The 112,676-nt window shown below is 54.9% G+C and carries 108 protein-coding genes, 1 tRNA gene and 1 pseudogene (2 of these 110 running past the window's edge); 67 read left to right on the top strand and 43 right to left on the bottom strand.

The features are described from left to right. The 3 genes from DYE40_RS07220 to DYE40_RS07210 all read right to left on the bottom strand — a co-directional run. Positions 1-420, bottom strand: the 5' portion of a protein-coding gene (locus DYE40_RS07220) for a NuoB/complex I 20 kDa subunit family protein (RefSeq protein WP_115308465.1). 60 nt of this gene lie to the left of the window's left edge; the window shows 420 of its 480 coding nt (coding positions 1-420); its start codon is at positions 418-420; its stop codon lies beyond the left edge, outside the window. Next, positions 411-767 (bottom strand): NADH-quinone oxidoreductase subunit A, encoded by a 357-nt coding sequence (ndhC, locus tag DYE40_RS07215; RefSeq protein WP_115308464.1) that lies wholly within the window; start codon positions 765-767, stop codon positions 411-413. Before ndhC ends, DYE40_RS07220 begins: the two co-directional genes overlap by 10 nt. 351 nt (positions 768-1,118) lie before the next feature. After that, positions 1,119-2,396, bottom strand: a complete 1,278-nt coding sequence (locus tag DYE40_RS07210) for a LysM peptidoglycan-binding domain-containing protein (protein WP_115308463.1) — start codon at positions 2,394-2,396, stop codon at positions 1,119-1,121. A 168-nt stretch (positions 2,397-2,564) separates the two neighbouring features. Here DYE40_RS07210 and def point away from each other — a divergent pair, with 168 nt between their 5' ends. The 7 genes from def to DYE40_RS07175 all read left to right on the top strand — a co-directional run bounded on the left by def (position 2,565) and on the right by DYE40_RS07175 (position 10,296). Next, a complete protein-coding gene (gene def, locus DYE40_RS07205; RefSeq protein ID WP_115308462.1) occupies positions 2,565-3,068 on the top strand; it encodes a peptide deformylase in 504 nt (167 codons plus the stop codon). Positions 3,069-3,199: 131 nt separating this feature from the next. Then, entirely contained in the window at positions 3,200-4,129 is a 930-nt protein-coding gene (gene fmt, locus DYE40_RS07200; RefSeq protein ID WP_115308461.1) for a methionyl-tRNA formyltransferase, read from the top strand. Positions 4,130-4,193: 64 nt separating this feature from the next. Next, the gene (locus DYE40_RS07195) at positions 4,194-4,871 is read left to right on the top strand and encodes an alpha/beta hydrolase (protein ID WP_115308460.1); all 678 of its coding nucleotides are present in this window, start codon (positions 4,194-4,196) and stop codon (positions 4,869-4,871) included. A gap of 95 nt (positions 4,872-4,966) precedes the next feature. After that, positions 4,967-6,226, top strand: a complete 1,260-nt coding sequence (gene rsmB / locus DYE40_RS07190) for a 16S rRNA (cytosine(967)-C(5))-methyltransferase RsmB (RefSeq protein WP_115308459.1) — start codon at positions 4,967-4,969, stop codon at positions 6,224-6,226. A gap of 55 nt (positions 6,227-6,281) precedes the next feature. Continuing rightward, positions 6,282-6,875, top strand: a complete 594-nt coding sequence (locus DYE40_RS07185; protein ID WP_425451192.1) for a DUF4390 domain-containing protein — start codon at positions 6,282-6,284, stop codon at positions 6,873-6,875. Between the two features lie 3 nt (positions 6,876-6,878). Further along, complete coding sequence (locus DYE40_RS07180) at positions 6,879-9,011, top strand: sensor histidine kinase (RefSeq protein ID WP_115308458.1); 2,133 nt, start codon at positions 6,879-6,881, stop codon at positions 9,009-9,011. Further along, entirely contained in the window at positions 9,001-10,296 is a 1,296-nt protein-coding gene (locus DYE40_RS07175) for a sigma-54-dependent transcriptional regulator (protein ID WP_115308457.1), read from the top strand. The genes DYE40_RS07180 and DYE40_RS07175 overlap by 11 nt, the downstream gene beginning before the upstream one ends. A 347-nt stretch (positions 10,297-10,643) precedes the next feature. On the opposite strand, the gene DYE40_RS07170 is transcribed toward DYE40_RS07175, so the two are convergent. Then, a complete protein-coding gene (locus DYE40_RS07170; protein WP_115308456.1) occupies positions 10,644-11,051 on the bottom strand; it encodes a helix-turn-helix domain-containing protein in 408 nt (135 codons plus the stop codon). Between the two features lie 288 nt (positions 11,052-11,339). Between DYE40_RS07170 and DYE40_RS07165 the strand changes: the two genes are divergently transcribed. Further along, positions 11,340-11,621 carry a hypothetical protein gene (locus DYE40_RS07165; RefSeq protein WP_115308455.1) on the top strand — a complete coding sequence of 94 codons (282 nt, stop codon included), beginning with the start codon at positions 11,340-11,342 and terminating at the stop codon, positions 11,619-11,621. Between the two features lie 658 nt (positions 11,622-12,279). Here the strand turns inward: DYE40_RS07165 and ilvC are convergent. From ilvC to DYE40_RS07140, 5 genes are all read right to left on the bottom strand, one after another. Further along, positions 12,280-13,293, bottom strand: a complete 1,014-nt coding sequence (ilvC, locus tag DYE40_RS07160; RefSeq protein WP_115308454.1) for a ketol-acid reductoisomerase — start codon at positions 13,291-13,293, stop codon at positions 12,280-12,282. 40 nt (positions 13,294-13,333) lie between these two features. Further along, the gene (locus tag DYE40_RS07155; protein ID WP_115308453.1) at positions 13,334-13,636 is read right to left on the bottom strand and encodes a putative quinol monooxygenase; all 303 of its coding nucleotides are present in this window, start codon (positions 13,634-13,636) and stop codon (positions 13,334-13,336) included. 68 nt (positions 13,637-13,704) lie between these two features. Beyond that, a complete protein-coding gene (ilvN, locus tag DYE40_RS07150; protein WP_115308452.1) occupies positions 13,705-14,196 on the bottom strand; it encodes an acetolactate synthase small subunit in 492 nt (163 codons plus the stop codon). Further along, complete coding sequence (gene ilvB / locus DYE40_RS07145) at positions 14,193-15,968, bottom strand: biosynthetic-type acetolactate synthase large subunit (RefSeq protein ID WP_115308451.1); 1,776 nt, start codon at positions 15,966-15,968, stop codon at positions 14,193-14,195. The genes ilvN and ilvB overlap by 4 nt, the downstream gene beginning before the upstream one ends. Positions 15,969-16,252: 284 nt before the next feature. After that, positions 16,253-16,328, bottom strand: a tRNA-Arg gene (locus DYE40_RS07140). Positions 16,329-16,562: 234 nt separating this feature from the next. Here DYE40_RS07140 and DYE40_RS07135 point away from each other — a divergent pair. From DYE40_RS07135 to hemH, 7 genes are all read left to right on the top strand, one after another. Continuing rightward, positions 16,563-17,417: a c-type cytochrome gene (locus tag DYE40_RS07135; RefSeq protein WP_115308450.1), complete on the top strand. Its 855-nt coding sequence runs from the start codon at positions 16,563-16,565 to the stop codon at positions 17,415-17,417. Between the two features lie 893 nt (positions 17,418-18,310). Continuing rightward, positions 18,311-19,408 (top strand): anhydro-N-acetylmuramic acid kinase, encoded by a 1,098-nt coding sequence (locus DYE40_RS07125; protein ID WP_115308448.1) that lies wholly within the window; start codon positions 18,311-18,313, stop codon positions 19,406-19,408. A gap of 330 nt (positions 19,409-19,738) precedes the next feature. Beyond that, entirely contained in the window at positions 19,739-22,165 is a 2,427-nt protein-coding gene (locus DYE40_RS12610) for a DNA translocase FtsK (protein ID WP_172461234.1), read from the top strand. Between the two features lie 132 nt (positions 22,166-22,297). Then, on the top strand, positions 22,298-22,804 hold the full coding sequence (locus DYE40_RS07110; RefSeq protein ID WP_115308447.1) for a hypothetical protein: 507 nt from the start codon (positions 22,298-22,300) through the stop codon (positions 22,802-22,804). A 20-nt stretch (positions 22,805-22,824) separates the two neighbouring features. Further along, positions 22,825-23,241 (top strand): hypothetical protein, encoded by a 417-nt coding sequence (locus DYE40_RS07105; RefSeq protein WP_115308446.1) that lies wholly within the window; start codon positions 22,825-22,827, stop codon positions 23,239-23,241. Positions 23,242-23,322: 81 nt separating this feature from the next. Further along, positions 23,323-23,535 carry a hypothetical protein gene (locus tag DYE40_RS07100; protein WP_115308445.1) on the top strand — a complete coding sequence of 71 codons (213 nt, stop codon included), beginning with the start codon at positions 23,323-23,325 and terminating at the stop codon, positions 23,533-23,535. 80 nt (positions 23,536-23,615) lie between these two features. Beyond that, positions 23,616-24,638, top strand: a complete 1,023-nt coding sequence (gene hemH / locus DYE40_RS07095) for a ferrochelatase (RefSeq protein WP_115308444.1) — start codon at positions 23,616-23,618, stop codon at positions 24,636-24,638. A 449-nt stretch (positions 24,639-25,087) separates the two neighbouring features. Here hemH and aat read toward each other — a convergent pair whose 3' ends face one another. Continuing rightward, a complete protein-coding gene (gene aat, locus DYE40_RS07090) occupies positions 25,088-25,834 on the bottom strand; it encodes a leucyl/phenylalanyl-tRNA--protein transferase (RefSeq protein WP_115308443.1) in 747 nt (248 codons plus the stop codon). Positions 25,835-25,955: 121 nt separating this feature from the next. Here aat and tgt point away from each other — a divergent pair, with 121 nt between their 5' ends. From tgt to DYE40_RS07070, 4 genes are all read left to right on the top strand, one after another. Then, on the top strand, positions 25,956-27,077 hold the full coding sequence (gene tgt / locus DYE40_RS07085; protein ID WP_115308442.1) for a tRNA guanosine(34) transglycosylase Tgt: 1,122 nt from the start codon (positions 25,956-25,958) through the stop codon (positions 27,075-27,077). Between the two features lie 72 nt (positions 27,078-27,149). Further along, positions 27,150-28,556, top strand: a complete 1,407-nt coding sequence (locus tag DYE40_RS07080; RefSeq protein WP_115308441.1) for a lipopolysaccharide biosynthesis protein — start codon at positions 27,150-27,152, stop codon at positions 28,554-28,556. Positions 28,557-28,626: 70 nt separating this feature from the next. Beyond that, entirely contained in the window at positions 28,627-29,820 is a 1,194-nt protein-coding gene (locus DYE40_RS07075; RefSeq protein WP_115308440.1) for a glycosyltransferase, read from the top strand. Between the two features lie 448 nt (positions 29,821-30,268). After that, the gene (locus DYE40_RS07070; RefSeq protein WP_115308925.1) at positions 30,269-31,018 is read left to right on the top strand and encodes an SDR family oxidoreductase; all 750 of its coding nucleotides are present in this window, start codon (positions 30,269-30,271) and stop codon (positions 31,016-31,018) included. Between the two features lie 195 nt (positions 31,019-31,213). On the opposite strand, the gene DYE40_RS07065 is transcribed toward DYE40_RS07070, so the two are convergent. Next, the gene (locus DYE40_RS07065) at positions 31,214-31,579 is read right to left on the bottom strand and encodes a helix-turn-helix domain-containing protein (protein WP_115308439.1); all 366 of its coding nucleotides are present in this window, start codon (positions 31,577-31,579) and stop codon (positions 31,214-31,216) included. Between the two features lie 239 nt (positions 31,580-31,818). On the opposite strand from DYE40_RS07065, the gene DYE40_RS07060 reads away from it, so the two are divergent. From DYE40_RS07060 to DYE40_RS07050, 3 genes are all read left to right on the top strand, one after another. Next, on the top strand, positions 31,819-32,379 hold the full coding sequence (locus tag DYE40_RS07060) for an NAD(P)H-dependent oxidoreductase (protein WP_115308438.1): 561 nt from the start codon (positions 31,819-31,821) through the stop codon (positions 32,377-32,379). 141 nt (positions 32,380-32,520) lie between these two features. Next, positions 32,521-33,369, top strand: a complete 849-nt coding sequence (locus tag DYE40_RS07055; protein WP_115308437.1) for an aldo/keto reductase — start codon at positions 32,521-32,523, stop codon at positions 33,367-33,369. A gap of 45 nt (positions 33,370-33,414) precedes the next feature. Further along, complete coding sequence (locus tag DYE40_RS07050) at positions 33,415-34,161, top strand: SDR family NAD(P)-dependent oxidoreductase (protein WP_115308436.1); 747 nt, start codon at positions 33,415-33,417, stop codon at positions 34,159-34,161. A 162-nt stretch (positions 34,162-34,323) separates the two neighbouring features. Here DYE40_RS07050 and DYE40_RS07045 read toward each other — a convergent pair whose 3' ends face one another. Next, positions 34,324-34,902: a cation efflux transmembrane domain-containing protein gene (locus DYE40_RS07045; protein WP_244731523.1), complete on the bottom strand. Its 579-nt coding sequence runs from the start codon at positions 34,900-34,902 to the stop codon at positions 34,324-34,326. Between the two features lie 98 nt (positions 34,903-35,000). Here DYE40_RS07045 and DYE40_RS07040 point away from each other — a divergent pair, with 98 nt between their 5' ends. From DYE40_RS07040 to DYE40_RS07020, 5 genes are all read left to right on the top strand, one after another. Beyond that, positions 35,001-35,402 carry a MerR family DNA-binding protein gene (locus tag DYE40_RS07040; protein WP_218564336.1) on the top strand — a complete coding sequence of 134 codons (402 nt, stop codon included), beginning with the start codon at positions 35,001-35,003 and terminating at the stop codon, positions 35,400-35,402. Between the two features lie 196 nt (positions 35,403-35,598). After that, a complete protein-coding gene (locus DYE40_RS07035; protein ID WP_115308435.1) occupies positions 35,599-36,447 on the top strand; it encodes an aldo/keto reductase in 849 nt (282 codons plus the stop codon). 324 nt (positions 36,448-36,771) lie between these two features. Further along, positions 36,772-37,071 carry a YciI family protein gene (locus tag DYE40_RS07030; protein WP_115308434.1) on the top strand — a complete coding sequence of 100 codons (300 nt, stop codon included), beginning with the start codon at positions 36,772-36,774 and terminating at the stop codon, positions 37,069-37,071. 297 nt (positions 37,072-37,368) lie between these two features. After that, complete coding sequence (locus DYE40_RS07025; RefSeq protein ID WP_218564335.1) at positions 37,369-38,076, top strand: putative quinol monooxygenase; 708 nt, start codon at positions 37,369-37,371, stop codon at positions 38,074-38,076. Between the two features lie 98 nt (positions 38,077-38,174). Further along, complete coding sequence (locus tag DYE40_RS07020; protein ID WP_115308922.1) at positions 38,175-38,759, top strand: GNAT family N-acetyltransferase; 585 nt, start codon at positions 38,175-38,177, stop codon at positions 38,757-38,759. 192 nt (positions 38,760-38,951) lie between these two features. Here DYE40_RS07020 and nfsB read toward each other — a convergent pair whose 3' ends face one another. Then, complete coding sequence (gene nfsB, locus DYE40_RS07015) at positions 38,952-39,602, bottom strand: oxygen-insensitive NAD(P)H nitroreductase (protein ID WP_115308432.1); 651 nt, start codon at positions 39,600-39,602, stop codon at positions 38,952-38,954. A 180-nt stretch (positions 39,603-39,782) separates the two neighbouring features. Then, on the bottom strand, positions 39,783-40,643 hold the full coding sequence (locus DYE40_RS07010; RefSeq protein WP_115308431.1) for an EamA family transporter: 861 nt from the start codon (positions 40,641-40,643) through the stop codon (positions 39,783-39,785). 91 nt (positions 40,644-40,734) lie between these two features. On the opposite strand from DYE40_RS07010, the gene DYE40_RS07005 reads away from it, so the two are divergent. The 7 genes from DYE40_RS07005 (at position 40,735) to DYE40_RS06980 (ending at position 49,278) form a co-directional block, all read left to right on the top strand. Then, positions 40,735-41,250 (top strand): MarR family winged helix-turn-helix transcriptional regulator, encoded by a 516-nt coding sequence (locus tag DYE40_RS07005; protein ID WP_115308430.1) that lies wholly within the window; start codon positions 40,735-40,737, stop codon positions 41,248-41,250. Between the two features lie 27 nt (positions 41,251-41,277). Beyond that, positions 41,278-41,748 (top strand): Rossmann-fold NAD(P)-binding domain-containing protein, encoded by a 471-nt coding sequence (locus DYE40_RS07000; RefSeq protein WP_115308429.1) that lies wholly within the window; start codon positions 41,278-41,280, stop codon positions 41,746-41,748. Between the two features lie 36 nt (positions 41,749-41,784). After that, the gene (locus DYE40_RS06995; protein ID WP_115308428.1) at positions 41,785-42,327 is read left to right on the top strand and encodes a GNAT family N-acetyltransferase; all 543 of its coding nucleotides are present in this window, start codon (positions 41,785-41,787) and stop codon (positions 42,325-42,327) included. A gap of 186 nt (positions 42,328-42,513) precedes the next feature. Continuing rightward, positions 42,514-44,688: a type I restriction-modification system subunit M gene (locus tag DYE40_RS06990; protein ID WP_115308427.1), complete on the top strand. Its 2,175-nt coding sequence runs from the start codon at positions 42,514-42,516 to the stop codon at positions 44,686-44,688. Next, positions 44,685-44,939, top strand: a complete 255-nt coding sequence (locus DYE40_RS12290) for a hypothetical protein (protein ID WP_147286607.1) — start codon at positions 44,685-44,687, stop codon at positions 44,937-44,939. The genes DYE40_RS06990 and DYE40_RS12290 overlap by 4 nt, the downstream gene beginning before the upstream one ends. After that, the gene (locus DYE40_RS06985; protein ID WP_115308426.1) at positions 44,936-46,183 is read left to right on the top strand and encodes a restriction endonuclease subunit S; all 1,248 of its coding nucleotides are present in this window, start codon (positions 44,936-44,938) and stop codon (positions 46,181-46,183) included. The genes DYE40_RS12290 and DYE40_RS06985 overlap by 4 nt, the downstream gene beginning before the upstream one ends. 65 nt (positions 46,184-46,248) lie before the next feature. After that, positions 46,249-49,278: a type I restriction endonuclease subunit R gene (locus DYE40_RS06980; RefSeq protein ID WP_115308425.1), complete on the top strand. Its 3,030-nt coding sequence runs from the start codon at positions 46,249-46,251 to the stop codon at positions 49,276-49,278. A 576-nt stretch (positions 49,279-49,854) separates the two neighbouring features. Here the strand turns inward: DYE40_RS06980 and DYE40_RS06975 are convergent. Further along, entirely contained in the window at positions 49,855-50,958 is a 1,104-nt protein-coding gene (locus DYE40_RS06975) for an FAD-dependent monooxygenase (RefSeq protein ID WP_115308424.1), read from the bottom strand. 171 nt (positions 50,959-51,129) lie between these two features. Here DYE40_RS06975 and DYE40_RS06970 point away from each other — a divergent pair, with 171 nt between their 5' ends. Further along, positions 51,130-51,678: a TetR/AcrR family transcriptional regulator gene (locus DYE40_RS06970; protein WP_115308423.1), complete on the top strand. Its 549-nt coding sequence runs from the start codon at positions 51,130-51,132 to the stop codon at positions 51,676-51,678. 174 nt (positions 51,679-51,852) lie between these two features. On the opposite strand, the gene DYE40_RS06965 is transcribed toward DYE40_RS06970, so the two are convergent. Together DYE40_RS06965 and DYE40_RS06960 are read right to left on the bottom strand one after the other, a co-directional pair. Next, positions 51,853-52,296 (bottom strand): methyltransferase family protein, encoded by a 444-nt coding sequence (locus tag DYE40_RS06965; RefSeq protein WP_115308422.1) that lies wholly within the window; start codon positions 52,294-52,296, stop codon positions 51,853-51,855. A 469-nt stretch (positions 52,297-52,765) separates the two neighbouring features. Further along, positions 52,766-53,656, bottom strand: coding sequence for a LysR family transcriptional regulator (locus DYE40_RS06960; RefSeq protein WP_115308421.1), 891 nt, complete (start codon positions 53,654-53,656; stop codon positions 52,766-52,768). A gap of 155 nt (positions 53,657-53,811) precedes the next feature. Here DYE40_RS06960 and DYE40_RS06955 point away from each other — a divergent pair, with 155 nt between their 5' ends. Next, the gene (locus tag DYE40_RS06955; protein WP_115308420.1) at positions 53,812-54,372 is read left to right on the top strand and encodes an NAD(P)H-binding protein; all 561 of its coding nucleotides are present in this window, start codon (positions 53,812-53,814) and stop codon (positions 54,370-54,372) included. A gap of 92 nt (positions 54,373-54,464) precedes the next feature. Here DYE40_RS06955 and DYE40_RS06950 read toward each other — a convergent pair whose 3' ends face one another. The 5 genes from DYE40_RS06950 to DYE40_RS06930 all read right to left on the bottom strand — a co-directional run bounded on the left by DYE40_RS06950 (position 54,465) and on the right by DYE40_RS06930 (position 59,156). After that, positions 54,465-54,977 carry a hypothetical protein gene (locus DYE40_RS06950; protein ID WP_115308419.1) on the bottom strand — a complete coding sequence of 171 codons (513 nt, stop codon included), beginning with the start codon at positions 54,975-54,977 and terminating at the stop codon, positions 54,465-54,467. Positions 54,978-54,992: 15 nt separating this feature from the next. Beyond that, a complete protein-coding gene (locus DYE40_RS06945) occupies positions 54,993-56,069 on the bottom strand; it encodes a hypothetical protein (protein WP_147286606.1) in 1,077 nt (358 codons plus the stop codon). Positions 56,070-56,112: 43 nt separating this feature from the next. Continuing rightward, the gene (locus tag DYE40_RS06940; RefSeq protein WP_115308417.1) at positions 56,113-57,039 is read right to left on the bottom strand and encodes a hypothetical protein; all 927 of its coding nucleotides are present in this window, start codon (positions 57,037-57,039) and stop codon (positions 56,113-56,115) included. Positions 57,040-57,172: 133 nt separating this feature from the next. Beyond that, positions 57,173-58,096 (bottom strand): hypothetical protein, encoded by a 924-nt coding sequence (locus tag DYE40_RS06935; RefSeq protein ID WP_115308416.1) that lies wholly within the window; start codon positions 58,094-58,096, stop codon positions 57,173-57,175. Between the two features lie 133 nt (positions 58,097-58,229). Beyond that, complete coding sequence (locus tag DYE40_RS06930) at positions 58,230-59,156, bottom strand: hypothetical protein (protein WP_115308415.1); 927 nt, start codon at positions 59,154-59,156, stop codon at positions 58,230-58,232. Positions 59,157-59,442: 286 nt separating this feature from the next. Here DYE40_RS06930 and DYE40_RS06925 point away from each other — a divergent pair, with 286 nt between their 5' ends. The 3 genes from DYE40_RS06925 to DYE40_RS06915 all read left to right on the top strand — a co-directional run bounded on the left by DYE40_RS06925 (position 59,443) and on the right by DYE40_RS06915 (position 61,294). Continuing rightward, positions 59,443-59,892: a nuclear transport factor 2 family protein gene (locus tag DYE40_RS06925; protein WP_115308414.1), complete on the top strand. Its 450-nt coding sequence runs from the start codon at positions 59,443-59,445 to the stop codon at positions 59,890-59,892. Positions 59,893-59,917: 25 nt separating this feature from the next. Next, on the top strand, positions 59,918-60,454 hold the full coding sequence (locus DYE40_RS06920; protein WP_115308413.1) for a hypothetical protein: 537 nt from the start codon (positions 59,918-59,920) through the stop codon (positions 60,452-60,454). 69 nt (positions 60,455-60,523) lie between these two features. Further along, positions 60,524-61,294, top strand: coding sequence for a formylglycine-generating enzyme family protein (locus DYE40_RS06915; protein ID WP_115308412.1), 771 nt, complete (start codon positions 60,524-60,526; stop codon positions 61,292-61,294). A 122-nt stretch (positions 61,295-61,416) separates the two neighbouring features. On the opposite strand, the gene DYE40_RS06910 is transcribed toward DYE40_RS06915, so the two are convergent. Further along, positions 61,417-62,379, bottom strand: a complete 963-nt coding sequence (locus tag DYE40_RS06910) for a DNA-methyltransferase (RefSeq protein WP_115308411.1) — start codon at positions 62,377-62,379, stop codon at positions 61,417-61,419. Next, positions 62,376-63,248, bottom strand: a complete 873-nt coding sequence (locus DYE40_RS06905; RefSeq protein WP_115308410.1) for a HindIII family type II restriction endonuclease — start codon at positions 63,246-63,248, stop codon at positions 62,376-62,378. Before DYE40_RS06905 ends, DYE40_RS06910 begins: the two co-directional genes overlap by 4 nt. Positions 63,249-63,451: 203 nt before the next feature. Here DYE40_RS06905 and DYE40_RS06900 point away from each other — a divergent pair, with 203 nt between their 5' ends. The 4 genes from DYE40_RS06900 to DYE40_RS06885 all read left to right on the top strand — a co-directional run bounded on the left by DYE40_RS06900 (position 63,452) and on the right by DYE40_RS06885 (position 67,381). Further along, positions 63,452-64,264 (top strand): SDR family oxidoreductase, encoded by an 813-nt coding sequence (locus DYE40_RS06900; protein ID WP_115308409.1) that lies wholly within the window; start codon positions 63,452-63,454, stop codon positions 64,262-64,264. Between the two features lie 222 nt (positions 64,265-64,486). Further along, positions 64,487-64,936, top strand: a complete 450-nt coding sequence (locus tag DYE40_RS06895) for a nuclear transport factor 2 family protein (protein ID WP_115308408.1) — start codon at positions 64,487-64,489, stop codon at positions 64,934-64,936. Between the two features lie 62 nt (positions 64,937-64,998). After that, positions 64,999-66,093: an alpha/beta hydrolase gene (locus DYE40_RS06890; protein ID WP_115308407.1), complete on the top strand. Its 1,095-nt coding sequence runs from the start codon at positions 64,999-65,001 to the stop codon at positions 66,091-66,093. Positions 66,094-66,214: 121 nt separating this feature from the next. Beyond that, a complete protein-coding gene (locus DYE40_RS06885; protein WP_115308406.1) occupies positions 66,215-67,381 on the top strand; it encodes a multidrug effflux MFS transporter in 1,167 nt (388 codons plus the stop codon). A 163-nt stretch (positions 67,382-67,544) separates the two neighbouring features. Here DYE40_RS06885 and DYE40_RS06880 read toward each other — a convergent pair whose 3' ends face one another. The 3 genes from DYE40_RS06880 to DYE40_RS12605 form a co-directional block, all read right to left on the bottom strand. Beyond that, a complete protein-coding gene (locus DYE40_RS06880; protein WP_172461233.1) occupies positions 67,545-67,925 on the bottom strand; it encodes a YgiW/YdeI family stress tolerance OB fold protein in 381 nt (126 codons plus the stop codon). A 312-nt stretch (positions 67,926-68,237) separates the two neighbouring features. Beyond that, on the bottom strand, positions 68,238-69,056 hold the full coding sequence (gene mutM / locus DYE40_RS06875; RefSeq protein WP_115308404.1) for a bifunctional DNA-formamidopyrimidine glycosylase/DNA-(apurinic or apyrimidinic site) lyase: 819 nt from the start codon (positions 69,054-69,056) through the stop codon (positions 68,238-68,240). Positions 69,057-69,166: 110 nt separating this feature from the next. Next, a complete protein-coding gene (locus tag DYE40_RS12605) occupies positions 69,167-69,631 on the bottom strand; it encodes an MGMT family protein (RefSeq protein WP_425311262.1) in 465 nt (154 codons plus the stop codon). Positions 69,632-69,993: 362 nt separating this feature from the next. Between DYE40_RS12605 and DYE40_RS06865 the strand changes: the two genes are divergently transcribed. Then, the gene (locus DYE40_RS06865; RefSeq protein ID WP_115308402.1) at positions 69,994-71,769 is read left to right on the top strand and encodes a retron Ec67 family RNA-directed DNA polymerase/endonuclease; all 1,776 of its coding nucleotides are present in this window, start codon (positions 69,994-69,996) and stop codon (positions 71,767-71,769) included. Between the two features lie 39 nt (positions 71,770-71,808). Here DYE40_RS06865 and DYE40_RS12930 read toward each other — a convergent pair whose 3' ends face one another. From DYE40_RS12930 to DYE40_RS06845, 4 genes are all read right to left on the bottom strand, one after another. Beyond that, entirely contained in the window at positions 71,809-75,825 is a 4,017-nt protein-coding gene (locus DYE40_RS12930; protein ID WP_115308401.1) for a GNAT family N-acetyltransferase, read from the bottom strand. A gap of 144 nt (positions 75,826-75,969) precedes the next feature. Further along, positions 75,970-77,073, bottom strand: a complete 1,104-nt coding sequence (locus DYE40_RS06855) for a site-specific DNA-methyltransferase (RefSeq protein ID WP_115308400.1) — start codon at positions 77,071-77,073, stop codon at positions 75,970-75,972. Positions 77,074-77,076: 3 nt separating this feature from the next. After that, on the bottom strand, positions 77,077-77,874 hold the full coding sequence (locus tag DYE40_RS06850; protein WP_115308399.1) for a restriction endonuclease: 798 nt from the start codon (positions 77,872-77,874) through the stop codon (positions 77,077-77,079). Between the two features lie 157 nt (positions 77,875-78,031). Then, the gene (locus DYE40_RS06845; protein ID WP_147286605.1) at positions 78,032-79,081 is read right to left on the bottom strand and encodes a serine hydrolase domain-containing protein; all 1,050 of its coding nucleotides are present in this window, start codon (positions 79,079-79,081) and stop codon (positions 78,032-78,034) included. A gap of 352 nt (positions 79,082-79,433) precedes the next feature. Here DYE40_RS06845 and DYE40_RS06840 point away from each other — a divergent pair, with 352 nt between their 5' ends. The 4 genes from DYE40_RS06840 to DYE40_RS06830 are packed head-to-tail and all read left to right on the top strand — an operon-like array spanning position 79,434 to position 84,011. Next, entirely contained in the window at positions 79,434-80,723 is a 1,290-nt protein-coding gene (locus DYE40_RS06840; RefSeq protein WP_115308397.1) for an ATP-binding protein, read from the top strand. Between the two features lie 16 nt (positions 80,724-80,739). Then, positions 80,740-82,293 (top strand): AAA family ATPase, encoded by a 1,554-nt coding sequence (locus DYE40_RS06835; RefSeq protein ID WP_244731535.1) that lies wholly within the window; start codon positions 80,740-80,742, stop codon positions 82,291-82,293. 6 nt (positions 82,294-82,299) lie between these two features. Further along, on the top strand, positions 82,300-83,154 hold the full coding sequence (locus tag DYE40_RS12285; RefSeq protein WP_147286604.1) for an HNH endonuclease: 855 nt from the start codon (positions 82,300-82,302) through the stop codon (positions 83,152-83,154). A 50-nt stretch (positions 83,155-83,204) separates the two neighbouring features. Beyond that, complete coding sequence (locus tag DYE40_RS06830; protein WP_115308396.1) at positions 83,205-84,011, top strand: integrase core domain-containing protein; 807 nt, start codon at positions 83,205-83,207, stop codon at positions 84,009-84,011. 113 nt (positions 84,012-84,124) lie between these two features. Here DYE40_RS06830 and hrpA read toward each other — a convergent pair whose 3' ends face one another. Beyond that, entirely contained in the window at positions 84,125-85,525 is a 1,401-nt protein-coding gene (gene hrpA, locus DYE40_RS06825; protein WP_115308395.1) for an ATP-dependent RNA helicase HrpA, read from the bottom strand. Between the two features lie 205 nt (positions 85,526-85,730). After that, positions 85,731-87,017: an iron uptake transporter deferrochelatase/peroxidase subunit gene (gene efeB, locus DYE40_RS06820; protein ID WP_115308394.1), complete on the bottom strand. Its 1,287-nt coding sequence runs from the start codon at positions 87,015-87,017 to the stop codon at positions 85,731-85,733. A 175-nt stretch (positions 87,018-87,192) separates the two neighbouring features. Here efeB and DYE40_RS06815 point away from each other — a divergent pair, with 175 nt between their 5' ends. Continuing rightward, the gene (locus DYE40_RS06815; RefSeq protein WP_115308393.1) at positions 87,193-87,678 is read left to right on the top strand and encodes a CinA family protein; all 486 of its coding nucleotides are present in this window, start codon (positions 87,193-87,195) and stop codon (positions 87,676-87,678) included. A 138-nt stretch (positions 87,679-87,816) separates the two neighbouring features. Continuing rightward, entirely contained in the window at positions 87,817-88,701 is an 885-nt protein-coding gene (locus DYE40_RS06810; protein WP_115308392.1) for a DegV family protein, read from the top strand. A 343-nt stretch (positions 88,702-89,044) separates the two neighbouring features. On the opposite strand, the gene DYE40_RS06805 is transcribed toward DYE40_RS06810, so the two are convergent. The 3 genes and pseudogenes from DYE40_RS06805 to DYE40_RS13285 all read right to left on the bottom strand — a co-directional run. Beyond that, positions 89,045-89,719 carry a type 1 glutamine amidotransferase domain-containing protein gene (locus DYE40_RS06805; protein WP_115308391.1) on the bottom strand — a complete coding sequence of 225 codons (675 nt, stop codon included), beginning with the start codon at positions 89,717-89,719 and terminating at the stop codon, positions 89,045-89,047. Between the two features lie 252 nt (positions 89,720-89,971). Further along, the gene (locus DYE40_RS13290; protein ID WP_425451191.1) at positions 89,972-90,304 is read right to left on the bottom strand and encodes an aldo/keto reductase; all 333 of its coding nucleotides are present in this window, start codon (positions 90,302-90,304) and stop codon (positions 89,972-89,974) included. 47 nt (positions 90,305-90,351) lie between these two features. Further along, positions 90,352-90,954, bottom strand: a pseudogene (locus DYE40_RS13285) (aldo/keto reductase); the annotation flags it as partial. Positions 90,955-91,670: 716 nt separating this feature from the next. Between DYE40_RS13285 and efeU the strand changes: the two are divergent. Then, the gene (gene efeU, locus DYE40_RS06795) at positions 91,671-92,492 is read left to right on the top strand and encodes an iron uptake transporter permease EfeU (RefSeq protein WP_115308920.1); all 822 of its coding nucleotides are present in this window, start codon (positions 91,671-91,673) and stop codon (positions 92,490-92,492) included. A 15-nt stretch (positions 92,493-92,507) separates the two neighbouring features. Continuing rightward, positions 92,508-93,701 carry an iron uptake system protein EfeO gene (gene efeO, locus DYE40_RS06790; RefSeq protein WP_115308390.1) on the top strand — a complete coding sequence of 398 codons (1,194 nt, stop codon included), beginning with the start codon at positions 92,508-92,510 and terminating at the stop codon, positions 93,699-93,701. 174 nt (positions 93,702-93,875) lie between these two features. On the opposite strand, the gene nfsA is transcribed toward efeO, so the two are convergent. The 4 genes from nfsA to DYE40_RS06770 all read right to left on the bottom strand — a co-directional run bounded on the left by nfsA (position 93,876) and on the right by DYE40_RS06770 (position 96,531). Continuing rightward, a complete protein-coding gene (gene nfsA, locus DYE40_RS06785; protein WP_115308389.1) occupies positions 93,876-94,619 on the bottom strand; it encodes an oxygen-insensitive NADPH nitroreductase in 744 nt (247 codons plus the stop codon). A 244-nt stretch (positions 94,620-94,863) separates the two neighbouring features. Further along, positions 94,864-95,079, bottom strand: coding sequence for a hypothetical protein (locus tag DYE40_RS06780; protein ID WP_115308388.1), 216 nt, complete (start codon positions 95,077-95,079; stop codon positions 94,864-94,866). Positions 95,080-95,095: 16 nt separating this feature from the next. Beyond that, positions 95,096-95,611: a C40 family peptidase gene (locus DYE40_RS06775; protein ID WP_115308919.1), complete on the bottom strand. Its 516-nt coding sequence runs from the start codon at positions 95,609-95,611 to the stop codon at positions 95,096-95,098. 605 nt (positions 95,612-96,216) lie between these two features. Then, a complete protein-coding gene (locus tag DYE40_RS06770; protein WP_115308387.1) occupies positions 96,217-96,531 on the bottom strand; it encodes a hypothetical protein in 315 nt (104 codons plus the stop codon). Positions 96,532-96,733: 202 nt separating this feature from the next. On the opposite strand from DYE40_RS06770, the gene DYE40_RS06765 reads away from it, so the two are divergent. From DYE40_RS06765 to DYE40_RS06745, 5 genes are all read left to right on the top strand, one after another. Continuing rightward, on the top strand, positions 96,734-97,426 hold the full coding sequence (locus DYE40_RS06765) for a Bax inhibitor-1 family protein (protein WP_115308386.1): 693 nt from the start codon (positions 96,734-96,736) through the stop codon (positions 97,424-97,426). Positions 97,427-97,547: 121 nt separating this feature from the next. Further along, the gene (coaD, locus tag DYE40_RS06760; protein ID WP_115308385.1) at positions 97,548-98,063 is read left to right on the top strand and encodes a pantetheine-phosphate adenylyltransferase; all 516 of its coding nucleotides are present in this window, start codon (positions 97,548-97,550) and stop codon (positions 98,061-98,063) included. A 63-nt stretch (positions 98,064-98,126) separates the two neighbouring features. Then, positions 98,127-99,416: an adenosylmethionine--8-amino-7-oxononanoate transaminase gene (bioA, locus tag DYE40_RS06755; RefSeq protein ID WP_115308384.1), complete on the top strand. Its 1,290-nt coding sequence runs from the start codon at positions 98,127-98,129 to the stop codon at positions 99,414-99,416. A 2-nt stretch (positions 99,417-99,418) separates the two neighbouring features. Further along, positions 99,419-100,093, top strand: coding sequence for a dethiobiotin synthase (gene bioD / locus DYE40_RS06750; RefSeq protein ID WP_115308383.1), 675 nt, complete (start codon positions 99,419-99,421; stop codon positions 100,091-100,093). Continuing rightward, a complete protein-coding gene (locus DYE40_RS06745; RefSeq protein WP_115308382.1) occupies positions 100,090-100,623 on the top strand; it encodes a DNA-3-methyladenine glycosylase I in 534 nt (177 codons plus the stop codon). The genes bioD and DYE40_RS06745 overlap by 4 nt, the downstream gene beginning before the upstream one ends. A 193-nt stretch (positions 100,624-100,816) precedes the next feature. Here DYE40_RS06745 and DYE40_RS06740 read toward each other — a convergent pair whose 3' ends face one another. The 3 genes from DYE40_RS06740 to cysE all read right to left on the bottom strand — a co-directional run bounded on the left by DYE40_RS06740 (position 100,817) and on the right by cysE (position 104,331). Next, positions 100,817-101,869, bottom strand: a complete 1,053-nt coding sequence (locus DYE40_RS06740; RefSeq protein ID WP_115308918.1) for a Gfo/Idh/MocA family protein — start codon at positions 101,867-101,869, stop codon at positions 100,817-100,819. A 185-nt stretch (positions 101,870-102,054) separates the two neighbouring features. Next, positions 102,055-103,371 carry a nucleotide sugar dehydrogenase gene (locus DYE40_RS06735; protein ID WP_115308381.1) on the bottom strand — a complete coding sequence of 439 codons (1,317 nt, stop codon included), beginning with the start codon at positions 103,369-103,371 and terminating at the stop codon, positions 102,055-102,057. Between the two features lie 150 nt (positions 103,372-103,521). Then, the gene (gene cysE, locus DYE40_RS06730) at positions 103,522-104,331 is read right to left on the bottom strand and encodes a serine O-acetyltransferase (protein ID WP_115308917.1); all 810 of its coding nucleotides are present in this window, start codon (positions 104,329-104,331) and stop codon (positions 103,522-103,524) included. A 249-nt stretch (positions 104,332-104,580) separates the two neighbouring features. On the opposite strand from cysE, the gene purH reads away from it, so the two are divergent. The 10 genes from purH to DYE40_RS06680 all read left to right on the top strand — a co-directional run. Next, entirely contained in the window at positions 104,581-106,161 is a 1,581-nt protein-coding gene (gene purH / locus DYE40_RS06725; RefSeq protein WP_115308380.1) for a bifunctional phosphoribosylaminoimidazolecarboxamide formyltransferase/IMP cyclohydrolase, read from the top strand. A 257-nt stretch (positions 106,162-106,418) separates the two neighbouring features. Continuing rightward, positions 106,419-107,615 carry an AAA family ATPase gene (locus DYE40_RS06720; RefSeq protein WP_115308379.1) on the top strand — a complete coding sequence of 399 codons (1,197 nt, stop codon included), beginning with the start codon at positions 106,419-106,421 and terminating at the stop codon, positions 107,613-107,615. Beyond that, entirely contained in the window at positions 107,612-108,163 is a 552-nt protein-coding gene (locus tag DYE40_RS06715) for a DUF4276 family protein (RefSeq protein ID WP_115308378.1), read from the top strand. The genes DYE40_RS06720 and DYE40_RS06715 overlap by 4 nt, the downstream gene beginning before the upstream one ends. Before the next feature lie 139 nt (positions 108,164-108,302). Continuing rightward, positions 108,303-109,115 carry an ABC transporter ATP-binding protein gene (locus DYE40_RS06710; protein WP_115308377.1) on the top strand — a complete coding sequence of 271 codons (813 nt, stop codon included), beginning with the start codon at positions 108,303-108,305 and terminating at the stop codon, positions 109,113-109,115. Between the two features lie 88 nt (positions 109,116-109,203). Then, a complete protein-coding gene (locus DYE40_RS06705; RefSeq protein WP_115308376.1) occupies positions 109,204-109,686 on the top strand; it encodes a hypothetical protein in 483 nt (160 codons plus the stop codon). Between the two features lie 49 nt (positions 109,687-109,735). Continuing rightward, entirely contained in the window at positions 109,736-110,512 is a 777-nt protein-coding gene (mlaE, locus tag DYE40_RS06700; protein ID WP_115308375.1) for a lipid asymmetry maintenance ABC transporter permease subunit MlaE, read from the top strand. A 6-nt stretch (positions 110,513-110,518) separates the two neighbouring features. Further along, positions 110,519-111,013: an outer membrane lipid asymmetry maintenance protein MlaD gene (mlaD, locus tag DYE40_RS06695; protein ID WP_115308374.1), complete on the top strand. Its 495-nt coding sequence runs from the start codon at positions 110,519-110,521 to the stop codon at positions 111,011-111,013. 37 nt (positions 111,014-111,050) lie between these two features. Beyond that, the gene (locus DYE40_RS06690) at positions 111,051-111,647 is read left to right on the top strand and encodes an MlaC/ttg2D family ABC transporter substrate-binding protein (RefSeq protein WP_115308373.1); all 597 of its coding nucleotides are present in this window, start codon (positions 111,051-111,053) and stop codon (positions 111,645-111,647) included. Between the two features lie 3 nt (positions 111,648-111,650). After that, the gene (locus tag DYE40_RS06685) at positions 111,651-111,923 is read left to right on the top strand and encodes an STAS domain-containing protein (RefSeq protein ID WP_115308372.1); all 273 of its coding nucleotides are present in this window, start codon (positions 111,651-111,653) and stop codon (positions 111,921-111,923) included. Next, positions 111,920-112,676, top strand: the 5' portion of a protein-coding gene (locus DYE40_RS06680) for an MlaA family lipoprotein (RefSeq protein ID WP_245944087.1). It continues 209 nt past the right edge of the window; only the first 757 of its 966 coding nucleotides appear in the window; the start codon lies at positions 111,920-111,922; its stop codon lies beyond the right edge, outside the window. Before DYE40_RS06685 ends, DYE40_RS06680 begins: the two co-directional genes overlap by 4 nt.

Here is a 112,676-nt window from a genome sequence, read left to right as displayed (position 1 = left end):
AATCAGTGCTTCGGCAGTCGGCGGGCAGCCGGGGACATACACATCCACCGGCACGATGCGGTCGCAGCCGCGCACCACGGAATAAGAATAGTGGTAGTAACCGCCGCCGTTGGCGCACGAACCCATAGACAACACCCAGCGCGGTTCGGCCATCTGGTCATACACGCGGCGCAGCGCGGGCGCCATTTTGTTGCACAGCGTACCGGCCACAATCATCAGGTCGGACTGGCGTGGCGAGGGGCGGAAGATAATGCCGAAGCGGTCGAGGTCGTAACGCGCCATACCGGCATGCATCATTTCCACCGCGCAGCAGGCCAGGCCGAACGTTACCGGCCACAGCGAGCCGGTACGCATATAGTTGAGCACGGTATCCGCGCTGGTGGTAATAAACCCTTTGTTCAATACGCCTTCTATTCCCATTCCAAAGCCCCTTTTTTCCATTCGTAAACGAAACCGATGCCCAAAATAACGATAAACACCAGCATCGGCCACAACGCCGGCGTACCAAGCTCCTTGAACACAACGGCCCACGGGATAACAAAGGCAACTTCCAAGTCAAACAGAATAAAAAGTATTGCCACCAAGTAGTAACGCACGTCGAATTTCATACGTGCGTTTTCAAACGCCTCAAAGCCGCACTCAAAGGGCGCGTCTTTCTCGGCATAGTGGCGGTTAGGCCCGAGCAGCAGCCCGAGCGCGATAAACAGCACGCCGGCAGCAAGGCCGACGAGCATGAAAATCAAAACAGGAAAGTAGTTGGCAAGCATGGTATCCGAACCGTGGTGTATGAACAGATCAAACAGGCCGTTATTTTAGCCAAATTAGGGATCGTTTTAAAGACAGCACAATCAAAAAACCAAAAAAAAATCCAATAATTTCAATAACTAAATGATAATTGTTATTATTGGTTTACGATTGGCTGATATTTCCAAACTATTCTTAACCACTCTGCGAATACACGAAAACAGTCCGTTTTCGCGCCTGCCATATCATCCGGCGCAGCACATTCAACCCCGTCTTTTCACACCCCACCCTCCACTGCACAACTGCCTGAAAAACAAAAAAGGCCGTCTGAAAATATTTTCAGACGGCCTCTGCAACTGCAACCGAACACTTACTCAATACGGATTGATATTGCTTTTGACATTGGTAGTGTTGTATTTGTCGTCGTGCGAGTCTTGCGGCACATTGGTTTCATGACGCATATCATCAGGCATATTGTCCAAATCGTGCCCAGGCTCGGATGCGGTATCACCCACGCTGATGCTGGTTGTACTTTCCAAAATGATGGCGGAAGACAAGTTTTGGCTGGTACGGTAAACCATCGCCAATCCGACTTCTTCGGCCGGAATCGACAGATATTTCACTACGCTGCGGCTGCCGTCTTTGCCTTTTTGCAAATCGTTGCGGATTTGCCGGCTGCGTTTGTAGAGGCTCAGCACCGTGCCTTTCTCCAATCCGTCGGCTTCGCCTTTGTTAAGCGTAATGGTTTGGAACTGGCCGGCTTCGCTGATACCGTCGAAAATCGAAACCACGCTGGCATCGACGTGCCGGCTGGGCGCATGGGGCATCATATTGAAGCTGTCGCCGCTTTCATCCATTTTCAGCAGGAAATCGCCTTTGCGGATTTCGGATACGGCCTCTTCCACTACCATCGGCTGCGCAGCTGCGGTGGGTACTTTCAACAGGGGATGCAGGCGGGTGTAGTATTCGTTGGCGGGCAGGGATTCCGCATCGCTGCGGCTGCGCGCGTCCAATGCGCTGTTAGTCGCCGGCAGCGTGGCCACTATGCCGCTGAATACCACTTCCTGACCCAGGTATTTTTTGGTTTGCGGATCGGTAATGTCTTTGCGGGCGCGGTAAACCAAATAGCGGCCGGGTTCGGTAATTTCATAAGCGTACACACGGTCGCCTTTGGAATACATCATACGGTCGTCAGGACCGGACACCAGCCTGGGTGCGTTTTGGGTCTGTTTTTGATCGATAATCTGCGGATGCTGCATAAACATACGGTAAAAATCGACATTGACCGCTTGGATGCCGTAACCCGAGCTGACTTCGCGCACGCGCGGCTGCAGTTTGATGGTCGGAATACCGGCATCGCCTGCTCTGCGTTCGACCGAAAGGCGCGGTTTGCCGTTTACGTAGCGCAAAACCAACACCTGCCCCGGATAGATACGGTCGGGATTACGGATTTTGCTGCGGTTTGCACCCCACAGGCGGTTCCACTGCCACGGGCGGTGCAGATATTTGCCGGAAATCCCCCACAGGGTATCGCCCTGTTTTACCACGTAGCGGTTCGGCGCGTCGGCGCGCACTTTCAGCGCGGCGGCAAATGCCGGGGCGGAAACAGCCAAGCCGGCTGCACAAAGCAGGGTTATAATACGTTTTTGCATGACACTCCCCATTGAAATTTATTCATACAGTCATCATTAAAAAGACACCGGCCGACACGGAAGAAAACCGTCTTGCCGATTTATCGCGCGAATTTTACCACTCTTTACGGCAAACCACATAGCGTTAAAATTATTCTGCATAAACACCCACCGACATCGAGACCGAAAATGGCATTATTAAACATTCTCCAATATCCGGACGAGCGGCTGCACACCGTCGCCAAACCCGTTGAAAAAATCGACTCCCGCATCAAAACCCTGATTGCCGATATGTTTGAAACCATGTACGAAGCACGCGGTATCGGCTTGGCCGCCACGCAGGTAAACGTGCACGAACGCGTCGTTGTGATGGATTTGAGTGAGGAGCGCAACGAACCGCGCGTGTTCGTCAACCCCGTCATTACCCATAAAAACGGCGAAACCACCTATGAAGAAGGCTGCCTCTCCGTACCCGGCATTTACGATACCGTAACCCGCGCCGAAACCGTAACCGTCGAAGCCCTCGACGAAAACGGCGAAAAATTCACTTTGGAAGCCGACGGCCTGTTAGCCATCTGCGTGCAGCACGAGCTGGATCATCTGATGGGCATCGTATTCGTCGAACACCTCTCGCGGCTCAAACAAGGGCGCATCCGCACCAAGCTGCAAAAACGCCAACGGCAGAATATGTAGCAAAAAGAGGCCGTCTGAAAACCCCGTTGCATTTTTCAGACGGCCTTTCCATGCCCGCTCCAACCGTTTTTCCAGACGGCCTCCAAATCCGGACAGGCCGTCTGAAACCTTTATTCCGAAAAAGGAAAAACATGAAAGTGATTTTTGCCGGAACGCCTGATTTTGCCGCCGCCGCGCTGAAAGCCGTGGCCGCTGCAGGATTTGAAATCCCGCTGGTACTCACCCAGCCCGACCGTCCCAAAGGACGCGGAATGCAGCTCCAAGCCTCTCCTGTAAAACAAGCCGCAGAGGAATTGGGTTTGCGCATCGCCCAGCCCGAAAAACTGCGCGGCAACACCGACGCGCTTGCCATGCTCGAAAACGCAGGGGCGGACGTAATGGTGGTGGCCGCCTACGGCCTGATACTGCCGCAGGAAGTATTGGACGCGCCGCGCTACGGCTGCCTCAACATCCACGCTTCGCTGCTGCCGCGCTGGCGCGGTGCCGCCCCCATCCAACGCGCCATCGAAGCGGGCGATGCCGAAACAGGCGTGTGCATCATGCAGATGGACGCGGGTTTGGACACCGGTGCGGTGGTCAGCAGACACCGCTACGCCATCCGCGCCGCCGACACCGCCAACGAAGTACACGACGCTTTAATGAATATCGGCGCGGCCGCCGTTGTCGCCGATTTACAACAACTCGAGCGCGAAGGCCGTCTGAACGCCGTCTCCCAGCCAGAAAACGGCGTTACCTACGCACAAAAATTAAGCAAAGAAGAAGCACGTATCGACTGGAGCGAACCGGCCTCCATGATTGGGCGCAAAATCCGCGCCTTCAACCCCGTACCCGCCGCATGGACGCAATATCAAGGCAAGCCGCTGAAAATCTGGCTTGCCGACACCGTGCCGCAAAGCGGCCGCGCAGGCGAAGTATTGTCATGCACTTCAGACGGCCTCATCGTTGCCTGCGGCGAAGGCGCGTTAAACATCAAAGAATTGCAGCCGGCCGGCAGCAAGCGCATGGATATTGCCGCCTTTGCCGCAGGACGGACAATCGAAGCGGGAACGCTGCTGGATTAGAGCCGGATTGAAAGAAAAAGCCGGCCGCAAACATTTTCAGACGGCCTCTTGCCGAAAAAACGCCATGAACCTCAGCCAAACCTTTTCCCTGCACCAAAAAAACTTCCGCGCCTATGCGCCCGCCAATCCGCCCGCCGACACGCCGCTGGTACTGACCTTTCTGCCGCCGCACGAAGCAGACGAAGCGGCCGCGCTGCTTTCAGACGGCCTGATTCTGCTTTCGCTCGACGAAGCCGACTGGGAATATTCGTTCACCCCGCATCCTGCCCCGCGCCTGTTTAAAAAAGCAGCCGATTTCGGCGGCGGCGCATCCGAATATTTGGCATGGCTGGCGGCCGCGCTGCCCGAAATCGAAGGCCGTCTGAATCTCCGCCCGCGCTGGCGCGGCATTGCCGGCTATTCGCTGGCAGGGCTGTTTGCGGCATGGAGCGCGTATGCCGACAGCCCGTTTGACCGCATTGCCTGCGTGTCGGGTTCGCTGTGGTTTGACGGCTGGACGGAACTGGCCCGCGGCGAAATGCGTACGCCGCCGCAACAGGCCTGTTTTTCCATCGGCGACAGCGAAAAAAACAGCAAAAACCCCCGCATGGCGGCGGTGGAAGACAATATGCGCTTTACCGAAAACCTATGGCGGCAGCGCGGCATTCCCACCGTCTTTACCCGCAACCGTGGCGGCCACTTCGACCACGTGCCGCAACGCATGGCCGACGGCATCCGCCGGCTTTTGCAGGAAACCCGCTGAACCTCCCGCCGCACAAAAATACAATGACTTTCAGACGGCCGCAAAGCCGAAAGGCCGTCTGAAACCCGTTTTTCACCATCAGGAATTGCAAACCCATGACTATGGCACTCGCCCAAAAACTCGCCGCCGACACCATCTCCGCCGTTGCCGCAGGGCAAAACCTGCAAGACGCGCTCGAACGCATCCGCGCCGCGCATCCCGGACTTTCCGCACAGGAAAACGGCGCGTTGCAGGATATTGCCTACGGCTGCCAGCGGTATCTCGGCAGCTTGAAACACATGCTGGCGCAAATGCTGAAAAAGCCGCTGGACAACCGCGAAGTCGAAAGCCTGCTGCTGGCAGCACTGTACCAGCTCCACTACACCCACAACGCACCCCATGCCGTCGTCAACGAAGCCGTGGAAGCCGTCGCCAAAGCCGGCGGCCAATACCGCCCGTTTGCCAATGCAATATTGCGCCGCTTCCTGCGCGAGCGCGAACGGCTGGCGGCTTCGTGCAAAAGAGACGACACGGCGAAATACAACCTGCCGCGCTGGTGGCTCGATTATCTGCGCAACCATTATCCGAAACATTGGAACAACATCGTAACGGCCTTCCTGCTTCATCCGCCGATGACCCTGCGCGTCAACCGCCGCCGGGGCAACGCCGAAAGCTGTCTGGAACAACTGGCCGCAGCGGGCATAGCTGCCAAAGCCCTCGGCGAATACGCCGTAATGCTCGAAACCGCCGTACCCGTGGGCAGCCTGCCCGGCTTTTCAGACGGCCTCGTATCGGTGCAGGACTTCGGCGCACAGCAGGCGGCGCACATTCTGCAAGCGCAAGAGGGCGAACGGATTCTGGATGCCTGCGCCGCCCCCGGCGGCAAAACGGGACACATCCTCGAAACCGCAAACTGCGAAGTAACCGCCCTCGACATCGACCAAGGCCGTCTGAAAAAAGTGGCAGACAATCTCAGCCGGCTGGGTTTTCAGACGGCCTCCACAGTCTGCGCCGATGCGCGGGATTTGGCGGCATGGTATGATGGCAGGCCGTTTGACGCGGTATTGGCCGACGTGCCCTGCACCGCCTCTGGCGTGGTGCGCCGCAATCCCGACATCAAATGGCTGCGCCGCCCCGACGACGCACGCAAAACCGCCCGCCAGCAGGAAAAGCTGCTGGATACGCTGTGGACGGTGCTCAGGCCCGGCGGCAGAATGCTGTTTGCCACCTGCTCCATATTTACCGAAGAAAACGACATCCAGCTGCAAAACTTCCTGCGCCGCCACGCCGACGCTTCCTGCGCCGAGCCGCAAACCCTGTTGCCCACCCCGAAACAAGATGGCTTTTTTTACGCACTCATCCGCAAACAGCCCTGACACCTGTTCCGAGTTTCCGCGCACACCGGCCGCCGCCGGCCGCGCAGCAAATCCGGTGCCGCTTTTTGGGCTGCTGCGCCTGTTTCTTACGGCGGTACTGTTCGGCATACTGCTGCTGAGGCCGTCTGAAAGCGCGGCCGAAGGCATTACCCCCGTCCGCAGCACGGCGGTGCTGACCGCCACAGGCCAGCTCGATGTCAGCAGCCGCTTCCGCACCGATCTTCCCGACCCGCTCAAACAAGCCCTGACACAAGGCGTACCGCTGCATTTCACCCTCAGCTACCAGCTTTCCGCCCCGACTATGGCCGCCTACAAATTCAAGCTCGGCCAGCTTGTCGGCAGCGACAGCAGCGTCTCCTACAAACTCTCCTTCCACCCGCTTACCAACCGCTACCGCGTAACCGTCGGCACCTTCTCCACCGAATACGCCTCCCTCGACACCGCCCTGCGCGGCATCGGCGCGATTGCCGGCTGGCGCGTCCTGCCCGCAGGCACGCTCGCCGACACCGACCTGGCCGAAATCCATGCCGAAATCCGCCTTTCCCTCAGCACTTCCCAACTGCCCAAACCCTTCCAAATCAACGCCATCACCGCCAAAAACTGGCAGCTCGACTCCGGCTGGAAGCCGCTGTCCGTCAGCAGGAGCTGAACCATGCACCGCCGCTACCTCTTCCTGCTCGCCCTGATTTGCGCCGCACTCGTATACGCCCTTACCGTCGCCACCGGCAGCGACAGCTCCCTGTCGCAATATTTCTGGGGCATTATCGCCGCCGCAGGCCTGACCGTGTCGGTACTGCTGGTGATGGTGCTGCGCTACGGCTGGCTGCTACTGCGCCACAGCCAGCACAATATGCTCGGCTCCCGCCTCGCCCGCCGCCTCGCCCTGATGTTTGCCCTGGTTGCCGTGCTGCCCGGCATTTTCCTGGCCGGAGTGTCCGCCCAATTCATCTCATACAGCATCAAATCCTGGTTCGGCAACGACACCGCGCAGGCACTCGAAAGCAGCCTCACCCTCAGCAAATCCGCCCTCGATGCCGCGCTCGACCAAAGCGTGCGCCAGGCTGCCGCCGTACAGATTCAAATCATCAGCGGCACGGCAATGGGCGGCAGCGCGTCCGACATCCTGCGCCGCAGCGGCGAAGCCGCATCTTTCAGCCAAATCGGTATCTACTACCCCGCCAACGGCCGCACCGACCTCATCCGCAACGGCGGCAAACTGCCGATGCCGCAGCCCGAAAGCAGCATTGCCGCCGAACTCGCCCGCCACGGCTCCTACCGCGCCATCGTCAGCCTGAACGGCACACTCTACGCCCAGGGCTGGCTCGTACTGCCGCCGCAGCCGGACGGCAGCGAACAGGCCTTGTTTTTCAGACGGCCGGTACCCGCCAATGTCGCCCGCGATGCCGAACTGATCGAAGCCGCCCGCAGCAAATATGCCGAGCTGACCTACGCCAAACAAGGCCTGCAAACCTTCTTCCTCATCACCCTGCTGGCCGCCGCCCTGCTCTCCGTCATGCTCGCGCTGGTTATCGCCCTGTATTTCTCCCGCCGCTTTATCGAACCGATCCTGTCGCTGTCCGAAGGCGCGCAGGCCGTAGCCGAAGGCGACTTTACCCAACGCCGCCCCGTCTACCGCAACGACGAACTCGGCCGCCTCACCCGCCTGTTCAACCACATGACCGAACAGCTCGCCATCGCCAGCGACGCAGAAAAACTCAACCGCATCAAGCAGGAAGCCGCCCGCCACTACCTTGAAACCGTACTTGAAAGCCTCACCGCCGGAGTCATCACCTTCGACGAAAAAGGCCGTCTGAAAACGCTCAACCGCAGCGCGGAGCGCATCCTCGGCCTACCCCTCTCCGAAATGGCCGGCAGCAGCTGGCACGACTGGCCGCAAGACGTACCCCGTTATGCCGGACTCGCCGCCCTGTTCCAAACCGTCTCCTCCGCCGAATCCGGCAGCCCTGTTCAGACGGCCTACACCCCCGAAGGCGGCAGCCCCCGCATCCTGCTGGCCAAAGCCACCCCGCTGCCCCAAGACACCGGCGGCGGCATCGCCTTGGTTTTCGACGACATCACGCTTTCCGTACGCGCCCAAAAAGAAGCCGCCTGGGGCGAAGTCGCCAAACGCCTCGCCCACGAAATCCGCAACCCCCTCACCCCCATCCGCCTGTCCGCCGAGCGGCTGGCTTGGAAGCTGCAAGACAAACTCGAAGGCCCGGACGCACAAATCCTTACCCGCAGCACCGACACCATCGTCAAACAAGTCGAAGCCATGCAGGAAATGGTCGAAGCCTTCCGCAACTACGCCCGCGCCCCCGATCTCAAACTGCAAAAGCAAGACCTCAACCGCCTGATAGAAGAAGTCCGCCTCCTCTACGAAGGCGGCTCATGTACATTTGAAGCACAGTTGAGTAAGATACCCGCTATGGCCGATGCCGACACCACCGCCATGCGCCAAGTGCTGCACAACCTCTTCAAAAACGCAGCCGAGGCCGCCGAAAGCGCGGAACACCCCCGCGTACTCGTCCGCACGGAACACAACGGCAGCGAAATCACCCTCACCGTCGGCAACAACGGCAAAAGTTTCAGCCCCGATATGCTGCACAACGCATTCGAACCCTACGTAACCGACAAACCCACAGGCACCGGCCTCGGCCTGCCCGTGGTCAAAAAAATCATAGAAGAGCACGGCGGCCGCATCGAAGCCGCCAACCCGCCCGAAGGCGGCGCGTGCATCACCATCACCCTACCCGCATTGGCAGAAAGCGAACATGAGAAGTAACGACATCCTGATTGTTGACGACGAAATCGGCATCCGCGACCTCCTCTCCGACATCCTGCAAGACGAAGGCTACACCGTCGCCCTTGCCGAAAATGCCGAAGAAGCCCGCCGCCTGCGCAACCAGACCCGCCCCTCCATGGTACTGCTCGACATCTGGATGCCCGACTGCGACGGCATTACCCTGCTGAAAGAATGGGCGAAAAACGGCCAGCTCACCATGCCCGTCGTCATGATGAGCGGCCATGCCAGCATCGACACCGCCGTCGAAGCCACCAAAATCGGCGCGATGGATTTCCTCGAAAAACCCATCGCCCTGAAAAAACTCCTCGCCACCGTCGACCGTGCCCTCAAATACGGCGAAATGCAGACCGCCGCCGGTCCCTCCCTCGACCGGCTCGGCAACAGCCCCGCCATCCAGGAAATGAACCGCCGCATCGAAGCCGCCCTCAAACAAAACGGCCCCGTCCTCCTCTGCGGCGAAAGCGGCTCCCCTTTCGAAACCGTCGCCCGCTACTTCCACAAAGCCGGCACCCCCTGGATTGTCCCCGACAAAACCGAACACATCGTCGACACCCCCGCCGATCTGCTGCAAAAGGCCGCCGGCGGCATCCTCTTCCTCGGCGACATCGCCCAATACAGCAAAAACATACAGCAGGGCATCCTCGTCCTCTTGGACAAAGCCGACAAACAAAGCGTCCGCATCATCTGCCCCAGCACCCTCGCCCCCGAAGACATGCTGGACCACCCCGCCCACGACGGCAGGCTCGCCGCCCTGCTCTCCGGCATCTGCGTGCGCATCCCCCCCCTGCGCGCCCAAGCCGACGACATCCCCTTCCTCGTCGGCCACATCGCCGCCGAACTGTCCGAAACCCAGAAAATCCCCGTTGCCGCTTTCAGCCCCGCCGCACTCGCCCTCCTGCGCCAGCACGCATGGACGGGCAACTACGCCCAGCTCCACGACACCGTGCGCGACCTGATCCTCGCCGGCGGACAAAGCGAAATCGACGAAACCGCCGCCGCCGCCCTGCTCGGCCGCACACAGCCCCAAGCCGCCGCCGACACCGCCGCCGGACTCGACTTCAACCTCCCCCTGCGCGAACTGCGCGAAGAACTCGAACGCCGCTATTTCGAATACCACATCTCGCAGGAAGGCCAAAACATGAGCCGCGTTGCCCAAAAAGTCGGCCTCGAACGCACCCACCTCTACCGCAAACTCAAACAGCTCGGCATCCAATTCTCCCGCCGCCAGGGCAAAAGCGACGCGGGCGACAGCGAGAGCGAATAAGACCGCAACGGCACCAACCGCTCCGGCACAACAAAGAGGCCGTCTGAAAACCTGTTTTAAGGTTTTCAGACGGCCTCTTTGCCTTGATGCATGGAACGCGTACGCCGCCTGAGGCAACACACCCTACGCGGAATTGTTAAGTAGGGTGTGTGGCGTAGCCACGCACGCAGTTTCGGAATGGCTGCAACACAAAAAACGCGCGCACCGCTTAGGCGGCACACCCTGCCTCGTCATCCGCTTTTCCATTATCGGCGCAATTGCCGGATTTTTATTTGGTTTTGCTATATATGCCCGCGCATATCGTACGGATTTCCGTACTGCCGCCCAAGCCTGCCGGCAATCAGGCCCTAAGCCCGGTTTGCACCCATCAGACGGATGATTTCCTGCAAAGCCTCCAATTCGCGGTCTTTCTGCGCCAGCATTTCCGCCTGGTGTTTTACCGTCAGCTGCAGCTTGTCGATTTCCGCCGCCATTTGGATCTGGCTGTCGTAGATATTTTGGTAATTGTCGGAAGAAATATTGTCGCCGATATTATTGACGGACAGGTTGTACCGCCCGTCCTCCTGCGCAATCAGGTTGAGGATGTCGGTGTCGAAGATTTCGGCAATCTGCTCCAAACGCGGCAGGTTCAGGCGCGTTTCGCCGCGTTCGATTTTGGCATAGCCGTTGGCCGAAAGCCCCAGCCTGCCCGCCAACTCTTCCTGCGACCACTGCCGCTCTTCGCGCAGGGCGCGGATTTTGTCGTAGATTTTCATATCAACACTTTTTGTGTGTGCCGCCCAACTTTTTGCTGCTGGCAGCACAATGTAAACGGCGTTTACAATTATTTAACCGATAGCGGCGGAATTTTTAGACGGTTTGGCCGCATCCCGCCATATCGGTTCACATTTGGTTATAAATTCTTACCAAAGGACAATAAATGAAAAACACGGTTTTCCTCTGCCCCACGGCACCAACCTGAACGCCGCTTTCGGCGGCAAATCCTACTAACCGGCAGACCAGCAGTTTCCCGCTCTGTCATCCATTTTCACGGACGGAACAAGATGAAAAAAACAATTCTGTGCGGCCTTGCCGCATTTGTCCTGCAAGGCTGCGTCGTTTCTTTACCGAGCATGACCACCAGCGTACTGGAAACCGACAGCGAAAACGGCAACCAAATCGCACTGGATGGCTCGTATTGCGGCTACAACTGCTTGCAGATAGCAATGAACAAAGCGCGGGAAACCTGTGCGTCAGACTATGTGGTGCAGAGCAAATCGCAGGTTTCCATGGGTTCGATTTACATGGTCGTCCGCTGCCGTCCCAAAGCCAAAACAGCTTCCTAACCTCGTTTTCAGACGGCCGCAAACGCTTTGAGGCCGTCTGAAACAGATTCCCGCCAAAACGGAGATTTGAAAACCTGCCGTAGGGTGTGTCGCCCAAGCGATGCACGCGGTTTTGCGGTTTGTGGGAAACGGACAGCAGCAGGCTGGTTTGATCCGACGAACCGATTAGAGTGGTGGAACGCGTGCGCCGCTTGGGCGGCACACCCTACCCTTAGTATCGGAGGCCGTCTGAAAAACATTCAGACGGCCTCTTTGCCATACAAGCCATACCGCACCTGCCGCAATTCCGCAGGCAAATCAGAACTTGCTCCGACATTTGCAATGGTTCGTCGGATTTAGATCCAAGCTGCTTCCGACACGCATTCTGCACCGTTCGGCAGGCCGTCTGAAACAGATTCCCGCCAAAATGGGCGGGTTTGATATACCGTCCCATCCGTGCCGAGTCCTGCCGTAGGGTGTGTCGCCCAAGCGACGCACGCGGTTTTGCGGTTTGTGGGAAACGGACAGCAGCAGGCTGGTTTGATCTGACGAACCGATTAGAGTGGTGGAACGCGTGCGCCGCTCGGGCGGCACACCCTACTCATGGCAAACATGAAGAGGCCGTCTGAAAACCTTAAAACGGGTTTTCAGACGGCCTCTGCCTGTCCGAAACGGAGGCTTAGTTTTTATCCAAGTCCACCAGTTTGTTTTTGGCAATCCACGGCATCATGCTGCGAAGCTGCGCGCCGACTTTTTCGATTTGGTGGTCGGCGTTCAGGCGGCGGCGGGCGGTCATGCTGGCGTAGTTGGCCGCGCCTTCCTGGATGAACATTTTGGCGTATTCGCCGCTCTGGATGCGGTACAACGCTTTTTTCATCGCTTCTTTGGTGGCGGGCGTAATCACTTCCGGGCCCGTAACGTATTCGCCGTATTCGGCATTGTTGGAAATGGAGTAGTTCATGTTGGCGATGCCGCCTTCGTACATCAGATCCACGATCAGTTTCAGCTCGTGCAGGCACTCGAAATAAGCCATTTCGGGCGCGTAGCCGGCTTCCACCAGCGTTTCAAAACCGGCTTTCACCAGCTCCACCGCGCCGCCGCACAATACGGCCTGTTCGCCGAACAAATCGGTTTCGGTTTCTTCGCGGAAGTTGGTTTCAATCACGCCGCCTTTGGTGCCGCCGTTGGCTGCCGCGTAAGACAGGGCGATGTCGCGCGCTTTGCCGCTTTTGTCTTGGTACACCGCAATCAGGGTGGGCACGCCGCCGCCTTTGAGAAACTCGCTGCGCACGGTGTGGCCGGGGCCTTTGGGCGCGATCATAATCACATCCGCGTCTTTGGGCGGCACGATTTGGTTGTAGTGGACGTTGAAGCCGTGGGCAAAGGCCAAAGCCGCGCCGGATTTCAGATTGTCGCGGATTTCGGCGTTGTAAACGGCGGGCGCGGTTTCGTCGGGCAGCAGCACCATCACTACGTCGGCGGCTTTGGTCGCGTCGGCAACGGAGCGTACGTCGTGGCCGGCGGCAACGGCTTTGTCCCAGGAAGAACCCGGGCGCAGGCCGATGACGACGTTTACGCCGGAATCTTTCAGGTTGGCGGCGTGGGCGTGGCCTTGCGAGCCGTAGCCGATGATGGCGACGGTTTTGCCTTTGATCAGGGAGAGATCGGCATCTTTATCGTAATAAACTTGCATTTGGTTTCCTTTATTCGGAGATTGGGTTGGATAAACGGGTTCAGTTGCCGTTGTCGGACACGTCTTTCATCAGCACAATGTCCACGGCTTCGGTTTTGCCGTCGATGGCTTTGAGGAAATTCTGGAAATGCGTGCTGGCGTTGTGGCTGTCCACGGCCGCCTGATCGCGCCAGTTTTCAAAGAAGACGAAGCGGTTTTCGTTTTGCAGATCCTGATGCAGGTCGTAGCGCAGGTTGCCCGCTTCGCTGCGGCTGGCGGACACCAGCCCGGCAAACACGGCCAGCAGTTCGTCGCGGTGTTTGGGGCGGACGGCAATGACGGCCGTGATTTTGATATTGCTCATGGAGGCTCCTCGGCTCTGTAAGAAGGGTTTTCAGACGGCCTCGCAGGGCTGGAGGCCGTCTGAAAAGGTCAGATTTTCAAAATCCGCTCGCCGCGCCCGATGCCTGCGGCTCCGGTGCGTACGGTTTCGAGAATCAGATGGCGGCCGGCGGCTTCAAGAAAGGAATCGAGTTTTTCCGTTGTGCCGGTTACTTCGACGGTGTAGCTTTTTTCGCTTACATCAACGATGTGGCCTCGGTAAATTTCGGTAAGGCGCAGGACTTCGTCGCGGTCTTTGCCGACGGCACGTACTTTCACCAGCATCAGCTCGCGTTCGACATAGCGGCTTTCGTTCAAATCCACGACTTTCACGACTTCGATCAGTTTGTTGAGCTGCTTGGTAATCTGCTCGATCACCACGCTGCCGCCCTGGGTAACAATGGTCATACGCGAGAGGGTGGGATCTTCGGTGGCGGACACGGAAAGCGAGTCGATATTGTAGCCGCGTGCGGAAAACAGGCCGACCACACGGCTCATCGCGCCCGATTCGTTTTCCATCAGCACGGATAAGATGTGTCTCATGGCACGCTCCTTGTGTCGTAGTGTCTGTCGTGTACGTCGTTTACATCACTGTCGGCCTTGCGCTCGCGCATATGCGGCGGCAGCACCATTTCGTCCAAACCTTTGCCGTTGCCCACCATCGGGAAAACGTTTTGCTTTTTATCGGTGATGAAGTCCATAAACACAAAACGGTCTTTCAGGGCAAGTGCCTCGCGCAGCGCGCCTTCGACATCTGCGGGCTTCTCTATCCTCATGCCGACATGGCCGTATGCTTCGGCCAGTTTGACAAAATCGGGCAGGGAATCGAAATAGGTTTCCGACTCGCGTTCGCCGTAATAAAGCTCCTGCCATTGGCGCACCATGCCCAAATAGCCGTTGTTCAGGCAGATAATTTTGATCGGCAGGCGGTATTGGAAACAGGTGGACAGCTCCTGAATATTCATCTGGATGGAGCCTTCGCCCGTAATGCAGCACACGTCTTTCGACGGGTCGGCCAGATACGCGCCCATCGCATAGGGCAGGCCGACACCCATTGTTCCCTGTCCGCCGGAATTGAGCCATTGGCGCGGACGTTTGAACGGATAAAACTGGGCGGCAAACATCTGGTGCTGGCCGACATCGGAAGTGATGACGGCATCGTTGCCGGTAACTTCGGCCAGCGTTTTCACCACCATCTGCGGCAGAATCACATCGCTTTGCGGCAGCAGCAGGCAGTTGCGCGAACGCCAAGACTCGATGTCCTGCCACCATTTTTCCAATGCGGCGGCATTAAGCGACACTTCCTGTTTGCGCCACAGTCCGGCCATCTCGCGCAGCACGTTCTTTACATCGCCGACAATCGGCACATCTGCGCGGACACGTTTGGAAATGCTGGACGGATCAATGTCGATATGAATGATTTTTTTCGGTTTTTCCAAAAATTTTGCCGGCACGGACACCACACGGTCGTCAAAACGCGCACCCACGGCCAGCACCACGTCGGCATTCTGCATCGCCAGATTGGCCTCATACATGCCGTGCATACCCAGCATTCCGAGATATTGGCGGTCGTCGGACGGATACGCGCCCAAGCCCATCAGCGTGGCCGCACAGGGCGCGCCCGTCAGCCGGACAAACTCCGCCAGCTCCTCCGAGGCATTGCCCAGCACCACGCCGCCGCCGAAATACACGATGGGGCGTTTGGCCGAAGCCAGCATCTGCACCGCCTTTTTAATCTGCCCCGTATGCCCGTTCAGCACCGGCTGGTAGGAGCGGATGAAAATGTCTTCCTGCGGATAGCTGAATTTCGACATAGCCTGCGTAACATCCTTGGCAATGTCGATTACCACCGGCCCCGGCCGCCCCGTACGGGCGATTTGGAAGGCTTTTTTCACCGTAAGCGTCAGATCGTTGATGTCCGTAACCAGGAAATTGTGCTTCACGCACGGGCGCGACACGCCCACCATATCGATTTCCTGAAACGCATCCGAGCCGATGGCGGGCGAGCCGACCTGGCCGGAAATCACCACCAGCGGAATCGAATCCGAATAGGCTGTGGCAATGCCGGTAACCGCGTTGGTCGCGCCCGGGCCGGACGTAACCAAAGCCACGCCCACCTTGCCGCTGACACGGGCATAGGCATCTGCGGCATGAACCGCGGCCTGCTCGTGGCGTACCAGAATATGTTTGAACTTGTTTAATTGGAACAGCGCGTCATAGATTTCCAACACCGCACCGCCGGGATAGCCGAAAACGTATTCCACGTTTTCCGCTTTCAGACTCTGCACAAGGATTTGTGCACCTGATAGTTGCATGGGAGCCTCTTTTATTCTGCCTGCAAACCGATAACAAACCCGGGCTTCGCAATACAACGGTAATGGCGGATTTCCGAACGGCGGTTTAGGGTACGCGAACGGATGACCGGCGACAGCTGGCGGGTTCCAAATCGGATTTGGAGCGCAAAGTGTTTAAAAAAGTAAAGAGCGCATAAGATAACGCAAACCCGCGCTGCGGGCAAGCAGAGAATGTCCGCCCGGGGCGGGTGAAACGCATGAGGCCGTCTGAAAACAGATTTTCAGACGGCCTCATGCACGGATTTTGGCGCACCCGACTGGGATCGAACCAGCGACCTTCGGCTTCGGAGACCGACACTCTTCCAACTGAGCTACGGGTACGGAAAGCGGCGCATTATCCCACATTCCGCCGCTTTGGCAAAATTTTCCTCGCCGCAGGACGCGGATTCCGCGCGGTGCGGCAGCACCCGGCCTTTCCACAATTTTTTGAGTTAGGCCAAATTTTAAAGATTGGAAAGGCATGGCGGATTCAGTATAATCCGCAAATTAATGTTAATTGATATTAACGCATAACAAATCTCCCACCACAACCAAAAAAACGGCGAGGCTTAAAACATGAACCAACCCACCAACCGAAACGCCCGCGGTTCCGCCCTCTTCAACCTTATCGGCGGCATCGTCATCCTTTTGGCCACCCTCTATTTTCTTGTCAAACTGGCCACCGGCGGCTACCAGCCCGGCACCGTAGAAGAATCCACCCGCGCCGCCGTCCAAACCCGCATCCAGCCGCAAGGCAGCATTACCGAAGGCGACGGCGTTCCCGTGGGCGAGCGCAAAGGCGACAAAATCTTCGCCAAAGTCTGCGTCCAATGCCACGCCGCCGACAGCAACACCCCCGACTCGCCGAAAATCACCCACAACGCCGAATGGGCTCCGCGCATCGCCAAAGGCCTGCAAACCCTGTTCGACCACGCTTGGAACGGCTTCAACGCCATGCCCGCCAAAGGCGGCCAGTCCGACCTGACCGAGCAGGAACTCAAGCGCGTCATCGTCTATATGGCCAACCAGTCCGGCGGCAGCTTCCCCGATCCCGATGCCGCCCCTGCGGCCGCCCCCGCATCCGGCGCATCCGAAGCCGCCGCTTCCGCCGCCCCCGCAGCGGAAGGCGCGAAAGAAGCCGGAGCCGCCGGCGGCGAAGACGTGGCGGCGGCCGGCAAAAAAGTGTTCGACGGCCTGTGCTTCGGCTGCCACTCCGCCACCTCCGCCATCCCCGACACCCCGCGCATCACCCACAACGACGAATGGGCGCCGCGCATCAAAAAAGGCAAGGACACCCTGTTCAAACACGCCATCGAAGGCTTTACCGACAAAGGCATGATGCCTGCCAAAGGCGGCAACGAAGCCCTTACCGACGACGAAGTCAAAGCGGCCGTCGTCTATATGGTGAACCAGTCCGGCGGCAAATTCTAAACGCCGCAGCAAACAGAAAAGGTATGCACCCGCCGCATACCTTTTTCCGCATTTAGGCCGTCTGAAAAAATCATACCGCAGTTTTCAGACGGCCCGTCTGCCGCCAAACCCGCCGCATGGCATCCCGCGCTGCGGCGCGTTCCGCATCCCGCACACCCCCACCCGCGTGCTCCGCAAAGCGGCACACCACGGCTTCTGCTTTATCCCTGTTTTCCCTGCCGCATCGGCAATCCGAATCCGCTGCCTGCACACCGCCCGCCTCGCGGCAAAGGTTCGGACAAATGCCTGCCCGGCCAAGCCAAATATAAAGCCTTTACCCCGCCCCAACTGCGGCATATTTGGGCATGGTGCGCGGCCTGCCTGATAGTCCCCCCTGCCGCGCTGCCGCATCCTAAACCGCATCCGCATACGGAGGTTTTGCAACAATCCCAATCCGCCTTTTCAGACGGCCTCCCCGCCATCCTAGTCGAATCCCGCCCTGCCCGTCCCCGTTCCCCGCCAAAGGAGAAATCCGCTTTTGAATTTGGCAAACTCAGGCACAGTTTGCCAAAGCGCATCGTGATGCCGCCGCGCGGGACGGGCAATCTGCCGTCCGCACAGGCCGTCTGAAAACCGTGCTGCGGGAAAACCGCCGTCCGATATTCGGCCAATACACAAGCGTGTGCGAAACAAACCCCTGCGCTGCTTAGGGCGGCACCCCCTACGCGTGATTGTGCGGGGTGCTGCGCAGCCACGCACGCGCCCCCAAGGCATAAGCTATGGCCGTCTGAAAACTCCGCGCCCCGCATCGCAACCGCCTTTTCAGACGGCCTCTGCCCGCCGCCCGCCCCGAATCACGCTACAATACGCGCCCGATTTTCCCGCCCTGCCGTTTTCAGACGGCCTCTTTCCCCATGACCACACAGCTCTACATCGGCATCATGTCCGGCACCAGCATGGACGGCGCGGATGCCGTCCTAATCCGCACCGGACACGCCCGATTCCTTGCCGCCGAAGCCCACGCCTTCCTGCCCTATACAGGCCGTCTGAAAAACGAACTGCTCAAACTGCAAAACAGCGGCGCGGACGAACTCCGCCGCAGCCGCCTGCTGGCGCAGGAACTGTCCCGCCTCTATGCCCGCACCGTACACAAACTGCTAAACGAAACCAAACTGTCTCCTGCCCACATCACCGCCCTCGGCTGCCACGGCCAAACAGTGCGCCACGCCCCCGAACAGGGCTACAGCATCCAGCTTGCCGACCTGCCGCTTTTGGCCGAACTCACCGGCATCACCGCCGTCGGCGACTTCCGCAGCCGCGATCTTGCCGCAGGCGGCCAGGGCGCGCCGCTCGTCCCCGCCTTCCACCAGGCCGTGTTTTCCGCGCCCGACGAAACCCGCGCCGTACTCAACATCGGCGGCATCGCCAACATCAGCATCCTGCCGCCCGGCGCACCCGCCATCGGTTTCGACACCGGCCCGGGCAATATGCTGGCCGACGCATGGATGCAGCGCGTCTGGCAGCAGCCCTACGACGCAAACGGCGCACGCGCGGCACAAGGCAAAGTGCTGCCCGGCCTGCTCGCCCGCCTGCTCGGCCACCCCTACTTCGAGCAAGAGCCGCCCAAAAGCACCGGCCGCGAACTCTTCGCCCTGCCCTACCTGCTCGGTCGCCTCGCAGGCGGCGAAGACCCGCAAGACGTGCTGCGCACCCTCAACGCTTTTACCGCCGAAACCGCCGCTGCCGAAATCCGCCGCGCCGCGCCCGAAATCCGCCGCGTTTACGTCTGCGGCGGCGGCGTACGCAATGCCGTGTTAATGTCCGAACTGGCCGGCCGCCTGCCGCAGGCCGAAATCCGCTCCACCGCCGACCTCGGCCTCGATCCCCAACAGGTCGAAGCCGCCGCCTTTGCCCTGCTTGCCGCCTGCTGGATACACAAAATCCCAAGCAGCCCGCCGCAGGCCACCGGCGCACGCAAAGCCTGCATACTCGGCTGCGGCTATTATCCGTAAACATCCGAGGCCGTCTGAAAAACGCTTTTCAGACGGCCTGCAACACAGTCAAAAACACGTGCGCCGTTTGGACGGCACACCCTAAACCAGCGTAGGGTGTGTGGCGCAGCCACGCACGCGGCTTAATCCGACCCAAACGGCAACAGCGTATAAATTTGTGCGCGGTGCCGTATCCGTTTGGCGGCAGAAACAGGCGAAATGCCGTCTGAAAACGGCTGCGGCTTTTCAGACGGCCTCAAATACCTCTGCCGCAAAAATGCTCTATAATTCCGCGTTTTTTTCCACCGCCTGCGCTTTTCAGACGGCCTCACACACCCATCCCCACTCCTTATGAGCAGCAAATCCGAAAAACCGACCAAGCCGCGCAAGCCCGCAGCACAAGCCCGCAGCTCCGCCGCCGGCCGCCGCAGTGCCGCCGTCAAAAAAATCGAAAGCAAGGCCGCGCCCAAAACCGGCAGCGTGGCCGGCAACGAAGCCGCGCGGCGGCGGGCGGAGCATTTCTCCAACCTCCTGCGCGACACGCTGTGGCTGTTCGGCCTCACGCTTACCCTGTACGCCGCCGTTGCCCTGGTCAGCTTCAAAATGGGCGATCCGGCCTGGTCGCGCAGCGTGCTGCCCGACGGCGAAACCCACAATCTCGGCGGCTTGTTCGGCGCGTATTTTGCCGACGTGTCCTACTATCTTTTCGGCATTTCCTCTTGGTGGCTGGTGGCCTCGGCCGTGGTGTGGCTGTGTAAAAACTTCCGCCCGACGCGCTCGCCCGACGCAAAGCCGTACAGCATCAGACTGGCGGCGGCGGGGCTGGCAGGGCTGCTTCTGTGCAGCCCGGTGCTCGAATACGCGCTTTGGCAGCAGCAGCTCGGCGACAGGCTGCCGGTGGGCGCGGGCGGCCTGACCGGCTTTCTTATCGGCGGCCTCTCGGCCAGGCTGTTCGGCGGCGGCGGCAGCTTCTCCATCACGCTGGTGCTAGTGCTGCTGGCTTTTTCCTTTGTCGCCCAAGTGTCGTGGCTGGATATGCTGGAAAACCTCGGCGCGCGCATCGAATGGCTGTGGGAAAAAGCCACCCGCCGCCGTTCGCCCTACATCAAAGCACCCGATATGCCCGACGCGAAAACCACGCGCCGCATGGTCAAAGAAGCCGAACACATCACCGCCGAACCCGTTTCCCTGCCCGCAGCCGCCAGCAGCAACCGCAAAGCCGCCCGCCTCGAAGTAACGCCGCCCGCGCCCGTCCAGACGGCCTTGTTCGACCGAGACGGCGAAGCCGCCCCGCCCGCAGGCACGGGCGAATACGCCAAACCCGCCCTCGGCCTGCTGTCCGCACCCAAAAGCGAAGCCCTGCCCGTCAATCCCGACAAGCTCGAACAAACCGCCGAACGCATCGAAGGCAAGCTGGCGGAATTCGGTATCGACGTGCAGGTCGTGTCCGCCACTTCCGGCCCGGTGATTACCCGCTACGAAATCGAACCCGCGCAGGGCGTGAAAGGCAGCCAGATTGTCAGCCTCGCCAAAGACCTCGCCCGCTCCATGTCCATGCAGTCGGTGCGCATCGTCGAAACCATCGCCGGACGCAACACCATGGGCATCGAGCTGCCCAACGACCGCCGCCAGGAAGTTACCCTGCGCGAAATCCTCGCTTCGCCCGTGTTTGCCGAAGCCAAATCGCTGCTCACCGTCGCGCTGGGCAAAGACATCGCCGGCGTGCCGGTGGTAGGCGACTTGGCGAAAATGCCGCACCTGCTGGTGGCCGGCATGACCGGCTCGGGCAAATCCGTCGGCGTAAACGGCATGATCATGTCCATGCTCTACAAGGCCGAACCGGACGAAGTGCGCTTTATCATGATTGATCCGAAAATGCTCGAGCTGTCCGTATACGAGGGTATCCCGCACCTGCTGTGCCCCGTCGTTACCGATATGCGCGAAGCGGGGCAGGCTCTGAACTGGTGCGTGGCCGAAATGGAAAAACGCTACCGCCTGCTCTCGCATCTGGGCGTGCGCAACCTCGACGGCTACAACGGCAAAATCGCCCAAGCCGCCGCCGAAGAAAAGAAAATCCCCAACCCGTTCAGCCTCAATCCCGACGACCCCGAGCCGCTGGAAAAGCTGCCGCTGATCGTCGTCGTCATCGACGAGCTGGCCGACCTGATGATGACCGAGCGCAAAGCCGTGGAGCAGCAGATCGCCCGTCTCGCGCAAAAAGCCCGCGCCGCCGGCATCCACCTCATCATCGCCACCCAACGCCCCAGCGTGGATGTCATCACCGGCCTCATCAAAGCCAACATCCCCACCCGCATGGCCTTCACCGTGCAGAGCAAAATCGACAGCCGCACCATCCTCGACCAAATGGGCGCGGAAGACCTGCTCAAATACGGCGACCTCCTCTTTTTGCAGCCCGGCTCCGCCGAGCCCACCCGCCTGCAAGGCGCGTTTGTTTCCGACCACGAAGTACACGAAGTCGTCGCCCACATCAAACGCCAGGCACCCGCCCGCTATGTCGAAGGCCTGCTTTCGGGCGAAGCCGCGATGGAAACCGTCAATGCCGTCCATCCCAATATGGGCGCGGACGAATTGTTCGACCGCGCCGCCGCCTTCGTTATCGAAACGCGCAAAACCTCCATTTCTTCGCTGCAACGCCACCTGAAAATCGGCTACAACCGCGCCGCCAATATGATGGACGCACTCGAAGAAGCCGGCGTGGTTTCCCCCGCCGACGTGGGCGGCGCACGCAAAGTGCTGGCCAGGAAAGACGACCTGTAAACCCGTTTTCAGACGGCCTCCGACACAAAGCAGGGTGTGGCGCAAACCGCGCACGCGCCCCCAAACTTTCAGACGGCCTGCTACCGCTTTGAGGCCGTCTGAAAAACACCGCCGCATTGTGGAAAACCCGACATGACAAACCCCAAAGCATACCGCCCGCACACCGCCACCCTCGCCTGCGCCGCCATCGCCGTCCTCGTCTTTACACAAAAAATGTTCGGCTTCATGCTCTTCATCTTCCTGCCGGTGCTGCTCATCGTCCGCGCCGCAGCATGGTGGAAAGCCCGCAAAAACCCGCAGGCCAAGCGGCTGGAAAACTTCCGCATCTTCGTCTGGTCGGCCGCCGCCGCGTTTATGATCGGCACCGGCCTCCACTACGTCCGCACCGCCCGCAGCGACATGGCCGCCATCGCCCGTGCCGTCGAACAATACCGCGCCGCCAACGGCCGCCTGCCCGACACCCTTGCCGCCGCCGGCCTGCATTTTGCCGACAGCTTTGCAGTCCGTTACAACTATTGGGAAAACAGCGGCGAACACCTCCTCCTCTACAAAGACCCGCTGCAGCCCTTCGGGTTTTACAGCTACGATTTTGACAACCGCCGCTGGCTGAACGACAACGGCGAACCCGTAACCGAATGACCTGAAAAGGAAACCAAGCCATGAACACCCGCCACATCCCCGCCGCCCTGCTGCTTGCCGCCGCCCTCGCCGCCCAAGCCTCCCCCGATCCCGCCGCCCGCGCCCGCGCCCGCTTCGTCGATTTCACCGACCTCGCCCAACTGGCCGGCACCCTGCACAAAGAAGCCGAAGCCTGCGGCCTGTCGAAAAAAAACGACCCCTTCTTCGCCCCCGGCGGCAAACTGCACACCGCCCTGCTGCGCGGCCTCAAACAGTCTGCCGCCGCCGCCGGCCTCCAACTGAGCGACAAAAAAATTGCCGAAACCGCCGCCGCCTCCTACGCCCAAGGCCGCGCCACCAGCGAAAAACTCTTCACCGCCCAAGGCTGCACCCCCGAAGCCAAACAAAAAATCAAACAAACGCAAAGCTGGCTGCTGCAAACCGCCGCGCAGCAATAAAGCCCGCAGGCAGCCGCACAGGCCGTCTGAAAACGGATTAAGGCTGCCGCCGAGCCCGCGCCGACAACACGGAACACCATCATGGACAAACTCCGCCCCGCCCTCCTCGCCCTCCTGCTTGCCGCCTGCGGCGCAAACCCCGCCCCGGGCGAACCCGGCGCGTCCGAAATCCGCGCCCAAGAAGCCGCCACCCCCCTAGAAGACCCCGACAAAGACTACACCGCCCCCGCCGACGCGCCCGACGACACCGCATCCGGGCCGCAAGCCGAAGCCGCTTCCGCCGCGTCCCGATAAACACAACAGGCCGTCTGAAAACGGATTGGCCGGCTCCTGCCGCCCCAAACCCGACCCGGCCGCACCAGCAAGGAGAAACCGTGAAACCCGTCAAACGCTATCAAGCCGAACCCGCCCTTCCCGCCGCCGCCGTCCGCAAAACCGGCATCCTCCTGATCAACCTCGGCACCCCCGCCGCCCCCACCGCCGAAGCCGTCCGCCCCTACCTGCGCCAGTTCCTGTCCGACCCGCGCGTCATCGAGCTGCCCAAACTCCTCTGGCAGCCCGTTCTGCGCGGCATCGTCCTGCCCCTGCGCGGCAAAAAAAGCGCGGCAAACTACAAAAAAATCTGGCTCAAAGAAGGCTCGCCGCTTATGGTGTACAGCCAACGCCAGGCCAAAGCCCTGGCCGCCCGCCTGCCCGACACCGCCCTCGTCCGCTGTGCCATGACCTACGGCCTGCCCGACATCGCCTACACCCTGGCCGAACTCGCGGCGCAGGGCGCGGACAAAATCCTCGTCCTCCCCCTCTTCCCGCAATACGCCGCATCCAGCAGCGGCGCGGCACTCGATGCCGTATGGCGCGCCATGCTGCACCGCCGCAACCAGCCCGCCGTACGCACCGTGCGCAGCTTCCACAACCACCCCGGCTACATCGAAGCCCTGCGCCGCCAGATTTCCGCCTACTGGCAGCAGCACGGCAAAGGCAAACACCTGCTGATGAGCTTCCACAGCATCCCCCGCGCCCACGCCGACGCGGGCGACCCCTACCCGCAGGAATGCCGCGAAACCGCCCGCCTGCTGGCCGCCGCCCTCGGTCTCAAAGAAAACGAATACACCGCCGCCTTCCAAAGCCGCTTCGGCGGCGGCAAATGGCTGGAGCCCGCCGTTTCCCCCCTGCTGTCCGCCCTGCCCAAGCAAGGCATAGAAGAGCTGGACGTTGTCTGCCCCGCCTTCGTTTCCGACTGCCTCGAAACCATGGAGGAAATCGCCGTCGAAGGCCGCGAAACCTTCCACGCCGCCGGCGGCAAAACCTTCCGCTACATCCCCTGCCTCAACGACAATCCCGACTGGATCGATACCCTCGCCGCCATCGTCCGCCACGAAGCCGCCGGCTGGCTGTAAACGCAAACAGGCCGTCTGAAAACCCGTCGCAAGATTTTCAGACGGCCTTTCATCTGCGGAACAAGCCCGCCCGTAAGCCGTGGGATTCCGTACCACCACGTAGGGTGTGTCGTCCAAAGCGACGCACGCGTTCTTTAAATACAAATACGGCAGAAATACAAATACGGCAGGCCGTCTGAAAACCCGTCGCAAGATTTTCAGACGGCCTCTTCCATGCAGAACACCCCCGCAGCATTTCCTACCACCACGTAGGGTGTGTCGCCCAAAGGCGACGCACGCGTTCTTTAAATACAAATACGGCAGAAATACAAATACGGCAGGCCGTCTGAAAGACCGCGTGCGTGGCTTACGCCACACACCCTACACAAACTCCCCGCAGGATGTGCCGCATAGCGGCGCACGCGTTCTTTGAGTTAAAACAGGCCGTCTGAAAACCCACAGCAGGATTTTCAGACGGCCTCTTCCATCCCCGCGCACAAATTCTCCGCCACCGTGCCGCAGCCGATTTCCCGCCGCAGCGGCTGCCCGTTCAAATCCCGCAAAGCCGTCTGGAAAGCGGCAAAATCCACCGTGTGCGAACCGAAGCGGCGCAGATGCTCCGTATCCTGCTGGCAGTCGATCAGGGCAAGGCCGCAGCCCGCCAGATAAGGCACGGCGCAGGCAAATGCGGTTTTCGACGCATCCGGCGCGTCGGCAAACATCGATTCGCCGTAAAACACCCGCCCTATCTGCACACCGTAAAACCCGCCCGCCAGCCGCAGGCGGCCTGCTCCGTCGGGGAAAAAACACTCGAAAGAATGCGCGTGTCCCAGCGCGTGCAGCCGCGCATAGGCCGTCTGAAATTCCGGTGCGATCCACGTCCCGTCCTGATGCGGGCGCGGCCTGGACGCACAGGCGGCGATTACCCGTTGGAAACAGCGGTTGGCCGTAACCCGATAGGCCTTGTTGCGCAGCGTCTTGGCCAGCGAACGCCCCACATGCAGCCTTTCCGGCAGCAGCACCGCCCGGGGCGACACCGCAAACCAATAAAACAGCCCGCCCTCGGCAAACCACGGAAACACCCCCGCCCGATAGGCCGACAGCAGCCGCCCCGCATCCAAATCGGCACTCACCCCCACCAGCCCTTCCGTTTCGCGCAAAGCGCGGCCAGGATCGGGAAAACGGTAGTCGTGCGGCGGCAGAAAGGGGACGGACATGGCGGCGGCTCCGGCAAAAAGCGCGATTGTAGCCCAAGCCCGCAGGCCGTACCGCCGCTTTCAGACGGCCTCCCGCCGTATTCGTTTATAATCCGCCCCTTTGTCCGCCCACACTCCCGCCATGCTCAAATTCACCCTGCACACCACCGACGGCCGCGCGCGGCGCGGCACGCTCACCCTCAACCACGGCACCATCGAAACGCCGGTATTCATGCCCGTGGGCACCTACGGCTCGGTCAAAGCCATGTCGCCCGCCAACCTTCACGACATCAAAGCGCAGATTATCCTCGGCAACACCTACCACCTGTGGCTGCGCCCAGGCTTGGAAGTGATTGGACAATTCGGCGGCCTGCACCAATTCATCGGCTGGGACAAACCGATACTCACCGATTCGGGCGGCTTCCAAGTGTTTTCGCTCTCCGACATGCGCAAGCTCACCGAAGAAGGCTGCACCTTCAAAAGCCCGATTAACGGCGACAAACTGTTTTTATCGCCCGAAATCTCCATGGAAATCCAAACGGTTTTGAACTCCGACATCGCCATGCAGCTTGACGAATGCACCCCCGGCGAAGCCACACACCAGCAGGCGCGGCAATCGCTGCAAATGAGCCTGCGCTGGGCGGAACGCAGCAAAAAAGCCTTTGAAGACTTACGCAATCCCAACGCACTCTTCGGCATCGTGCAGGGAGCGATGTATGAAGACCTGCGCGAAGAATCGCTGCGCGGGCTGGAGCAGTTCGATTTCCCCGGACTGGCCGTCGGCGGGCTTTCCGTCGGCGAGCCCAAACCCGAAATGTACCGTATGCTGCGCGCCGTCGGCCCCATGCTGCCCGCCCACAAGCCGCACTATCTGATGGGCGTGGGCACGCCCGAAGATTTGGTTTGCGGCGTGGCCAACGGCATCGATATGTTCGACTGCGTGATGCCCACCCGCAACGCCCGCAACGGCTGGCTGTTTACCCGTTTCGGCGATATAAAAATCAAAAATGCGGCACACAAACACAGCACCGCGCCGCTGGACGAAAGCTGCACCTGCTACACCTGCCGCAATTTCAGCCGCGCCTATCTGCACCACCTGCACCGCGCCGGCGAGATTCTCGGCGCGCAATTAAACACCATCCACAATCTGCACTTTTACCAGGTGATTATGGAAGAAATGCGCACAGCCATCGAACAGGGCGGGTTTGCCGACTGGCGCGCACGTTTTCACGAACTGCGCGGCACCAGACACGCAGCGGCATAAACACGGCAAAGGCCGTCTGAAAACACGGATACGTTTTCAGACGGCCTTTTGCACCGAATCCGGAACCCGACCATGAACGCCAAAACCCTAGCGGCCTATGCCCTCGGCCCCGCCGGCAGCGCGGCGGCGGGCGTGCTTGCCCTGCCGCTGCTGTCGTACAGCTTTTCCGGCGCGGACATCGGCCGCGTGCTGCTGCTGCAAGCCGCCGCAAGCCTCGCGCTGATTACGTTCGGGCTGGGGCTGGATCAGTTTTACATCCGCGAGTTCCACCAAAGCGGCAACCGCGCCGCGCTGTTCAAAACCGCCGCCCTGCCGCCGCTCGCGCTGGCCGCTGCCGCCTGCGCCGCGCTGTATGCGTTTGCGCCGCAATGGCCGTCTGAAAAAATCCTGTCGCTGGCCGATTCCCGTTTGGGCGGGCTGTGCCTACTGTTTGCCGCCGCGCTCATGCTGTCGCGCTATCTGTCGCTGGTGCTGCGGATGAACGACCGCGCCCTGGCCTTTTCCTTCGCCCAGCTTCTGCCCAAGCTGCTGCTGCTCGCGGCGGCGGCGGCATGGGTGCTGCTGCGCCTGCCCGCCGGCACGTTCGCGCTGGTGTCGGTATATGCCTTTGCCCAACTGGCCGCCGCGCTGCTGCTGCTGTGGCAGACGCGGCACGAATGGCCCGCGGCGGCACGTTCGCGCATCCGCCTGCCGGAATTGTCCGCCGCACTCGCCTACGGCCTGCCGCTGGCGGCGGGCGGGCTGGCCTACTGGGCGTTTTCTTCCGCCGACCGCTGGCTGCTGCGCACGCTGGCCGGAGCGGAAGAACTGGGCGTGTACGCGCTGGCGGTGAATTTCGGCGCGGCGGCCTCGGTGCTGCAAAGCGTGTTTGCAACGGTGTGGTCGCCGCTGGTATTCCGCCGGCTGGCCGAAGGCAAAACGGCCGACGTGGGCGGCATCGCGCGGCGGATGGCGTTTGTGCTGGCCGCCGCCGTGTGCCTGTGCGCCCTGCTCTCGCCCGCCGCCGCATGGGTGCTGCCGCCGCAATATGCCGCCGTGCCCTTCATCCTGCCCGCCGTGATGCTGGTGCCGCTGTTGTACACCCTCGCCGAAGCCACGGGCATCGGCATCCATGTGCGCCGCAAAAGCAGCCTGATTCCCCTCGTTTCCCTCGCCGCCCTCGCCTGCGCCGCCGCGCTGCTGTACCTGCTCGTCCCGCACTACGGCGCACGCGGGGCGGCAGCGGCTTCGGCGGCAGCGTTTTGGCTGTTTTTCCTCCTGAAAAGCGAAGCCTCCGCCCGCCTGTGGCAGCCGCTGCCCCGGGGCGCGGTATACGGCACCACCGCCGCCTGCCTTGCCCTCTGCTGCGCCTTTGCCCTCTGCGGCAGCACGGCAAACTTCCCCGCCTTTGCCGCGCTGTGGGCGGCGGCTCTGGCGGCGGCGGCGTGGGGCGGGCGTGAAGATTTAGGCCGTCTGAAAACCCGCCTCCTGCGCCGCTAGGCCGCTTTTCAGACGGCCTGTCCGCCCTGCCCCCCTTTTTATACCCGTCCTCTCTCCGACCTCCGACACCATGCACATCCTCCTCCTTCCCTCCTGGTATCCCGAAACACCCGACTCGCTCGACGGCCTGTTCTTCCGCCAGCAGGCGCACGCGCTGGCACGCGCCGGCCTGCGCGTCGGCGTGGCCGCGCCGCTGTTCCGCTCGCCGCGCCGCTGGCGGGAAATCTTTGCCGGACGCTACGGAAACAAGCTCTTTTCAGACGGCCCCATCGCCACCTACACCCGCCACAGCAGCTACTTCTGCCCGCCGCTGCCCCACTTCGACCGCGAACGCTGGCTGGCGGCGGGAATGCGCCTGTTTGCCCGCTATCTCGCCGAACAGGGCCGCCCCGACCTGCTGCACGCCCATGCCGTTTCCCACGGCGGCATCCTCGCCCGCCGCATCGCCCGCAGATACGGCATCCCCTACGTCATCACCGAACACAGCAGCACCTACGCGCGCGGCCTTGTGCGCCGCTGGCAGCGTCCCGCCATGATTGCGGCGGCGGCGGGCGCGGCGGCGCGGCTGGCGGTCAGCCCCGCCTTCTGCCGCCTGCTTGCAAACGAATATCCCGGGCTGGACTGGCAATATCTGCCCAACATCCTGCCCCCCGCGTTTGCCGCCCCCCTCCCCATGACGGAGAGGCCGTCTGAAAACAGGGAAAACGGCAGCTTCGTCTTCTGTTCCGCCGCCCACCTCAACCGCAACAAAGGCTTCGATATCCTGCTCGAAGCCTTCGCACTCGCTTTGAAGCAACAGCCCGGCCTGCGGCTGGAAATCGCCGGCGGCGGCGCGGAACTGGCAAACCTGCAACGGCAGGCAGGCCGTCTGAATATTGCCCGCGCCGTCCGCTTCCACGGCGCGGTGTCCGCCGCTGAAATGCCGCAGTTTATGCGCCGCAGCGACGCTTTCGTCCTTGCCAGCCGCAGCGAAACCTTCGGCATGGTGTTTGTCGAAGCCCTGTCGCAGGGGCTGCCCGTGGCCGCCACCCGCTGCGGCGGCCCCGAAAGCATCATCGGCGCAGACAACGGCCTGCTCGTCCCGCCCGACAACCCCGCCGCCCTCGCCGATGCCATGCTGCACCTGCGCAACTGCCGCAGCCGCTACCGCAGCGCGTCCATCCGCGCAAACTGTCTGGCGCAATACGGCGAAACGGCGGTAACAGGCCGTCTGAAAGACGTGTACCGCGCCGTGCTGCGGCAGACGCAGAGCGGCGGCGCATAAGCGCAAAGCAGCTCCGGCCACACCGCCGCCCATGCCCGCCGCGCCGTTTGCAGGCATCCCCCCGCGCAATATCCCCTATCTGCTTTTACGATTTCCCCCGCTCCGCCCGCACGCCCATAATCCGCCCGTACCCCGTTCCGCCCGCGCCGCCGATCGTGTTCTGCCTGCGGACGGCAGGCCGGCAAAAAGCCGGAATCCGTGCGGAATCCGGCGGCGGGCTTGCTATCATTTTGTAAGATTTGATTTTTTCACGCGTCTGTTTGGTAAAACAGGTTTCAGAATGACAATGGCCTGTTTACAATCTCCGGCGGCAGACAGGAATCTTTTTTATTTTTCCGCCGGCCGCACAGGCCGTCTGAAAGCCCGTTGCCAAGCCGCCTTCTTTTTTCCCAAACCGTTTTCAGACGGCCTCAAAAGCAGCCTGAAACCCCACCCAAGGAGCAATCTCATGCAAAACATCAAAGACAAAGTCGTCATCATCACTGGTGCATCATCAGGCATCGGCGAAGCCACCGCCTACAAACTGGCGGCGGCAGGGGCGAAACTGGTACTCGGCGCGCGCCGCGAAGCGCAGCTCAAAGCCATTGCCGACAACATCAAAGCCGCAGGCGGTGAGGCGGTGTACCGCGTAACCGACGTGGTCAAACCCGAAGACAATCAAGCGCTTGTAGCGCTGGCCAAAGAAGCCTTCGGCAAAGTGGACGTGGTGTTTTTGAACGCAGGCCTGATGCCTTCCTCGCCGCTGGCCGCGCTGGAAACCGCCAACTGGAATGCGATGGTGGACGTGAACATCAAAGGCGTGCTGAACGGCATCGCCGCCGTATTACCCGAATTTACCGCGCAAAAATCGGGACATATCATCACCACCTCATCGGTGGCGGGCTTGAAAGTGTACCCCGGCGCAGCGGTCTATTGCGGCAGCAAATGGGCGGTGAAAGCCATCATGGAAGCGCTGCGGATGGAATCGGCGCAGGCGGGGACAAATATCCGCACCGCCACCATTTACCCTGCCGCCGTGCAGTCGGAGCTGGTCAGCCACATCACCGACAGCAGCACCTCGGCAGGCTACCGCGCGCTGTACGACCAGTACGAAATCCCCGCCGAACGCATCGCCGACGTGGTGGCGTTTGCCATCAGCCAGCCCGCCGACACCAACATCAGCGAGTTCACCGTCGGCCCGACCACCCAGTCTTGGTAAGGCCGTCTGAAACGCCAAAGGCCGTCTGAAAGCGGGTTTACGGGCTTCTGCGAAGCCAAAACCTAAAATGCCGTCTGAAAACACGGCAAACCCCTGCGGAACACAGGCGCAGCTCTGTATTTTCAGACGGCATATTCAAACAGTATGTCCAAACGATGTTTTCAGACGGCATTTCAGGCTGCCGCGCCCCGCGCCCTATTTCGGCTCTTTCGCCTGTTGGCTGAACGCATCCAGCAGGCGGATAACCGCGTATTTCTGCTCTTGGCTGAACGTATGCCAATGGAAATCATACCGCCGCTTCAAATCATCGCCGTCTGGCGCGGCGTTCGGGCAGCAGGCATCAAGGAAAAACCAGTTCAGCGGCGTGTCCAGCGCATCGGCGATTTGCGCCAGCAGATTGATGTTTACCTTGTTGTCGCCGCGTTCGTAGCGCGAAAGCTGCTGCTGCGAAATGCCGATTTTTTCCGCCAGCGCATCGGCGGTCAAAGCCAGCTCCTTGCGCCGTTTTTGGATACGTTTGCCGACCAGCTTGTCCAAGTCGCCTGCGTTCAGTTGAGCCATAAAATGAAGTTTTTCCCGTGTAATACGCATTAAAAGTGTAAAAATAGGCGTATTCCGAACAGCGGTAAACTTCTGTTATTGCGTAAGTTTTGCTAAAATACCTTATAAAGGCGTATTTGTCACAAAACACATTCGGCATATTGTGTGCCACAATCCCACCGATTCCGCCGCGCCCCTGTTTTGCGGATTTCAGGCGCACGGCATTTTCCCCAATCCGCACCGTTTAAAAGCGAGACCCCATGAAAAACATCCTCATCATCTCCGGCCACCCCGATTTGAAAACCTCCGTAGCCAACGCCGCCATTTTGGCGCAGGTGGAACGCGAGCTGCCCGAAGCCCAAATCCGCAAGCTCGACGCGCTCTACCCCGACAAACGCTTTGACATCGCCGCCGAACAAGACGCGCTGCTCAACGCCGATGTCATCGTGTTCCAATTCCCCTTTTCTTGGTACGCCATGCCCGGCCTGATGAAATTGTGGCTGGACGAAGTGTTCCTGCACGGCTTTTCGCACGGCTCAAAAGGCAAACTCGGCGGCAAAAAACTGCTGCTGTCGTTCACCACAGGCGCACCCGCAGCCGCCTACCAAAAAGACGGCGTAATGCAGCACGAAATCGCCGAATACCTGCCGCAGTTTAAAACCACCGCCGCCCTGTGCAATCTGGACTACCAAGGCGAAATCTACACCACAGGCGTAAGCTACTCCGCCCGCGCCACGCCCGAAGCCCAAGCCGAGCAGGAACAAAAAGCCCGCGAACACGGCGAGCGTTTGGTTGCCAAACTGAAAGAGCTGGCGGCGTAACGCAAAAAGCAGCCTGAAACGGCTAAAACACATTTTCAGGCTGCCTTGATGCCGTCTGAAAAGACAAAGGCAGCCTGAAAAGCGCAAACCGCCCGCCCCAAGGCAAACGCGGCAAATCCGCCGCCAACACAGGAGTGCATCATGCAAACCGTACAACTTGCCCACAATATTGAAATCCCCATCCTCGGCTTCGGCGTGTACCAAATCGCCCCCGAAGCAACCGAGCAGGCGGTTATCCAAGCCGTTGCCGCAGGCTACCGCCACATCGACACCGCCCAAGCCTATATGAACGAAACCGAAGTCGGGCGCGGCATTGCCCGCTGCGGCGTGGCGCGCGGAGAATTGTTCGTTACCACCAAAGTGTGGGTGGAAAACGCAGGCGAAGCCGCCGCCGAAGCCTCGCTCAACCGCTCTTTCGGGCGGCTCGGCTTGGACTATCTGGATTTGGTACTCATCCACCAGCCCTACGGCGACACCTACGGCACATGGCGCGTGCTGGAACGCTGGCAGCAGGCAGGCAGAATCCGCGCCATCGGCGTGAGCAACTTCACACCCGACCGCGCGGTGGATTTAGGCATATTCAACCGCGTGATGCCGCAGGTAAACCAGATTGAAATCAACCCCTTCCACCAGCGCGTGCAGCAGGTTGCCGAGCTGCAAAACGCAGGCATCGCGGTGGAGGCGTGGGCACCGTTTGCCGAAGGAAAAAACGGCATTTTCCAAAACCCCGTCCTCGTTCAAATCGGGCAGCAATACGGCAAAAGCCCCGCCCAAATCATCACACGCTGGCTGGTGGAACGCGGCATCATCGTGCTGGCAAAATCCGCGAAACCCGAGCGCATGGCGGAAAACCTGAACGTGTTTGATTTCGCCCTGAGCGATGAAGACAAAGCCGCCATCGCCACGCTGGACGCAGGCGCAAGCCAGTTTTTTGACCATCAGACCGTAGAAAGAGTACGGCAGGTCAAAGAATGGGTGTTTAACGTTTAAACGCCCCGTCCGCCCCTATTCATCAACTTCAACCAAGGAAACCCCATGAACACTTTAACCAACAAAACCGCCGTTATCACAGGCGCAGGCAGCGGTATCGGACAAGCCATCGCCGTCAAATTCGCCGAACTGGGCGCAAAAGTGCTGGTTACGGGGCGCAAAGAAGCTCCGCTCAAAGAAACCGCCGCCCTGCACGGCAACATCAGCTACATCGTTGCCGACGCAGGCAACACCGAAGACATTGCCCGCATTTTGGCAGATGTGCAAGCCCGTTTCGGACGGCTGGACATCATCGTCAACAACGCAGGCATGGCACCCGTAACCCCGCTTGAAAATCAAACACTTGCCGAATTTGACGCGGTGTTCAACATCAACGTGCGTGCGGTGGTGGACATGGCGCAGCAAGCCTTGTCGCTGCTCAAAGAGAGCCGTGGCAGCATCATCAACATCGGCTCGGCGGTCGCCAACCAGCCCCTGCCCAATATGTCGGTGTATTCCGCCAGCAAAGCCGCGCTCAAAACGCTGACTTTCGTGTGGGCAAAAGAGCTCGCCAAAGACGGTATCCGTGTGAACAACATCGCCGTCGGCCCGATTGAAACGCCGATTTACGAAAAAACCGAACTTTCCGCCGCCGAAGCCCAAGCGCACAAAGACCGCGTAACTGCCATGGTGCCGCTCGGCCGCTTCGGACAGCCCGCCGACATCGCCGAACTCGCCGCTCATCTGGCCTCGGACGCAGGCGCGTTCATCACAGGCGCGGACATTCCCGTGGACGGCGGATTTGGGATTTAAACCTTAAAAACAAAAACAGGCCGTCTGAAAAATTAGGGTTTCAGACGGCCTTTTTATTTGCCGAAATCTCTATTTCTGCAAGCCATACAAGCGGGCGGATTTGCTTGAGATTTTGCAAAATTTTCAGCCAATCCCGCCGCTTGCAACCGCCGTTTCACTCGTCTACTTGTCCGAACGCAATTCTTTGACCGCCTGCGAACCAATCCGCCAAGCCGCCGACAAAGCAAGGCAGGACATCAGCACCGCTACCAGCAAATCAGGCAGCTTGGACTGCGTAACATACACCGCGCCCGCCGCCGCCATCACCAAGAGATTGCCCACCGCGTCATTTCGCGAACACAGCCACACACTCTGCATATTGCTGTCGCCGTCCCGATAGGCATACAGCACCCACGCCGTCAGCAGGTTCGCCGCCAACGCCAGCACGCCCACCACGCCCATTTCGTGATAGTTCGGCACATCGCCCTGCCACCACCAGCGGTACACCGTCAACAGCAAAATCCAGCCGCCAAACACCGCCATCGTTGCCGCTTTGAGCAGCGACGCTCTGGCACGCTTATGCAATGCCATGCCCAACACCCACAGGCTGATGCCGTAGTTTGCCGCATCGCCGAAAAAATCCAGCGAATCAGACAGCAGCGACAGCGACCCCGATTGGACACCCATCACGATTTCCACCACAAACATCAAGGCGTTCACCGCCAAGGCAAACCACAGCACTTTGCGGTAATGCGGACGCACAGACGTGCAACTTTGACAACAAGCCATCATAACTCCTTATTTTTAAAACATTATGTGTTATGATAAAGCCTGTAGCCGCTACAAGGTCAAGCCAAAAAATGAAACGCATGAAAATAAACGAATTGAGCAAAAAAAGCGGGGTCAATGCCGAAACCATACGCTATTACGAACGCTGCGGGCTGTTTTCTGCCGAACGCGACAGTAACGGCTACCGCAGTTTCGGTGCAGCAGAACTTGCCCGCCTAAACTTCATCAGAAGCTGCCGTTCTCTGGGGTTCAGTCTGGACGAAATCAAACAACTGCAAGCCCTGAAAGAGCAGCCCGCCCAAAGCTGCCAAGACGCAGACGAGCTGGTTGCCCGCCATTTGAGTTTGATTGCCGACAAAATAGCCGAACTGCAAAAAATCCAAGCCTTTTTGCACAATCTCAGCGAATGTGGCGAACGCCAAAGCAAAGACTGCAAAGTAATCAAAGGGCTGGATGAAAAAGCCAGCCAATAAACACCGCCCGCCCGTCGGCTTTAAAAGGCCGTCTGAAAAAATAATCCAACGTTTTTCAGACGGCTTTCAACTTTTTGTTATAAGTGCTATTCCAATTAGCCTGTTTTTAATTAAAAAATAACCGCTATAATGGGTTTACCGTTTAATCAAGGCAGTATCTAAAGGCCGTCTGAAAAACCCCAAACAGGAGAATAGAATGAAAACTTTCAACTTAAACAACGGCATAGCCATTCCGTCGCTCGGCTTCGGCACATACCAAATCGCCCCCGAACAGACGGTACAAGCGGTGCAAAACGCCATTGCCGCAGGCTACCGCCACATCGACACCGCCCAAGCCTATGTCAATGAAACCGAAGTCGGCGAGGGCATTCGTGGGAGCGGTATCGACCGCAGCGACATTTTCGTTACCAGCAAAGTGTGGGTGGAAAACGCAGGCTATGAGGCCGCCAAAGCGTCCATCGGCCGCTCGCTCAAACGCTTAAACATCGGCCACATCGATTTGATGTTGATCCACCAGCCCTACGGCGACGTACACGGCACTTGGCGGGCGCTTGAAGAAGCCCAAGCGGCAGGCGACATCCGTGCCATCGGCGTGAGCAATTTTACCGCCGACCGTGCGGTGGATTTGGGCGTGTTCAACCGTGTGATGCCGTCTGTAAACCAGATTGAAATCAACCCCTTCCACCAGCGGGCGGACTTGGTGGAGACGCTGCAAAACGAAAATATCTTGGTGGAGGCGTGGGCACCTTTCGCCGAGGGCAAAAACGGCATTTTCAGCAATCCCGTGCTGAGCCAAATCGGTGCAAAACACGGCAAAAGCGTGGCGCAAGTGATTATCCGCTGGCTGCTCGAACGGCAAATCGTGGTGCTGGTCAAATCCAGCAGCCCCGAACGCATGGCGCAAAACCTTGATGTGTTTGATTTTGAGCTAGACAGCGAAGACAAAGCGAACATCGCCACGCTGGACGCAGGCGAAAGCCAGTTTTTTGACCATCAGACCGTAGAAAGAGTGCGGCAGGTAAAAGAATGGGTGTTTAACGTGTAGGCCGTCTGAAAGCCAAAAATTTCAACGAATTTAAACCAAAAAAAGAGCGGTCGGATTTATCTGTTTTTGCAAAAAATCGGATAAATCCCACCGCTTGTATTGCAAATAAAGGCCGTCTGAAAAAATGCTGAAACGTTTTTCAGACGGCTTATTTTCAACTTTTTATTATAAGTCTTATTCCAATTAGCCTATTTTTAATTAAAAAACTTGCCCTTATAATGGTTTCATTGTCGCAGCCATTATTTTTCAGGCATTAACAGGCCGTTTGAAAACACCGTTTCAGGCTGCCCATTTACCCATTAATCTTTCACAAGGAAACCCAAAATGTACCTCATCACCATCACCGTCAATCACGACCTTACCCCCGAGCAGCACGAAAAAATGTTCCCTGTGCACACCGAATGGTTCAAAAAACACTTCGCCGCAGGCAGCTTTCTCATGCTCGGCCCGTTCACCGACACCAACGCACATCAAGGCTTGATATTCGCCCAAACCGAAAGCCGCGAAGCCCTGCAAAAAATCTTGGAAGAAGACTGCTACTACCCCGATTTCGCCACCTACGAAATCCGCGAATTTGCGCCCAAACTGATTTCGGAGAAACTGCCCGAGTTTGCAGGGAAATAAAGCAGTTCCAATATTTCAGGCTGCCTTTGTAAGAATGCAAAAGCAGCCTGAAACGCTAATGAAACCACAGTAGTCGTAGGTCGGATTTTTAAATCCGACAAAACGCACGGGCTTCGGAGCGACCTGGCGTTTTTGGGAAAGGCAAACCAATATTGGATACCAGTATCCGACCTACATCGTTGCTTTAGAAAAACCATTCAATCAAATAATTTAAACAATCCATTTATAGGCCGTCTGAAAAGCGTTTAACCATTTTTCAGACGGCCTCCCCCAAACCCTTTAAACAACCGAAACTTTATGATGAAAAAACTCGCAATCCTGATGACCGCCTTATTCACGCTATCCGCCCACGCCGCGCCTGTGTTCAACATCTTCGAGCTGGGTATCGCCCACGGCAAAACCGCCCGCTATGACGCGGTGGGCAAACACAATATCCGCACCTCCATTGCCACCGAACAAGGCACGCTGGCGATGTATTCGGTCAAGCAAAAAGCCAATCCGAACATGGTGTATATGGTGGAGCTGTATGCCGATGACGCCGCCTATCAGGTTCACCGGAAATCGCCGCAATACGCCGAATTTGTCAAACAGTCGCCGCAGATTCTGACCGAACACAAAGTCAAATTTGACACGGTATTGCAGTTTGCAGGCGACAAAAAAATCACCCAAACCGCCGACACCAAAACCAATTTCGTCAGCGTGAGCGTCAAGCCCGAACACGCCGCCGCGTTCAAAGCCATTGTGCTGGACGAAATGGCGCAGTCGCTGCAAAAAGAAAACGGCGTGCTGGCGATGTATGCCGCCACCGATGCCAAGCAGCCTGAAAAGTGGTATTTCTTTGAAATCTACGCCAGCGAAGCCGCCTACCAAAGCCGCCGCGCCACGCCGCATTTTCAAAAATACTTAAACGAAACCCAAAACATGATTGCCGATACAAAGGTTTATGTGATTAGCCCGAGCGAACTGGGCAATCAGGGCGGCCAGCTTTGGACGGCGGAACGATAGCGTTCAGGCTGCCTTTGCGGGAACGAAAAAGCAGCCTGAAACACTGAAATGCCGTCTGAAAACCCATCGTGCAAACGCCCGACAACCAAGGAAACCCCATGCCAAACTTTATCCGCCCCGTAATCCTGACTGCCAACCAAGTCCGCCTGGAACCGCTTGAGCTGCGGCACGAAGCGGGTTTGCGCCAAGCGGTGCAGGACGGCGAAATCTGGCGGCTTGCGGTAGCCAGCGCACCTGCGCCCGAGCAAGTGGCGCAATACATTCAGGCCGCCCAAGCGACGCGCAGCGCGTTTGCCGTCATCGACGAAACCACCGGCGAAGTGGTCGGTACAACGGCGTTTTACCAGCCCGATGCACAAATCCGCCGCCTGTATGTCGGCTACACCTGGTATCGCCAATCGGCGTGGCGCACACGCATCAACAGTACCTGCAAATACCTGCTGCTCGCCCACGCCTTTGAAACGCTGGACTGCCGCGTAGTGTGCTGGGAAACGGACATCTTGAACACCCGCTCGCAAGCGGCGATAGAACGCTTGGGCGCGAAAAAAGACGGCGTGCTGCGCTGCCACAAACTCCGCAAAAACGGCACGGTGCGCGATACCGTGGCATACAGCATGTTGCGCGAAGAATGGGCGGCGGCAAAAGCGGCATTGGCGGGGAAATTGGGCATGGCGGCGGGTTGAAAACACAGAGGCAGCCTGAAAACGTAAAGGCAGCCTGAAAATGGTTAAACGCCCCCTCGCAGAAACCTCCTACGGTTTCAGACGGCCTTTCCCTTATGGCTGATTAACCAAACCCCAAAAAAACAAGCGGTGGGATTTGCGCTGACTTTTGCAAATCCCACCGCTTTTGGTTTGCTATTAAACTGTCTGCTCTTAAGCCTTAGAAAAAATCACTTCTTCGGCAAAGCGGGATTTGGGCAGGGCAGCGTTGTAATCGTCGGCGGCACGGTAGCCGAAGGGAACGACGGCGACGGCGGTGTAGCCTTTTTCGTTTAGGCCGAATTCTTGGTTGAGCACTTTCATATCCACGCCTTCCATCGGCACGGCATCAATGCCCAAGGCTGCGGCGGCGAACAGCACAAAGCCCAAATTGATATGTACTTGTTTGGCAAGCCATGCGCTTTCGTCTTGGAATTGCTCACGGTGATAGCCGACATAAACGCGGCGGATGTCGTCGCCGGCGGCTTTGGCTTCGGCGGTGGCAAAGCGGCCGTCTTGGTCTTCTTGTTCCACTACGGCGGTTACATAGGCATCGTCGGCGTGTTTGCGCGCGGCGAAAACCACCACATGCGAGGCGTTGGTGATTTTTTCACGGTTATAAGGGAAGTTTTCGGCGGATTTGGCAATGCGGGCTTTGCCTGCGTCATCGTCGGCAATGACGAAATGCCACGGCTGGATATTGACGCTGGACGGTGCGTTGCGCAAGGCGGCTTTGATTTGCGCAAAATCATCCGCACTGATTTTTTTCGTAGGGTCGAATTTTTTGGTGGAATAGCGGTTTTCGGAGAGGTTTTTGACGTTCATTGCTTTGTCCTAACTAAAGTTAAATTTAAGTGTGTGAATTGCCGTTTTTTTTTGGCAAGATTTTGAATTTAAAGCATTATACCTTATTTTTCAGCCATCTGCTTTTTTCTAAAGTTTAATGCCGACGGTTTTGCCGTGTCATTAAATGCGTTTATGGAAGTTCATAAAATTCCCTTGAGTTTACTTACGATGAGCGGCGCGTTGTACGCCGAAAACGGAGACTAACACCAGCACAAAGCCGATGAGTGAGACGGTATTCATATGCTGCTGCAAGAACAGCCAGCCGAGAATAAAGGCGCAAACGGGGCTGAGCAGACCGAGCGACGACACGGCGGCGGGCGGCAGCTTGGCAATGCCGCGAAAATACAAGGCATAAGACAGCACCGCACCGAACAGGCACAGATAGAGATAACCGCCGATATTGGCAGCGGTGAACGCGGCAGGCAGGGTTTCACGCCATGCGGCAACGGGCAGGAGCATGAGTCCGCCGAGAAACAGTTGCCAGCCGGTGAGCGCAGGCAGCGGCAAATCCACCTGCCAGCGTTTGCCGAAAAACACCCCTGATGCCATCGACGCAGCACCCGCCAGTGCCGCGACAATGCCGAGCGTATCGCTTTTGGCATGGGGCGACAGCACCAACATCGCCACCCCGACCACGCCGAGCAGGGCGAACAGCCACGCCGCTTTTGCCACCGTTTCTCGTCCGATAAAGCGTAGCAATAACAGCACCATCAGCACCTGCGTAGAGCTAAGCACCGCCGCCAAGCCGCCGGGCAAACGGTAAGCGGCGATAAACAGCATTGCTTGAAAAAAGCCGATATTCAAAAACGCCAAGGCCGCCGTTTTGCCCCAATCGCCCGCCTTGGGTAGGGTTCGCGTCCACAACAAAAGCAGCACACCGGCAGGCAGACAACGCAGCACGGCAGCGGTAAACGGGCGGTCGGGCGGGAGAAATTCGGTGGTTACCAAATAGGTCGAACCCCAAATCAGCGGCGCAAGCGCGGTGAGTAAAACATTGGCTATCAGATTGTCTTGTTTCATATTAACTGTCTCAATGTTAAGATAATACCAGTATAAAACACGAAGAATCTTAAAATCAAGATTCTTAAACTTAAGACAACAAGGAAACCGCATGAGCAACCAAACCGACCGCGTGGACGACATCATCGCCCAATGGCACGCCGCACGCCCCGACCTGCGTTCAGGACTGCCTGCGATGGCGATCTTAGGGCGGCTGAACCGCTGCAACGCCCTGTTAGCACCGCAATTGGGCAAAATCTTTGCCGAATACGGGCTGAACTTCGGCGAATTTGACGTACTCGCCACCCTACGCCGAGCAGGCGCGCCGTTTATCCTTTCGCCCACCGCCCTTTACGCCACGCTGATGGTGTCGTCAGGCACGATGACCCACCGCTTGAAAATCCTAGAAAATCGCGGACTCATCGACCGCCTGCCGAACCCCGACGACAGCCGCAGCCAGCTCGTACAACTAAGCGACGCAGGCAAAACGCTGATAGACCAAGCCGTTACCGCCCATCTCGCCAACGAAAACGCCCTGCTGTCAAACCTGAGCGACGCAGAAAAACAGGCACTGGACACAGGACTGCGGGCATTGCTTAGAGAATGGGAAAGCGACAAGACGGATTGAATATAAAACACCCAAAAGGAGTAAATTATGCTGGTAATTATCGGCGGCTCGGGCATGCTGTTTGCCGCCAGCCAAACCTTAACAGAGCACAGCCAAACACAAGTTTTACTGTGCGGACGACAACAAGCACGCTACCAAGCGATATTGACGGCATTCGAGCATGCCGAATTTTTCCCCTTTGATTTCTCGCAAGCAAAAAGCTATGCCGCTTTGGCAGAAAAACTAAACCAACAAACCCAGCCGATTAGCTTGTTGGCATGGATTCACAGCCCCTACTATCCGCACCTGCTCAAGCTGTTAGACGAAATAAAACCGCTACTGAAAAAAGCCTATCTCGTCAAAGGCACAAGCAGCAATCCCTTACCGCAGGCACTGATGAACGACTTCCCCTTAACCGTTATCCAACTGGGCAAACACACCAGCGAAAACCGCTGGCTCACCCATCAAGAAATCTCGCAGCAGGTGCTGGAGGCGGTGGCAGGCAAACAGGCCGTCTGAAAACATTCAAACAAACGCAACAAACAGGGCGAAAACATGCAACTCACCATCAACGAAAACCTATCTCTTGAACCCCTCAAAACCAGCGACGCGGCGGATATTTTTCACACCATAGACCAAGAGCGGGCATATTTGGGCGAGTGGCTGCCCTTTATTACCCTGACCAAAGAACTTGCCGACACGGAACGCTTTATCAAATCGGCATTGGAGACGGTGGAAAAAAGCAAAGAATATATTTTTTGTATCCGCAAAAACGGGCAGTTCGCAGGGCTGATTAGTTTTGTCCAAACCGACATCCGCAACCAAAAAACCAAAATCGGCTATTGGCTAAAAAAAGCCTATCAAAAGCAAGGTATTATGACTTTGGCGGTTAAAAGAATGTGCGAATTTGCCTTTAACGATTTGCACATGAACCGCGTAGAAATCTGCTGCGGTGTCGGCAATCTGCCCAGCCAAAGCATACCCAAACGCTTGGGATTTGTTTTTGAAGGCATAGAACGGCAGGGCGAACGGGTTTCAGACGGCGTGTTTAGGGATTTGCAAGTGTATGCCGTGTTAAAAGACGGGTTTGGTGGGTGAGTGGTGAAACAGGCCGTCTGAAAAGCGTTTTATGATTTTTCCCACAGGGGCTTCCTACGGTCGCAGACGGCCTGTATGCCCAATCGATACGGCGGTATTTCCCAGATGATTTTAAACGTCAATAATGGTAAAATATTCAACATCTTACCGCCTTTAGCGGTATTCCCTTTGCCTCAAGGAAACCTCATGCAGCAACAAGAACTTATCTCCTTTATCTGGAACATCGCCAACAAGCTGCGCGGGCCGTACCGTCCGCCGCAATACCGCCGCGTTATGCTGCCGTTGATTGTGCTGCGCCGTTTTGATTTGGTGCTTGAGCCGGTCAAAGAAAAAATCTTGGCAGAAAAAGCCCGTTTGGAGGCCAAAGGCATCAAAGGCACGGCGCTGGATGTGGCATTGCGGCAAATCAGCGGCAGCAAGCTCTACAACACCAGCCCGTTTACCTTCGCCAAACTCTTGGAAGACAGCGAAAATCTGGCAAGCAATCTCAGCGCCTATATCCAAGGCTTTTCGCCGGAAGCGCGCGATATTTTTGAAAAATTCGACTTTGAAAGCGAAATCGCCAAGCTCGATGAAGCCAACATCCTCTATCTGGTGCTGAAAGAATTTATCGGCAGCGAAATCGACCTTTCGCCCGAGCGGCTCAGCAATTTGCAGATGGGCTATATCTTTGAAGAGCTGGTGCGCAAATTCAACGAACAGGCCAACGAAGAAGCGGGCGACCATTTCACTCCGCGCGAAGTTATCCGCCTGATGGTGCAGCTTTTATTTACCGGTGAAGAAGAAGTATTCAAGCCCGGTATTTACCGCAGCATTTACGACCCCACCGCCGGCACGGGCGGTATGTTGTCGGTATCCGAACAATACATCAAAGAGCAAAACCCCACCGCCAATCTGGAACTTTTCGGGCAGGAATACAATGCCGAATCCTACGCCATCTGCTGTGCCGACCTGCTCATCAAAGGCGAAGAAATCGACAACCTTATCTTTGGCGACACACTGGGGCTTACAGACAGCAAAAACAAAAGCGGCGGCTTTGTCCCGCACGACGGCCACCCCGACAAACAATTTCACTACATGTTTGCCAACCCGCCCTTCGGCGTGGAGTGGAAGCGCGAAGAATCCTATGTGCGCGACGAATACGCGCGGCTTGGCTTTGGCGGGCGTTTCGGTGCAGGCTTGCCGCGTATTAACGACGGCTCTTTACTCTTCTTGCAGCACATGATGGCAAAAATGCGGCCTGCCGACGGCGACGGCTCAAAAATCGCCATCGTATTTAACGGCTCGCCGCTCTTTACCGGCGATGCGGGCAGCGGCGAGAGCAACATCCGCCGCTGGATAATCGAAAACGACCTGCTTGATGCCGTTATCGCCCTGCCTGACCAAATGTTTTACAACACCGGCATCTACACTTACATCTGGATTATCAGCAACAAAAAACCGCCGCACCGCCGTGGCAAAGTACAGCTCATCGACGGCACACGCCATTATCAAAAAATGGCAAAAAGCCTCGGCAGCAAACGCAACGAACTTTCAGACGGCCACATCGCCGAACTGGTGCGCCTGTATGCCGAAAACCAACACGACGAGCCAAGCCGCTTCAACTGTGCGGGGCAGCCTGAAGAGCGCCTGTGCAGCAAAATCTTTAACAACCGCGACTTCGGCTTTCTCAAAATCACCGTCGAACGCCCGCTGCGGCTCAACTTCCAAGCCAGCCCCGAACGCATCGCCCGCTTGGACGCACAAAGCGCCTTTGCCGCCCTTGCCGTAAGCAAAAAACGCAAAAACGCCGAAGCCGTACAAACAGAAATCGTCCAAGGACAAGCCTTGCAGCAAAAAATCAAAGCCACCCTTGCCGCCATTAGCGGCGAAACCGTCTATAAAAACCGCGACGCATTCGGCAAAGTGCTGGATGCAGCCTACCAAAAAAGCGATCTAAGACTTAAAGCACCGCTGAAAAAAGCCATACTTGCCGCCCTATCCGAACGCGACCCCAGCGCCGACATCTGCACCGATAGCAAAGGCAGGGCAGAAGCCGACAGCGAATTACGCGACAGCGAAACCGTACCGCTGCCAAGCGACATCGCCTTGCCGCTGCCGCTCGGCTACGACAACGAAAGCGGACACGCAGCGCTGCTCGAACTGGTGCAAGAACACTGCGAAGACTATCTGGCGCGCGAAGTCCTGCCGCACGTCCCAGACGCATGGATAGACCACAGCAAAACCAAAATCGGCTACGAAATCCCGCTCACCCGCCATTTCTACACCTACCGCCCGCCGCGCCCCTTGGCAGAAATTGCCGCCGAAATCGGTGTGCTTGAGCAACAAATCGCCGCCATGCTCAAAGAGGTGGTGCAATGAAACAGCAGCAAACGCAGACGCGCCGCAGCACTTTCCCCAGCAGTTTTTCAGTTATCGAGGAAATCTCGGCAACTGCTTCAGGCAGGCGGACAGGCGGCGCAGTTATCCGGAAAATCCGGACAACTGCCGCAGCGGCAGCGCATAGCGGTTTTTTCCCATCAAACAGCGCTGCAAGCGGTAAAAAAACACCCTATAAGTGCCAAACGGTGAGAAAAAAACACTATGTTTGCGCCGCAGGAGCAAGACCATGAAACGCTATCCGCACTACAAAGATTCGGGCGTGGCATGGCTGGGCGAAGTGCCGCAGCATTGGAAAGTGAAGCAATGCCGTCATATATTTAAAATCCATAATGGTGCAACGCCGAAAAGTGGTGAAGCCGATTATTGGAGTGATGATATTGTTTGGATTACTCCCGAAGATTTAGGCAACAATGAAGGCAAGGAAATTTCAGACAGTCGCAGGAAAATCAGCAAAGAAGGCGATGCAAACTGCGGCACATCTCTTGCTCCCGCAGGAAGTATTGCCTTATCCAATCGTGCCCCTATTGGACATTTGGCAAAAACTACCGTTGCCGCGTGCGTCAATCAGGGTTGCAGGTTACTTGAAGTCTTGAATGACGATGCTGATTTTCTCTATTACCAGCTTTATGCTGCCAAATCAGAGCTAATTAGTTTGGGACAAGGTACAACCTTTATGGAATTGACGCGCCAAAACTTAGCAGCTTTGAAATTGGTAATGCCACCCATCTCCGAACAACAAGCCATTGCCGCTTGGTTGGACGCTAAGACGGCGCAGATTGATGCCCTAATCCGCCGCAAGCAGGTGCTGCTGGAAAAACTGGCGGAAAAACGCAGCGCCTTGATTTCCCATGCAGTTACCAAAGGACTGAACCCCGCCGCCGCGATGAAAGATTCAGGCGTGGCATGGCTGGGCGAAGTGCCGCAGCATTGGGAGGTTTCAAAGTTGCGTTGGCATATTAAGATTTCCAGCGGAGACAGTATTCACCATCAATATATTTCACAAAGCAAAGATGACGTGAATATTTTTCCTGTTATCGGCGGTAATGGCGTGATGGGATATACGGAATTAGTCAACTCTCATTGTGCGTTAGTTGTTGGCAGAGTGGGTGCACTGTGTGGGAACGTTCATATAGTAGATTGCAGTAGCTGGATTACTGATAACGCACTAAAAATTAGTTACTGGTCTGGCTTGGAAATAAAATATTTCTTTTATGTACTTGTTGCCGCAGATTTGAATAATTTAGCTAACAAAACGGCACAGCCATTGATTACTGGAGAAATGGTTAAATCCTTGCTTGTCTGTATTCCACCCCTCCCAGAACAACAAGCCATCGCCGCTTTTTTGGATAGCGAGACGGCGCGGATTGACACGCAGCGGCAGGCGGTGGAAAAGGCGCTTGCCAAGTTGCAGGAATACCGCAGCGCGCTCATCAGCCATGCGGTAACGGGCAAGATAGATATTCGCCATTTGTGAGTTTGGCGGTGGGCTTGGCTGTCCAGGCTGTTTTTTGGGCTGTTTTGTTTTTTTGAGGGATTGTTATGCACCGTGAGATTGATTTTGAAAATGCCGTGGAAGCCGCCCTGCTGGCAGGGGGTTATCGGCAGTTAGACCCCAAGGGTTACGACAAAAGCACCGCACTTTTTCCGCAAGAGGTTTTGGCGTTTGTGCAGGCAAGCCAGCCTGAGCTGTGGCAGCGGGTGGTGCAGATTCACGGCGATCGTGCCGCCGATGTGCTGCTCGACAGTTTGCAAAAAGAATTGGCAAATAAAGGGGCGCTGGCGGTGCTGCGCGGCGGTTTTAAGTGCGTGGGCAAGACGCTGCGTTTGGCGTTTTTTGCCCCCAATAGTGCGCTTAATCCCGAGGCGGCGGCGCGTTATGCCTTAAACCGCCTGTCGGTGTGCCGCCAGCTTCAGACGCAAAGCGGTGCGATTCCCGATGTGGTGCTGGTGTTGAACGGGCTGCCGATTGCCACTATGGAGCTGAAAAATCCGCTTACAGGGCAAACGGTGGCGGACGCGGTGGCGCAATACCGCAGCCGCAAGGTTCAGGGCGAGCCGCTTTTTGCCTTCAAGCAGCGGGCCTTGGTGCATTTTGCCGTGGATACGGAAGCGGTGATGATGGCGACCAGGCTTGCGGGGGCGGATACCTTCTTTTTGCCGTTTAACAAGGGCTTTGACTTTGGTGCGGGCAATCCGCCTGCGGATCACGGGGTGCGTACCGCCTATTTGTGGCAGGAGGTGCTGGCAAGAGACAGCCTGATGGATATTGTCCACCGCTTTATGCATTTGCAGACGGAAGAAAGAACCGTCCAGACCAAAAGCGGCGTAAAACGGGTTGTCAAGGAAACGATGATTTTCCCGCGCTATCACCAGCTTGATGCGGTGCGTTCGCTGGTTGCCCACGCCAAGGCGCACGGCAGCGGCCATAATTATTTGATTCAGCATTCGGCGGGTTCGGGCAAGTCCAATTCGATTGCCTGGCTGGCGCACCGCTTGGCGAATCTGCATGACGACAGGCAGGAGAAGATTTTTCATTCGGTAATTGTGATTACCGATAGGCGCGTGCTGGACAGGCAGTTGCAAGACACGGTGTACCAGTTTGAGCATAAAAGCGGGGTGGTGGAAAAGATTGATAAAGACACGCAGCAGTTAAGCCAAGCGCTTGCGGGCGGCACGCCGATTATCATCAGCACCATTCAGAAATTTCCCTTTATCAGCCAGGCACTGCAAACGCTGCAAAAGCAGGGGCGGCAGGTGGAGATTGATACGCGCGGCAAGCGTTTTGCGGTGATTGTCGATGAGGCGCACAGCTCGCAAAGCGGCGAAACGGCGATGGAGCTGCGCAAGATTTTGAACGGCGACGGTATTGCGGCGGCGGTAGCGGCGCAGTTTTTGGACGGCGAAGGCGATGCGGATTTGAGCGATGATGCACAAAAAGCATTGCTTACCGAGCAGCTCAAGCGCGGTCGGCAGGAGAATTTGAGCTTTTTCGCCTTTACCGCCACGCCCAAGCACAAGACGCTGTTTTTGTTTGACGAAGCGGGCAAGGACGGCAAAGCGCCGTTTCATCATTACAGTATGCGTCAGGCGATTGAAGAGGGCTTTATTCATGATGTGCTGGCGCACTACACCTGCTACAAGCGTTATTACAAACTGGTGCAGCAAGGCAGCGAAGACCCTGATTTGCCACGCCGCAAGGCGGCAAAAGCGCTGGCACGCTTTGTCAGCTTTCATGATTATGAAATCCGCCAGAAGGTAGAAGTGATTGTCGAGCATTTCCGCACGCACAGCCGCCACAAAATCGGCGGACGCGCCAAGGCGATGATTGTTACCAATTCGCGTGAACACGCGGTGCGCTACAAGCTGGGGCTGGACAAGTATTTGCAGGAAAAAGGCTACAGCGACATCAAATCGCTGGTGGCGTTTTCCGGCGAAATCACCTTGAAAGAATATGGCGACCAGCGTTTTACCGAAACGGGCATGAACGGCGGCATTAAAGAAAGCGAGCTGCCGCAGGCGTTTGACGACAATGATGATTACCGCCTGCTGCTGGTGGCGGAAAAATACCAAACGGGCTTTGACCAGCCGCTGTTGCACAGCATGTATGTGGACAAACGTTTGTCGGGCATTGCCGCCGTGCAGACGCTTTCCCGCTTAAACCGCACCGCAGCGGGCAAAAGCGATACTTTCGTGCTGGATTTCGTCAATGAAGAGGACGAGATTTACGCCGCCTTCAAGCCCTATTACGAATACACCCCCGCCGAAGACGCACCCGATCCGCAGCAGCTCAACAACCTTGCCCACGCACTCAAAGAAAAACGCCTGCTGGATCAAGAAGAAATCAACGCATGGTGCGAAATCTGGTTTGCCGCCCGCGAGCCGAGCGGCGCGGCGCACCAAAAAATGAATGCGCTGCTTGATAAGGCGGTGCTGCGTTTTACCGATCTTGCCGAAGAAGAGCAGGAGCACGCCAAAGGGCAGATGGTGTCGTTTCGCAATCTTTACGCCTTTTTGGCGCAAATCCTGCCCTATCAGGACAGCGAATGGGAAAAGCTCTACAGCTATCTGCGTTTTTTGTTGCCCAAACTGCCGCACGGCAGCGATACGCGGCGGGTGCAGATTGATGACGATGTGGCGCTTGAATATTACCGCTTGGAAAAAATCAGCGACGGCAGTATCGGCTTAAAAGAGGGCGAAGCGCAGCCGTTACGCGGTGCAACGGCGGTAGGTACGGGCAAGCCTGATGAAGAAGTGCCGCTCTCTTCGCTGGTGGAAAAACTCAACGAACGCTTCGGCACGGCATTCACCCAAGCCGACCAGCTCTTTTTCGACCAAATCCGCGAAACCGCCGCCGGCAACGAACAGCTTGTGCAGGCGGCGCAGGCCAATAACGAAAGCAACTTTGCCGCCGTTTTCAAAAGGCAGCTTGAAGGCCTGTTTATCGAACGCATGGAAGGCAACGAAGAAATCTTCACCCGCCTGATGGACGACCAGGCTTTTCACCGCATGGCGGCGGATTATCTGGCAGGCGAAGTGTATCGGCGTATTCGCAGCGATGCGGGGCTGTGATGCCCTGTTGCCGCGCGGCAAACGGATAAAATCAAAATAGTATAAAAGGCCGTCTGAAAGTTTGGGGTTTTCCCATAGGGACTTCCTACGGTCGCAGACGGTTTTTCTTCAATATCTAAATCTAAGCACTGCAAGCGGGCGGATTTACCCAAACTTTTGCAAAACACTTTATGCGGTCAGGGTTGCTGTTTTCAGGCTGCTTTTGGGGTAAGGTGCGGTCAAAATGACAAACATTTTTATCAAAACAATAAGCCGTAGGCTGGATTTTTAAATCCGACAAAACGCACGGGCTTTGGATTGGTTTGGCGTTTTTGGGAAATGCGGACAGTGCCGGATACCAGTATCCGACCTACAGCCGCTATTTGTGTTGATTTTTAATCATCTTTCCAAACACCAAACCGCTCAATCACCAAACCGCTTTAAAAGCTGCCTGAAAACGTAAAAAGGCCGTCTGAAACGCTGTTTAAGTTTTTCAGACGGCCTAAATCCATTGTTTCAATCAAGCGTTGCTGTTTGCCGTTAAGCCTTCCCGCTTTTTCCTTGCGTTCCACAGTTTTAAGCCCACAAGACGGATAATCACGCGGCGGACGATGGCACTAAAGGTGCTTTTCGGCAGGAACAGATAGCGTTTAAGCGCGACCAGTTTTTGCCGGCGGACAACCCACGGGCGTAGGGCTTTTGCCATTGTGCCAAGGCGTTATCAATATCGGCGTGTCTGCCCAGTGCCTGCCCCAGCTCGTACGCGCCTTTGATGCCTGCCGTTGCGCCCAAGCCAGAGTAGAGCGTCAAGCACCACGCCGCATCGCCGAGCAGCACAATCCGCCCGTTAATCCAGCTTTCCATTTTGACCTGATTGACCGAGTCAAAGAGGAAATTGTCGGCGTTCGCCAGTTCGTCCAGCATTTCATCGATGATTTCGCCGTTGGGCATACCGTCAAAGGCTTGGCGCAGCGTTTGTAGCGGCGGGGCGGCAAATTGGCTGTCGGTGTCGGTGCAGGCGTAGCTGAACAGGGCGGTCGGCAGGCAGTCTTCCAGCGGAAACACAAACAGCGAACGCTTGGGTTCGGTAACAATCACGCCGTCTTTGAAGCGGAAATGTTCGGGCGTTTTTTTCAGCTGAAAAGCACAAATTATCGCACCCAGCGGCTTTAAAAAGCGGCTGTCGTCGCCAAACGCCAGCTTACGCACGCTCGACCGCATACCGTCCGCACCGATGACCAAATCAAACATTTCATCGCTTTCTACGCCTGCGGTTTTCAGACGGCATAACACGCTATTGTCTTGATTTTGCAAAGAAACAGGCATGCTGTCAAAACGCACGTCCACGCCGTCCAAGGTGCTTAAGGTCTGCCACAAGCCGTTTTCCACATCGCCACGCAAAAGCGTTGCAGGACGGGTCAGCGCATCGGCAAAACCCGCCACCCGCATACGGCTGCCGTCTTGCAGAATTTCCCAATTTGAGCTGACCGTCGGCGTGCGCTGATGGACGTTTTGCCAAATGCCCAAGGCTTCGGCGGCTTCGCGCCCCGCTGTGTGAACGCCGATAAAATAACCGCCGGTGCGGCGTGCCTTTGCCCGCTCGATGATGACAATCTGCCAGCCCTGTTTGTGCAGCGATACCGCCGCCGCCATGCCGGAAATGCCCAAGCCGACAATCAGTGCGCGTTTTTGTGTGTTCATTTTTGCTCTCCAAGTTGAAATCGTTGAACACAGTATAAAAAATTTACGGCGGCAAAAATACGGTTAATTTTTCTCAAACCGACCGTTTAAACAGACAAATTTGCAAATTTGTACCCTTATTTATACAATATTGGCAAAAATTGTTACCCTTTGAATTTAAACGAGATGGAGATGAACGACAAAACCGACTTGCGGGTAGTGAAAACGCATAACGCCATCCGCTCCGCCTTTATCGAGCTGTTGCAGGCGGGGGAATACGAGCAAATCGCCGTGCAGGACATCATCGACAAAGCACTCGTCAACCGCAACACCTTTTATAAATATTACAGCGGCAAAAGCGATTTGGCGGGCAAGATGATTGCCGATTTCAAGGCGGAATACGCGGGCTGGATTGCCGCACGGCTGGCGGGCGAAGACGTGCAGGCACTGATTGCCCACGCCGCCCCGCTGTTGTTTGAAAAACGCCGCCTGCTGCTTGCCCTGTGGAAAATCGACACCAAACGCCACCACTTATACGCCGATATGCACACCATGATCGGGCAGGCGTTTATAGTGCAGGCACAAAAAACCGACAGCGGCAAAGACTGGGCGTTTCAAACCGAACTGTTTGCCACGCTGGTGCTTGCCGCCATGCGTTACCACTTCGAGCGGGACTTGCCGCTGCCGATGGCGAAAATGCCGAAAATCTTGCGGGAAATGGTGGACGTGATGGGGGTTTGAAAAAATCCACGTCCGCCAAGCAGAGAAACTGCAAATTTTGGGGCAAATCCCACCGCTTGCACGTCGTGGCCTTGGTCTGTCTCAAACGGCAAATTGCTTTGAAATCCGTGCTTTTTCCTTGCAGTTTCAATAGATAGGCCGTCTGAAAAAGCGGTTGGTTCTTTTCAGACGGCCTTACAGCCAGCGGCGGGTTTGGCGGCAGTATTGGCGGTAGGCTTCACCGAAGTGTTCGCTCAGGATTTGTTCTTCAGGGCGGATTTGCAGGCGGGTAATCAGCATGACAAAAACCGCCACACCAAGCCACACCGCCGCTTGCGACAGCCACAACGCCCATGCGGCTAGGATAAGCGCCATGCCCAGATACATCGGATTGCGGCTGAAGCGGTAAATGCCGTCTGCAACAATCAGGCGGCTTTTGTCGGGCGTGTGCGGATTGACGGTGGTGCGGTGGCGGCGAAATGCCAGTACGCCCGCACCGATGACGGCAAGCCCTATTATGAAAAAAACGGCGGCAAGCCATGGCAGCGTTGGCAGGGGCATGGGGAAAATGACGGACACAAAATACATCAATACGCCGCAAAGCAGCATGATGACCACAGGCGGGATTTTCAGTTTCATTGTTTGCTCCTGTCGGCGTAAAGGCGGTGGAAAGGGGTGGATGGCGATAACAAATGCCGATGGTTTGACTGTTGCCGCTTGAAGGTTAAAAAACAGTTTATCATCAAACAGATAAAATCAAAACAGCATAAATAGGCCGTCTAAAAAATTGGGGGTTTCAGACGGCCTGTTGATTAAAAAATGCAGGCGAATCCCCGCTTGTAAATTGTTCATCAATCAGTTTTGTCTGAAAAGGCAAAGGCAGCCTGAAAACGGCTTCACGCACCGCTGTGCCGCCCAAAACATGATGCCGTCTGAAAACTGATTTTCAGACGGCATCAAAAGCTAGGGCAGCCTGAAAACGAGCGAAGCGAGTTTCAGCGGAGCTAAAACCCACAAGAGTTTCAGCGGAGCTAAAATCTTTTTCAGATGCTGTTTCCGCTTCGCCGAAACGCGCTTCATTTGTTTTCAGGCAGCCTTTCCTTTCCACTCACTCCGCCAACACCCCCGCCAACGCGCGGAACACCGCCGAATCCGCCCGTCGGCTCGGGTAATACAGATAATAGCCCTCGTAGCGTATCGCCCAGTCGGGCAGCAGTTCCGTCCATTCGCCGCGTTCCAGCTCCGCCGCCGCCATGTCGCGCGGCAGCCACGCCACGCCTAAACCCGCCTGAACCGCTTGTTTGACAAGCGCGTTTTGATTGCAGACAAACTGCCCTTCGGGCTGGATTTTCACGGTTTTGCCGCTTTGAGGGTCGGCAAATTCCCATGCCAGCGTGTTGCCGAGCGTGGGCAGGCGCATGGCGATGCAGGGCAGCGCGGCAAGGTCGGCAGGCGTTTGCGGCAGGGCGATGTCCGCCGCCAAATCGGCGTGCGCCACCAGCGCCATCTGCATATCGGGCGACACGCGCAGCGCAATCATGTCTTTTTCCACAAACTGCCCGGGGCGGATGCCTGCGTCAAAGCGTTCGGCAACGATGTCGGTGAAGCGGTTGCTGCTGTCCAGTTCCAGCCGAATATCGGGGTATTCGCGCATAAAGCGGACGAATTTGTCCCACAGCGCAACGGCGATGGCGTGGGCGTTGCCGGTGATTTTCAGGCTGCCGTCCAGCTTGTCGCGGAACTGGTTCAAGTTTTCAATTTTCGCGTCCAACTCGGCAAGCAAAGGCGTAATCTGCTGGCGCAGCGCCTCGCCTGCCGCCGTGGTGGAAACGCTGCGGGTGGTGCGCTCCAACAGCTTGATTTTCAAACGTTCTTCCAACTGGCGCACGGTGTAGCTGAGTGCCGACTGCGACACGCCGAGCTGCGCGGCGGCGGCGGTAAAACTGCCCGTGTCGGCAATGCGTAAGAATACGCGCAAGTCGTCCAGATTTTGCGGCATGTTTGCTCCTTTTTCAGGCTGCCTCGGGCGTTTCAGGCTGCCCAAGCAGTTTATTCATTAAATTTATTGATAAGGTCTTGCGGATTTTACCCGCTAATCTTTTTTAATCAAAGCCCTTATACTGCGTTTCATCCATCCAACAGGAGAAACGAAATATGAAAAACATCCTCATCATCGGCGCAAACGGCTCATTAGCCCGCGCAGTCATCGCCATCGCCGAACAAAATCCCGATTTACACCTGACCCTGTTTGCACGCCGTCTGAAAAACACCGCCCAAAGCCACCGCACTTTTGCTGGCGACGCTCTGAACGTAGCGGATTTGACCGCCGCCATGGCAGGAATTGACATCGTGTACGTCAACTTGGCGGGCGATTTGGGCAAAATGGGCGAAAACATCATCGCCGCCATGAAAGCCGCAAACGTACGCCGTGTGATCGCCGTGTCGTCCATCGGCATTTATGATGAGCCGCTACGCCCCGTGCTACGCCCGTATCGTGCATTGGCAGACATTATTGAAACGTCAGGCTTGGATTACACCATCCTCCGCCCCGACTGGTTCACCGACGCGGACGAAGTGGATTACCAGCTTACACCCAAAGGCCAGCCTGAAACGGGCGGCGCGGTGTCTAGGAAGAGTATTGCGGATTTTGTGTGCAGGGTTTTTGACAAGCCTGAATTGTGGGTTGGCGAGAATTTGAATATTAGTAAGGTGTGATTTTCAGGTAGCCTTCCAGACGGCATTAAAGGCAGCCTGAAATAGCAAAAGACCGTCTGAAAACATTTCAGACGGCCTTTCGTATCTCTTATTCATTTTTTCAAAATCACATTGTATTTGCCCGCTTTTTGCTTTCCCACTCTGGCGCACAGGCTATCGCCGCACTGGACGATGTCGGCAGTATTTATAGCTTGAACGTAGTCGGCATGGCGTTTGCTTTGTTCTATGATGCCTTTGTAGTGGAAAATCATCCATAATCCGCCAATCAGCAGCAAACCAAGGCTGATGCTGACGGCCAGCCATGCGCGAAAGACGGTCTGCTGGTTTTTGCGCTGGTTTTCTTCAAACTGCATTTGGAACATACGGGTTTGGTGTTGCAGACTGTTAGACAGGCTGTGCAGCTCTTCGCTGTATCGGGCAAATTCGCCGCCCATGCCCTCTTTGACTTCGGCACGGATGTTTTGAACCGTATTGCGGTGCATTTCTTGCAGGAATTTCTGATGATCTTGTTTGAGACTTGTCGAGAAGTCTTCACACTGTTTCTGACAGTTCCGCATCAGCAGGGCGGTTTGCTCGATAAGCTGTTCGAGCTGTCTTTCATTCATTTTATTTCCGCTTTCTTACGATCTTGAAAAACCACGGCTTTGATTTTGGCTGAGCAATTCCTGCTGACGCTGCTGTTCCTGCAGCTCTTCAAATTTAAGAGCGATTTGGCTCTGAAACTGCTGCGCCCTCGGACTGTTTGCAAGTTCCGCCACTTCGGCGTTAAAGGCATTCATATTGCCTGCCGTATAGTCTTGGTTCATGCGGGTAAGACGATCCAACAGCGACGGGGTTGCAGGCTGATCGGCAGATGATAAAAAGCTGCATTTTTTCACACCGTCCAAATCACGCGCCAATAGTTTTGCTGCTGCGCGGAGGTAGTCCAGATTGTTATTGTCTTTCCCGTGAATATCCTGCTTTTTCTGCTTCAAAATATTGAAGTCTTTCTCACTGACATCAACAGGCGGAACTTCTCCGGTAAAGCGGATGGGGACGGTTTTCCCTATCCTGCCCGAGTCCAGCAGTTCGGTAAAAAATTGGTTTCCCGCCGTTACCGTCATTCTCTGCCAAGAAAATTTATCGCCGCCGCCCCTGAAATCAAAATTATCGTTCACAGGCGTAATTTTAAGATTGCGGATTGACTTGCCGCCCTGTTCGTCCACCACAAATTTCAAGCTGTCGATATTCGCCGTATAGTTTCCCGAACCGAATACGAATGCGCGTTCGACAAAATCGGCTGATTCGGGGGCAAGGTTATACTGATAGACAGAAGTATAAAAATCATCTGATGTTTTTGGCAATGTTTTGGTATTACCATAAAGCAATCCCCACATTTGCTTGAAGTCATACTCTCCGGGTTTGATCGCCCCCTTGTCTTTTGCAAAAAACTTCTCAAACATACGGAAATCCGCAGCGGAAACAAACCGCCCGCCCCCGTATTCCATATATTCGGCAGCGTTTATCTCAATGGCTTTCCGACCGGAAACATCGGGTTTGCACTCAAACTTTTCCGCATAATACCTGTTTTGAGGCGGCACATCGCTGTCCCACAGGTAATGGTTCATCGCCGTTTTGGGGCTGATAAAACTTTTATGCCTGTTCGGATTGTAATATTTGGCAAGATTACTGCTTGAAGTTGTCGTATTGTCTGACATGGTTTTCCTTTCTTAATACAAAAAATACAGGGGGGGAGAGAATTTAATTTTTACGACGCAATACATAATGGGGATGCCGCAACACATCTCCGCAATTGTTCATAAAATATATTTCATCATACGGCCATTCGTTTATTCCCGCTAAATAATCTTTGTCCGCCAATGTTCTTCTTACAAAACTATTTATTTCGTGAGCATGAAAATAAAAATTTCCCACCCCGTAATCTTGTAAATCTATATTTTCAGGAATCGAACTCTGATGGTAAAAATGCAATAAATGCAAATCTTCGTCCAAACCGATATTGTCTTTGCTTTCTAACTTCTGCACGGCTTCATTTTTAGGCAGAACCGAGCAACAATCCGAAGCTAACATATGCTTTGTTTCCAATGTGTTTTGCACCAGCGAAAAGCCGTCTTTACCGCTTTTTTCAATATATTCTTCCAATTCTTTTTTTGAACCCGCCTGTTTTTCCCCTTGTGAGAACAAGTATTTTTCTTCAAACGTATAAAAATTATCGGGTGAGGCAATTTTCTTTAACTCTTTAAATCGGTCTAACCATTCCTGATTGGTGCGTTTACCCGGGAAAAACCACACTCGGCAGCCGAATTGGCTGTATCTGCATTGTCTCACAGAGTCAAATGTTCCGCCGTTGATTTCATTGGGCGGATTTCTGGAACGGAATGTCTCCATTTCCGAAATCCATTTTTCACCGAAGCTGGCAACGGCTTTGTTTTTCAGTTCTGCCGGCGTATAAAATTTTTTGTCGCGCCAGCAGAAACCCGCACGGTTTTTGGCTTTGTATTCCTGCTCGGAAACAAACCACGGTTTGGCATCTTTGGCCAATAAGTCGTCCCAGTATTCGTATACGTCCGTTTCAGACGGCCCCATCAATATCCCGCCCAAGCACAGCGCGGCAAACAAAAGCCCGATTCCGATGAAATATTTTTTCTTTATCCGTTTGAAGTTCATTGATACTCTCTTGTTCACTTGAAACTTTTGTGCCTGTTCGGGTTGTAATATTTTGCAAGATTACTGCTTGAAGTTGTCGTATTGTCTGACATGGTTTTCCTTTCTTAATACAAAAAACACAGGGGGAGAGAATTTAATTTTCAAGTTCTATTCGGTAATGAGGATGCCATAACACATCTCCGCAGTTGTTCATAAAATATATTCTATCATTTTGCCAATTTTCTGCTTCCACCAATTTTCCCGTTGTCCAATTTTCTTCTATTAAAGCATATATGCCATACGCGTTAAAATAGAAATTGCCTACCCCGTAATCTTGCAAGTCTATATTTTCAGGAATGGATGCCTGATGGTAAAAGTGGAAATAATGCAAATCCCCGTCGAAAATGGTATTTCTATTTTTTAATTTTACATTGGCTTCGTTTCTAGACAAAACAGAACAGCAGTCCGAACCTAAAATGTATTGTTGCCCATAATTTGTTTTCTGCATCAGCGAAAATCCGTTTTTACCGCTTTTTTCGATATATTCTTCCAATTCTTTTTTTGATCTGACCTGCTTTGTATCTTGAGAAAACAGATATTTTCTGTTTAATGTATACATATTGTCGAGCGTGGCGATTTTTTCCAAATCCTCAAACCACTCCAGCCATTCCTGATTGGTACGTTTGCCCGGAAAAAACCACACTCGGCAGGAAAATTCACTGTTTCGACAATGACGGACGGAAAGAACCTCTCCGCCGTTGATTTCATTGGGCGGATTTCTGGAACTAAACGCTTTCATTTCCGAAATCCATTTTTCACCGAAGCTGGCAACGGCTTTGTTTTTCAGTTCTGCCGGCGTATAAAATTTTTTGTCGCGCCAGCAGAAACCCGCACGGTTTTTGGCTTTGTATTCCTGCTCGGAAACAAACCACGGTTTGGCATCTTTTGCCAATAAGTCGTCCCAGTATTCGTATACGTCCGTTTCAGACGGCCGCATCAATATCCCACCCAAGCACAGCGCGGCAAACAAAAGCCCGATTCCGATGAAATATTTTTTCTTTATCCGTTTGAAGTTCATTGATACTCTCTTGTTCACTTGAAACTTTTGTGCCTGTTCGGGTTGTAATATTTTGCAAGATTACTGCTTGAAGTTGTCGTATTGTCTGACATGGTTTTCCTTTCTTAAGACAAAAAATACAGGGGGAGAGAATTTAATTTTTACGACGCAATACATAATGGGGATGCCGCAACACATCTCCGCAATTGTTCATAAAATATATTTCATCATACGGCCATTCGTTTATTCCCGCTAAATAATCTTTGTCCGCCAATGTTCTTCTTACAAAACTATTTATTTCGTGAGCATGAAAATAAAAATTTCCCACCCCGTAATCTTGTAAATCTATATTTTCAGGAATCGAACTCTGATGGTAAAAATGCAATAAATGCAAATCTTCGTCCAAACCGATATTGTCTTTGCTTTCTAACTTCTGCACGGCTTCATTTTTAGGCAGAACCGAGCAACAATCCGAAGCTAACATATGCTTTGTTTCCAATGTGTTTTGCACCAGCGAAAAGCCGTCTTTACCGCTTTTTTCAATATATTCTTCCAATTCTTTTTTTGAACCCGCCTGTTTTTCCCCTTGTGAGAACAAGTATTTTTCTTCAAACGTATAAAAATTATCGGGTGAGGCAATTTTCTTTAACTCTTTAAATCGGTCTAACCATTCCTGATTGGTGCGTTTACCCGGGAAAAACCACACTCGGCAGCCGAATTGGCTGTATCTGCATTGTCTCACAGAGTCAAATGTTCCGCCGTTGATTTCATTGGGCGGATTTCTGGAACGGAATGTCTCCATTTCCGAAATCCATATTTCGCCAAAGCTGGCAACGGCTTTGTTTTTCAGTTCTGCCGGCGTATAAAATTTTTTGTCGCGCCAGCAGAAACCCGCACGGTTTTTGGCTTTGTATTCCTGCTCGGAAACAAACCACGGTTTGGCATCTTTTGCCAATAAGTCGTCCCAGTATTCGTATACGTCCGTTTCAGACGGCCGTATCAATATCCCACCCAAGCACAGCGCGGCAAACAAAAGCCCGATTCCGATGAAATATTTTTTCTTTATCCGTTTGAAGTTCATTGGTGTTGATACTCCTTTATGTATTTGATTGATGCGGTTCCGGCAAAAACAGTTTTCAGATGGCGGTTAAAGCCCATCCCATTCTAGTTAAAAAACATATTGTCATCAAATAGCTGCAAAAAAATCAGCCGTAAAGACCGTCTGAAAAAAATCCTGCTCATTCCCGCCAAACCAAACCCCAATTCATCAATTTTTCTCATAAGCTCTAGCAAAATTACCCAGTTTATCTTTTGCAATCCGTGCCGTATCATGTGCTTATCAATTCAGCAACTAAAGGAAATCCAAAATGACTTTATCCCTGCAACAAATCAACGACCGCTTTGAACTCAAACACTTGGTAGATCATTTCTCCAACTTGGCGGACGTGAAAGACGTGGACGCGCAACTGCCGCTGTTTACCATCGAGGCACAAGTTACCACCTACATCAAAGGCGAACTGTTCGCCGAAGCCAAAGGACGCGCCGCCATTGGCGAAGTGTTCAAAGCCTATCTGGCGCAGTTTCACACCGTGTATCACTTAAACGGGCAGCAAACCGTTGAATTTACGGGCGAAGACAGCGCAGAAGGCATTACTTACTGCCAAGTGGCGCTGGTTGCCGACAAAGACGGACAGGACGAAATGCTCACCCATTATGTGCGCTATCAGGACAGCTACGCCCGCGTAGGCGGCAAGTGGCAGATTGCCAAGCGCGTGGCGGAATTTTTGTACAGCGAAACCCGAACCACCAGCCGATAACCCCCAAACCAATCAAGGAGAAACCATGAAAATCAAAACATTCTTAACCGCCCTTTTACTCGGCAGTGCCACCCTTGCCACCGCCGCACCGACCACCATGCAGTTTGACGAACCCGTCTACACCCACAGCTCGCACGCCAAGCAGCGTTACAGCGGACAAACCCGCGACATCATGGGCTTTTTGGACGAAAAACCGATCGGCAAAATCGGCGAAATCCGCCAAAACGGCACGGTGCACATCAGCTTGCCCGCCTTACGCGACGACCAGCTAAACCCCAACATCCGCCTGATTACCGCCAAAAACGGCAAAGTCGTCTTCATGGAAACCCCGCCAGAAGCGGCGGCCGAGTCCAAGCCCGAAGAAGGCGGCTTGGGCGGCACGCTGACCACCGAGCCTGCGCTGAGCCTGTATAAAAACGACAACGATTTATTGGTGCTGATTTATTTGAACAAAGCCTTTGAAGACCCGTTTTTCGGCAAATTCAACGCAGGCTGGAGCTTGGCAAACAGTAGCACCCACCGCTTTATCGCCGACACCAAAGGCTACATGGGTGTTGATTGATGACGACCAAGACGGCAAATCAGACGGCAAATAAAGCAGCCTGAAAACCTGCCCAATAAGGAAAATCCAATGAAAAAATCACTGCTTTTACTCGCCGTCTTATCCGTTCAGACGGCCTTTGCCGCGCCCAATGTGATCACCGCAGGCGAGATGAAATTTGTAGAAATCCCCGCCGGCGAATTTGTCATGGGCTCAAGCGAAAGCGACGCAGACCGCCGCGAACAGCCCGCCCACCGCGAGCGTATCGCCAAGCCGTTTTACATCGGCCAGTTTGAAGTTACCCAAGCCGACTGGCAGCGGGTGATGGGCGAAAATCCGTACAACCGCGACCGCTCCAACCCCTATTACACCCTGCCCGGCATGGCGGCACGCATCACCAAGCCCAGCCACCCCGCCACCGTCTCGTGGAACGACGCACAGGAGTTTATCGCTAAGCTCAATGCCATCGACAAAACCTACCGCTACCGCCTGCCCAGCGAAGCCGAATGGGAATACGTGGCACGGGCAGGCACGACCAGCCGTTATTTCTTCGGCAACAGCATGAAAGATTTGGACAAATACGCATGGCACGGCGGCAACTTCGCCACCGGCGGCACGCACCCCGTCGGAGAGAAACAGCCGAATCCGTGGGGCGTGTACGACATCTACGGCAACGCTTGGGAATGGGTAGCGGACGCATACCGCCCCGACTACCAATCCGCCGCCACTAGGCAAAAAACCGTACGCGGCGGCAGTTGGCACAGCACCGCCGACGGCTGGCACAGCGCATGGCGCAAGCCCTATGACGCAGATTATCGCGGCATCAGTATCGGATTCAGATTAGTGGCAGAGCGGAGGTAAGGACTTTTCAGGCAGCCTGAAAATAAAATGCCGTCTGAAAAAGTAAAGACCGTCAGATGATTTTCTAGACGGTCTCTCATATACAAAGAAATAGATGAAGAACAGTAATAATTTGGCAAATACTACAAATACAAAGTGATTTGGTCATGAGCATTGGTGCAGTTTTGACGTGAGAAAACTTCATTAACGGTATGTTTTACCAACCTTGTGTTAATTATATCTACATAGTTCGGGTCAATCTCAATCCCAATATAACGTCTACCCAAATTTTGAGCGGCAACACAAGTTGTTCCCGAACCCGCAAATGGATCAAGTACGATCTGATTTTCAAGGGTGACTAATTCAATCAACAATTCCATTAATTTTAAAGGTTTTTGAGTAACATGCAACCCATTGTCGTTTTTATTGGTCTCCACTTTAAAAACATTGGCTGATGATAGCATATCACCCAATGCATATTTTTTTATTGCCTCTTCGTTCCACGCCCCTAATTCATACTCCAAAATATTATCAGTCAGCGTACCACCTGTTTTATAAGGTTTTTGAAACCATAAAATCGGTTCAAATACAGGGCGCAGATTAGCTACTCGCCAACCTTGCCATTTTTCGCTGTTTTCTTCATCATTTCTACGTTCAAATACAGCAGAGACCCGCTGTGCACGGTGTGGGGCTTTATTCTTTTCCCACGAAATCATATCCTTAAAAGTAAATCCTGCATTTTCCAATGCGCTGATACAACGGTGTGCATAGCGTCTACCTGCAAAAATAAAACAGCTTGCACCAGGTTTAAGCACTCTTAACCAATCACCAGCCCAAGATTCACACCATTGTTGGTATTCAAGCGGAATTTTTTTATCAGCTTCGCTCCAACCGTTTAGCGGTTTCCCACGCCGTTTGAAAATTGCTCCTGCATTTTCTTGCGCTTTGGAAACTCCACCTAAGGCAGAATTGGTGTTATTGTGCAATACATCCCAGTCATCGTAGCCTATACCGTAAGGAATATCGGAAATAATGGCATGTATACTTTCATCACCAATCTTTTTTATTTCACTGATAGAGTCACCTAGAATAATTTGATTTTTCATATAAAAAGACCTGCAATATATTGCTTAATTGTGCTGATTTTATTAGTGATTTTTTTAGTTTTAAGCAATTCTTCAATTGCCTTTTCACGGGAAAATGCCCGAATTTTCTGTTCTTCTTCCTGCCAAAACGCAATTTCTACTTTACCCTGCTGGGCAATCCGTTCTTTTTGTTTCTGTAAATAAGTTTCAAATTTATCCGCTTCAATCTCTAAAAATTGAGCGAAGTAATCATTAAATTTAGGGATAAAACAACGTTTGGTTTCAGAGGAAAGGCATTCTTTTGCATAAATTGCAGAATAATCCCATAAATCAGATAAATTACGCTCAATTGTTTCGGTAATATTTTGCTCAATCAAGAAAGATAAATGTTCCCATGTTAATAAACAGACATTATGATCTATTGCCTGCTTATAAATTTGACTTCTAGTATTTGGATATTGGAAATAAGGTGAAGCCAATACAGCAAAATCCCGATCCTTACGCCAGCCTGATAAAGCATTTACTTTAAAGTCTTTTTGATTTTTAGCAGTACGGCTTAAACGAAACGCCTTGGCATCTGCAACCAATTCATATTCATAAATATTAGACTTAACAACAACATCAGCAGAGTCTCCTCTTTCATCCAATACTGTTGCTCGCAATCCAATTTCGCGAAATGCCCGAGCCAAAACCGAATCAGAAGCCTTGGAAAATAACTTCTCTTCTGTTGAGTCATGCTCAATGCTTTCAGGAATAATGCCAATATGATTGAGTAGTGCAATAAAATCTTTCTTAGATAAGCTGGAAATTTCTTTATCCAATTGCATAGAAGCCTGAGCAAAAGGCAATTTAGCTGCTGAATAAATTAGGTTAAGTAGTTTATCGAGCATAGATTTTCCTATTTATATGATTTTTTTATAATTTTATCATTTAAATCTCAATTTGTCACCCATTCGCACCCATTTTCTAACTGTGCAAATATCGTGCCATTGATTAAAATTTCTCATAAACCCTAGCAAAATTCCCTTATTTATTTTAAGCAATCAAGCACGTATCATGGGCCTTCATCCGTTCAACAAACCAAGGAAAAACCATGAAACAACAAGTAACTGTCGTACTCGGCTCGGGTGCCATCGCCGTGGCCATCGCCCGCCGCGTCAGCACGGGCAACCATGTTCTGCTCGCCGATTTGCGCGAGGAAAACGCCGAAAAAGCCGCCCAAACCCTGCGTGAAGCGGGTTTTGAATGCTCAACCATGGCGGTGGACGTGTCCGACCGTGCCGCTGTGCAAGAGGCTTCCGACCGTGCCGCCGCCTTGGGCGAAGTGCGTTATGTGGTGCATTCGGCAGGCGTGTCGCCGTCGCAGGCCGCAGCGCAAACGGTGTGCAAAGTGGATTTGTACGGCACGGCGTTGGTGCTGGAAATTTTCGGCGGCGTGATTGCCGAGGGCGGCTCGGGCGTGGTCATCGGTTCGCAGTCCAGCCACCGCCTGCCGCCGCTCGCCGAGGCCGATTTGCGCGCGCTGGCGGTTACGCCCACCGAAGAACTGCTGGATTTGCCGCTGGTCAAAGCCATCGACGACACCTTGTACGCCTACCAAATCGCCAAAAAAGCCAACGCCCTGCGTGTGCAGATGGAAGCCGTACGCTGGGGACGGCGCGGCGCACGGGTCAACTGCATCAGCCCCGGCATCATCTACACCCCGCTGGCGCTGGACGAACTGAACGGCGAACGCCAAGATTTCTACCGCGACATGCTGGCAAACCTCCCCGCCAAACGCGGCGGCACACCCGACGAAGTGGCGGCGCTGGCAGAAACCGTGCTGACCGGCGGCTACATCACGGGCAGCGATTTTCTGATAGACGGCGGCGCAACGGCGAAATTTTGGTGGGGCGAAGAGGCATAAGGTTAAACCGCGTATTGCAAACCTTTCAGGCTGCCCTTGCCTTTTCAGACGGCTAAAAGGCAGCCTGAAAACCGCAGATTTCAATAAAATTGAAACGGCTGGGCACGCTGGCGGGGCTATTCAGCAAAATTTCTCATAAGCCCTAGCAAAATTACCTCGTTTATCTTCCACAATCCGTGCCGTATCATGTGCTTATCGATTCAGCGATTAAAGGAAACCTAAATGACTTTATCCCTGCAACAAATCAACGACCGCTTTGAACTCAAACACTTGGTCGATCATTTCTCCAACTTGGCGGACGTGAAAGACGTGGACGCGCAACTGCCGCTGTTCACCGAAGACGCACAAGTTACCACTTACATCAAAGGCGAGCTGTTTGCCAACGCCCATGGACGTGCGGAAATCGGCGGCGTGTTCAAAGCCTATCTGGCGCAGTTTCACACCGTGTACCATTTAAACGGGCAGCAAACCGTTGAATTTACGAGCGAAGACAGCGCAGAAGGCATTACTTACTGCCAAGTCGCGCTGGTTGCCGACAAAGACGGACACGACGAAATGCTCACGCATTATGTGCGCTATCAGGACAGCTACGCCCGTGTCGGCGGCAAGTGGCACATCGCCAAGCGCGTGGCGGAATTTTTGTACAGCGAAACGCACAAAATCGAAGCGTAAAACAGGCAAAAGGCCGTCCGAATGCTTTTTCAGACGGCCTTTTTAATCAAGAGAAGCACATAATGAAACCAATCAAAACCTTAGCCGCCGCCCTGCTGTTGGCGTTGGCATTACCTGCCGCCGCTGTCGAGCCGATTAGCGTTGCCGAGCAGGGCAGTTTTACCGTCGGCGGCACATTCGTTACCCACCAAGGCACGTTCAAGCAGGAAAACTTCACCGCCCCCGACGGCCAGCGGGCTTACGGCGATTTTGCCTACGTCAGCTATCAAAAAGCCGTCAATCCCAACAAATATCCGCTGATTTTCCAACACGGCGGCGCACAGTCCAAACGCACTTGGGAGAGCACGGTGGACGGGCGCGAAGGCTTTAACACGCTGTTTTTACGCAAAGGTTACAGCGTTTATCTCATCGACCAGCCCCGCAGCGGCGAAGCCAACCTTTCCACCTTGCCCGTATCCGCCGACACGCCGTGGGCAAGCAACCCCATGTACGGCGACAAAACGCTGTATATCCTGTCGCGTATCGGGCATTACGACAAAAACGGCAAACCCGTTGCCAACGCCCAATTTCCAAGCGGCGAAGCCGATTACCAAGCCTTTCAGCAAAGTTGGACTATCGGATCGGGACCTCTGGACAACGATTTGAACGCCGACGTATTGGCAAAACTGGTGGCGCAGCAGCCCGACGGCGCAGTGCTGGTAACGCACTCGATGGGCGGCACAATCGGCTGGCGAACCGTGTTACGCAGCGGCAAAGTACGCGGCATTGTGGCATGGGAGCCGGGCGGCACGCCTTTTGTCTTCCCCGAAACCGAAATGCCACGCCCTGTCAAAGCCCGCTTTGAGCATTTGAGTGCCAGCGCAATCGGCGTACCGATGGACGAATTTTTGAAGCTGACCAAAATCCCTATCGTGCTGTATTACGGCGACCACATCAAAATCGGTTCGCAAAATGTCGGCGAGGACAAATGGGGCACGGAATTTGAAATGGCAAAACAATTTGTTGCCGCCATCAACCGCCACGGCGGCAATGCTGAGCTGGTTCATCTGCCCGCCATCGGCATCAAAGGCAACACCCATTTTCTGATGGGCGACAAAAACAACGCCGAGCTGGCAACGCTCGCCGATGAATGGCTGGCCGCCAAAGGTTTGAAATAAAAAATGATGCCGCTGTGGAATGTGCCGTTAAGCTGAAAGATTATCTGAAACACCGATAATTGTCTTTCAGACGGCCTGTAAAACAGTCAAAAAAACCACCGCACTTTTACGAGAAGCAACCATGAAACCCAAACGCAGCCTCGGCCTGCTACTCACCCTCAGCGCGCTGATGGCGATGACCTCGCTGTCCACCGACATTTACCTGCCCGCCATGCCCGCGATGGAGCAGGCGATGGGCGGCAATGCCGAGCTGACGGTAACGGGTTTTCTCATCGGCTTTGCGCTGGCGCAACTGGTGTGGGGGCCGGTGTCCGACCGTATCGGGCGCAAAATACCGCTGTTTGTCGGGCTGGTGCTGTTTACTATCGGTTCGGCGGGCTGCGCCTTGTCGCAGACGATGGAAGCGGTGGTGTTTTGGCGGGTGTTTCAGGCGCTTGGCGCGTGCGTCGGGCCAATGCTCAGCCGCGCGATGATTCGGGATTTATATGCTGGCACGCAGGCGGCGCAAATGCTGTCCACGCTGGTGATTATGATGGCGGTGGCACCGATTATCGGGCCGCTGCTCGGCGGCGTGCTGCTGAAATTCAGCTCGTGGCACGCCATATTCTGGTTGCTGGCGGCGGTGGGCATTGCCCTTGCCGTGGCGGTTCTCAGGCTGCCTGAAACCCTGCCTGCCAACAAACGCAGCCGCGCGCCGCTGTCGCAGTCGTTCCGCCAATACGCCGCGCTGACCGCCAACCGCCGCTTTATGCGCCACACGCTCGCGCTGACCTTTTTCTACATGGCGGCGTATGCCTTTATCGTCGGCTCGCCCTTTGTTTATATAGAATTTTTTGGGGTTTCGCCCGCGCATTACGGCTGGCTGTTCGGCGTGAACATCGTCGGCGTGGTGGCACTCAGCTTTGCCAACAAATACCTGCTGCGCCGTTTCTCCCTCACGTCGCTGCTATCGGTAAGCAGCCTGATTGCGCTGGCGTTTGCCCTCGGTTTGGCGGCGGTAACTTACTGCAACGCAGGCGGATTGCGGGCGGTGGTCGCGCTGATGTTCGGCGTGTTCAGCATGAACGGCATCATCGCCGCCTGCGCCACCGCCGCCGCGCTGGATGCCGTGCCGCCACAAAACGCAGGCGCGGCCTCCGCCCTGCTCGGCTCGCTGCAATACGGCAGCGGCACCGTCTCCTCGCTCCTGCTCACCGCCTTTTCCAGCGGTACGGCGTGGCCAATGGGCTGGATTATCGCCCTGTTCTGCGCGGTGAGTGCGGTGTTTGCCAATGTGGGGCGGGAGTAGGTTCGCACAATACCCGCCGTACATTCAGGCCGTCTGAAAACATTTCAGACGGCCTGTTTTTCGCCATTAGTGCTAGTACACGGTTTGGCAATGTGTGGAGAAGATAGGTTCAGATGCCCCTATCGGCAGCTTTGTGTCTTTGTTTGTTCTGCCAATAGCAGCATTACGGCAGAATTTCAAAATCGTCCACTTCGATTTCAATGCTGTTGTTAAACCGATTGCGATCAACTTCGCCCCATAGTCGAATACGGGTCTCTTTGCTCACGTCTCGGCCGCGCCATATATTGCCGTCTATTTCCACTTTAATGCTGTCCTTGCCATCCGTAAAAATAAATTCCTCTGCATTCAAAGTGCCGGCACGGCCAGTCAAGTGGCCTTCCAATACAACATGTCTGCCGTCTGCCATCATTTTTGCCTGATGGACAGACACAGCTTTCAAGTGTTCTTCGACTACGGTTTTCTTGTCTGGCGAATCAATAAACTCTGCCATTGCCGGCACGCTTAAACCCAACAAACATGCTGCCAAAATCATTTTTGCTTTCATTGGAATATTCTCCATCTTGTTTAAAAAAATTCAATATAGACAGATGCCTCTAAATTGTCAAACCGCCATGAAAAATATCGCCTGTCATAAATAACTGGTTGTGTTATATCAAAAAATAAATATAAGGCATTGCAAACCAAAGAATATTCAGTTTTTTATATAAAGCTGCCGTTCGTTCCGCTGCTGATTGGCATCCTTTCATTCGGTAGCGCATAAGGTTCACGAAGTTATTATTTGCTTGGTCAAACAACGTTTCAGGCTGCCTATATGCGTTAGGCAGCCTGAAAATATCCACACTATTTCGCCGCGCAGCTATCGTTGGCAATTCGGGCAATAAAACGTGCCACGCTGCCCGATGACGGTTTTGGCAATCGGCGTGCCGCAACTTGGGCAGGGCTGGTTTGTTCTGCCGTACACCTTGTATTCCTGTTGGAAATAGCCGCTTTTGCCTTCGCTGTTGACAAAGTCGCGCAAGGTGCTGCCGCCTGTTTCAATCGCGCGGCGCAGGATTTGTTTGACGGCGGCGGTTAAGGTGGCGCATTCTGGTTTGCTTAACGATTTGGCGGCGCGCTGCGGGGCAATGGCAGCCTGAAACAGGCTTTCGTTGGCGTAAATATTGCCCACGCCCACCACAATTTTGTTGTCCATCAGCACGGTTTTGATGGGGCTGCTGCGTTTTTGCAGGGCTTGGAACAGGTAATCTGCGGTGAAATCATCGCTTAACGGCTCTACGCCCAGATTTTTCAACAAATCATGGTGCTCCGCCGCGCCAGCCAGCCACAAAACTGCGCCAAAACGGCGCGGGTCGTGGTAGCGCAATAGCGTGCCGTTGGCAAACACAATGTCCACATGGTCGTGTTTGCCTGCTTCGGGCGCGTTGCCCTGCCAAATCCGCAGGCTGCCCGACATGCCCAAATGAACCAGCAGCACGCCCGTATCAAAACGAATCAGCAGATATTTGGCACGGCGGCGGCATTCGCGCACCGCAAGCCCGCGCAGGGTTTCAGGCAGCTCGGGCGGAATCTGCCAGCGTAGTTTGGGCTGGCGGATGGTTACGGTGGCAACGGTTTGGTTGATGATGTGCGGCGCGATGCCGCGCAGGGTGGTTTCTACTTCGGGCAGTTCGGGCATGGTGGGATAAAGGGATAGGATGTTAGGAAATGGAATTATAAGGGAAAGGCAGCCTGAAAAACGGGTTTGGGTTTGGTTTTCAGGCTGCCTTGTCTGACGGGATAGGCTGATTAGCAGTCCCATCGATACCGCTGCAAACAAACGCGCCTGCTTTCTGTTACTTCCACACCTTCGCTGCGCAGCAGATCGGCTTGTGCCGCCCAATGCGGTGCGAGCCTGCCTGCGGCATTGACGACACGGTGGCAGGGATAATCGCCGTAGCTTTTGGCGTGGCGCAGCACGTTGCCGACAAGGCGGGCGTTTTTATCGCGGCCTATCAGCCGTGCGATTTGCCCGTAGGTAGCAACTTTGCCAAACGGGATTTCGGCAACGGCAGAGAGGATTTCGTAGGCGAGGCGGTCGTTTTTGGGGCGCATGGATGGAATAACATTTTGATAAGTGCAGGCTTCAGGCAGCGCAAGCGAAATTTTCCAGCGCAGCTTGGGCTTGCGGAGAGTTACGGCGGCAACGGTTTGGTTGATAATGTGTGGCGCGATACCGCGCGGGGTGGTTTCTACTTCGGGCAGTTTGGGCATGGCGGGATAAGGAAATATGATGTTAGGAAATGGAATTATAAGGGAAAGGCAGCCTGAAAATTGTGTTTTCTGGTGTTCAAGTTGCCTCCAAGGAAAGAGATAGCTAATTAGCCATTCCATAGATGACAACCTTGTCGCATGAAATTTTAACAAATTAAATTGTGTTATCTAGGAATTTCTGTAAAATAACAGTTTGAGGCATAAATAGATTTGTTATCCTGATTCGGGATAATTTAAAACAATGTACCAAGGGTAACGCGCCTCGTGCAGTCTGCACTTGTCGCTAATTACTCCATATTTTGTTTGACTTCAGTGAGAGTATTTATGCCTCTTCACTTAACTCTTTGTATCTTATAAACTCCATGTTTAACCATCTAATAAAATTAAAATTATGCAATAATGGTATTGATGTAGTAAATAATTTCCACAATTATCTAGGCATTTCTGTCAAAGACTTTTGGTATATTGCATATTCTCTTAATCATTTTTCACAATTTACATCATTTACTATTCTCAAGGCCTCAGGTGGAGAAAGGACAATCCTAATTCCTCCTCAACCCTTAAAAGACTTACAGAAAAAGTTTGCAACCATTTTAAATTTTTGCATACGAGAGATACAGCAAGAAAATCCAAACTATTTAATCTGCAACCATGCTTTTGAAATAAAAAAATCCATTCTAACAAATGCTCAAATTCATAGAAATAAGAGATATGTTCTGAATATTGATTTATCTGATTTTTTTGGAAGCATTCACTATGGAAGAATTAGTAACTTTTTTAAAGCAGACAAATATTTTAGATTAAATGATAAAGTGGCAAAAACTCTCGCTCAATTGGCATGTTTTCGTGATGAAAATAATAAAACTTTTTTGCCACAAGGCTCGCCGCTATCACCGATAATAGCTTCCCTCATTGGTAACTTATTGGATATAAGGCTAGTAAAAATTTCTAAAGAATACAAATTAACTTATAGTAGATATGCCGATGACTTAACATTTTCATCCAACAAACCAATTCCTGAAGATTTAGTAAGGTGGAACAGTGAGAATTTCATATGGGAAGCTGGTGATAGATTAAGAAGAGTAATAGAGGATTCAGGGTTTAAGATAAACGACAAGAAAACCAGATTATTTTCTGCTAAAAAACGCCAAACCGTCACAGGTATTACTGTTAATAAAACTCTTAATATATCTGAATATTATCAGAAGCATAATAGAGCAATGTTGTACAGTTTATTCACTAGCGGAAAATTTTTAATTGGTGATAAAGAAGGAACAATAAATCAGCTAATTGGACGACTTAATTATGTTGCGTCAGTTAAATATCTAAAACAGCACCATGATATGTCTATTCAAGAATGGGAAGAAGAAAGAAAGAAATTTGCCTATTTGTGCGCAGGAAATTTTGATAATAAAGAAAACTCAAATCGCAGTATTAGGCTATTAAGACAAGCAATTTTCTATAAATATTTTATTGGAAATAATAAGCCAATAATTTTTCCAGAGGGAATAACAGACTCAATATATTTTAAATTAGCAAATAAAATCCTTAATCCAAATGAACATAAAGAAAACTACATCATTCAGTCAATAAACTCAGAGCTTACAAAAATAAGTTTAGGTGGCGGAACTGCTTTAATCAATAGTTTTCTCTTGCACGCATATAAAGATTATTTTATAAACTTAAAGAATCTGAAAATTAAAAGCAAACACCCTGTTATATTTGTTCTTGATTATGATCAAGGGTTAGATGTTAAAGATAAAAATGAGAAATCAAAAAACAATATTCCTGAGACTCATCATATGAAAGATGGGCAACAATGGGTTCACATTAGAGAAAATATTTATTTAGTTCTATTAAGACCACTAGCCTTAGAAAATAAAAAGCCAACATTTAGGAATGCATTAGAGATGACTTGTGTTGAAAATTTGTTATCTCATGTTTCCATTGGAAAAATTAAAGTAGATGATGAAAATCATGAAAATATAAAATTTAGGAACAGATCATATCCCAAAACTGTTTTCGCAAAATACGTTGCGAAACGCTCTACTCATTTTGATTTTTCAGAGTTCAAGAAAATATTTGAAATAATTGATGAAATAAAAAAACATTTTTATCAAAATAGTATTTCTATTTAGAGTCGAAAGGCCGTTTGAAACTTTCAGACGGCATTTTCATTACCCTTTATCCAACCCCTCCCACTCCTTCAACAACCTCTTCACCGACACGGGATACGGCGTTTTCAGCTCTTGTGCGAACAGCGATACGCGCAGTTCTTCGATTTGCCATTTGAATGCTTTGAGGCCGTCTGAAAGGGGTTGGTTTTGTTTGGCCAGCGTGTCGGCTTTTTCCTGCCACATTTGTTCCAGCTCTTGGATGTCGGCTTCGCGGGCGGTGTCGCGGGCGGGGTTGGCGGAGTATTTGTCCAGCCGCAGGCTCATGGCTTTAATGTAAACCGGCAAACGCGACCATTGCGCCCACGGGGTGCGGGTGGCGAAGCCTGCGCCGAGCAGGGTGTCCAGTCGTTTGCGGATTAGGGGGGTGAGCGGGTGTTTGCCGAGTTTGGCGTTCAGTTCGGCGTAGGCGGCGGCGGTTTCCTGCAAATAGCGCGACAGGGCTTCTTTGACGGCGGGCAGGCGGCTGCGGGCGCGTTTGATTTGTTCTTTAAAGGCTTTTTCGCTGCGCGGGGGTTCGTCGTCGCCGATGAAGGCGCGGTCGCAGATGGCGGCGGTGAGGTCGTCGCGCAGGGTGTCGGCGGGGATGTGTTTGAGCAGCATGGCGGCTTGGGTGAAGCCTTGTATGCCTTTGTTGAGGTCTTTCATGTGTTCTTTGAGCTGCAACTGCATCAGGGCGGTTAGGCCTTGGCGGTGGGCGGCTGCGGCGGCTTCGGGGGTGTCGGACAGGCGCAGGGCGATGCGGCCGTCTTTTTCTTTTTGCAGGCCGAGATAGCCGTTGAGCTGTTGTTTGCCGCGTGCGAATTTGATGGATTCGGGCAGTGTGCCGATGTCCCATGCGGTAACGTTGTCGCGCTCGAATTCTTGGGTGTTGTCGCGGAAGGTTACGGCGGCTGCCTGTCCCAGCTCTTGTTGCAGTTTGGCGAGGTCGCGCCCCATGGCTAACTCCTGCCCGCCGTCGTCGATGATGCGCAGGTTGAAATAGCAGTGTTCGGGCAGCCTGAATGCGCTCCATTCGTCTTGGTTGATTTGTTCGAGCAGGCGCATGTCGCCGGCGGTTTTGGCGATAAAGCGGGCAAGTTGGGGAATAATCGGCTCTTGGCGGTTGGGGTTGCTGCTGAGAAACCGGGTGGTAAATTCGGGAACGGGTACGCAGATGCGGCGGATTTGCTTGGGCAGGGCTTTGATGAGCAACTGGATTTTTTCGCGCAACATGCCGGGCACGAGCCATTCGAGCGCGGGCGCGGCAACACGGTTGAGCACGGTGAGCGGCAGGGTGAGGGTTACACCGTCGAGCGGGTGGTGCGGCTCGAAGCGGTAGGCGAGTTTGAATTTGCCGTCTGCGCTTTGCCAGTGTTTGGGGAACTGCTCTTCGGTGATGTGTGCGGCGGCGTGCTGCATCAGGTCTTCGCGGGTGAGAAACAGCAGGCGCGGGTTGGCGTGTTCGGCGGTTTTGAGCCAGCTTTGGAAGGTGCGGATGTCGGCAATGGGAACGGGTTTGGCGGTTTTCAGGCTGCCTTTGGGGCGGGCTGGAACGGCGTTTCCTGAAACGTTTGCGGTTTTGGTTTTGTCGGATTCAGGCATCCGACCTACATTATGCGCTGCATTTTCAGACGGCCTCTGCCCTTTCAGGCTGCCTGAAAGGCCGTCTGAAACACTTGCCGTAGGTCGGATACTTGTATCCGACAGAACATTTGCGCTTGAATCGGATGTTGTTTTTGCTTCTGCCGTTTTGTCGGATTCGAGAATCCGACCTACATTATGCGCTGCGTTTTCAGGCTGCTTTTGGGCTTGGTTTGTTTGGCGAACCATGCGGTAGTTGGTCAAAACCAAGCCGTTGCGCGGGATTTCGTTTTCGTGTTGCAGCACGAAGCCTTGTTTTTGGAAAAATGCCGATGCGGCTTTGGAAACATCTGCGCTGACCGCCTTGCCGCTGTCCGCCGACGGCAGAACGGCAGCCAGCAGCGCACTTGCAATGCCCTGCCGCTGGTGGCGGGGGTCGGTAAAGAGGCAGTCTATGTGCGCCTGCTCCGGCAGATATTCGACAAAACCCGACACGCACCCGTTGTGCGTTGCCACGCAGATGTGGCCGCGCCCAATACGTTTTTGCCAGAAAGCGGCATTGTCCGCGCCGTGCAGCCACGCGTTTTTTTCCGCTTCGCTGTAATCGCTGTTGGGAATGTGCATGACCGCGCGGCGGAACAATGCGGCAACGGCGGCGGCATCGCTGTCTGCGGCGGGACGGATATGCGGTTTCAGGCTGCCTGAAAGGCCGTCTGAAACACTTGCCGTAGGTCGGATACTTGTATCCGACAGAGCATTTGCGTTTGAATCGGATGTTGCTTTTGCTTCTGCTGTTTTGTCGGATTCAAGAATCCGACCTACATTATGCCCCGCGTTTTCAGACGGCCTCTGCCCTTTCAGGCTACCTGAAAGGCCGTCTGAAACACTTGCCGTAGGTCGGATACTTGTATCCGACAGAACATTTGCGCTTGAATCGGATGTTGTTTTTGCTTCTGCCGTTTTGTCGGATTCGAGAATCCGACCTACATTATGCCCCGCGTTTTCAGACGGCCTCTGCCCTTTCAGGCTGCCTGAAAGGCCGTCTGAAACACTTGCCGTAGGTCGGATACTTGTATCCGACAGGGCATTTGCGTTTGAATCGGATGTTGCTTTTGCTTCTGCTGTTTTGTCGGATTCAAGCATCCGACCTACTGCCTGCCCCCGCTCCTGCGCTTGCGCGGGAGAGGGAACGGCGCGGGTGGCGGGCTTGGCGGTTTCAGACGGCGTTTTACTGTTTTCAGGCTGCCTTTGCTTATTCGGGCTACCTGAAAATGTTTCAGACGGCTCGTAAAACTGCGGCAGACGCTGGTTATAAAAATCAAACAAGGCTTCTTCGTCCACCAGCACGTCCTGCCGCCGCGATTTGTGTTCCAGCTCGCCGACTTCCTTAATCAGCTTTTTGTTGTGGACAAAAAAACCGGCCTTCAAATCGCATTCCTGCGCCACCAGTGCGCTGCGGATGAAGATTTCGCGGGCTTCTTCGGGAGCGACGCGGGCATAGGCGACGGGGCGGCGCGGCAGCACGGTCAGGCCGTACAGGGTTACGCGCTCGGCGGCCACCACTTCGCCGCGTTTCTGCTCCCAATGCGGCTCGAAATAATGGTATTTCACCAAATGCGGCGCTTCCTGCTCTATCCATTCGGGCTGGATGGCGGCCACATCGCGGGCATACAAGCGCGTGGTTTCGGTGAGCTCCGCCGCCATCACCCATTTGGGCTTGGATTTGAACAGCGCGGACGCGGGAAACAGATGGAAATGCGCCCCGCGCGCGCCGATGTAGTCGTGGCCGTCGGGCGATTTCATGCCCACATTGGCAATCAAGCCCGTGAGCAGGGCGCGGTGGATTTGCTCGTAGCCCGCTTCTTTGGCGGCGCGGCGTTCGGTGCGGGCGTGTTTTTTGTCCAACTGCTTTTGTTTGAGACGGGCGGACAAATCGGCATCGGTTTTCAGGCTGCCTTGAAGGCCGTCTGAAACCTGCGGCGCAGGCGGCAAAGGCCGTCTGAACGCGCGTTCCTTGTCAATCAAACCCATTTCCACCGCAATATCCGCCAACTGTTTGTGCAGCTCGCGCCACTCGCGCATCCGCAGGTGCGAAAGGAAATGCTGGCGGCACCACTGCACCAACTGCCTGTTGCTCAAACCTTTTTCGCGCTCGCGCTGGAAGCTGTCCCAAATATTCAGGTAGGCGAGAAAATCAGACTGCTTGTCGGTAAAACGCTCGTGCGCCTTGGCGGCGGCTTCGCGCGCTTCCAGCGGCCGCTCGCGCGGGTCCTGCACGGAAAGCGCGGACACGATGACCAGCATTTCCTGCACGCAGTCGTGCTTTTTCGCCGCCAGCAGCATGCGGCTGATTTTCGGGTCGATGGGCAGCCGCGCCATTTGTTCGCCAAGCTTGGTCAGGCGGTAGCGGGGTTTGTTTTCAGACGGCATAGTGTGATGGTTTCGGGTGTTTTGCATGGCGGTTTGGATAGGGTTAAAAGGTTTTCAGACGGCCTGTCTGTTTTTTTGATTGATGATTTCGGATATGGCGCATGATGGTCTTGCTTGTACGACGTATACTGCTTAAACCATAATTTTTACAAGTAAAACAAATTATTGAATTTATCTTAATATATTTTCCAAATTGACAAACTGAAACGGCAACAGTCCAAACCTATCTCGTATGGTTTGGATTGCAACTGATGAAGTATCCATGCCAATCCACCGTCTGTTTAAATTTTGCGCTGCCAACAAAGTTGAGCCGCTGCCCGCGAAACAGTCCAACACAATAGAATTGGGATTGGACGACTGCTGAATAATCATCTCCAACATTTCCGCATTTTTTTCTGTGGGATAAATGGGATAAGCAGGGTCTTTGTATCGCCAAATATCTTGGATTTTTTTACCCTTATGTTCGTCAGCAAATTTTTTGATGCGCGGCACGCCGTTTTTAGACCATTCCAACAAACCTTGCTCGTCCAGCTTATCCAATTCATTGGGCGGACTGCGCCAATGCCGCCCTTTTGGAGGGAGCATACCGCGCCACATTCCCCCCGTTTCGCCATTTTGCGTTTCTCCCGGCGCATGGACAGGCACGGTATTGTAACGCCGTCCGTATTCATCGGTTTTTTGAAACATCTCAATTTTATCGTTATCGGTTAACGGTATCGTTATTTGATTAAAAATGTTTTTCTTGGCATTTTTAGCATAAAACAACACCACATCTTTCTCATTGCCAAACGCGCGGCGTGAAAAATTTTTCGGATTGGATTTCACGCGGGCAATATCGTTTTTAAAATTCTCTGCACCAAAAATTTCATCTAATAAAATTTTCAGATAATGCCCGACTTTATTATCAATATGTACATAAATCGAACCACATGGCGACAATAATTCGCGCATTAAAATCAAACGTTCGCGCATAAATTCCAAATATTCAGGCAGCGAACGGTTGTCTTCATAAGCGGTTGCGCCATTATTGCTGCGGCTAATCGTACTTACCCGATTTTCCGATACGGTAAAAATCTGCTGCGTGTTATAAGGCGGGTCAATATAAATCAAATCAATTTTTTCCCGATAACCTTTATTGAGTAGGGCAGATAGCGCATAAAAATTGTCGCCGAAAAATAAAAGCGATAAATCACCCTCCAACGATAAAGGCGGAATATTTTGGGCGCGCGCCAAGATTTGGTTTTCAGACTGCTTGTTTTCGTAAACTAACTGCATATATCACACCGAAAACAAATAATCACGCAACAGCACAGCAGAAATAACCACTTCATTGTCTTTAAAATTGTTTAAATCGCTAAACATTTTATTTTTGCCTTTGATATAAAGTACGCCGTCTAATATGGCAATTGTTTTTACCGAATGGTCTGTTTTAGCCAATTGGCTTCGCATGGTGATAACGGCATCATTAAATTGCGCATTTTGATGCCCGCCAAAATCCGTTAGAAATTTTGCTTCGCCAATAATAAATTGATGATTAAATTTAGCAATAAAATCCAATCCTTTATTGTGCCGATAGCCCAAATATTCTTTTGCCAAAGCCTGCATCGCAGCATCACCTGCATTAAAAACGATATTCCCCTGATAATTGAGAAACTCTTCAACATTAGTCGTAACGGGTATACCTAATGCACCGCTTGAAATCCAATTCTTAAACAAAGGCCCGATTTGCCGATTGGTTTCTTTTGGGACGGTAGTTTTATCCAAAATTTCATCAAATCCCATTTCAATCAGCATACCCGCCAAACGGCTAACGGTAGCAGGATTACGCTCTATTGCTGTTTTATCGCGTTTCAAATAGGCGACATAGCTGTCTTTAATAGGAAAAATCTCTTGTTTTAATAAAACATTAAGCAGGTTTTTACCATCTTTATTATTGAGATATGTACGAATTTCATTTTGTGTGGATTCGGATAACTCTCTACGCAAATTAACCGACATCGGATAAACCCGATAAAGTTGGTCTAGATAATTGCTTTGTGATGCCAAATCAATGCTTTTTTGTGTCCATAAATTCATTTTTTATTCCTTGTTTAACTGTTTTAGTGATATGTTCTGTCTGTTTTTCTAACTTAAACTACTATTTGATCTTTTCAGACGGCCTCTCTATCGGTTTGCCATGTCTTGTATATTGCCTTGGCGTTTCAGCGTACCGCCGCCCAAGCCAATCTTATATTTACACCCTTAATCCAAGCAGCCGCAGGATACGGCTTAACAGCACAAAACTGTTTACCATATCTGCGGCGTTGCCGACATTTAGGGCAAAGCGGTCGCCTGTTTGCGGATTGTACCAAGCATGAACGCCGGTCATGCCCAAATGCCCCTGCATGGGCGGCAGTTTTCTTAAAAAAAATGAAAACTCTCTGAAACGCACCTGCATCATGCCCAAGCCGTAATACAGCCCTTGCCGATATTTGTTTTCAAAAACCGTCATCTGTGCCAAAGATTCCTGATTGAGCAGCCGCCCTTGATACAGTGTGCCTAAAAACCGCACTAAATCTTCTGCGGTGGTTGATAATCCGCCGCCGGAAAAGTCGCAGCTCAGGCTGGTAAACAGATGAATATCCGTGCCGTTGATATATAGGGGGGCGAGTTTCTCAGCGGCGAATTTTTCGCTATAAAACGCCAAAGCGGTTTCGGCCATGTCGGCAGGATTGAAAATACGTTCTGCCAATATTTGATGAAAAGGCATGTCAAAGATTTTTTCGGCAAGCAGCCCCAACAAAATATAGCCCGTGTCCGAATAATAAAACTGCTGATTCGGCCTGCCGACGGCATTTTGACGGCGGCGGCTGTAATCTAGCAAATCTTTCGGCGTATAAAACACATCAGGGTGGCGGATGATGTCGTCCAAAAAAGCCGAGCCGTTCGGCTGATGGCTGTCGTAATAGTCGTTAATGCCTGATGTATGCCCTAAAAGCTGCCGCACCGTAACCATATCTTGATAATCGCGGCCGTCCGCCACAAAAAGCCCGCGCAAACATTCCGCACCGAGCATGCTGGCGATTTTGCTGTCCAGAGACAGTTTTCCGCTTTCAACCGCCATAAAAATCAGAGTTGCCGTCAAGAGCTTGCCGACGCTGGCACTGTGAAAATGCTGTTTTTGACTGCCTGTTGAAGAGTAGGCATACGCCAGATTTTGACGGGGCAGGTGCATGGCGAATTGCAGGGTTTTCAGCTTTTGGGACTCTTTGGCGAGCAGTTTTTCCAGTTTTTGTACTGGCATATTGCCTCCTTGTTTGTCGTCGCGGCCGCTTGGGCGCACCGCCTGCCGAAGTGGTCCGGCGAAGCGGTTTTCAGGCTGCCTGAAAGGTTTTCAGACGGCCTGTCTGTTTTTTTAGGTTGGTGATTAGGATATGGAGTGATGGGTTTTAATTGGGAGCTTGATATGCCGCCAATTTGCAGCAGAGAATCTCGTAGCATACAGATTTTACGGGAATATTTCATCACACACGAAAACAAACCGCTAACAGAAAAATCTATTTTCATTCGAAAAAATGTTTTATATATACATTTTTTCGTTTGAAAAAGTGTTAAACCAAGCTAAAATAACAAGAAATTTTTGTGGAGTGCCTGCCATGCAGCGAAACATTATCCAATCTCTTGAAAAGTGGAAAAACCAACCAAACCGTAAGCCATTGATTATACAAGGTGCAAGACAGGTCGGCAAAACGTGGGCGATGAAGCACTTCGGCGGGCGGCATTTCGCCAAAACCGCCTACATCAATTTTGACAACAACCCGCGCATGAAAACGCTGTTTTCAGACGGCTACGACATCAGCCGCCTGATACTCGGCTTGAAAATTGAAAGCGGCGTAGACATTCAGTCAGAAGATACCTTGTTGATTTTTGACGAAATCCAAGAAGTCCCACAAGCCCTGTCGTCGCTCAAATATTTTTACGAAAACGCACCGCAGTTTTATATCGTGGCGGCAGGTTCGCTTTTGGGCGTATCGCTGCACCATCAGGTGTCGTTTCCGGTGGGCAAAGTCGACTTTTTGCCTATGTATCCGATGGATTTTCAAGAATTTCTCACCGCGCTGGGCAGACAGGATTTGATGCAGCTTCTGCAAATGCGGGATTGGGCGTTGATAGCCGCCATGAAAACAGTCTATATCGATTTGCTGCGCCAATATTATTTTGTCGGCGGCATGCCCGAAGCCGTGCAGGCATTTGTTGATACACAGAATTTTGACGCAGTCCGCCAAGTGCAGCGTAATCTGCTCTTGGCATACGAACAGGATTTTTCCAAGCACATCAAAGACGGGCAAACCGTGCAGAAAGTGCGCGCTATTTGGTCGTCCGTGCCCGAGCAGCTTGCCAAAGAAAACAAAAAATTTCTCTACGCGCAACTGCAAAAAGGCGCACGCAGCAAAGATTATGAAATTGCCCTGCAATGGCTCAAAGACAGCGGTCTCGTGCATTGCGTGCCCCGTATCAAAAAACCGCATCTGCCGCTTTCCGCTTATCAAGACAACGCTTTCAAACTCTATGGGCTAGATGTCGGACTGCTCGCCGCGCAAAGCCATCTGGATGTCGGGGTGTTGCTGGAAGGCAGCCGTATTTTCACCGAATTTAAAGGTGCACTCACCGAACAATACGTTTTGCAGCAACTGGTTGCCACGCAGGAAAACCCCGTATTCTATTGGGCAGCCGAACGCGGCACGGCGGAAGTCGATTTCGTGCTGCAACGCAGGCAGTCGGTTATCCCCATCGAAGTGAAAGCCGAAGAAAATCTGAAAGCCAAAAGCCTGAAAGTGTATGTGGAACAGTTCGAGCCCGAACAGGCGGTGCGCTTTTCTATGGCGGATTATCGGGAACAGGACTGGCTGATGAATGTACCGTTGTATGGGTGTGGGGATTTTTAATTATTAAGGAGTAAATATGGACATAAAATTTGTATTGTTAGCTAGAGATGAAAATTTTCCTATTAATGCTAGGAATTCTGTTTATTTAGCAATTGACAAATGGAATGATTATTCTTATGTAACAATGTTTTATATGACTGTGTTTGACGAAAAAGGTCAAGAATATAACATAGGTCATATTAAAATAGGCTTTGAAAAACAAATAACTGAGATAGCTACTTATAAGAAAATAATAGAAAAATTCAATGGAAAAGTATTTAATACTTTACCAGAAGAATTTTTTTCTCTTGGTCAAGATGTTGATTTTTATATTAAGATATGGAAACTTCCTGATAATATTAAAATATTTATTTTAGAAAACTTAAATGACATTGTTTATAAGCCTAAACTTTTCAAAAAATTTACTAACGAAGATGTATTGAAAACTTCTTTAATGAGAGACATAAGAAAACAAACAATACAAGAGCAGTTTAGACGAATACTAGAGGATAAATCCCCATTAAGTGAATTTAATTTTTACTTTATTCGTTCTGAACAAGAAAATATAGGGGAAATAAACCTAGAATTTAATGTTGTTCCAAATTCCATGCCAAGTTCAAACATACATGCCATTATCGGTAGGAATGGAGTTGGTAAGACAACATTACTAAATGGAATGATTAAATCATTTATAGATAAATATGATGATACAGAAGGGGCATTCTATTGCAATAATCTCATGTCTTTATTCCCCAGTGACGAATTCAAAAAAATTAGTGATGACTATTTTAGCTATCTAATTGCTGTATCTTTTAGCGTGTTTGATCCATTCATTCCAAATCAAAAAGATCTTAAATATTACTCTTATATTGGCTTAAAGGAGTCAAATGAAAAGCTAAAAGAACCACAATCATATTTTGAAAAAGATTTTTGGGAATCATTTAGTGAATGCAAAAGTTTTTCAGCCAAGAAAGAACGCTGGCTTAATGCAATTAAAAACCTAGAATCTGATGTGAATTTTTCAGAAATAAAATTAAGCAACTGGATGAATGATAAGAACGATACTTTTAGTAAAGATGAAATTTTAAATCTTATTAAGCAAATGAGTTCTGGACACGCTTCTGTTTTGTTAATCATTACGCAATTAGTTGCAAGAGTTGAAGAAAAAACTCTGGTTCTACTTGATGAGCCTGAAAGCCATCTACATCCCCCTCTTCTATCCGCCTTTATTCGAGCCTTGTCAGAACTACTGGATAATAGAAATGGAATTGCAATTATCGCAACGCACTCTCCTGTTGTTTTACAAGAAATACCTAAATCATGTGTATGGAAAATTGAACGTACAGGAATAAGAACAGATCCTTTCAGGCCAAATATTGAAACTTTTGGGGAAAATGTGGGTGTTTTAACACGAGAAGTGTTTGGTTTGGAAGTGATAAAATCAGGATTCCATAGGATATTAACTAAAAAAGTAGAAGAAGGAGGTAGCTATGATGAGATTATTTCCGAATTTCAGGAGCAATTGGGTTCTGAAGCAAAAATCCTTCTACGAACATTGATTAAATTACGAGATAGTCAAAATAATGGGTAAGTTGAAATGATTAGATTAACTTTACCGGAAGATATGCCGAATTATGGGAATGTCATTGATATATGCTGTGAAAAAAGAATTGATTGCAGGTCGGATATATTAACTAATAAAGATTTTTTGCTCACAAGTGGCGATAGTTATAAAAAACTAGCAACTACTAATGATTTATACCAGTTGAGTAACTTACTTCCTAATACGGAAAATATAAATAATAGTTTAGAAAAGAAGCATATGGTTAGACTATACGAGTATTGCTTACGAGACTGTAGGTGTGGAAATGTATATGACACACTTATTAACCTAGCAAAATCCCCAGAGATACATTGTCCTTTTTGTGGAGGCATTAGTATTCCATCTCAACTAGACCATTTTTTGCCTAAAGCAAGATACGGTCATTTTGCAGTATTTCCTTATAACTTAATTCCGATATGTAAGGATTGCAATACCGAGTATAAGAAAGAGTTTTTTCCAACAACAAAAGACAACCAGTTAATTCATCCCTATTTAGATAATGATTGTTTTTTTAGCCAGCAATGGTTATATGCTGAATATATTGATAGCACTATAGAATATAGTGTTAATCCGCCTGAAGAATGGTCAAATGATAAAAAAGAAAAAGTACGTTTCCATTTTGAAATATTTAAACTTAAAGAAAGATTTGCTCAAAATGCAGTAGGTACTTTATCAGATTTATTAGTTCAAATAGAAAGATCTAAATCTTATAATATGGATATCATTATGTTTGAAACAAGCATCTTGGATTCTGTTATTCAAAACGAAAGTAAAATAAATCATTGGAAAAGAGTTTTATATTTAGCGATAAAAAGTAAACTTCCAAGCATTTGGCAAGAATCTAGTTAGGTGTAGAAACCCCTAGCGTTGTTTACAGTATTTCAAGGAAAATACCGTAAATGAACATCCACAAAAACACCCGCCTCGTCCCACACGACCGCCAAGCCATCTGGCTCGCCTACACACAGAACAAAGAAAGCGTTACTTCATTAGCACAACGCTTTATGGTCAGCCGTACCACCATCTATCGTGTGCTCAAAGCCGCACGAGTCCAATTACTTGTGCCGCAGAACAGCACCAACAATCGCTTCAAGCAGGCCTATTACGGAATGCGCCGTTTAGCCAAAGTGGAACGCGCCATCCAAGAGAGGCTTAAAAAACAAGCCAAACGCTACAACAAGTCTTATCCCGGCGAGATGGTTCATGTAGACACCAAACGCCTGCCGTTGCTCAAAGGGCAGAGAGTTAGCGACAAACGCGATTACCTGTTTGTTGCCATTGATGACTTCTCACGAGAGCTATACGCGGCTGTCTTGCCCGACAAAACGGCAAACAGTGCCGCCATGTTTCTTAACGACCACGTTATCAAACCCTGCCCGTATCTGATTGAATGCATCTATTCGGACAACGGCAGCGAGTACAAAGGCGCGGCTAATCATGCGTTTGGCGTTGCCTGTTTTGAGAACGGCATCAATCAGAAGTTTACCCGTCCTGCGCGTCCGCAAACCAACGGCAAAGCCGAAAGGGTGATACGGACGATTATGGAGATGTGGCACGACAAACAGCAGTTTGACAGCCCCAGTCATCGGCAGAAAGAGCTGTGCCGCTTTGTGAATTTCTACAATACCGTGAAGCCGCACAGCAGCCTGAAAGGGGATACGCCTTTTGAGGTGTTGCAGGCTTATTTTTCCCAACCTGTTGTGTAAACAACGCTGTTGATTTCTACAAGTTAGGGAGTTAGGATAATTCAATTCCGTCTGAAACTAATTTTCAGACGGAATTGCATCTTGCAGGCAAGTGTTTTCAGGCTGCCTGAAAACTATCCAACATCCTCCTCCACCGCCCCCAATTCCAGCAACACCTGAAACCCGTCGTTGATATACCGCTGGTCGGGGGCTTCGAGGAAGGGAAACGCCGCCACGTCGCCGAGTTTCAACGCGGCCATGCGCAGGATGACGGCGGCGAGGTTGCTGCGGATGATTTCGGGGTCCGTGAAGGCGGAGCGTTGGGCGAAATCCTCTTCGGAATACAGGCGGATGCACACGCCGGCGGACACGCGGCCGCAGCGTCCTGAACGCTGGTTGGCGGCGGCCTGTGAAATTTTTTCCACATGGAGCTGCTCCACTTTGGCGCGGGCGGAATAGCGTTTGACCCGTGCCAAGCCGCTGTCGACCACATATTTGATGCCGGGTACGGTGAGCGAGGTTTCGGCAACGTTGGTCGCCAGCACGATGCGGCGTTTGCTGCCGTTGGGGTGGAAGATTTTGTGCTGTTCGGCGGCGGACAGGCGGGCGAACAGCGGCAGGATTTCGTCGTCGCGGCGCAGCGGCGATTTGCGCAGGGCTTCGGCGGCTTCGCGGATTTCGCGCTCGCCGGGCAGGAAGACGAGAATGTCGCCCTGCCCCAGCCGCGCCAGTTCGTCGGCGGCTTCGACAACGGCATCGGCAAGCTCGATTTCGGCTTCGTCTTCGTCTTGCGCGTGCAGAGGGCGGTACAGGATTTCTACGGGATAGGTGCGCCCGCTCACTTCCAGCACGGGGGCGTTGTTGAAGTGTTTGGAAAAGCGTTCGGCATCGATGGTGGCGGAGGTGATGATGACTTTGAGGTCGGGGCGGCGCGGCAGGAGCTGTTTCAGGTAGCCGAGCAGAAAATCGATGTTGAGGCTGCGCTCGTGTGCTTCGTCGATGATGATGGTGTCGTAGGTGGCGAGATAGCGGTCGGTTTGCGTTTCGGCGAGCAGGATGCCGTCGGTCATCAGTTTGACGGCGGCATCGCGCGAGGTGTTGTCGTTGAAGCGCACTTTGTAGCCCACCGCCTGCCCGATGGGCTGCGCCAGCTCTTCGGCGATGCGCTCGGCTACGGAACGCGCGGCAAGGCGGCGCGGCTGGGTATGCCCGATTAGGCCTGCCGCTCCGCGCCCGAGTTCCAAGCAAATTTTCGGCAGCTGGGTGGTTTTGCCCGAGCCGGTTTCGCCGCAGATAATGGTTACTTGGTTGTTTTGAATCGCGGTTTTGATGTCGTCCAAACGGGCGTGCACGGGCAGCGTGCCGTCATACTGCGGCTTGGGCAGCGCGGCTTGGCGTTTTAGAAAGAGCTCGTGCGATTTTTGGTATTTTTTCTGCACCGCCGCCAAGCCGCCGTGCTTTTCAGGCTGCCTGAAAGCGCGTTGCAGGAAATGGCGGTCTTTGGAGAGGGTTTGGCTGAAATCGGGTTGGGACATGGTGTGCGCGGGGGAAAATTTAGGAAAAACAAAGGGGGAGATTATAGCAAAAAGGTTATAGCAAAAAGGCTGTTGGGATGATGGGCAGCAGCTTTTGCCGCTTGTGTCTGAACGGAAGCTGTTGGAAGCGGAAAAGGCCGTCTGAAAAGCTGTTTTCAGACGGCCTTTAATAACGGGAAAGGCGGATAAACCGTGTTTTGTGCGGCTATTCCGCCAGCAGCCCTTGCGCAAGGAAGCTGCCTTTTTCCACGCCGGGCAGGGTAAAAAAGTAGCCGCCGCCGAAGGGTTTGATGTATTCCTCTAAAGGTTCGAGGTTGAGGCGGTTTTGCACGAAGATGAAGCCGTCGTCCAAATTGGCCTGATACATGACGAGGATAAGGCCGACATCGAGCTGGCCGTTTTTGGCCAGTCCCATCGAGTAGTTGAAGGGGCGGCGGAAGAGGAGGTGTTTTTTCATAAACTCGGGATCGCGCGGGTTGCCCAGTCGGATGTGGCTGTCTTTGGGGATGGCTTTGCCTTCGGGATCGGCGGCGTAGTTTGGGATGTCGCTTTCTTTTTTCTGCCCCAGCGGCGCGCCGCTGTATTTTTCGCGGCCGAAGATGTCGTTTTGTTCCTGCAAGGGGGTGCGGTCCCAAAATTCGACGAAGTGGCGGATGAGGCGCACTGCCTGATAGCTGCCGTTTTTCGCCCACGCCGGTTCGTCCAGGCTGTTGGCGGCTACGCCCGTCCACAGCACTTGGTCGGCCACTTTGGGATCGGACACGTCGGGGTTGCCGGTGCCGTCGCGGAAGCCGAGAAGGTTGCGGGCGGCCATCGCGCCGGCTTCGGGCTTGGGCAGCCAGCCGTCTATGCTCCATTTGATAACGGCGTATTTGGCGGTTTGCTTGATGATGTCGCGCAGGGCGTTTTGGCAGGTTTCGGGAGAGAAGGCGCAGATTTGGATGCCGATGTCGCCGTCGCACCATTCTTTGCGCAGCTCGTCGTTGGGAAAATCTTTCATTTCCTGCAAGTGTTTGGGTTTTTTGTCTGCCAGGCCGAAGCGGCTGTCAAACAGGGTGTGGCCGACGGAAACGGTAACGGTGAGGCCGTCGGGCGGGACGTTTTTGCCCAGTATGCCGCTGCCGGCGGGCGGCAGCTTGTCGTCGCCGTCGATGAGTTCGCCTCCCCGTGTGAGAAATTCGATGCGGGCGGTAAGCGTGCGGAAAAAATCGGTCAGGCGGGCGCGGCTGTCGGCGGTGATGTCGAAGGCGCAGAGGATGCCGAAGGGCTGGTGGGGGGTAACGATGCCGGCCTGATGGGTGCCGTAGCAGTCGTAGGCGGTTTGGCTGCGGCGGTCGAAGTGTCCGCCTTCGTTGTGTTCCTTGTTTTCAGACGGCATGGGGGCAGCGGCATTGTCGGATTTCTGCCCGCAGGCGGAGAGGGCGGCGGCGGCGGAGAGGGCGGCGGCGGTTTTGAAAAAACGGCGTTTGGACGGATCGCTGGCTTGTTTCATTCTGTACTCCTTGTATTGGGGTGCCGGAAACCGGCAAAGAGGCCGTCTGAAAACGGCGGCACACGGGAATGTAAATTATACCCGCAGCCGCTGCGGGCAGGCAGGCCGTCTGAAAATGCCTGCCCGCGTTTTTCAGACGGCCTATAATCCGCCGTTTGCAAAAGGAGTGCCGACTATGGACGAACAACTGCTGTACGCAGCCACCGCCGCCCTTGCCCGAGGCCGTCTGAAAGTTACCTGTGCCGAATCGTGTACCGGCGGGCTGCTTGCGGCAGCGTTTACCGAGCTTCCCGGCAGCTCGGCCTGGTTTGAAACCGGCTTCGTTACATACAGCAACGAAGCGAAACAGCGGCTTTTGGGCGTGTCTGCAGAGAGCCTGCGGCGCGAAGGCGCGGTCAGCGAAAGCGTGGCGCGGGAAATGGCTTCGGGCGCACGCGCGGCGGCGCAGGCCGATTTCGCCCTGTCGATTACCGGCATTGCCGGCCCGGGCGGCGGCAGCGCGGACAAACCCGTCGGCACAGTATGTTTCGGCCTTGCCGGCCCAGGCGGCGTGTCCGCCCGCACCGCGCATTTCCACGGCACACGCGGCGAAATCCGCCGCAAATCCGCCGCCTTCGCGCTGGTCTGGCTGGCGCAGGCTTTGGCCGATGCCGACAGATAAAATTTATCACGCATATTTTTTACATTAATTTCACATATTTATACCGACAATCCTGCTGGACAGCCGCCTGTAAAAGCCTTAGTATCCGCGCCCTTTTCCATCCGACTGAAATTTGCGCCACAAGCCGAACACCGAAATATGCCCGACAACCCCAATGCCCCACCCGTACGCTGCGCCGTCGTTTCCACCTCCACCGGTTCGCTCGACGAGCTTTCCGCACAGGACGACCTGCTCTACATCCTGCGCCTCAACATCCACATGGACGGCCTGGTGTATGCCGACGGCTACGACCTCCATCCCGAAGCCTTTTACCTCTGGCAGGCCGACAACCCCGAAGGGCAGGCCTCCACCTCGCCGCCCGCCGAATCCGTCGTGCGCGACCTGTTTAAAGAAATCATCGACTTGGGCTACAGCGAAATCATCGTAACCACCCTCAGCGGCCGCCTCAGCGGCACAGTGGACACCGTGCGCAAAGTGGCCGCCGAAATGGCGCGCGACATCCAAACCTACATCGTCGACACCGGCACCGTCTGCATCCCCGAAGGCCACTTCGCCCTCGAAGCCGTACGCCTGCTGCGTCAGGGCTTTGCCGCCGCCGACGTGGCCGAACACCTCGAACGCCTCAAGCCCTCCGCCGAAATCGTATTCAGCGTCAGCAGCCTGCGCCATCTGCGCCGCCTGCACCACCTCAACACCACCGAAAAATTTTTCGCCGGCCTGCTCGATCTCAAGCCCGTGCTGCGCTTTCACGACGGACAGTTTTCCCGCGCCGGCATCGGCATGGGGCGCAAAACCGAAGACACGCTCGACGCACTCGCCGACACCGCCGCCCAAGCCGCCCAAGCCAAACCCGTCCGCCTCTACGGCCTCTACGGCAGCGACCTTGGGCTTTACGAACGCCTCGCCGAAAAGCTGCACAGCAAAACCGGCATCACCCCCGCCGCCTTCCCCATCTCGCCCGTTATCGGTGCGCACATCGGTGCCGACGCGGTCGGCGTGTGCTGGGTGGACGAACCGCTGTAAACCCGCCGAAACCCTGCAACAGGCCGTCTGAAAAACGAATTTCCGAATTTTCAGACGGCCTGTTTTCTCTTTTTCAAAACACCGCACAAGCTGCTGTGAAAACATCCCAAACCGCGTGCGAGGCTGTGCCACTCCCTACTGAACAGCAAAGGCCGCTCCGAATCCCCGTAGGGTGTGTCGCATAGCGACGCACGCGTCCTATGCCAAACCGCCGCACTCAGCCAAATTCCGTGTGTAGATATGTCGCCCCAAGGCGGCGCACGCGTTCCCCGCCGCAACATAGAGGCCGTCTGAAAAGCAAAAACAGGGGCGCGATGTGCACCCCTGTTTGGCGTTGTGATGATTATTTTTGCAAGGCTTCCACCATTTTCACACCCACGGTTTTTGCCGATGCAGGGTTTTGCCCTGTTATCAAACGCTCGTCCACCATCACATTATCCGACCAGTTTGGCGCGGCATGGTGTTTTGCGCCGTGGTTTTCCAGCGCGGTTTGCAGCAGGAACGGTACGATGTCGGTGGCTTGTACGGCTTCTTCTTCGGCGTTGGTGAACGCGGCAACATTTTTGCCGTTAACCAAATATTCGCCGTTGGACAATTTGGCGTTTACCAGCGCGGCAGGCCCGTGGCACACCGCGGCAACCACGCCGCCGCTTTCATACACTTCACGGATGATGCGCTGCACATCGGCGCTGTCGGCAAAGTCCCACATGGTGCCGTGTCCGCCGGCAAAGAATACCGCCGCATAATCCGCGCCGTTCAATTCGCCCAAAGCAGGCGTGTTTGCCAAGCGCTCGTATAAACCTTTGTTGTGCCAGTATTCGGCGTTCACGGGGTCGGACAAATCAAAGCCGTCTATCGGCGGCTGCCCGCCGCGCACAGAGGCAATTACGGTTTTAAAACCTGCGTTTTCCAACACTTCAAGCGGATGAGTTAATTCTGCCAAGTAAACGCCTGTGGGCGCGCCTGATTTGCCTTTGACGGGATGGCTGGTGGTTACGCATAAAACGGGTTTGGTCATTGTTTACTCCTTGGGTTAAAGACAGGTTGTTCGGCTTTCGGCGAGGCTGTCCGGACGGCCTCCAAGCGGTTGGAAAACGTAGCGGGCGGATGGTATAGAACGGAGGGTGGAGGGTCTAATCGTAAAAACAGATACGGCATATCGGGCGCAGCGATAAGGCCGTCTGAAGAATGTTTTACCATTTTCAGACGGCCTTTATTTTCAGGCTGCCTGAAAAACGGTCGGCAAAACGACCGCACTTTGCCGCTGTTTTTACCGTTTGCGTGGCGATATGCCGTCGGTAAATTTGGAGCTTGTCCCCGCTTTTGCGCCTACGTCCAGCAGCGCCATCACGCCTGCCGCAGCCCGACAATGTTCCATGTCGTTCAAGTCTTCGCGGCTGAGCTGTATTTTCGCCGCCGCCATATTTTCGCGTTGGCGGGCGGCGTTGCGTGTTCCGGGAATCGGCACGATAAACGGCGCTCGGGCAAGCAGCCATGCCAAGGCGGTTTGGGCGACGCTGGCGTTGTGGCGGCGGGCAACGTTTTGCAGGATTTCCACCACGCCCCAGTTGGCGGCGATGGCTTCGGGCGTGAAACGCGGCATGCCCGCCCGGCGGTCAAACGCGCCTTCGGCAGGGCGGTAAAGCGGGTGTCTTTCGTTACCGTACCCGTCAAAAAGCCTTTGCCCAGCGGTGCCCACGGAATCAGGGCTATGCCCAGTTCGGCGCAGGTTTGCAGCACTTCCTGCTCGGGGTCGCGCGTCCAAAAGGAGTATTCGTTTTGCAGGGCAACCACGGGCTGTACCGCATGGGCGCGGCGGATGGTGGCATCGCCTGCTTCGCTTAATCCGAACGAGCGGACTTTGCCTTCTCGAATCAGGTCTTGCACCGTGCCTGCCGCGTCTTCAATCGGCACGGTCGGATCAACGCGGTGCTGGTACAAGATGTCCACATAATCGGTTTTCAGCCGCTTGAGCGAGCCTTCCAAGGCACGGCGGATGTTTTCGGGGCGGCTGTCCAAGCCTGCAATATCGCCTTTTTCGTTGATTTTGAATCCGAATTTGCTGGCGATGATGACTTTGTCGCGCATTGTGGCAAAGGCTTCTCCCAGCATTTCTTCGCTCAACCATGCGCCGTAGGCTTCGGCGGTGTCAAAAAAGGTCTGGCCGTCGTCGTGGGCTTGGCGGAACAGGCGGGCGGCATCTTTGACGCTCATCGCGTCGCCATAGCCCCAAGCGGTGTTCATCGCGCCCATGGCAATCGGATTGACGACAAATTGTCCGATGCGGCGTTGTGTGCCGTTGGCGGCGGGCTGTGCGGGGGAAAATCTGCCGCGTTGCGTTGCGGCTTGTGCGTTGGGAACCAGTCCGGCGGCGGCAACTGCGGCAGCACCGGCCATCATGCCCGCACCGGCCAGCAGGCTGCGGCGGATTTTGTTTACGGTATTTTTTTGACTCATGGCATCATCCTTTTTGTTTGGATACCCGCGTGGGGTATGGTGGTCGTTTGCTGTTTCATGGGGCTATCCCTTTGCTTGCCGAATGGATAAAGGCGGAAGATACGCGCTCATTTGAGTGGAATAAACAGGGCAAGCCTGCTAAGGCTTATGAATGTTTTTTATAAATTGCAGGGATGTTTTGCTTTATTCCGTTTGGTTGGAGCAGACAGGCCGTCTGAAACCGCCCGTTGTTCATGCGGGGTTTCAGACGGCCTGTCGAACCCGGCATTTACCATACCGCTCACCTGCGGATACCGCATCGCAACCCGTTCCCTGCCCTCCTTTGTTCCGATTGCCGAGGCCGTCTGAAATGTTTTCAGACGGCCTCAATGCGTATAAACGTGTCTTTAAATGTGCCGGCCATATGCAAACCCGCGCAAACAAAAGCATATTCTGAAAACTGTTTGCATTCGTTTCAGTAAACGGGGATAATTTGCGAAACTTAACTCTCTCTTTGCGGATTTGCCATGCTGATGCTGATTGCTTTTCTGACCATGCTGCGCGAGGGCATCGAAGCCGCGCTGATTGTCGGCATTGTGGCCGGTTTCCTGAAACAGTCCGGCCGCAACGATCTGATGCCCAAGGTGTGGCTGGGCGTGGCGGCGGCGGTGCTGATCTGTTTCGCCTTAGGCTTTGCCATCCATTCGGCTACGGGAGAAATTCCGCAGAAGCAGCAGGAATTTGTCGTCGGCGCGATCGGCCTCGTGGCCGTGGGTATGCTGACCTATATGCTGCTTTGGATGCAGAAGGCGGCGCGTTCGATCAAACACGATCTGCACAATTCCCTGCAAAACGCGCTGAACAAAGGCGGTGCGGGCTGGCCGCTGGTGCTGATGGCCTTTCTCGCCGTGCTGCGCGAAGGCTTGGAGAGCGTGTTTTTCCTGATTGCGGTGTTCACGCAAAGCCCCGACAGCGATTTGCCCGTCGGCGCGGCGGCGGGGCTGCTGGCTTCGGCCGTGGTGGGCGTTTTGCTGTATCAGGGCGGCATCCGCCTGAATCTTGCCAAATTTTTCCGCTGGACCGGCGTGTTTTTGATTTTTGTCGCCGCCGGCCTGCTTTCCGGCTCGTTCCGCGCCCTGCACGAGGCCGGCGTATGGAATATCGGGCAAACCGTTCTCGCCGACTTTTCCCGCATCCTGCACGACGACAGCCCGCTGGGCGTAGTGCTGGGCGGCTTCTTCGGCTATACCGCCCATCCCACCGTAAGCGACGCGGTGTGGTATTTGGTTTATCTTATCCCCGTGCTGTTTTGGTTTTTGCGGGGCAGCCGTCCCGCATCCTCTTCCCGTCAATAAACAAAGGAGTATTTTATGAAAATGACACGTATCACCCTATCCGTATTGCTCGCCATGGGTCTGGCAGCCTGCCAGCCGCCCGAAACGCAAAAAGCCGCCGCGCCCGCTTCGGGCGAAGCCCCGGCCTCCTCCCCTTCCGCCGCACCGGCCGCAGCCAATGCCGACGGCAGCTACAATATTGCCGTAAACGATGCGGCCTGCGAACCGATGGATCTGACCGTGCCCAGCGGCGAAACCGTGTTCCACATCAAAAACAACAGCGGCCGCAAGCTCGAATGGGAAATCCTCGAAGGCGTGATGGTGGTGGACGAACGCGAAAATATCGCCCCCGGCCTGTCCGACAAAATGACCGTAACCCTGCTGCCCGGCACTTACGAAATGACCTGCGGCCTGCTGACCAATCCGCGCGGCAAGCTCACCGTTACCGACAGCGGCTTCAAAGCCCAACCCGCGCAGGCCGATATGGGCAAGCTGGCACAGCCTTTGGCCGACTACAAAACCTATGTCCAAGGCGAAGCACAGCAATTGGTTGGGAAAACGGAAAAATTCGTTGCCGCTGTTCAGGCCGGAAAAGTTGATGAGGCCAAATCCCTGTTTGCCGACACCCGCGTCCACTACGAACGCATCGAGCCGATTGCCGAACTCTTCAACGAGCTCGACCCCGCCATCGATTCGCGCGAAGACGACTACAAAGAAAAAGCCAAAGACGACGCGTTTACCGGCTTCCACCGCATCGAACACGCCCTGTGGATCGACGGCAAAATCGACGACAAAACCAAAGCCACCGCCGAAAAACTCGACAAAGACGTGAAAACGCTGAAAGCCGAAATCGACGTATTGAGCTTCCCGCCGGGCAAAGTCGTCGGCGGCGCGGCGGCACTGATCGAAGAAGTGGCGGCCACCAAAATCACCGGCGAGGAAGACCGTTACAGCCACACCGACCTGAGCGACTTCCAGGCCAACATCGACGGCTCGAAGAAAATCGTCGACCTCTTCCGCCCGCTTATTGCGGAGAAAAACCAGGCCCTGCTTGACACCGTTGATGAAAACTTCAAAAAAATCAACGAAATTCTTGCAAAATACAAAAAAGGGGACGGCTTTGAATCTTACGACAAGCTGTCGGAGGAAGACCGCAAACAGCTCAAAGCCCCGATCAACACCCTGGCCGAAGAGCTGGGCAAACTGCGCGGCACGCTCGGTTTGAAATAGGCCGTCTGAAAACGGCTCCGGCACAGCCGGCCGCCTAAGGCGCATCCCGCCGCAGGCGGCTTCCCGTATAAAAAGGCCGTCTGAAAACACAGTTTTCAGACGGCCTTTTTGCAGGGACGGGATTTCATACCGTTTCGGCTGCACCGCAGCCGTTTTCAGACGGCCTGCGGCCAATCAGCGTTTGGCAAACCCTTGTTTGTGCAGGTATGCCAGTATAAAGGGGCGGACGGGGCGGGCAAGTGTGTTGGCAATCTGCCCCGCCCAGTCCAAATCCTTGCCGCTGCGTTCGCGGTAATAGGTTTTCACTTCTTCGTTGTAGGCGGCCAGCACTTCGCCCGATGCGGGGCGGTAGCGGTTTTCCGACACCAGCGTATCGAGCGGCAGGCGCGGGCGTTGCAGCGGCTGCTGGTCGGGATGGCCGAGGCAGAGGCCGAACAGCGGCACGGTGTGTTCGGGCAGACCGAGCAGATCGCCGGCGCGGGCAATGTCGTTGCGGATGCTGCCGATGTATACCGCACCGAGGCCGAGCGATTCGGCAGCCAGCACAACGTTCTGCGCCATGATGCCCGCGTCGATCGCGCCGGTCAGCAGCACTTCCGTCCAGTCGGTCTGCACATCGGCATCCACCGTGTGATGGCGCACAGCGTCGATACAGAACACAAAAAACTCGGCGCAATGCTCGACATAGGCGTGTCCCATACCGCCTTCGGAAGCGCAGATTTCGCGGAGCTGCTTGCGGATTTCGCGGTCGCCGACACGGATGATGCTGATATTCTGCTGGTAGCTCGATGTGGACGCGGCGCGTCCCGCTTCGAGTATGGCAGTGCGCATTTCGGCGGAAACGGGTTCTTCGGTAAAACGGCGGACGGAGCGGTGGGCAAGCGCGGTTTCCAGCGCGGGCAGGCTGTTCAAGGTCATGTTTTGCCTCCTGTTGGCGGTTGTAAAAATCGGAAAAGCGGGCAAGGATTGTAACAGATGAGGCCGTCTGAAAAGATGCACTCGCGCACAAGCGGCTTTTTCAGACGGCCTTCCCTTGCGGGCGGCAGGCGGTTGCACGCGGTTATCCGCTTCCGCCATATCGGCAAATACAGAGGCCGTCTGAAAACCGTTTTACCGGTTTTCAGACGGCCTCTAATCCTACCCTCCCTGCCGCAAACCGTGCTTACGGACGGTAGGGATTGTCCACACCCGCCACCAGCGCGGCGAGATACTCGCGCAGCTGCGCCTCGCCGCAGCCCATCAAAAGCGCGTCTTCAAACGCATCCTGCGCAAGCTGGAAAAGCTCGCTCATGTTTTCGTTCATCACTTTGACTTTTTCGGTACAGGAAACGACGCTGCCGTCGTCGCCGTACCATTTGGGCATTTCTGGCATGGGCACGGGTGCATCCTTTCGGTCAGTTGGTAAAGCGGCCGGAATCGTAACGTTTGACGCGGCGGGCGAGCGCGTAGCGTCCGTTCCAGTATTTGTTGGACAAACTGGTGATTTCAATGCTCTTGCCGGTGCGCGGCGCGTGGATGAAGCGGTTGCCGCCGATATAAAGGCCGACGTGGGAAATGCGCCCGCGCGACGTGCGGAAAAACACCATATCGCCCGGCTGCAGCTCGCTGCGGGCAACGGGCGAACCCATGCCCGCCTGCTGCGCGGCGGTACGGGGAAGGTTGATCTGCATGGTTTTGCGGAAAATATGCTGCATAAAGCCGCTGCAATCGAAGCCGGTGCTGACCGAAGTGCCGCCGAAACGGTAGCTCACGCCCAAAAGCCCCATCGCGCTGCCGATGAGTTCGTCCGCCTCGCGCCGGCCGATGGGCGTGCCGCTGCGACGGCGCTCTTCTGCGGCTTTCGGTGCGGGAGCCGGCTTGGCCTGCGCCTGCCTCTCTTTTTCGGCCTGGCGTCCGACCAAAGCCTGCATCGCGTCTTCGTCGTATCCGTCTGCGGATTTCGGGGTTTCGCTTGCGGACGGGCGCGGAAGCTGCGTTTCGGAACGGGGAAACTGTGTTTCAGGCCGGCTGCGCGTGTCGGTGCGCGGACGGGCGGGTTCTTTCTTCTGCGCGGGCTTGGCTGCTTCTTTTTTCGCTGCGGTTTTGTCTTTACTCTTGCCCTTAGCCGCGTCTTTACTGCTTTTCGCGCTGTCTTTCTTGTTTTTCGCCGTGTCTTTTTTCGATTTGCTTTGGTTTTTTTTGTTTTTGCCGTTTTTGTCTTTGGCGTTGTCTTTTTTGTCCCTGCCCGCCGCTTTTCTGTCTGCGGGCTTGTCGGACTGTTGCTTTTTGCCGACTTTGCTGTTTTCTTTTTTACCTTTTACCGACTCTTTTTTACCTTTTGCCGACTCTTTGGCAGCGGCTTCTTTCTTCGCGGCCGGCTGTTTTTTTGCGGACGCGCTGTCTTTTTTCGCTTTCGGAGCCTCTTTTTTCGCCGCCGTTTTCTGCTCGGCCTTTTTGTTGGCCGCCTGCGCGGGAAGTGCTGCCGCCAGCAGGGAACAGGCGGCGAAAACGTGGAGGAAAAACTTTTTCAGATAGTTCATACTGTTGTTTCGCTTATATTTATTCGGCTGATCCGGATAAAAATCAAGACGGCCCGGCAGAGCCGTCCGAACGGGAATTTCGTGTCATGGCAGCCGTCCGCATAGTATATGGGGCAGGCCGCAACAGCCGTGATGATACCAATTTTGCCCGCGTTTTGCCCGCCGCACCGGATTTCCGCCATCCGTAAAAAACGGCAGCGGCAGGTGCCTTCTATGACTTCCCCTGTTTTGTCTTCCCAAACAGACATTCGGGCAAAAAAAACACCCGAAAGGCGGCATTCCGTCCGAACACCCCGCAATACGGTTTTCATACGGCCTCATGTTTACAAAAAGCCGCATTCGGCAAAAAAACCGTTAATCCGCGCAAGTGCGCTTTAAATTCCGCGCCGATGCGCCATATCCCTGCCTCACGCGACAAGGGCGGTGGAAAATTTCACCAAAAAATAGTGTCTTGCTGTTACAATCGCCGCCCTTTGACCTTTACTTTACCAACCCACACATAGGAACAACACCATGCAAAATGATGTTTACGACTACACCAACCCTGCCGCAGGCGTACAGCGCAGCAGCGTCCTACGCAAAACCTACGGACTCTTGGCACTGTCCTTTATCCCCTGTGCGCTGGGCGCATTCGCGGCGGCAGCGGCGAATTTCAACATCTACGCCGCCACCGGCAGCCGCTGGATGGGATTCGCCATCGTCCTCCTCTTCTTCTACGGCATGGTTTTCCTCATTGAGAAAAACCGTTACAGCAACACCGGCGCAGGACTGCTGATGGTCTTCACCTTCGGCATGGGCGGCCTGATTTCCCCGCTGCTGCAATACGGCCTCGGCATTCCCGGCGGCGCGGGACTGGTTGCCACCGCAGCCCTGATGACTGCTTCCATCTTCGGCATCATGTCGTTTGCCGCGCACAAAGCCAATATCAACACCCAATCCCTCGGCCGCTTCCTAACCATAGGCGCGGTGGTGCTGATCATCGGCATGATCGCCAACTTCTTCCTCAATGTCCCCATGTTCGGCCTGGCCGTTTCCGGCGCGTTTGCCATTTTCAGCTCGCTGATTATCATGTGGCAGACCCGCGTTGTGATCGAAGGCGGCGAAGACAGCCACATCAGCGCGGCCCTGTCCATCTTTATCGCCATCTACAACCTCTTCTCCAGCCTGCTGCACATCCTGCTCTCCCTCGCAGGCAGCGACGAATAAACCCGTCTTAGGCAGCACGAAAGGCCGTCTGAAAACCGATTTAAAGTTTTCAGACGGCCTTTTGACATTTCTTCACAATCCCGCTATTCTGCCGCACTCCCGCCGAATCCATAGAAACAATATGCAAACCAACACCATACGCCGTGCCGTTTATGCCGGCAGCTTCGACCCGCCCACCAACGGCCATCTTTGGATGATACGCGAGGCGCAGGCTCTGTTTGACGAACTCATCGTCGCCATCGGCATCAATCCCGACAAAAAGCCCACCTACACCCTTGACGAACGGCGGCAGATGCTCGAACAAATCACCGCGCCCTTTCCCAACGTCGCCATCCGCTCGTTCGGCAACCGCTATCTCGTCGACTATGCCCACAGCGTCCATGCCGGCTACATCGTACGCGGCATCCGCAGCGCGTCCGACTACGAATACGAACGCACCATCCGCTATATCAACTCCGACCTGCAGCCCGAAATCGCCACCGTGCTGCTCATCCCCCCGCGCGAATACGCCGAAGTCTCGTCCACCCTGGTCAAAGGCCTCGTCGGCCCCGAAGGCTGGCGCAACACCGTGCGCCGCTACCTGCCCGAAGCCGTGTACGAAAAAATCCTGCGCGACCACCAAAACGACAACGGCTGATCCTTTTTCAGACGGCCTCCGTACGCACGCCTGCCGTCTTCCGCATTTTCCGACCCGCACGCCATGAACGCCGACACCCTGCTCGCCCTCGACCGCGCCCACATCTGGCACCCCTACTCCTCCACATCCGACCCCGCCCCCGTATATCCCGTGGAACGCGCCGAAGGCGTGCGCATCCGTTTGAAAACGGGGCAGACGCTGATCGACGGCATGTCGTCGTGGTGGGCGGCGGTGCACGGCTACAACCATCCGCGCCTCAATGCCGCCGCCGTGCGCCAGCTTGAAAAAATGAGCCACGTCATGTTCGGCGGCTTCACCCACGACGCGGCGGGCGAGCTGACCGAACTGCTGCTCGGCATCCTGCCCGACGGTTTGGACACCGTGTTTTACGCCGACAGCGGCTCGGTGGCGGTGGAGGCGGCGATGAAAATGGCGGTGCAGTACCAGCACGCGGCCGGACGGCCGCAGCGGCACAAATTCGCCGCCGTCCGCGCCGGCTACCACGGCGACACCTGGCACGCCATGTCGGTGTGCGATCCGGTAACGGGAATGCACGGCCTGTTTGCCGGCTGCCTGCCCGTACAGTTTTTCCTGCCGCAGCCGCCGGTAAAATTCGGCGGAGCGTGGAAGGACGAAGCGGCCGCACCGCTGGCGGATCTGTTGGAAAAACACGCCCACGAAATCGCCGCGCTGATTTTGGAACCCGTCGTACAAGGCGCGGGCGGCATGTATTTTTATTCGCCCGAATACCTGAAAGCAGCCCGCGAACTGTGCGACAGACACGGCGTACTGCTGGTTTTCGACGAAATCGCCACCGGCTTCGGCCGCACCGGCAAACTGTTTGCCTGCGGACACGCGGGTGTCGTGCCCGACATTATCTGCCTCGGCAAAGCCCTTACCGGCGGCTGTCTCACGCTCTCGGCGGCGGTTACGCACAAACGCATCGCCGACATCATCAGCGGCGGCGCGGCCGGCTGCTTTATGCACGGCCCCACCTTTATGGCCAACCCGCTGGCCTGCGCCGTGGCCGCCGAATCGGTCAGGCTGCTGCTGGAAAGCGGCTGGCAGGACAACGTTGCCCGTATCGAAACGCGGCTGCGCCGCAAGCTCGCCCCCGCCGCCGCCCTTTCCGCCGTGAAAGAAGTGCGCGTACTCGGCGCAATCGGCGTAGTGGAAATGCACGATCCGGTAGACCTGCGCCGTTTGCAACCCAAATTCGTCGAACGCGGCATCTGGCTGCGCCCCTTCGGCAAACTGGTTTACACCATGCCGCCCTTTATTATGCAAAACAGCGACTTGGACACACTTTCAGACGGCCTGACCGCCGCGCTGCGCGAAGAATACGGAGCATAAAAATGTTTTCAGACGGCCTGCCGCCCCGCAGCGGCAAAATCCTCTTCATTACCGGCATCGACACCGGCATCGGCAAAACCGTCGCCACAGCCTATCTCGCCGCCAGACTCATGCGGCTGGGGCACAGCGTCATCACCGCCAAAGCCGTGCAGACCGGCTGCGTCGGGCTTTCGGAAGACATCGCCGCCCACCGCCGCCTGCAAAAGCTGCCGCTGCTGCCCGAAGACCGCGACGGCACCACCTGCCCCTATCTGTTCGCCTATCCCTGCTCGCCGCACCTGGCCGCACGGATGGAGGGCAAAACCATAGACCCCGCCGCCATCGCCCGCGCCGCCGCAACACTGGCCGTGCGTTACGATTATGTGCTGCTCGAAGGCGCGGGCGGGCTGGCCGTGCCGCTCAATGACGAAGAAACCACGCTGGACCTTGTCCGCCGCCAAGGCTGGCCCGTCGTCATCGTTACCTCAGGGCGGCTGGGCAGCATCAGCCACACCCTGCTCACGCTCGAAGCCTGCCGCAGCAGCGGCATCGCTGTGGAAACGCTGGTATTCAACCGCTTCCCGCCGGGCGACCCCGCAATCGCCGGCGAAACCGCCGCCTACCTGCAAAATTATCTGCAAAAACATTTTCCCGACGCGGCGTTTGAAATTCTCGACCAAGCCGGAGACGCGCCGTGAGCTACTGCGACCTTGCCAACGCCCTGCCCGAAGGCAGCCCCGACCCCAACAAACACTACCACGACCACGAATACGGCTTTCCCGTTGCAGACGACCGTATTCTGTTTGAAAGGCTGGTGCTGGAAATCAACCAGGCCGGTTTGAGCTGGACGCTGATTCTGAAAAAACGCGCCGCATTTCAGACGGCCTACTGCGGCTTCGACATCGCCGCCGTCGCCGCGTTTGGCGGCAAAGACCGCGCCCGCCTGCTTGCCGACGCAGGCATCATCCGCAACCGCCTGAAAATCGAAGCGGCCATTTTCAACGCAGGGCAGATACTCGCATTGCAGCGGCAGTACGGCTCGTTCAAAAACTGGCTCGACGCGCACCACCCGCGCGAAAAAACCGAATGGGTGAAGCTGTTTAAAAAACACTTCAAATTCATGGGCGGCGAAATCGTCGGCGAATTTCTCATGAGCACCGGCTATCTGGCCGGCGCGCACGACGACACCTGCCCCGTGGCAGCCAAAATCAAAGCACGGCACCCGTAATACGGCAAAAAACAAAGAGGCCGTCTGAAAAACATTTGCGCTTTTCAGACGGCCTCTGCCGCGAAGGTAGGGTGTGCCGCCCAAAGGCGGCACACGCGTTCTTGGTTTTTACGGGCAGCTTCTCCAAACAATCCACAAACCGCAAAGCCGCGTGCGTCGCTGCACGGCACAACCTACGCATGATGCGGCGCGTTCAGAGGTTCAGCGGCAGGGAGACGGTTTGTCCGTCGCGGGCGGCGCGGTAGGCGGCAATCAGGAGTTCGAGCGATTTCAAACCTTCGCGCCCGTCGGTAATCGGTTTGGCCTCACCGCGCATCACGTCGATGACGTTTTTGTAGTAGAGCGGGTGGCCGAAGCCGTACACCGAGGTGGTTTCGTAGTTGGCGGTTTTGACTTGTTCGTCGTAGTCGCGGCTGTCGGCGAAATTCCATTCTTGGATTTCGTTGACGGCCATGCCGCCGATGCGCACCGTGCCGGTTTCGCCCAAAATGGTAATCGAGCCTTCGAGGTTTTTCGGGTAGGTGCACATGGTAACGGCCATCGAGCCGAGCGCGCCGTTGCGCCAGCGGATGTTCATCACGCCGGTGTCTTCGGCTTCGATGTTGCGGTGCGTGGAAATCATGGCCTGCACGTCTTCAACCGGGCCGATGAGCCATTCCATCAGGTCGACGTAGTGGCTGGCCTGGTTCATAAACGCGCCGCCGTCAAATTCCCAAGTGCCGCGCCAGCCGCCGCCCTGGTCGTAATACGACTGCGGGCGCGTCCAAAATACGTTGAGATGCACCATGCAGATTTTGCCGAAGCGTTTTTCTTCGACGGCGCGTTTCAAAAGCTGCAAGGTGGCGTTGAGACGGTTTTGTTTGACGACAAACAGGCGTTTGCCTGCTTTGTCGGCAGCCTGCACCATGCGTTCGCCGTCGGCAAGACGGGTGGCCATCGGTTTTTCGGTAACGACGTGAAAGCCGGCTTCGAGTGCGTCAACCGCCTGCTGCGGATGCAGGCCGGACGGGGTGGTGAGCACGATGATGTCGGCATCGGTTTCGGCGAGCATTTGTGCGTATGAGGCATAGCCTTTTGCGCCTGTGCGCTCTACTGCCGCTTCGAGTGCGGCCGGGTCGGTGTCGCATACGGCGGTGATTTCGCAGTCGTCTTTGAGCGACTCGAACGCGCCGAAGTGGTTGTTGGAAATGCGGCCGCAGCCGGCCAGCGCGAATTTTATTTTGCGGTTGCTAATGGTTTCGTGCATGGGGTTCTCCGAATCTTGCCGCGCGGACAGGTTGGTGGTGTTTATACGGCTTTGTCGGGCAGCAGGGCATTTGAGGCCGTCTGAAACGGCGGAGCGGGTTGCTGCGCCGTTTTGCTCCGGCAGATAAGGCCGCATTCAGACGGCCTGATAATGGGGGAGGCCGTCTGAATGCGGCGGAGCGGGCTTTAGGCCTTGACGATGTTGCCGGCCGTTTCGCCACGGAATCTGCCGCGCGTGTCGATAATCAGTTTGGCGTTTTGCTTGAGCAGCTTGTAATCGAATTTGTCGTGGTCGGTGGCTAAAACCACGCAGTCGAACCCGGCCAGGTTTTCAGCGGTAAAAGGCTCGCTCTTCAAATCGAATTTGTGTTCGCGCATTTTGGGGAACACGGGCACGTGCGGGTCGGAATAGGCCACTTCGGCACCGAGGCCGCGCAGCAGCTCCATCACTTCTACCGACGGGCTTTCGCGCATGTCGTCCACGTTTTTCTTGTAGGCAATGCCCAGCACCAGAATCTTGCTGCCTTTGATGGAGCGGTTGTTGTCGTTGAGCGCGAGTGCGGTTTTGTTGACCACATATTCGGGCATCGAAGAATTGACCTCGCCGGCCAGCTCGATAAAGCGGGTGTTCACGCCGTATTCGCGCGCTTTCCAAGTGAGGTAGAAAGGGTCGATGGGAATACAGTGGCCGCCCAATCCGGGGCCGGGATAATAAGCCACAAAGCCGAAGGGCTTGGTTGCGGCGGCATCAATCACTTCGTGGATGTCGATGCCCATTTTGTCGGCCACGATTTTCATTTCGTTCACCAGACCGATGTTGACGGCGCGGTGGATGTTTTCCAAAAGTTTGGTCAGTTCGGCTGCCTTGGTGGAACTGACGGGGACGACTTTGTCGATGGCGGGCTGGTAAAGCGCCATGCCGACTTCGAGACAGGCCGGAGTGTGGCCGCCGATAACCTTCGGAATCGTGCGGGTTTCAAAATCGGGATTGCCGGGGTCTTCGCGTTCGGGCGAGTAAACCAGAAATACGTTTTCGCCGACTTTCAGGCCGTTTTCTTCAACGCGCGGCAGCAGCTCTTCTTCGGTGGTGCCGGGGTAGGTGGTGGATTCGAGCGAAAGCACCTGTCCGGCACGCAGGTAGGGTTTGACCGCGTCGGTGGTGTCGATCACGAAGCTCATATCAGGCTCGCGGTATTTGTTGAGCGGGGTGGGCACGCACAAAATCACGGCTTCCACTTCGCCGATGCGCGAAAAATCAGTGGTGGCTTCAAACAGCCCGCTGCTGGCGGCGGCGATTTTTTCAGACGGGATGTGCTCGATATAGCTTTGGCCGTTGTTGAGTTTGGCCACTTTTTCGGCATCGATGTCGAAACCCAATACCTGATAGCCGATATCGACATAGCGCAGCATCAGCGGCAGACCGACATAGCCCAAACCGACAATGCCGATTTTGGCTGTTTTGTCGGCGAATTTCTGAATGGTGGTGTGTTTTATCCGTTTCATTGCGGCAAACCGTCTTTTCAGACGGCCTCTAAGGTTGTTGTATCGGGAAAGCGGCGGATTGTACTCCATCCCGCAGCATGAGGCCGTCTGAAAACGGCTGGCATTTTCAGACGGCCTCGAAAGCCCGCGCCGCAGCGGCGGCAGACGGCTTCAGATATAGAAATCCTGATGCGATTCCTCAAAAAAATTCTGGTTCATCTCGGCGGCGGGCTTCACACGGCTTCTGCCCGCCACGGCTTTGGCCGGCACGCCCACCACGGTGGAAAACGCCGGCACGTCGGCCACCACCACGCTGCCCGCACCGATTTTGGCGCATTCGCCCACGCGGATGTTGCCCAACACCGAAGCATTCGCCCCGATCATCACGCCGTCGCCGATTTTCGGATGGCGGTCGCCGCCCTCCTTGCCCGATCCGCCCAGCGTAACACCGTGCAGAATCGAAATGTCGTCGCCCAGCACCGCCGTTTCCCCGATTACCACGCCCGTGCCGTGGTCGATCATAATCCCGCGCCCGAAACGCGCGGCGGGATGCACGTCCACGCCGAACACTTCCGAAGAACGGTTTTGCAGGAAATAGGCCAGCGTCCTGCGCCCCTCCTTCCACAGGCAGTGGTTGATACGGTGTGCCTGAATGGCGTGGAAACCTTTGAAATACAAAAGCGGCAGGCAGTATTGGTCGCAGGCCGGGTCGCGCTCGTAATAGGCCACCATGTCCGCCTCCATCGCCGCCCCGATTTGCGGCTCTTTGTCCAGCGCGTGCAGATAAAGCTCGTAGAGCGTGCGCATATCCATCGTCGGATTGCCCAGCTTGCTCGACAAATGAAAGGCCAGCACCCGCTCCAAACTGTCGTGCCGCAGCACCGTCATATGCAGAAAGCTGGCCAGCATCGGCTCTTCCGCCGCCGCGCGGTGCGCCTCGCCGCGCACGGTCTGCCAGAGATTGAAGGTGTTGTTTTCCATTTTCAGACGGCCTCTGCGGAAATTGAACAAGGCGCGGATTGTAGCCCAAAAAAGCGCGCGTGCGGCGCGGGAAAGCACGCATCAGGCCGTCTGAAAACCCGCCGCCTGCTGCACAAAGCCCCGAAAAAGCGGATAATCGCGCCCGTTTGCATCCCGCAGACAAACCCGCGCAAACCTTTGCAACACGCCGCTCCCGCGCAAAAGGGCGGCTTATCCACACTCCAACCAGCCAAAGGAAAACTCCCTGCCATGTCCACCGTAAAAATCCAACGCGCCCTCATCAGCCTGTCCGACAAAACAGGCGTGGTCGAATTTGCCCAAGCTCTTGCCGCCAAAGGCGTTGAAATCCTTTCCACCGGCGGCACCGCCAAACTTCTGGCCGACGCGGGGATTCCCGTCATCGAAGTAGCCGACTACACCGGTTTCCCCGAAATGCTCGACGGCCGCGTCAAAACCCTGCACCCGAAAATCCACGGCGGCATACTCGGGCGGCGCGATTTGGACGAACACGTCGCCAAAATGGCCGAACACGGCATCGGCAATATCGATTTGGTTGCGGTAAATCTCTACCCCTTTGCCGCCACCATCGCCAAGCCCGGCTGCACGCTGGAAGACGCGATTGAAAACATCGACATCGGTGGCCCGACTATGGTGCGCTCCGCCGCCAAAAACTGGAAACACGTCGCCATCGTTACCGACAACGGCGATTTTGATGCCGTAGTTGCCGAGCTGCAAAATTCAGACGGCCTCTCCGACCAAACCCGTTTCAATCTCGCCCGCAAAGCGTTCAGCCACACCGCGCAATACGACGGCATGATTTCCAACTACCTCACCAGCGTGTCCGACGAAAAACTGTCGGGCGAGCCGGAAATCGGCGAATTTCCCGCCCAGTTCAACCAAAGCTGGCTGAAAGTGCAGGAAATGCGCTACGGCGAAAACCCGCACCAGCACGCCGCGTTTTACCGCGATCTGTATCCCGCTTCAGGCAGCCTGTCTGCCTATACGCAATTGCAGGGCAAAGAATTGTCGTACAACAATATCGCCGATGCCGATGCGGCTTGGGAAGCCGTCAAATCTTTTGACGAGCCCGCCTGTGTGATTGTCAAACACGCCAACCCGTGCGGCGTGGCCGTGGCCGACACCCCGCTCAATGCCTACAAACTGGCTTTCGCCACCGACACCACCAGCGCATTCGGCGGCATCATTGCCTTTAACCGCGAAGTGGATGCCGATACGGTCGAAGCGGTTACCGGCCAGTTCCTCGAAGTATTGATGGCACCCAAGTTCAGCGACAAAGCCAAAGAAATCATTGCGGCCAAGAAAAACGTGCGCGTATTGGAAGTGCCGCTTTTGGCCGGTGCAAACCGTTTTGAACTGAAACGCGTCGGCGGCGGATTATTGGTGCAAACACCCGACATCCGCCGCATCCGCCGCGAAGATTTGAAAGTCGTCTCCAAACGCCAACCCACCGAACAGGAGTGGAAAGACCTGCTGTTTGTTTGGAACGTGGCCAAATACGTCAAATCCAACGCCATCGTGTTCGGCAAAGGCGGCCAAACCTACGGCATCGGCGCGGGGCAGATGAGCCGCGTGGACTCCACCCGCATTGCCGCCCGCAAAGCGCAAGACGGTGGTTTTGATTTGAACGGCGCGTGCGCGGCATCGGATGCGTTTTTCCCCTTCCGCGACGGCGTGGATGTGATTGCCGAACAGGGCATCAAAGCCGTCATCCACCCCGCCGGCTCGGTTCGTGATGAAGAGGTATTCGCCGCCGCCGACGAACACGGCATGGCGATGGTGGTAACGGGCGTACGCCATTTCCGCCATTGATTTTGTCCCACCAAACCCTTTTTCAGGCTGCCTTGCATTACAGATAAGGCAGCCTGCATGGTGTAAGGTATAGCGGCTCAAAATAAAAAATCTACGGCGTTGCTGCGCCTTGCCGTACTGCACCGTACTGTCTGCGGCTTGCTGCCTTGTATCTTTTCTATTTTGTTCCGCTATATGCGGCTTCCGCCACGCACGCAGTTTGCAAACAAAACAGGTAGCCTGAAAACATTTGGAAACCACAAAAACAAGGAAACCCCATGCGTATCGAAACCCTGCGTTTAAAAAACTTCAAAGGCTTCCGCCGCGCCCAAATGACCGACATCCCCAATTTCTGCGTGGTAGTCGGCGCAAACGGCACGGGCAAATCCACCCTGTTTGACGTGTTCGGTTTCCTGCGCGACTGCCTCACGTTTAACGTTAGCAGCGCATTGCAAAGGCGCGGCGGCTTCAAAGAAGTATTAAGCCGTGGCGCGGATGCGGCAAAAGAAATGATTGAGTTGGAAATACAATTCCGCATGGACATCGGCGGCGTAAACCGCTTGGTAACGTATGAAATCCATATCGGACAAAATGCCAATAAAAAACCCGTTATCCGCAAAGAAAGCCTGCGCTACAAGCGTGGCCGCTATGGCTCGCCGTACAATTTCCTGATTTTTGAAAACGGCAAAGGCTATGCTGTAACTAATGAAGAAGATTTCAGCAAAGAAGAAGAAAAATTAGATAGAGAAGAACAAGAAATTGAATCCGATGTTTTGGCGATTAAAGGATTGGGACAGTTTGCCCGCTTCAAAGCCGCCAGCGCGTTCCGCCAGTTGATTGAAAACTGGTATGTGTCGGACTTTCATATCAATTTGGCGCGCGGCAGCAAAGACGCAGCGGGAGAATACGAGCATTTGTCGGTTTCGGGCGAAAACCTGCAGCTGGTGGCTCAGCATATTTATGAAAACGAACCGGTTATTTTCCAAAAAATCGTACAGGCGATGAAACACCGCGTGCCTGGTATCGGCGATGTAAAAACCATCCAATCACCTGACGGCAGGCTGCTTTTAGGCTTTAAAGACAGCAGCTTCCAAGACCCGTTTATCGACCGCTATGTTTCAGACGGCACGATTAAAATGTTTGCCTATCTGGTGCTGCTCTACGATCCGAAACCGCATCCGCTTTTATGCGTGGAAGAGCCGGAAAACCAGCTTTATCCGCGCCTGTTACCCGAACTGGCAGAGGAGTTCCGCGCCTATGCCGAGCGCGGCGGGCAGGTGTTCGTATCCAGCCATTCGCCGGACTTTCTCAATGCCGTGCAGTTGGACGAAGTGTTTTGGCTGGTTAAGGAAAACGGCTGCACCGGCATCCGCCGCGCCCGCGATAACGAACAAATCGCCGCCTTTATGGCGGAGGGCGACAAAATGGGGTATCTGTGGAAAGAAGGCTTCTTTGAGGGAGCAGATCCGAAATGAAGCTGGTGTTTTTCTTGGAAGAGCCTTCGGCGCGGGTGATGCTGGAAGGCATTTTGCCCGTTATCGCAGCGGGGCACGAATGGCAGTTTGTGGAATTTGACGGCAAGCAGGACTTGGAAAAACGGCTTGCCCGCAAGCTACGCGGCTGGCTGTATACCGAAAATACCCGCTTTATCGTATTGCGCGACCAAGATTCAGGCAATTGTGGCGTGATAAAGGACAGGCTGCGGCAAATCTGCGCCAATGCGGGCAGGCAGGACGCGTTAATCCGCATTGCCTGCCGTGAGTTGGAAAGTTTTTATTTGGGCGATTTGGCGGCAGTGGGCGAGGCTTTTGGCAAAAATTTAGCCAAACATCAGCAAAACCGGAAATTCTGCCAGCCCGATAAATTAAACAATGCCAAACAGGAGTTGAAAAAACTGGTGCCGGAATATCAGGAAATCTCCGGCTCGCGGCAAATCGCTCCGCTGCTTTTGCGGCAAAACAATGCTTCGCATAGCTTTAATGTGCTGGTTAACGGTATTCGGAACCTGATTTCATCATTCTGAAAAACACAGGCAGCCTGAAAACAAGCGGTTAACGCAGTCATACATACGCCCCCTGCTGCTCAAAAGGCCGTCTGAAAAAATTGCCCCTGCCGCAGCAACTATTTAGAATGCGCAACTTTCCACCGCGAGCCGCCGCACCATGCCCCAGCCCTTCATCGAAATGAAAAACGTCGTCTTTGCCTACGGCGCACGCCCGATACTGAACGGCATCAGCTTCACAGTCGGACAGGGAAACTTTGCCGCCGTGATGGGCGGATCGGGCAGCGGCAAAACCACCCTCATGCGCCTGATTACCGGCCAACTCCGTGCGCAAAGCGGCCAGGTGCTGATCGAAGGCCGCGACATCGCCCGTTTTTCCGATGCCGAACTCTACGAACACCGCCGCCGCATGGGCGTGCTGTTCCAGCACGGCGCGCTGTTTACCGACCTTTCCGTTTACGACAACATCGCCTTCCCGATGCGCGAGCTGACTGCCCTGCCCGAGCCTGTCATCCGCGACCTGGTGCTGATGAAGCTCAACGCCGTCGGCCTGCGCGGCGTGGAAAAACTCATGCCCTCCGAACTCTCCGGCGGTATGTCGCGCCGCGTCGCCCTCGCCCGCACCATCGCCCTCGATCCCGAAATCATGATTTACGACGAGCCCTTCACCGGCCTCGACCCGATTTCGCTCGGCGTTATCGCCCACCTCATCAGCCGCGCCAACAAAGCCCTGCGTTCCACCAGCATCATGGTTACCCACGACATCGAAAAATCGCTGCAAATCGTCGATCGGGTGATTTTCCTCGCCCACGGCGAAATCGTGTTTGCCGGCACGCCGCAGGAAATGCGCGAACTCGATTCTCCGTGGGTAAAACAATTTGTCGGCGGCGAAGCCGACGGCCCCGTCGCCTTCCGCTACCCCGCACCCACAACGCTCAAAGACGATTTGCTGCCGGCGGCAGACACACAATAAACCACCCCGCTTTTCAGACGGCCTCCCTGCCTTTGAGGCCGTCTGAAAAGGCCGTCTGAAAGCATTTTCCGCCGCATAGGCACACCGTATGACAAAAAGACACGCCGCCTTTATCCTGCTTGCCGCCGCCGACCTTGCCGCGCTGGCCGCCGCGTTATGGCAGTATGCCGGCGCGGGCGCGTTCCTCTACACCTTCCTGGCCGAACGCACAGCCGATGCGGCCGAAGGCTTCGCCGCAAGCGGCGCGGCTTACGGCCTGCTGTTTCTCGCCGCGCCGCTGTCCGCGCTGCTGCTCTACTGTCTGCTGCCGGTATCGGTCTATGGCTTTGTCCGCCGCCGCCGCTGGGTCAGATGGGTGGTGGCGGCACAGCTTCCGCTGCGGCTTTTGGATTTTTCGCCATCCGTGCCGTTTGCCGAAGCCGAAGCCGTGCGGCAGATTGCCGCCCTGCTGCCCGACCTCTGGCAGACCCGCGCCGCCATCGCCCTGCTCCTGGCGGCCGAACTGGGCAAAACCGTGTGGGTGTTTTTCCTCACCCGCAAAAAACATTTTCAGACGGCCTCCCGACCGTAAAACCCGCTTCAAGGCCGTCTGAACACCCTTTTCCGACACCTGCACACCTATGGACTTCATTCAAACCGTCGGCGCGAAAACGCTGGCCTTCATCCGCTCCCTCGGCAGCGTCTGCCTCTTTCTGATGCAGATTCTCGCCCACTCCGGAACCTCGCTGCTGCGCATCCGCCTGAGCATCCGTCAGGTGTATTTCGCCGGCGTGATGTCGGTGCTGATTATCGCCGTGTCCGGCCTGTTCGTCGGCATGGTGCTGGGCTTGCAGGGCTACACCCAGCTTGCCAAATTCAAATCCGCCGACATCCTCGGCTATATGGTGGCCGCCTCGCTGCTGCGCGAACTCGGCCCCGTTTTGGCGGCGATTCTGTTCGCCAGCAGCGCGGGCGGCGCGATGACCAGCGAAATCGGCCTGATGAAAACCACCGAACAGCTCGAAGCAATGAACGTGATGGCGGTCAATCCCGTTGCCCGCGTCGTCGCCCCGCGCTTTTGGGCGGGCGTGTTCTCCATGCCGCTGCTGGCCTCGATTTTCAACGTATCGGGCATCTACGGCGCATACATCGTCGGCGTGGAATGGCTCGGCCTGGACGGCGGCATTTTCTGGTCGCAGATGCAGAACAATATTTCCTTCGGCTACGACGTGCTCAACGGCCTGATCAAATCGGCCTGCTTCGGCGTGGCGGTAACGCTGATTGCCGTACACCAGGGCTTCCATGCCGTCCCCACCTCCGAAGGCATCCTCCGCGCCAGCACGCGCACCGTCGTCTCCTCCGCGCTCACCGTGCTGGCCGTCGACTTCATCCTTACCGCATTTATGTTTACCGGATAACACACTATGAAACGCAACACCTTGGAATTTTGGGTCGGACTCTTTGTTTTGGCCGGTGCGGCCGCGCTGAGCTTTCTGTCGCTGCGCGTCGCGGGCGGCGGCTTCGGCGGCGCGCAGCAGGGCTACACCGTATATGCCGAATTTTCCGACATCGGCGGCCTGAAAACGCAGGCACCCATCAAAGCCTCCGGCGTGCTGGTCGGCCGCGTGCAAAGCATTACCCTCGACCCGCAGACCTACCGTGCCAAAGTCGCCCTGCAACTGGACGGACAATACAAATTCAGCAGCGACGTATCCGCGCAGATCCTCACCTCCGGCCTGCTCGGCGAACAATACATCGGCCTGATGCAGGGCGGCGACCCCGAAAACCTCGCCCCCGGCGACACCATCACCCTCACCAGCTCCGCGCTGGTGCTGGAAAACCTTATCGGCAAATTCATGACCAATTTCGCCGAAGGCAACGCCAAGCCGTCTGAAAACACAGAAAACAGCACCGAATAATTCCGCAAACCGTCCGTTAGAAAAAGAGAAAACGCATATGAAAACATCCTTCTACACAGCCGTCCTGATTGCCGCCGCCTCCGTCGGCAGCGCGTACGCCACCCCGCAGCAGGCCGTCGGCCAGGTGCGCGAAAACGCCGCACAGGTATTGGGCATCCTGAAAAAAGCCAACGGCAGCAACGATGCCGCCATACGCAAAGAAGCCGAAAACTACGCCATGCCCTATTTCGACTTCCAGCGCATGACCGCGCAGGCCGTCGGCCGCCCGTGGACGCAGGCCACCGCCGCGCAGAAACAGGCGCTTACCCGCGAATTTCAAGCCCTGCTCATCCGCACCTATTCGGGCACCATGCTGAAATTCAAAAACTCCGCCGTCGATGTGAAAGGCAACCCCGTCGTCAACAAAGGCGGCAAAGAAATCATCGTCCGCGCCGAAATCAGCCAGGGCGGCAGTAAGCCCGTCAACATGGATTTCACCGTCCACCAAAGCGGCGGCAAATACCGCGTGTACAACGTGGCCGTAGAAGGTGCAAGCCTGGTTACCGTCTACCGCAACCAGTTTGGCGAGATCATCAAAAACAAAGGCTTCGATGGCCTGATTCAGGATCTGAAAAGCAAAAACGGCGGAAAATAAGCCATGAACTGCGAACTGCGCGACGGCGTGCTGTACCTCTCCGGCGACATTACCGTCAAAACCGTACAGCCGGCCGCCTACCAACGCTTCCGGCAGCTCTGCCGCCAAAACGCCGCCGCCCTCGACCTCTCCGCCGTCGGCCGCGCCGACTCCGCCTGTCTCTCCCTGCTGCTGGAAGCCCTGCGCGGCAACAGCGGCATCAGGCTGCGCCACCTCCCCGATGCCGTGTCCGCACTGGCCGAACTGTACGAAGTACGAGAATGGATGCCCCTATGAAAACCCGCACCGCCCTGCCCGCCGCCGCCCTCGCCCTCCTGCTCGCCGCCCCCGCCTTTGCCGACGGCAGCTCCGGCCAAACGGAAGCTGACGGACAGCCCGCCGCCGAAGCCGCCGACACCCCGCCCGTGCGCGACCGCTACGAACGCTACAACCGCTTCATGTTCAAAATAAACGACAAAGCCGACCGCTACGTCCTCGCCCCCGTCGCACGCGGCTACCGCAAAGCCACGCCGCCCCCCGTGCGTACCGGCGTGCGCAACTTCTTCAACAACCTGCGCGACGTAGTCAGCTTCGGCAGCAACGTCCTGCGGCTGGACATCAAACGCGCCAGCGAAGACTTCATGCGCGTTTCCCTCAACTCCACCTTCGGCCTTGCCGGCCTGATCGACGTGGCCGGAGCGGGCGGAATCCCCGACAACAAAAACGCCCTCGGCGACACTTTCGCCTCATGGGGCTGGAAAAAAAGCCACTACTTCGTCTATCCCCTGCTCGGCCCCTCCACCCTGCGCGACAGCGTCGGCAATACCGCCCTGATGGCCTATCCCGTGCAAAATGCCGTCTTCCACACCGCTGCCGGCCGCTACGCCGCCAGCGGCCTCAACGCCGTCAGCACCCGCGAGAGCTATCTCGACATCACCGACAGCCTCGGCGATGCCGCCCTCGATCCATACATCATGATGCGCGACGGCTATATGCAGATGCGCGACAAACAAATCGGCATCTGGCCGTCTGAAAACGGAGACAGCGGCG

Origin of the sequence: Kingella potus, assembly GCF_900451175.1 — a bacterium.
In the GTDB taxonomy this organism is placed as follows: Bacteria; Pseudomonadota; Gammaproteobacteria; order Burkholderiales; family Neisseriaceae; genus Neisseria; species Neisseria potus.
Note: the sequence above shows the minus strand (reverse complement) of the source record. Positions and strands in the feature narration are given on the sequence as shown.

Excerpts from the sequence above, each read along its gene's own strand:
- ndhC (WP_115308464.1), bottom strand. The coding sequence starts at position 767 with ATGCTTGCCAACTACTTTCCTGTTTTGATTTTCATGCTCGTCGGCCTT.
- DYE40_RS07210 (WP_115308463.1), bottom strand. The coding sequence starts at position 2,396 with ATGCAAAAACGTATTATAACCCTGCTTTGTGCAGCCGGCTTGGCTGTT.
- def (WP_115308462.1), top strand. The coding sequence starts at position 2,565 with ATGGCATTATTAAACATTCTCCAATATCCGGACGAGCGGCTGCACACC.
- fmt (WP_115308461.1), top strand. The coding sequence starts at position 3,200 with ATGAAAGTGATTTTTGCCGGAACGCCTGATTTTGCCGCCGCCGCGCTG.
- DYE40_RS07195 (WP_115308460.1), top strand. The coding sequence starts at position 4,194 with ATGAACCTCAGCCAAACCTTTTCCCTGCACCAAAAAAACTTCCGCGCC.
- rsmB (WP_115308459.1), top strand. The coding sequence starts at position 4,967 with ATGACTATGGCACTCGCCCAAAAACTCGCCGCCGACACCATCTCCGCC.
- DYE40_RS07180 (WP_115308458.1), top strand. The coding sequence starts at position 6,879 with ATGCACCGCCGCTACCTCTTCCTGCTCGCCCTGATTTGCGCCGCACTC.
- DYE40_RS07175 (WP_115308457.1), top strand. The coding sequence starts at position 9,001 with ATGAGAAGTAACGACATCCTGATTGTTGACGACGAAATCGGCATCCGC.
- DYE40_RS07170 (WP_115308456.1), bottom strand. The coding sequence starts at position 11,051 with ATGAAAATCTACGACAAAATCCGCGCCCTGCGCGAAGAGCGGCAGTGG.
- DYE40_RS07165 (WP_115308455.1), top strand. The coding sequence starts at position 11,340 with ATGAAAAAAACAATTCTGTGCGGCCTTGCCGCATTTGTCCTGCAAGGC.
- ilvC (WP_115308454.1), bottom strand. The coding sequence starts at position 13,293 with ATGCAAGTTTATTACGATAAAGATGCCGATCTCTCCCTGATCAAAGGC.
- DYE40_RS07155 (WP_115308453.1), bottom strand. The coding sequence starts at position 13,636 with ATGAGCAATATCAAAATCACGGCCGTCATTGCCGTCCGCCCCAAACAC.
- ilvN (WP_115308452.1), bottom strand. The coding sequence starts at position 14,196 with ATGAGACACATCTTATCCGTGCTGATGGAAAACGAATCGGGCGCGATG.
- ilvB (WP_115308451.1), bottom strand. The coding sequence starts at position 15,968 with ATGCAACTATCAGGTGCACAAATCCTTGTGCAGAGTCTGAAAGCGGAA.
- DYE40_RS07135 (WP_115308450.1), top strand. The coding sequence starts at position 16,563 with ATGAACCAACCCACCAACCGAAACGCCCGCGGTTCCGCCCTCTTCAAC.
- DYE40_RS07125 (WP_115308448.1), top strand. The coding sequence starts at position 18,311 with ATGACCACACAGCTCTACATCGGCATCATGTCCGGCACCAGCATGGAC.
- DYE40_RS12610 (WP_172461234.1), top strand. The coding sequence starts at position 19,739 with ATGAGCAGCAAATCCGAAAAACCGACCAAGCCGCGCAAGCCCGCAGCA.
- DYE40_RS07110 (WP_115308447.1), top strand. The coding sequence starts at position 22,298 with ATGACAAACCCCAAAGCATACCGCCCGCACACCGCCACCCTCGCCTGC.
- DYE40_RS07105 (WP_115308446.1), top strand. The coding sequence starts at position 22,825 with ATGAACACCCGCCACATCCCCGCCGCCCTGCTGCTTGCCGCCGCCCTC.
- DYE40_RS07100 (WP_115308445.1), top strand. The coding sequence starts at position 23,323 with ATGGACAAACTCCGCCCCGCCCTCCTCGCCCTCCTGCTTGCCGCCTGC.
- aat (WP_115308443.1), bottom strand. The coding sequence starts at position 25,834 with ATGTCCGTCCCCTTTCTGCCGCCGCACGACTACCGTTTTCCCGATCCT.
- tgt (WP_115308442.1), top strand. The coding sequence starts at position 25,956 with ATGCTCAAATTCACCCTGCACACCACCGACGGCCGCGCGCGGCGCGGC.
- DYE40_RS07080 (WP_115308441.1), top strand. The coding sequence starts at position 27,150 with ATGAACGCCAAAACCCTAGCGGCCTATGCCCTCGGCCCCGCCGGCAGC.
- DYE40_RS07075 (WP_115308440.1), top strand. The coding sequence starts at position 28,627 with ATGCACATCCTCCTCCTTCCCTCCTGGTATCCCGAAACACCCGACTCG.
- DYE40_RS07070 (WP_115308925.1), top strand. The coding sequence starts at position 30,269 with ATGCAAAACATCAAAGACAAAGTCGTCATCATCACTGGTGCATCATCA.
- DYE40_RS07065 (WP_115308439.1), bottom strand. The coding sequence starts at position 31,579 with ATGGCTCAACTGAACGCAGGCGACTTGGACAAGCTGGTCGGCAAACGT.
- DYE40_RS07060 (WP_115308438.1), top strand. The coding sequence starts at position 31,819 with ATGAAAAACATCCTCATCATCTCCGGCCACCCCGATTTGAAAACCTCC.
- DYE40_RS07055 (WP_115308437.1), top strand. The coding sequence starts at position 32,521 with ATGCAAACCGTACAACTTGCCCACAATATTGAAATCCCCATCCTCGGC.
- DYE40_RS07050 (WP_115308436.1), top strand. The coding sequence starts at position 33,415 with ATGAACACTTTAACCAACAAAACCGCCGTTATCACAGGCGCAGGCAGC.
- DYE40_RS07040 (WP_218564336.1), top strand. The coding sequence starts at position 35,001 with ATGAAACGCATGAAAATAAACGAATTGAGCAAAAAAAGCGGGGTCAAT.
- DYE40_RS07035 (WP_115308435.1), top strand. The coding sequence starts at position 35,599 with ATGAAAACTTTCAACTTAAACAACGGCATAGCCATTCCGTCGCTCGGC.
- DYE40_RS07030 (WP_115308434.1), top strand. The coding sequence starts at position 36,772 with ATGTACCTCATCACCATCACCGTCAATCACGACCTTACCCCCGAGCAG.
- DYE40_RS07025 (WP_218564335.1), top strand. The coding sequence starts at position 37,369 with ATGATGAAAAAACTCGCAATCCTGATGACCGCCTTATTCACGCTATCC.
- DYE40_RS07020 (WP_115308922.1), top strand. The coding sequence starts at position 38,175 with ATGCCAAACTTTATCCGCCCCGTAATCCTGACTGCCAACCAAGTCCGC.
- nfsB (WP_115308432.1), bottom strand. The coding sequence starts at position 39,602 with ATGAACGTCAAAAACCTCTCCGAAAACCGCTATTCCACCAAAAAATTC.
- DYE40_RS07010 (WP_115308431.1), bottom strand. The coding sequence starts at position 40,643 with ATGAAACAAGACAATCTGATAGCCAATGTTTTACTCACCGCGCTTGCG.
- DYE40_RS07005 (WP_115308430.1), top strand. The coding sequence starts at position 40,735 with ATGAGCAACCAAACCGACCGCGTGGACGACATCATCGCCCAATGGCAC.
- DYE40_RS07000 (WP_115308429.1), top strand. The coding sequence starts at position 41,278 with ATGCTGGTAATTATCGGCGGCTCGGGCATGCTGTTTGCCGCCAGCCAA.
- DYE40_RS06995 (WP_115308428.1), top strand. The coding sequence starts at position 41,785 with ATGCAACTCACCATCAACGAAAACCTATCTCTTGAACCCCTCAAAACC.
- DYE40_RS06990 (WP_115308427.1), top strand. The coding sequence starts at position 42,514 with ATGCAGCAACAAGAACTTATCTCCTTTATCTGGAACATCGCCAACAAG.
- DYE40_RS12290 (WP_147286607.1), top strand. The coding sequence starts at position 44,685 with ATGAAACAGCAGCAAACGCAGACGCGCCGCAGCACTTTCCCCAGCAGT.
- DYE40_RS06985 (WP_115308426.1), top strand. The coding sequence starts at position 44,936 with ATGAAACGCTATCCGCACTACAAAGATTCGGGCGTGGCATGGCTGGGC.
- DYE40_RS06980 (WP_115308425.1), top strand. The coding sequence starts at position 46,249 with ATGCACCGTGAGATTGATTTTGAAAATGCCGTGGAAGCCGCCCTGCTG.
- DYE40_RS06975 (WP_115308424.1), bottom strand. The coding sequence starts at position 50,958 with ATGAACACACAAAAACGCGCACTGATTGTCGGCTTGGGCATTTCCGGC.
- DYE40_RS06970 (WP_115308423.1), top strand. The coding sequence starts at position 51,130 with ATGAACGACAAAACCGACTTGCGGGTAGTGAAAACGCATAACGCCATC.
- DYE40_RS06965 (WP_115308422.1), bottom strand. The coding sequence starts at position 52,296 with ATGAAACTGAAAATCCCGCCTGTGGTCATCATGCTGCTTTGCGGCGTA.
- DYE40_RS06960 (WP_115308421.1), bottom strand. The coding sequence starts at position 53,656 with ATGCCGCAAAATCTGGACGACTTGCGCGTATTCTTACGCATTGCCGAC.
- DYE40_RS06955 (WP_115308420.1), top strand. The coding sequence starts at position 53,812 with ATGAAAAACATCCTCATCATCGGCGCAAACGGCTCATTAGCCCGCGCA.
- DYE40_RS06950 (WP_115308419.1), bottom strand. The coding sequence starts at position 54,977 with ATGAATGAAAGACAGCTCGAACAGCTTATCGAGCAAACCGCCCTGCTG.
- DYE40_RS06945 (WP_147286606.1), bottom strand. The coding sequence starts at position 56,069 with ATGTCAGACAATACGACAACTTCAAGCAGTAATCTTGCCAAATATTAC.
- DYE40_RS06940 (WP_115308417.1), bottom strand. The coding sequence starts at position 57,039 with ATGAACTTCAAACGGATAAAGAAAAAATATTTCATCGGAATCGGGCTT.
- DYE40_RS06935 (WP_115308416.1), bottom strand. The coding sequence starts at position 58,096 with ATGAACTTCAAACGGATAAAGAAAAAATATTTCATCGGAATCGGGCTT.
- DYE40_RS06930 (WP_115308415.1), bottom strand. The coding sequence starts at position 59,156 with ATGAACTTCAAACGGATAAAGAAAAAATATTTCATCGGAATCGGGCTT.
- DYE40_RS06925 (WP_115308414.1), top strand. The coding sequence starts at position 59,443 with ATGACTTTATCCCTGCAACAAATCAACGACCGCTTTGAACTCAAACAC.
- DYE40_RS06920 (WP_115308413.1), top strand. The coding sequence starts at position 59,918 with ATGAAAATCAAAACATTCTTAACCGCCCTTTTACTCGGCAGTGCCACC.
- DYE40_RS06915 (WP_115308412.1), top strand. The coding sequence starts at position 60,524 with ATGAAAAAATCACTGCTTTTACTCGCCGTCTTATCCGTTCAGACGGCC.
- DYE40_RS06910 (WP_115308411.1), bottom strand. The coding sequence starts at position 62,379 with ATGAAAAATCAAATTATTCTAGGTGACTCTATCAGTGAAATAAAAAAG.
- DYE40_RS06905 (WP_115308410.1), bottom strand. The coding sequence starts at position 63,248 with ATGCTCGATAAACTACTTAACCTAATTTATTCAGCAGCTAAATTGCCT.
- DYE40_RS06900 (WP_115308409.1), top strand. The coding sequence starts at position 63,452 with ATGAAACAACAAGTAACTGTCGTACTCGGCTCGGGTGCCATCGCCGTG.
- DYE40_RS06895 (WP_115308408.1), top strand. The coding sequence starts at position 64,487 with ATGACTTTATCCCTGCAACAAATCAACGACCGCTTTGAACTCAAACAC.
- DYE40_RS06890 (WP_115308407.1), top strand. The coding sequence starts at position 64,999 with ATGAAACCAATCAAAACCTTAGCCGCCGCCCTGCTGTTGGCGTTGGCA.
- DYE40_RS06885 (WP_115308406.1), top strand. The coding sequence starts at position 66,215 with ATGAAACCCAAACGCAGCCTCGGCCTGCTACTCACCCTCAGCGCGCTG.
- DYE40_RS06880 (WP_172461233.1), bottom strand. The coding sequence starts at position 67,925 with ATGAAAGCAAAAATGATTTTGGCAGCATGTTTGTTGGGTTTAAGCGTG.
- mutM (WP_115308404.1), bottom strand. The coding sequence starts at position 69,056 with ATGCCCGAACTGCCCGAAGTAGAAACCACCCTGCGCGGCATCGCGCCG.
- DYE40_RS12605 (WP_425311262.1), bottom strand. The coding sequence starts at position 69,631 with ATGCCCAAACTGCCCGAAGTAGAAACCACCCCGCGCGGTATCGCGCCA.
- DYE40_RS06865 (WP_115308402.1), top strand. The coding sequence starts at position 69,994 with ATGTTTAACCATCTAATAAAATTAAAATTATGCAATAATGGTATTGAT.
- DYE40_RS12930 (WP_115308401.1), bottom strand. The coding sequence starts at position 75,825 with ATGCAAAACACCCGAAACCATCACACTATGCCGTCTGAAAACAAACCC.
- DYE40_RS06855 (WP_115308400.1), bottom strand. The coding sequence starts at position 77,073 with ATGCAGTTAGTTTACGAAAACAAGCAGTCTGAAAACCAAATCTTGGCG.
- DYE40_RS06850 (WP_115308399.1), bottom strand. The coding sequence starts at position 77,874 with ATGAATTTATGGACACAAAAAAGCATTGATTTGGCATCACAAAGCAAT.
- DYE40_RS06845 (WP_147286605.1), bottom strand. The coding sequence starts at position 79,081 with ATGCCAGTACAAAAACTGGAAAAACTGCTCGCCAAAGAGTCCCAAAAG.
- DYE40_RS06840 (WP_115308397.1), top strand. The coding sequence starts at position 79,434 with ATGCAGCGAAACATTATCCAATCTCTTGAAAAGTGGAAAAACCAACCA.
- DYE40_RS06835 (WP_244731535.1), top strand. The coding sequence starts at position 80,740 with ATGGACATAAAATTTGTATTGTTAGCTAGAGATGAAAATTTTCCTATT.
- DYE40_RS12285 (WP_147286604.1), top strand. The coding sequence starts at position 82,300 with ATGATTAGATTAACTTTACCGGAAGATATGCCGAATTATGGGAATGTC.
- DYE40_RS06830 (WP_115308396.1), top strand. The coding sequence starts at position 83,205 with ATGAACATCCACAAAAACACCCGCCTCGTCCCACACGACCGCCAAGCC.
- hrpA (WP_115308395.1), bottom strand. The coding sequence starts at position 85,525 with ATGTCCCAACCCGATTTCAGCCAAACCCTCTCCAAAGACCGCCATTTC.
- efeB (WP_115308394.1), bottom strand. The coding sequence starts at position 87,017 with ATGAAACAAGCCAGCGATCCGTCCAAACGCCGTTTTTTCAAAACCGCC.
- DYE40_RS06815 (WP_115308393.1), top strand. The coding sequence starts at position 87,193 with ATGGACGAACAACTGCTGTACGCAGCCACCGCCGCCCTTGCCCGAGGC.
- DYE40_RS06810 (WP_115308392.1), top strand. The coding sequence starts at position 87,817 with ATGCCCGACAACCCCAATGCCCCACCCGTACGCTGCGCCGTCGTTTCC.
- DYE40_RS06805 (WP_115308391.1), bottom strand. The coding sequence starts at position 89,719 with ATGACCAAACCCGTTTTATGCGTAACCACCAGCCATCCCGTCAAAGGC.
- DYE40_RS13290 (WP_425451191.1), bottom strand. The coding sequence starts at position 90,304 with ATGCCGCGTTTCACGCCCGAAGCCATCGCCGCCAACTGGGGCGTGGTG.
- efeU (WP_115308920.1), top strand. The coding sequence starts at position 91,671 with ATGCTGATTGCTTTTCTGACCATGCTGCGCGAGGGCATCGAAGCCGCG.
- efeO (WP_115308390.1), top strand. The coding sequence starts at position 92,508 with ATGAAAATGACACGTATCACCCTATCCGTATTGCTCGCCATGGGTCTG.
- nfsA (WP_115308389.1), bottom strand. The coding sequence starts at position 94,619 with ATGACCTTGAACAGCCTGCCCGCGCTGGAAACCGCGCTTGCCCACCGC.
- DYE40_RS06775 (WP_115308919.1), bottom strand. The coding sequence starts at position 95,611 with ATGCAGGCTTTGGTCGGACGCCAGGCCGAAAAAGAGAGGCAGGCGCAG.
- DYE40_RS06770 (WP_115308387.1), bottom strand. The coding sequence starts at position 96,531 with ATGAAAACCGTATTGCGGGGTGTTCGGACGGAATGCCGCCTTTCGGGT.
- DYE40_RS06765 (WP_115308386.1), top strand. The coding sequence starts at position 96,734 with ATGCAAAATGATGTTTACGACTACACCAACCCTGCCGCAGGCGTACAG.
- coaD (WP_115308385.1), top strand. The coding sequence starts at position 97,548 with ATGCAAACCAACACCATACGCCGTGCCGTTTATGCCGGCAGCTTCGAC.
- bioA (WP_115308384.1), top strand. The coding sequence starts at position 98,127 with ATGAACGCCGACACCCTGCTCGCCCTCGACCGCGCCCACATCTGGCAC.
- bioD (WP_115308383.1), top strand. The coding sequence starts at position 99,419 with ATGTTTTCAGACGGCCTGCCGCCCCGCAGCGGCAAAATCCTCTTCATT.
- DYE40_RS06740 (WP_115308918.1), bottom strand. The coding sequence starts at position 101,869 with ATGCACGAAACCATTAGCAACCGCAAAATAAAATTCGCGCTGGCCGGC.
- DYE40_RS06735 (WP_115308381.1), bottom strand. The coding sequence starts at position 103,371 with ATGAAACGGATAAAACACACCACCATTCAGAAATTCGCCGACAAAACA.
- cysE (WP_115308917.1), bottom strand. The coding sequence starts at position 104,331 with ATGGAAAACAACACCTTCAATCTCTGGCAGACCGTGCGCGGCGAGGCG.
- purH (WP_115308380.1), top strand. The coding sequence starts at position 104,581 with ATGTCCACCGTAAAAATCCAACGCGCCCTCATCAGCCTGTCCGACAAA.
- DYE40_RS06720 (WP_115308379.1), top strand. The coding sequence starts at position 106,419 with ATGCGTATCGAAACCCTGCGTTTAAAAAACTTCAAAGGCTTCCGCCGC.
- DYE40_RS06715 (WP_115308378.1), top strand. The coding sequence starts at position 107,612 with ATGAAGCTGGTGTTTTTCTTGGAAGAGCCTTCGGCGCGGGTGATGCTG.
- DYE40_RS06710 (WP_115308377.1), top strand. The coding sequence starts at position 108,303 with ATGCCCCAGCCCTTCATCGAAATGAAAAACGTCGTCTTTGCCTACGGC.
- DYE40_RS06705 (WP_115308376.1), top strand. The coding sequence starts at position 109,204 with ATGACAAAAAGACACGCCGCCTTTATCCTGCTTGCCGCCGCCGACCTT.
- mlaE (WP_115308375.1), top strand. The coding sequence starts at position 109,736 with ATGGACTTCATTCAAACCGTCGGCGCGAAAACGCTGGCCTTCATCCGC.
- mlaD (WP_115308374.1), top strand. The coding sequence starts at position 110,519 with ATGAAACGCAACACCTTGGAATTTTGGGTCGGACTCTTTGTTTTGGCC.
- DYE40_RS06690 (WP_115308373.1), top strand. The coding sequence starts at position 111,051 with ATGAAAACATCCTTCTACACAGCCGTCCTGATTGCCGCCGCCTCCGTC.
- DYE40_RS06685 (WP_115308372.1), top strand. The coding sequence starts at position 111,651 with ATGAACTGCGAACTGCGCGACGGCGTGCTGTACCTCTCCGGCGACATT.